We start from the raw sequence: 85,054 nt of genomic DNA, 5'->3' as shown, positions 1-85,054 counted from the left end.
TTTTGTGGTGTTTTTGGTGGGGGGCTTTTGTGTTTACACCAGAACAAAAGGGAGGGGGGGGCCCCCCCCCCCCCCCCCCCCTCCCTCTCCCCCCCCCCCCCCCCCCCCCCCGCCTCAACGCTTCGAGCGAGGGTTAGGCACCCGTCGCCTTGGCGATGATCTCCTTGGCCACGTTCTGCGGAACCTCGGCGTAGGAGTCGAACTGCATGCTGTAGCTCGCCCGGCCGGCCGTCTTCGACCGAAGGTCGCCGACGTAGCCGAACATCTCGGACAGCGGGACCAGCGCCTTGACCACCCGTGCTCCGGAGCGCTCCTCCATCGACTGGATGATGCCACGGCGGGAGTTGAGGTCGCCGATCACGTCGCCCATGTTGTCCTCCGGGGTGGTGACCTCGACGGACATCATCGGCTCGAGGAGAGCGGGGTCGGCCTTGCGGGCCGCCTCCTTCATCACCATCGAGCCAGCGATCTTGAACGCCATCTCGGACGAGTCGACCTCGTGGTACTGACCGTCGAGCAGCGACAGCTTCACACCGACCAGCGGGTAGCCGGCGAGGATGCCGTACTGCATCGCGTCCTGCGCGCCCGCGTCCACCGACGGGATGAACTCCCGGGGGATGCGGCCGCCGCTGACGGCGTTGACGAACTCGTAGGTCGGGCCGTCGGCCGCAAGCGGCAGGGGCTCGATGGCGACGATGACGCGGGCGTACTGCCCCGAGCCACCGGTCTGCTTCTTGTGCGTGTACTCGACCTTCTCCACCTTGCGGCGGATGGTCTCGCGGTACGCGACCTGCGGCTTGCCGATGTTCGCCTCGACGTTGAACTCGCGCCGCATGCGGTCGACGAGGATGTCGAGGTGAAGCTCGCCCATGCCGGCGATGATGGTCTGACCGGTCTCCTCGTCGTTGAAGACCCGGAACGTCGGGTCCTCCTCGGCGAGGCGCTGGATCGCGGTGCCCAGCTTCTCCTGGTCCGACTTGGTCTTCGGCTCGATGGCGACCTGGATGACCGGCTCCGGGAAGGTCATCGACTCCAGGATGACCGGGTTGGCCGGGTCGCTGAGCGTGTCACCGGTGGTGGTCTGCTTGAGACCCTGGACGGCGATGATGTCGCCGGCCTGCGCGGTGGCGCGCTCCTCACGCTTGTTCGCGTGCATCTGGTAGATCTTGCCGATCCGCTCCTTGCGGTCCTTGGTGGAGTTGACCACCTGAGAACCGGACTCGAGCGTGCCGGAGTAGACCCGCACGTACGTGAGCTTGCCGAGGTGCTTGTCGGTCTGGATCTTGAAGGCCAGCGCCGAGAACGGCTCGGTGTTCGACGGCTTGCGCTGGAGCGGCGTCTCGCCGTCCGTCGCGGTGCCCTCGATGGCCGGGATGTCCAGCGGCGACGGCAGGTAGTCGATCACGGCGTCGAGCATGGGCTGAACGCCCTTGTTCTTGAACGCCGAGCCGCACAGCACCGGGTTGGCCTTGCTGGCGATCGTGGCGCGCCGGATGGCGGCCTTGATCTCGTCCACCGAGAGCTCCTCGCCCTCGAGGTACTTCTCCATGACCGCGTCGTCGACGTCGGCGAGCGTCTCGATCAGCTTCTCGCGCCACTCGTTCGCGGAGTCGACCAGGTCGGCCGGAACATCCTCGACGGCGTAGTCGTCACCCTTCTGGGTCTCACCACGCCAGGTGAGCGCGCGCATGTTGATCAGGTCGACGACGCCGATGTGGTCGCCCTCGAGCCCGATCGGGATCTGGAGAACCAGCGGCGTCGCGTTGAGCCGGTCGATCATCATCTGCACGCAGCGGAAGAAGTCCGCGCCGGTCCGGTCGAGCTTGTTGACGAAGCACATCCGGGGAACGTGGTACTTGTCCGCCTGCCGCCACACGTTCTCGGTCTGCGGCTCCACGCCGGCAACGCCGTCGTAGACCGCCACCGCGCCGTCCAGCACGCGCAACGACCGCTCCACCTCGACCGTGAAGTCGACGTGGCCGGGCGTGTCGATGATCTGGATCGTGTGGCCCTTCCACTCGCACTTGGTGGCGGCGGAAGTGATGGTGATACCGCGCTCCTGCTCCTGCTCCATCCAGTCCATGACGGCAGCGCCCTCGTGGACCTCACCGATCTTGTACGTGATGCCGGTGTAGAACAGGATTCGCTCGGTGGTCGTGGTCTTACCAGCATCGATGTGCGCCATGATGCCGATGTTGCGTACGTTGGCGAGCGCGTCTGCGGCGGCCACTTCAATCCCTACTTTTCTTCGTCGTCGTCTCGTGGACCGGTACGACTTGCCGGATGGCCCGGCGAGTTGCCGGGCCGGCGGCGGGGTCTTACCAGCGGTAGTGCGCGAAGGCCTTGTTGGACTCCGCCATCTTGTGGGTGTCCTCACGCCGCTTGACGGCGGCGCCGAGGCCGTTGCTGGCATCGAGCAGCTCGTTCTGGAGACGCTCGATCATGGTCTTCTCGCGGCGGGCCTTGGAGTACTGGACCAGCCAGCGGAGACCGAGCGTGGTCTGCCGCGGGGTGCGGACCTCGACCGGCACCTGGTAGGTCGCGCCACCGACACGGCGGCTGCGGACCTCGAGGGTCGGCTTGACGTTGTCCATCGCACGCTTCAGCGTCACGACGGGGTCGGTGCCGCTCTTCTCCCGGCAACCCTCGAGCGCGCCGTACACGATGCGCTCGGCGAGCTGACGCTTGCCGCCGATCAGGATCTTGTTGATCAGCTGCGTGACCAGCGGGGAGTTGTAAACCGGGTCAGCGACCACCGGGTGGCGCGGAGCGGGGCCCTTGCGCGGCATATCAGCTCTTCTCCTTCTTCGCGCCGTAACGGCTGCGGGCCTGCTTGCGGTTGCGGACACCCTGGGTGTCCAGCGAACCGCGGACGATCTTGTAGCGAACGCCCGGAAGGTCCTTCACACGGCCTCCGCGCACGAGCACGATCGAGTGCTCCTGCAGGTTGTGGCCGACACCGGGGATGTACGCCGTCACCTCGATCTGGCTGCTGAGCTTCACACGAGCGACCTTGCGCAGCGCAGAGTTCGGCTTCTTGGGGGTGGTGGTGTACACGCGCGTGCACACGCCGCGCCGCTGGGGACTTCCCTTCAGCGCCGGCGTCTTGGTCTTACTCGTCTTCGCCTGGCGGCCCTTTCGGACCAGCTGCTGGATCGTGGGCACCGGGTTTCTCCGCTCCCTTCGGCCGCTTCCTACTGCGGCCGCACCGTCTTGTATGTCTCTGTGCGCCGGAGAATCCCCACCTCGGTGAGGTCTCTCCGGCACCCGCGGTCGGGCGTGTCGTCCGGCTCACGGTCCCGCCACACGTGGTTACGCGCAGCAGGTCTTGTCTGTGTCGCCGCCCTGATCTGTCAGGACGACGAGTCTCGTCGCGGTCCTACCCCGTCTGAACTTCGACTCGGGCGCACGCACGAGTTGCCCGGGCAAGCCCGGGCACGAGGGGAAAGAGTACCCACCACGAGCAGCCAGGTCAAAATCGACAGGGCTAGCTCCTCATGACGGATATCTCCAAAACAAGTGTACCGGGTACTCGGAGGCGGCATTGCCGCGGTGTCCGGATACCGGATTTGCGGGTGCGATGTGGTCCCGGTGGACTACAACTGCAACACCACTGCCAACGTCAGGGCGCCCAGCGCAATTCCCACGCCGGCCCCGCCGCACGAGATTCCGGCGATGGCGAGGCCGCCGCCGGTGAACCGGACCAGTCCGGTGTGGGTGGAGCGACGGATCTGCCGCCGCGCGACCAGGCCCACGATGATCGCTCCGCCGCCGCCGAGCACGCTCAGCAGCGTGAACGCGCCCGCGACCACGGCGCCCCAGCCCGGACCGGAGCCGGCCAGCCCGAAGCAGAGCACCAGGAACGACACCAGGATCGCGGCGATGCCGGCCAGCAGCGAGCCGATCGCGAGGCCCGAGGTGATCGGCTCGACCCGCAACTGGACCAGGCCGAACTCGGTGCCCGGCACGGCCTCGACCCGCTCCGGCTGCCAGCGGCCGGATGGCGGGGGCGGCGGCGGCGCGTACGGATACGGCTGCTGGGTCATGTGTCGAGGATGTCACCCGGATGAGATCCGGCGCACGCCGCCCTAGTCGGTGCCCGGCGCGAAGTTGGGGCCGCCCGGCGTGGACGCGAGATGCAGCAGGCCGGCGATGGTGGCCACGACCAGCGCGGCGATCGCCAGCACGATGCCCGTCCAGGCGAGCCGGCGGCCACGACGGATCCAGGCGGAGCCGGTGAGATAACCCTTCGCCGTGTACGCCTCACGAGCCGCCTGACGCGCCAGCAGCAGTGCCACGGTGGCCGGAATCACCCCGCCCACGAACGCGCCGGTCAGAAAGCCCACCAGGCCCAGCGCGAAGACCGCCCGGGCCTTCGACGAGGGCGCCGGGTCCGGGTCCAGGGGGTGGCGCGTGGGCGGCGCGGCGGCGGGAAGGGTCACCACCCCATCTTAGGAACGCCCCGGACAGAAAGCAGAGGGCGGCCGCGCAATGCGCGACCGCCCCCTGTTGTCGTTCAGATCAGCGGTACGACCCGAAGTCGAAGTCGTCCAGCGGCACAGCCTGCCCGCTGGCCGGCCCGAAGCCGTAGTCGGTCTCGGGGTACCCGGTCATCGAGTACACCTTGGCCTTGGCCTCCTCGGTCGGCTCGACCCGGATGTTGCGGTACTTGCTGATGCCCGTACCGGCCGGGATGAGCTTGCCGATGATGACGTTCTCCTTGAGGCCCACCAGCGAGTCGCTGCGCGAGTTGATCGCAGCGTCGGTGAGCACCCGGGTGGTCTCCTGGAAGGAGGCCGCCGAGAGCCAGGAGTCCGTGGCCAGCGAGGCCTTGGTGATACCCATGAGCACCGGACGACCGGCGGCGGGCTCGCCACCCTCGCCCACGAGCCGGCGGTTCTCCGACTCGAACAGCGCCCGGTCGACCAGCACGCCCGGCAGGAACTCCGCCGCGCCCGAGTCGATGACCGTCACCCGCTTCAGCATCTGGCGGATGATGATCTCGATGTGCTTGTCGTGGATGAGCACACCCTGCGAGCGGTAGACCTCCTGGACCTCCTGGGTCAGGTGGACCTGGACCGCCCGCGGACCCATGATCCGCAGAAGCTCGTGCGGGTCGATGGTGCCCTCGGTCAGCTTCTCGCCGACGCCGACGTGGTCGCCGTCGTGGGCCCGGAGCTTGACGCGCTTGGAGATCTTGTCGTACACGATCTCCTCGCTGCCGTCGTCCGGCACCACGATGATCTTCCGCGAGCGCTCGCCGTCCTCGATGCGGATGCGTCCCGGGGTGTCGGCGATGGGCGCCTTGCCCTTGGGCACGCGGGCCTCGAAGATCTCCTGCACACGCGGCAGACCCTGGGTGATGTCCTCACCCGCGACGCCACCGGTGTGGAAGGTACGCATCGTCAGCTGCGTACCCGGCTCACCGATGGACTGGGCGGCGATGATGCCGACCGCCTCACCGATGTCCACGCCCTTGCCGGTCGGCAGCGAGCGGCCGTAGCAGGCCGCGCACACGCCGAGCTTCGACTCGCAGGTCAGCACGCTGCGCACCCGCACGTTCTCGATGCCGTTGGCGACGAGGATGTCGACCAGGATCGAGTTGAGGTCCGAGCCGCGGGGGACGACGACGTTGCCGTCCGGTCCCTTCGCGTCGTCGGCCAGCGTCCGGGCGTGCACACCGGTCTCGGCGTGCACGTGCACCACGAGCGAGCCGTCCGCCTCGCGGTCCGCCACCTGCATCGGGATCGCGCGGTCGGTGCCGCAGTCCTCCTCGCGGATGATGACGTCCTGCGAGACGTCCACCAGACGCCGGGTCAGGTAACCCGAGTCGGCGGTACGCAGCGCGGTGTCGGCCAGACCCTTGCGGGCGCCGTGCGTGGAGATGAAGTACTCCAGCACGGTGAGACCCTCGCGGTACGACGACGTGATCGGCCGCGGGATGATCTCGCCCTTGGGGTTGGCCACCAGACCACGGATCGCGGCGATCTGCCGGAGCTGCAGCAGGTTGCCACGGGCGCCAGAGTTGATCATGACCCAGAGCGGGTTCTCCTGCGGGAGAGCCGTCGACATCTCGGCCGCGATCTCGTTGGTCGCCTTGGTCCAGATCTCGATGAGCTCGCCGCGACGCTCCTCGGCGGTCATCAGACCACGCTGGTACTGCTTGTCGATCCGGTCCGCCTCGACCTGGTAGCGCTGCAGGATCTCCGGCTTGCGCGGGGGGCCGATGACGTCGCCCATGCCGATCGTCACACCGGACCAGGTGGCCCAGTGGAAGCCGGCCTCCTTGAGCGCGTCCAGGGTCGCGGCCAGCGCGACCTTGGGGAAGCGCTCGGCGAGGTCGTTGACGATCGCCGACAGCTGACCCTTGCGGATCTCGTAGTTCACGAAGCGGTAGCCCGGGGGCAGGGTCTCGTTGAAGATGACCCGGCCCAGGGTGGTCTCGACCAGGACTCGCTCGCCCTCGGTCCAGTCCTCCGGAGCGTCCCACTTGGGGCCCTTGGCGCCGTTGTCGACGCCGACGACCTCCTGCAGGCGGATCTTGACGGGCGCCTGCAGGTGCAGCTCGCCGTTGTCGAAGGCCATCCGCGCCTCGGCGTCCGACGAGAACACCCGGCCCTCACCCTTGGCACCGGCCGTCAGGTGGGTCAGGTGGTACAGGCCGATGACCATGTCCTGGGTCGGCATGGTGACCGGCTTGCCGTCGGCCGGCTTGAGGATGTTGTTCGACGAGAGCATCAGGATCCGGGCCTCGGCCTGCGCCTCGGCCGACAGCGGCACGTGCACCGCCATCTGGTCGCCGTCGAAGTCGGCGTTGAACGCCGTACAGACGAGCGGGTGGATCTGGATCGCCTTGCCCTCGACCAGCTGCGGCTCGAAGGCCTGGATGCCGAGGCGGTGCAGGGTCGGCGCGCGGTTCAGCAGCACGGGGTGCTCGCTGATGACCTCCTCCAGGACGTCCCACACGACCGGCCGCTGACGCTCGACCATCCGCTTGGCCGACTTGATGTTCTGCGCGTGGTTCAGGTCGACCAGGCGCTTCATCACGAACGGCTTGAACAGCTCCAGCGCCATCTGCTTCGGCAGGCCGCACTGGTGCAGCTTGAGCCGGGGGCCGACGACGATGACGGAACGGCCGGAGTAGTCGACGCGCTTGCCCAGCAGGTTCTGCCGGAAGCGACCCTGCTTGCCCTTGAGCATGTCGGAGAGCGACTTCAGCGGGCGGTTGCCCGGGCCGGTGACCGGCCGGCCGCGGCGGCCGTTGTCGAACAGCGCGTCGACGGCCTCCTGCAGCATGCGCTTCTCGTTGTTGACGATGATCTCGGGCGCACCCAGGTCGATCAGGCGCTTCAACCGGTTGTTCCGGTTGATGACCCGGCGGTACAGGTCGTTCAGGTCGCTGGTCGCGAAGCGGCCACCGTCGAGCTGCACCATCGGGCGCAGGTCCGGCGGGATGACCGGGACGCAGTCCAGCACCATGCCGAGCGGCGAGTTCCGGGTGTTCAGGAACGCGGCGACGACCTTGAGGCGCTTGAGCGCACGGATCTTCCGCTGGCCCTTTCCGCTGCGGATGATCTCCCGCAGGTTCTCGGCCTCGGCGTCCAGGTCCATGTTCTCGAGCAGCGCCTTGATCGCCTCGGCGCCCATCCCGCCGGTGAAGTACTCACCGAAGCGGTCACGGAGCTCGCGGTAGAGCAGCTCGTCGGTGACCAGCTGCTTGGAGTCGAGCTTGCGGAAGGTGTCGAGCACCTCGTCGAGACGGTCGATCTCGCGCTGCGCCTTGTCGCGGATCTGGCGCATCTCGCGCTCGCCGGCCTCCTTGACCTTGCGGCGCACGTCCGCCTTGGCCCCTTCGGCCTCGAGTTCGGCGAGGTCCTGCTCCAGCTTCGCGGCACGCTTCTCGATCTCCGAGTCGCGACCGTTCTCCGACTGGCGCTTCTCGGCGAAGATCTCGTTCTCGATCGTGCTCATGTCGCGGTGACGCGCTTCGGCGTCCACGCTCGTGATCACGTACGAGGCGAAGTAGATGATCTTCTCGAGGTCCTTGGGAGCCAGGTCGAGCAGGTAACCGAGCCGGCTCGGCACACCCTTGAAGTACCAGATGTGCGTGACCGACGCGGCCAGCTCGATGTGGCCCATGCGCTCACGGCGGACCTTGGACCGGGTCACCTCGACGCCGCAGCGCTCACAGATGATGCCCTTGAACCGGACCCGCTTGTACTTGCCGCAGTAGCACTCCCAGTCCCGCTGCGGACCGAAGATCTTCTCGCAGAAGAGTCCGTCCTTCTCGGGCTTGAGGGTGCGGTAGTTGATCGTCTCGGGCTTCTTGACCTCGCCGTGCGACCACTGCCGGATGTCGTCGGCGGTCGCCAGGCCGATACGCAACTCGTCGAAGAAGTTGACGTCGAGCACTTGGACTATCCCTCGTGTTTCGTTGCTCGGGTGAATTCAAGGCCGGCGGGTGCGGCCCCTCCGAAGAGGGGCCGCAACTCCGTCAGATCTCTTCGACGCTGCTGACGCCCTCGTTCGGGCGTCGGGACAGGTCGATACCGAGTTCCTCCGCGGCCCGGAAGACCTCGTCGTCCGTCTCGCGCATCTCCAGGGCCACGCCGTCGCTGGAAAGCACCTCGACGTTGAGGCACAGCGACTGCAGCTCCTTGAGAAGCACCTTGAAGGACTCCGGGATGCCCGGCTCCGGGATGTTCTCGCCCTTGACGATGGCCTCGTAGACCTTCACGCGGCCGAGCACGTCGTCGGACTTGATGGTGAGCAGCTCCTGCAGCGCGTAGGCCGCGCCGTAGGCCTGCATGGCCCAGCACTCCATCTCGCCGAACCGCTGGCCACCGAACTGGGCCTTACCGCCCAGCGGCTGCTGCGTGATCATCGAGTACGGGCCGGTCGACCGGGCGTGGATCTTGTCGTCGACCAGGTGGTTCAGCTTCAGGATGTAGACGTAGCCGACCGAGATCGGGTCCGGCAGCGGCTCGCCCGAGCGGCCGTCGAACAGCTGCGCCTTGCCATCGCCGTTGACCAGCCGATTCCCGTCACGGTTGACGAGCGTCGACTCGAGGAGGCCCTTGATCTCCTCCTCCTGCGCGCCGTCGAAGACCGGGGTCGCGACGTTCGAGTCCTTGGGGGACTCGTGCGCCTCGATGGCCTTCAGCTGGCGCTTCCACTCGGCGTCGTCGCCCTCGACCGACCAGCCGGTCTTGGCGATCCACCCGAGGTGGGTCTCCAGGACCTGACCGATGTTCATACGCGAGGGCACACCGAGCGGGTTGAGCACGATGTCGACCGGGGTGCCGTCCTCGAGGAACGGCATGTCCTCGACCGGAAGGATCTTCGAGATGACGCCCTTGTTGCCGTGCCGGCCGGCGAGCTTGTCGCCGTCCTGGATCTTCCGCTTCTGCGCGACGTAGACGCGGACCAGCTCGTTTACGCCCGGGGGAAGCTCGTCGCCGTCCTCGCGGGAGAAGGTGCGGACGCCGATGACCGTGCCGGTCTCGCCGTGCGGAACCTTCAGCGAGGTGTCACGGACCTCGCGCGCCTTCTCACCGAAGATCGCGCGGAGCAGCCGCTCCTCGGGGGTGAGCTCGGTCTCGCCCTTGGGCGTGACCTTGCCGACCAGGATGTCGCCGGGGACGACCTCGGCGCCGATCCGGATGATGCCCCGCTCGTCCAGGTCCGCCAGCATTTCCTCGCTGACGTTGGGGATGTCGCGGGTGATCTCCTCCGGGCCGAGCTTGGTGTCCCGGGCGTCGACCTCGTGCTCCTCGATGTGGATCGAGGTGAGCACGTCCTGCTGCACGAGGCGCTGCGACAGGATGATCGCGTCCTCGTAGTTGTGGCCTTCCCAGCACATGAACGCGACGAGGAGGTTGCGGCCCAGGGCCATCTCACCCTCGTCGGTGCACGGGCCGTCGGCAATGACCTGGCCGGCCTCGACCCGGTCACCCTCGAACACGACCGGCTTCTGGTTGACGCAGGAGCCGGCGTTCGAGCGGCGGAACTTGTGCAGCAGGTAGGTACGGCGGTGACCGTCGTCCTGGTGGACCGTGACGTAGTCGGCGCAGAGGTCCTCGACCACGCCGCCGACCTCGGCCACGACCACGTCGCCGGCGTCGACCGCGGCACGGTACTCCATGCCGGTGCCGACCAGCGGCGCCTCGGCCTTGACCAGCGGAACGGCCTGACGCTGCATGTTCGCGCCCATGAGCGCGCGGTTGGCGTCGTCGTGCTCGAGGAACGGGATCATCGCGGTCGCGACCGAGGTCATCTGCCGCGGCGACACGTCCATGTAGTCGACCTGTGCACCGGGCACGTAGTCGACCTCACCGCCCTTACGGCGGACCAGGACGCGATCCTCGGCGAACGTGCCATCACTGCTCAGGACGGCGTTCGCCTGGGCCTTGATGTACCTGTCCTCCTCGTCGGCGGTCAGGTAGTGCACCTCGTCGGTGACGGTGCCGTCCTCGACCTTCCGGTACGGCGTCTCGATGAAGCCGAACGGGTTGACCCGCGCGAACGTCGAGAGCGCGCCGATCAGACCGATGTTCGGGCCCTCGGGCGTCTCGATCGGGCACATCCGGCCGTAGTGGGACGGGTGCACGTCACGAACCTCGAAGCCCGCCCGCTCACGCGACAGACCACCGGGGCCGAGCGCGCTCAGCCGGCGCCGGTGGGTCAGGCCCGCCAGCGGGTTGGTCTGGTCCATGAACTGCGACAGCTGCGACGTACCGAAGAACTCCTTGATCGCAGCCACCACCGGGCGGATGTTGATCAGGGTCTGCGGCGTGATCGCCTCGACGTCCTGCGTCGTCATGCGCTCGCGGACGACGCGCTCCATCCGGGACAGGCCGACACGGACCTGGTTCTGGATGAGCTCGCCGACGGTGCGCAGGCGACGGTTGCCGAAGTGGTCGATGTCGTCGGCCTCGTAGCCCTCCTCACCGGCGTGCAGCCGGCAGAGGTACTCGACCGTCTTGACGACGTCCTCTTCGGTCAGGACGCCCCGGTCGATCGGGACGTCGATCTCGAGCTTCTTGTTGAACTTGTACCGGCCGACCTTGGCGACGTCATACCGCTTCGGGTTGAAGAAGAGGTTGTCGAGCAGGGTCTGCGCGTTCTCCCGGGTCGGGGGCTCTCCCGGACGGAGCTTGCGGTAAATGTCGAGCAGGGCCTCGTCCTGCCCGGCGATGTGGTCCTTCTCGAGGGTGGTCATGAGCAGCTCGGACCAGCCGAACCGCTCCCGGATCTGGTCGGCCGACCAGCCGATCGCCTTGAGCAGGACGGTGACGGCCTGCCGGCGCTTCCGGTCGATCCGGACACCCACGGTGTCGCGCTTGTCGATGTCGAACTCCAGCCAGGCGCCCCGGCTGGGGATGACCTTGACGCTGGAGAGGTCGCGGTCGGAGGTCTTGTCCGGCTCCTTCGTGAAGTACACGCCCGGCGAGCGGACGAGCTGGCTCACCACGACGCGCTCGGTGCCGTTGATGACGAACGTCCCCTTGGGGGTCATCATCGGGAAGTCACCCATGAACACCGTCTGGCTCTTGATCTCGCCAGTCGTGTTGTTGGTGAACTCCGCGGTCACGAACAGCGGTGCGCAGTAAGTCAGGTCCTTCTCCTTGCACTCCTCGATCGAGGCCTTGACCTCGTCGAATCGCGGAGACGAGAAGGACAGCGACATAGTGCCGGAGAAGTCCTCAATGGGACTGATCTCTTCGAGGATCTCTGCGAGGCCCGAGTGGGCGTTCGTGTCGTCCGTCGACCGGGCCTGCCAAGCCTCGTTACCGACCAGCCAGTCGAAGGACTCGGTCTGGAGGGCCAGAAGGTTGGGGACCTCAAGTTGCTCGGTGATCCTGCCGAAAGAGACACGGCGGGGTGCGTAAGCGCTCGACGTACGGCTGGTCTTCGCAGGGCGGGAAGCTGCCAAGATGCGTCCTTCCGAGGACCGGTGCTGCTGATGCGGCTGCAGCTGCGGTATGCAACTGTTTGCGTTGCCCTCGTTTGTAGGCATTACAACGAGCCCCCAGGAAGTCATCCAGATGGATGTCCCGACAGGGCTCAAGACAGAAGGCAGCGCAAACTAGCAGTGTAGCCGCTCGGCTAACCGCTGTCCAGCCCACACCAGAGGGGGCCTGCGGAACGTGTCCCCGCGGCTGCCTGAGCTGGCCCTTTGCCTCGGGCCTCACTGCTCAGTGCCTCGTGCGGGGCCGCTCGGAACGCGGCATATCTCCCTCGGGTGCCGTCCACGTGTTACCCGTTGAACCTCGGGTTACCCGCGGGGCGGCCGTCGCAAGCGCGGAGAACTTGCTGATGTCAGCGTGCCTGTCAGCGGACACTCAGTCAAGGGCTCTGCCGCGGGTCGGACTCGCGACGCCGTCCGCCGGACGCGTCTTAGCGACCATACTCCATGCTTTGCCCGATTAAACCGACTTTGCCGGTCGGGTGGCCGACAGCCCGGCGCAAGGCTCCTACCAGGGACAATGCCCCCTAAAACGGGATGGCGGAGACCCGAACCCGGGTCTCCGCCATCCGCAAGAGAAAAGCTGTGGAGCCTTAGATCACTTGAGGGTGACCTTGGCGCCCTCGCCCTCGAGCTTGGCCTTGGCGGCCTCGGCCTTCTCCTTGTTGACACCCTCGAGGATCGCCTTGGGGGCGCTCTCGACGGCGTCCTTGGCCTCCTTGAGGCCCAGGCCGGTCAGCTCACGCACGACCTTGATGACCTGGATCTTCTTGCCACCGTCGCCCTCGAGAACGACGTCGAACGAGTCCTTCTCCTCCTCGACGGGAGCGGCGGCAGCGCCGCCGCCGGCGGCCGCGACGGCCACCGGAGCAGCCGCGGTGACCTCGAAGGTCTCCTCGAACTGCTTCACGAACTCGGACAGCTCGATCAGCGTCATCTCCTTGAACGCGTCGAGCAGCTCGTCGGTGCTGAGCTTCGCCATGTTAGGCAACCTTTCCTAGCTTTTGCGGTGAATGTCGTGCGGGTTCCACGTGGCTCAGGCCTCCGCGGAACCGTCCTTCTCGCGCTTCTCCTGCAGGGCGGCCGCGAGGCGCGCCACCTGCGACAGCGGGGCCTGGAACAGACCAGCCGCCTTGGTCAGGTTGCCCTTCATGGCGCCGGCCAGCTTGGCCAGCAGAACCTCACGGGACTCGAGGTCAGCGATCTTGTTGACCTCGTCGGCCGTGATCGCGCGACCCTCGAAGACACCGCCCTTGATGACCAGGACGGGGTGGGCCTTGGCGAAAGCCCGAAGGCTCTTGGCCGCCTCGACCGGGTCGCCGTTGATGAAGGCGAGCGCGGTAGGACCGGTGAACAGCGCGTCGAGACCCTCGATGCCCGCGTCGGTGGCCGCCCGCTTTGCGAGCGTGTTCTTCGACACGGAGTACTTGGTCTCCTTGCCGAGCGAACGCCGCAGCTCGGTGAGCTGCTTGACCGTGAGGCCGCGGTACTCGGTCAACACGGTGGCCGACGAGCCACGGAAGTTTTCGGTGAGCTCGGCAACGGCACTGGCCTTGTCGGCCCGGACCGGCTTGTCCGCCATGTCCCTCCTCTCTCAGTGCTCAAAGCCACTGGTCCGGGAGAAGGAACCGGAAAATGAGAAACGCCCCGGCGCAAGGGCACGGGGCGGCAGGAGGCTTTGAGGCCTGCGTATCGCGAACCGTTCTCCCCTGCGCGGGCGCCCGCATTAGGCGGGACCTTCGACCGCGACCCTCGCCTTGCGAGCGGTGGTTGCGGCGACCAGCGGTCTATGGGTGGAACTCCGACAACGAAGAGTACGCGGTCGGCCGCCCCGCACCAAATCGGGGCTCGGACGCCGGCTCAGGAGCGGGCGCGGCGCAGGCGGCCGTAGCCGGCGTAGGCGACGGCGCACCAGGCGGCCGCCCAGCTGGTCAGGCCGAGCAGGGTGGTGGCCGGCGGGACCGTGTCGCCGTTGAGGGCGCGGGCGGTGGCCATCACGGGTGGGACCAGCCACGGCGCGAACGAGCCGGTCAAGCCGAGCACCACCACCAGCACCGCGGCCACCGTGAGCACCGTCACACCCATCCGGACGCTGCCGGTGACGGCCCGGCTGGCCAGGGCGCCGACCGCCACCGCGGGCGGCACGGCGAGCAGGTGGGCCAGCACGCCGAGCGCTATGCCGCTGCCCAGGGCCGTCTCCGGGTCGATGCCGTGGAAGAGCCAGGGCGCCCCCATCGCGGCCGCACAGACGAGCAGGGACAGGATCAGGGCGCCCAGGATGCCGGCCACGCCCTCGCGGGCCGGGCCGACCGCGAGGCGGGCCAGGCGGCGCTGGACGTCGGGCTCCGTGTCGAGCAGGAGCTTGGTGAGCCAGGCGAGCACCGGGAAGAGGGCCGCTGCCGAATAGCCGTAGGCCACCGCGGCCGGGGACGCTCCCCCGCCGTAGATGATGCCGAGCTCGACCAGGACGGCGATCAGCGGCGGCAGCGCCCGGCCGCCGCGCACGAAGCCGGCCAGCCGCATCCACACCAGGGCGGTCATCGGGAACGCACCCCCAGGACGCGGAAGCCGGCGTCGCGCAGCTTGACGACCGTCTGGTCGGCCTCCGCCTCGTGCACCGCGACCTCCACCACGACCTCCCGGGCGGGAGCGTCCGTGAAGTCCAGCGTGCCCTCGGAGACCGTCCAGTGGATCGCGCCCGGCAGCGCGTCGATCTCGCCGCGATGGTCGCTGACCAGCACCGAGCCGCCGGCCGCGGTCACCTCGCCGACGATGCCGGGAATGAGCGTGCGGGCGACCGAGTCGAGGCCCTCCCAGGGCTCGTCGAGCACCAGCAGGCCGGGCCGGACGAGCAGAGCCTGGGCGAGACCGACCTTCTGCGCGGTGCCCTTGGAGAGGTCGGGCAGGCGGGTGCCGGCGTGCTCGGTCAGCAGCAGGCGCTCGATCCAGCGGTCGGCGGCGTGCGGATCGGTCACGCCCCGCACCCGGGCCATGCGCCGCAGATAGTCGCCCACGGTGAACGGCTGGTCGGCGGGGAACCGCTCGGGCACCCAGCCCACCACCGCCGGCCGGTCGAGGACCGCACCCCGCCCCGGCCGCAGCACGCCCGCGGCCAGCTGGAGCAGCGTCGACTTGCCGGCGCCGTTACGGCCCAGCACGACCACGGTGGCGCCGGGCTCGACCGAGGCGTTCAGCTCACGCAGGGTCCAGCCGGACCTCCGCGCGTACCGGAACCACACCTGCTCGAAACGCACGGCCGCAAGCGTGCCACAAGAAAAGCCCCCGGGATGTCCCGGGGGCTTTCCGACAAGCGAGTGATCACGCCTCGGGCTTGATGCCCTTCACGACGTTCGGGTCGACCTGGACGCCGGGGCCCATGGTCGTGGTGACGGTGACCTTCTTGAGGTACTTGCCCTTGGCCGCGGACGGCTTGGCCCGCAGCACCTCGTCGAGCACGGCCACGTAGTTGTCGACCAGCTGGTCCTCGGAGAACGAGGCCTTGCCGATGATCAGGTGCAGGTTCGAGTGCTTGTCCACCCGGAACGTGATCTTGCCGCCCTTGATCTCGTTGATCGCCTTGGTCACGTCCATGGTGACCGTGCCGGTCTTCGGGTTCGGCATGAGGCCGCGGGGGCCGAGGATACGAGCGATCCGGCCGATCTTGGCCATCTGGTCCGGCGTCGCGATCGCGGCGTCGAAGTCCAGCCAGCCGCCCTGGATGCGGGCGACGAGCTCGTCCGTGCCGACCTCGTCGGCGCCGGCCGCGACGGCCTCCTCGGCCTTCGCGCCCTGGGCGAAGACGATCACGCGGGCCGTCTTGCCGGTGCCGTGCGGCAGGTTGACCGTGCCGCGGACCATCTGATCGGCCTTACGCGGGTCGACGCCGAGGCGCATCGCGACCTCGACGGTGGCGTCGAACTTGGTCGGGCTCGTCTCCTTGGCCAGCTTGATGGCGTCGGACGGCTCGTAGAGCTTGGTGTGGTCGATGAGCTCGGCCGCCTTGCGGTAGCCCTTGCTGCGCTGCATGTTTCGTTACTCCTGTGGTAGATGGCGGGACCCCCGGAAGGGGCCCCTCCCACTGACTTACTGTCAGATCTTGGTGACCTGGTTGAAGTTCAGCTCCACCGGCGTCTCACGGCCGAAGATGGAGACCAGAACCTTCAACTTCTGCTGGTCGGCATTGATTTCGCTGATCGAGGCCGGCAGCGAGGCGAACGCGCCGTCGGTGACCGTGACCGAGTCGCCGACCTCGAAGTCGAGGACCTTGATCTCGGGCTTGGACTTCTTCTCCTCCTGCTCGACGGCCGGGGCGAGCCACTTGAGCACCTCGTCCAGCGAGAGGGGGGCGGGCCGGTCGACCCGGTCGGTGGCGCCCACGAAGCCGGTCACGCCGGGCGTGTTGCGGACGCAGGAGTACGACTCGGGGGTCAGATCCATCCGGACCAGGATGTAGCCCGGGAAGACCTTGTTGTTGACCTGCTGCCGCTTGCCGTTCTTGACCTCGACCTCTTCGCGGGTCGGCACCTCGACCTGGAAGATGAAGTCCTCCATGTCGAGGCTCGTGATCCGGGTCTCGAGGTTGGTCTTGACCTTGTTCTCGTAGCCGGCGTACGAGTGCACGACGTACCACTCGCCGGGGGCGTAGCGCAGCTTCTGCCGCAGCTCCTGCACCGGGTCGAAGTCTTCGTCGTCCTCGGGCGCAGGGTCGGCCTCGACCTCGGCCTCAGCCGCAGGCTCGGCCTCGTCCTCATCGGTGGTAACGGCGGCCTCGACCGACTCGTCGGTTTCCGCCGTGGCCACCGACGAGAGCTCGTCGGCGGACTGCGCGGTCTCGTCGTCGTACTCAGGCACGCTCGCTCACTTCCAGATATGTCTTCGAAGATCTCCGGCGGTGGCGGCTCAGCCGCCGAACGCCCAGAGGATGCCCTTGCCGAACGCGTAGTCCAGGACACCCACGATGGCGGTCATGACCGTCACGAACGCGATCACGATCGTGGTGTAGGTCAGCAGCTCCTTGCGCGTCGGCCAGATGACCTTACGCAGCTCGCTGACGACCTCACGGAAGAAACCACCGATGCGGCCGAAGAAGCCGGTGCGACGGATCTCCTTCTTGGCCTTCGGGGCGTCGCCCTTGGTCCGCTCGGCGACGGCGGTGCCGCCACGGCTTACCGGCTCGGCCTCGAGGTCGTCATCGGACTCCGCGTCATCGGCGACGGCGTCGTCAAACACCTCGTCGTCGGCCGGGTCGCCGGCGTCACCGGGTCGATTCCTCTCGGCCATGGCGCCCTACTTCCGTCATCGGTGGGTGGTGGTCCCCATCGGCGCTCGTCCGGCGCGGAGGTCGTGCGGACCGCTGTCCCGGGCGGGCACGTCTGGGAGAGTTGCGCAGGGGTGACAGGACTTGAACCTGCAGCCTGCGGTTTTGGAGACCGCTGCTCTGCCAATTGAGCTACACCCCTGTGCGAGGCCGATCACCCCATTCCTCGCGCAGGCGAGTTCAGGGGGTCACTTGCCCCACGGCGGACCAGTGTACGGGTAGACCCCGGGTTCGCCCAACCCGCCCTACCGTTTGCGCACGACCGCTTGCGCCAGGGACAGAACTTTCTCGCCCTGACACGTCGCGGTGAGCGCCAGCTTGGTGTTCCCGTCCTCGGTCTCGCCCTTGACGACGACGGTCACCACGACCTCGGTGCCCTCGTCGGTGTCGGGCACCGGGACCGGCCGGGCGAAGCGCACGCCGAACTCGACGACCGCGTCGGGCGCGCCGGCCCAGGCGGTCACGGCCCGGCCCACGAGGGCCATCGTGAACATGCCGTGGGCGATCACTCCGGGCAGGCCGACGCCGGTGGCGAAGCGCTCGCTCCAGTGGATCGGGTTGAAGTCGCCGGAGGCGCCGGCGTAGCGGACCAGGTCGGCCCGGGTGACCCGGAACGTCTGCGGCGCGAAAGCCTCGGACATCTCTACTCCTCCCCGCGCTGCACGAGCTTGGCCCAGACGGTCACGACGGGCTCGCCGGCCTCGGTCGTGACGACGCTGCGGGTGGTCATGAAGTCGTGGCCGCCCCGGGAGGTGATCTCCTCGACCGTGTTCACGCAGACCAGCGCGTCGCCGGCCACGATCGGGCGGGCGTAGGCGAACTTCTGGTCGCCGTGCACCACCCGGCTGTAGTCGATGCCCAGCTCCGGGTCTTCCACGATCTGCGCGTGGCTCGAGGCCATCGTGAGAATGATCGGGAAGGTCGGCGGAGCGACGACGTCGGTGTAGCCGATCGAGCGGGCCGCCTCGGGGTCGTGATACTCACGCTCGGTGGCGCCGATCGCGCGGGCGAACTCGCGGATCTTCTCGCGGCCGACGAGGTAGGGCTCGGTGGGCGGATAGCTTCGTCCGACGAAGGCTTGGTCGAGGGGCATGCCCACAAACTACTCTGCGCCGCCCGGATCATTCCGGACGGCGCAGTGTGCAGAAACTTGAGATCAGCGCGTCTCGCGGTGCAGGGTGTGCCGGCCGTCCCGCGGGCAGAACTTCTTCAGCTCGATGCGGTCGGGGTCGTTACGCCGGTTCTTCTTGGTGATGTAGTTCCGCTCCTTGCACTCCGTACACGCCAGGGTGATCTTCGGACGGACGTCGGTCGCCTTGGCCACGGCAAGGTGCCTTCCTGCTAACGGGTTTCCCTAACGGCATACCAGCGTAGATGACACCGGTGCCGATGTGCAAAACAGTGCTACTAGATAGTAGTGCTAGTAGCGGTGGCCGGACTTGAACCGGCGACACAGCGATTATGAGCCGCTTGCTCTGCCAACTGAGCTACACCGCCGAGCCAGGCTCAAGTCCAGCCGCGGCGGCGGGGAACGAACCCGGTAGAGCCCCCTTACGGAATCGAACCGTAGACCTTCTCCTTACCATGGAGACGCTCTGCCGACTGAGCTAAGGGGGCTTGCGCCAGCGATCTCTCGCTTGCGGCACGGGTAAGACTACACGGCCCGATGCGGGGGGTGAAATCGGGGTCAGATCACGGCCCGTAGGCGTCTAACCTCGCCGGTCGGGGTCGATTCCGGCTCGGTCTGGGCACTGAACCAGGCCTCCAGCCGCTCGTACGGCAGGGGGCGGGAGAAGAGATAGCCCTGGCCGATCTCGCAGCCCATCTCCTCGAGCAGGTCGAGCGTCAGCTCGCTCTCGACGCCCTCGGCCACCACCGTGAGACCGAACTCACGGGACAGGCTGATGACGGCCCGCACGATCGCGAGGTCGCCGGAGTCGGTCGCCATCCCCTGCACGAAGCTGTCGTCGATCTTCACCTCGTGCACCGGCCACTGGCGGAGGTACGACAACGACGACGCGCCCGTGCCGAAGTCGTCGACGCTGAGCCGGACCCCGAGGTCGCGCAGCCGGTAGAGGGTGGGCAGGACCCGCTCGATGTCGCCGAGCATCCCCGGCTCGGAGATCTCGAACGTCACCTGGGCCGGCGCCACCGCGTACCGCTCGAGCAGATCGGCGACCTGGTCGGGGAAACGGGAGTCGAGCAGCGTACGCACCGAGAGGTTGACCGCGATGGACAGCGGGCGATCGGCCTCGGCCCACTCCCGGCACCGGCGCAGGCCCTCGCTCAGGACCCGCTCGGTGAGCCGGGACAGCTGGCCGGTGTGCTCGGCGACCGCCACGAAGTCTTCCGGGGCGACCTCGCCGTGCGCCGCGTGCGTCCAGCGGGCCAGGCACTCGACGCCGACCAGATGGCGGTCGGCGAGCGTGACCTTGGGCTGGAAGTAGACGTCGAGCTCGTTGTTGTCGAGGGCCTTGCGCAGATCGGCCGCGATCCCGAGGCGACGGACCGCCCGGGATTCCAGCGCGGGGTGGAACAGCTGCACGCCGTACGGCAGCACCTTGGCCGCGTTGGCCGCCAGTTCCGCCCGTTGAATGAGCATCTCGGGGTCGCTGCCGTGATCGGGATAGACCGCCACCCCGACCGCCGTGTCGACGTCGAGGGTGAGCGTCCCGACCGTCATCGGCCCCCGCAGCTGCTCGCGCATCTCGGTCGCCAGCCGGACCGTCGCGTCGGTGCTCTCGGCCCGCAGCGTCACCACGAACTCGTCGCCGCCGATCCGGCCGACCAGCGCACCCGGGCCGGCGATGCCGCGCAGCCGCTCGGCCACCTCGGCGAGAAGCTTGTCGCCGGCCGGGTGGCCCATCGACTCGTTGACGTCGCGCTGACCGTCAACGTCGAAGAGCAGCACGCCGACCACGTCGTCCTCGGCCCGCACCTTGACCGACTCGGCGAGCGCGTCGGTGATCCGCCGCCGGTTGGGCAGCGCGGTCAGCCGGTCGTGGTAGGCGTCGTAGCGCAGGCGATCGACCAGTCGCGAGTTCTCCACCGCGACCGCGGCGTGGGTGGCGATGGTCTCGAGCACCTGGACGTCGGCGTCGCGGAAGCTGCGCGGGTCGCCGAGCCGGTTGAGCACCTCGAGGCTGCCGATCGTGGTCTGCCCCGACCGCAGCGGCACCACGATGGCGTCCTTGATCCGGGCTTCCCGCAGCGAGGTGCGCAGATCGGCGGTCTGCCCGAAGGCGGGGCCGACCGCGACCGTACGGCCGCCGGTGATCGCCCGCTCCCGGACCGCCGCCGGCGTGGGCGAGAGGTCGAGCAGGCCTTTGTTCTCCACCCTGGCGGTCAGCAGCACCTCGGGGTGCCGGCCCTGCGGCGCCAGCCAGAGCGTCGCGTACTCCGAGCGCATCAGCGTGCGGACGCGGTCGAGCAGCACGTCGGGCAGGGCGCCGTCGTCGCTGCCCTGCTCGCGGACGGCCTTGGTGAGCTCGTAGACGTCGGCCAGCGTGCGGTGCTGGCGGAAGAACTCGGAGAACGAGCGGAGCATCAGGATCAGCGCCGCGACCAGCACGCTGAGCAGGACCGCCGACCAGCTGGTGGCGACCAGCGCGACCAGGAAGACGAGGCCGATCACGATGTTGATGGCCGAGGTCAGCAACGGCGCCGCGGCGTTGCGCAGCGTGTCCTGCGCGGCGCGGAGGCCCTGCACCGAGGCCATCACGCCGGCGAAGCAGACCAGCTCGACGCCGAACTCGACGAGCATGGCCGTCGCGAGGATGCCCCACGTGCCGGGACCGGCGCCTTCGATGTCGGGCAGCGCGGCGATGACGAGCACCGCGGCCGCGAAGCCGGCCGCGGACTTGGCCACGTTGAACCACATCTTGGTCGGCACGATCACGGCCGACCGGATCACGCTCGTCAGGGCCACCGCCGCCGCCGAGACCAGGATGACCATGGTCGGGGGCAGGTAGTAGAGCGCCAGCAGGAACGGCACCTCGGCCACGACGATGCCGAAGGTGGTGCGGCGGACCACGACACTGAAGACGCCGACGTACGCGCTGCAGACACCGACCAGGGCGAGCAGGCCCCACGGCCAGTACGTGTACCACTTGGGGTCTTGGACCCAGAAGTAGACAGCCGTGATGATGGCGAAGACCGCCAACGGCCCGGTGATCAGCCACGCGTACTGCGCTGAACGCGGCGCTCTAGGACCCCTGGCCATCGCGCTCCTCGTCATCCAGCGCTGGTGCTATCGGAGGAGAGCCCTTACTCCCACTCGATGAGCAGAGTCTGGGCTTGGACGGCAGCCGTCGGGCTGGCCGACGCGTCGTCGGTGCTCGCCTGGGCTGCAGCCTGGCCGCCCAGGACGAGGGCAACGGCCAACGCGAAAACCACACCGGCGAACCGGCCCAGCTTTCTTGCAGACATCATCGACTCCTGCCACGCATTACACACTTCGGTGGGGGGTCACATGATGGTGCCACACCCGGTGTGCGACAGGCAGTGTCCAACGGCGGGTCGAAGCCACACATACCGAAATCCTGACCGAACGGCTGAGGTACGCCCGCAATTCAACCTCGCAAAATTGACGCCTTTGCACCCGATATAAGCGGAGAAATGAGGGCGTTTCGCGTCACGACGCCTTCGTCCCGTCAAGATCACTTGACGTCAGGGAGGCCTGACGCAAAACTGGCCGCCATGGCCGTCTCACCCGTGTCACCGGACGAACTGGAGAGTCAGCACACGCTTTCCACCGCCACAACGAGATATGACGAGCTTCGGATGCGGGAGGCGCTCGCCGCGATCCCCGGCGACACTCCCCCGCTGAGCCAACAGGAGGCGCTGGAGATGCTGGCGCTGAGCGAAGTGGTCATTCGCAAGGCGGGCTACGGACGGCAGGCGATGGTGCGGGCGGCGCGGGGCGCGGGGGCCTCGTGGACCCAGATCGGCACGGCACTGGGCAGCACGAAACAGGCGGCCTGGGAGGCGTACAACCGCGGGCTGGAAGACCTTTAGCTCCCGGTGGCGGCCGGCCGGTCGGTGGCGCTGTACTGCGACCACGAGCCCGGGTAGAGCCGCCCGGGCGCGAAGCCGGCCCGCTCGAGCGCCAGCAGGTTGTGGCAGGCGGTCACGCCCGAGCCGCAGTAGGAGATGACCTCCGCGCCGTCGGTCACGCCGACCGAGACGAACCGCTCGCGCAGCGCCTGCGGTGACAGGAAACGGCCGCTCGCGTCCACATTCTCCCGGCAGGGCACGCTGCGGGCGCCGGGGATGTGCCCCGCCCGCGGGTCGATCGGCTCGGTCTCGCCGCGGAATCGCTCCGCCTGCCGGGCATCGATCACGACCTTGCCGCCGACCGCGTCCTCGATGCTCGCGAGGCGGTCGCTCGGCCACGGCCTCGCGGTGAAGACCTTCGGCTCACGCTGGGTGATTTCGGTTTCGAGCCTTCCCCCGTACGTGTTGAGCCCGCCGTCGAGCAGCGCGGCCTCATGCCCGGTGGCCCGCAGCATCCAGACGAGCCGGGCGGCCATCACGCCCCCGGCGTCGTCGTAGGCGATCACGATGTCCTCGTCGCCCACGCCGAGCGCGGCCATGCTCGCCGCGAACGCCTCGGGCGCCGGCAGCGGATGCCGGCCCTCCCCCGGCCCCGCGTGCGCCGCGAGGTCGGTGTCCATGTCGACGAAGATCGCGCCTGGCAGGTGCCCGCCCTGGTACGCCGCCCGCCCGGACCGCCCGTCCAGGTAGTAGCGGACGTCGGCCGGCACCATGTACGGCTTCAGCTGGTCGAGCCCGACCACCGGATCGATCACGACGTTCTCCTTCTGGTTCTCAGTTGCTGCTCAACCCGAGCTTGACCCCGAACCCGAGCAGGACCGCACCCGTGCCGCCGTCGACCGCGCGCCGCACCGACCGCCGCTTGAGGTACCCGCGCAGCGCCCCCGCGCCCATGATGATCGCGCTGAACCACAGGATCCCCTCCACGTCGTGGACGAGCGCCAGCAGCACCCCGACCGCCAGCGGCGACGCGCCATGCGGGATGAACTGCGGCAGCACCGCCACGTAGAAGGCGCCGACCTTGGGGTTCAGCAGGTTGGTGAACAGGCCGCGCCCGAACGTGCTCCAGAAGGTCGGGGCGGCCGGCGCGCTCGCCACCGGATCGTCCTTGCCGCCGCGGCGCAGCGCCCCCGCGACCATCCGGACACCGAGATAGATCATGTACGCCGCGCCGGCCGCGCGCAGGACCGTGTAGGCGACCTCGGAGGCGGTCAGCAGGGCCGACACCCCGACCGCGGCGGCCGCGCCCCAGGTGAGCGCCCCGGTGCCGACCCCCAGCGCGGTGGCGAAGGCGGGGCCCCGGCCCATCGTCACGGCCGCCCGCAGCACGAGCGCCGTGTCGAGGCCCGGGGTGATCGTCAGCAGGGCGCCCAGGAGCGCGAACGAAAGAACGGCGTGCGTCAGGTCCACACGCCGTTCTTACCTCATTTGTGTCCCACGGTGCGCCGGCGATGCCCGCGTGGGCGGAACCGGACCATCGCGACGCCGACCAGCACGACCGCCGCCACGGCGGTCAGCAGCGCCACCACGCCCTGCCGCAGCACGACGCCGAGCACGACCAGCGCGAGCCCCAGCCCGAAGAGCAGGTGGTAGTAGCCCGCCTCGCGCACGCTGCGGAAGGCCCGGCTCGTGGCGTCCGGCGCCCGGCCGGTGATCAGCATCCCGGCGCCGAACACCACCAGCGCGATCCCGGCCACCCCGCCGACGACCATGGTCCACGTACTGGTGCTCATGCACCCAGTCTGCCGCCGGCGAGCGGCCCGTCAGCGGTAATTCGTGAACTGGAGCGCGACGCCGAAGTCCTCGGCCTTGAGCAGGGAGATGACCGCCTGCAGGTCGTCCCGCTTCTTGCCGGTGACCCGCAGCTGGTCGCCCTGGATCTGGGCCTGCACGCCCTTGGGGCCCTCGTCGCGGATCTTCTTGCTGATCGCCTTGGCCTTGTCGGTCTCGATCCCCTCGATCACCTTGCAGTCGATCTTGTAGGTCTTGCCCGACTGGCGCGGCTCCCCCGCGTCCAGCGACTTCAGCGAGATGTTCCGCTTGACGAGCTTCTCCTTGAACACGTCGAGCGCCGCGGCGGCGCGCTCCTCGGTCTCGGACGTGATGGTGAAGCCGTTCTCACCCGATTTGGCGACCCCGGTGCCGGTGCCCCGGAAGTCGAACCGGGTGCCGAGCTCCTTCTCCGCCTGGTGGAACGCGTTGTCGACCTCCTGGCTGTCGACCTTGCTCACAATGTCGAAGGACGGGCTGGCTGCCATGATCAGACTCCTGCGGGCTTTGCGTACGTCGATGTATGCGGAGGGCCACGACCCGACCCCCGACATGCCGACCGTACCCGGTTGCGGAGTCGCCCGGCGGAACGGCTATCCTGTTGTCCGCTGCTGCGGGAGACCGCAGGAGTGTGCCCAGGCGGGTTGCCCGAGCGGCCAATGGGAGCGGACTGTAAATCCGTCGCGAAAGCTTCGAAGGTTCGAATCCTTCACCCGCCACCGGGAGTCAAAAGAGGCCCTTGACCATGCTGAACGCTGGTCAAGGGCCTCTTTCGTCGGTCACGGCGATCGAGGTCCAGGACGAAGGGCTGACCATCGTCTCGCGCGGGGCCGTCGGAGCCACCGGCCGAGCGGTTGTGGGTCAGTCGTCGAGGCGGAGGATTGTCTCCTCGATGTCGGCGGAGCGGCCCCGGGCGTACGACACCTCTGTTCTTTGGGTTTTGAAGCCCGCCTTCCGCAAGACGTGCAGGGAGCCGGCGTTGTCGCTGGCCGCCCTTGCGTGCAGGGGGCGCTCGCGCATCGACTCGAGGAAGAGGCCGACGGCCCGGCTGGCGATGCCCTGGCCCCAGAGCGCGCGGTCGATCCAGTACGTCAGCTCGGTCTCGCCCTCCATGACGAAGCTCGAGACGCTGCCGGCGATGGCGCCGTCGACGGTGATCACCCGGTAGGTGATCTCCGGGTCCGTGCGGAGGCGGGCCAGGTGGGCGTCGAAGCGGGGCCGGTCGGTGGGGTCCTCGGGGGTGAAGGCGGCCATCTTCACCGACTCCGGGTCCTGCATCATCCGGAACAGGGCGTCGGCGTCGTCGTCGACCAGGGGGCGCAAGGCGATCACTGCCATGCGCGGAGGTTAGCGCTTGTTCAGCGAACTCACAGCCCCCGGCGGATGAAAGCGCAGGCCGGCGGCGTTCTTGAGGGTGCGCGCCCGCACGGGCCGCAGGCAAAAGGAGTTGTTGTGTCCAGCCATCACAACGGCCTCAAGACGGCCGCCCTGCTCGGTCTGCTCAGCGGTTTGATCCTGGCCGTGGGCTATTGGCTCGGTGGCAGCGCCGGGCTGGTGATCGCGGTGGTCATCTCGCTCGGGATCAACGCGTTCAGCTACTTCTACTCCGACAAGCTCGCGCTGCGGGCGATGCGGGCCCAGCCGGTCAGCGAGGCCCAGTTCCCGGCGCTGTACCAGATGGTGCGGGAGCTCTCCGGCGCGGCGGGACAGCCCATGCCGCGGCTGTACGTGTCGCCGGCCCAGCAGCCGAACGCGTTCGCGACCGGGCGGAACCCGCAGCACGCGGCCGTGGCCGTGACGGTCGGCATCACCCAGCTGCTCGACCGGCGTGAGCTGCGGGCGGTCATCGGGCACGAGCTGTCGCACGTCTACAACCGGGACATCCTGATCTCCAGTGTCGCCGCCGCGCTGGCCGGCATCGTGACGATGTTCGCGCAGCTGGCGATCTTCCTGCCGCTCGGCGGGTCGGACGACGATGACGGCCCCAACCCGGCGTCGCTGCTGCTGATGCTGATCCTCGGCCCGCTGGCCGCCTCGATCATCCAGCTCGCGATCAGCCGGAACCGGGAGTACCAGGCCGACGCCTCCGGCGCCCAGCTCACCGGCGACCCGCTGGCCCTGGCCAGCGCGCTCGAGAAGATCCAGTACGGCGCGCAGCGGCTGCCGTTGCCGGCCGACGGGCAGCTCACCAGCGCCGCCCACCTGATGATCGCCAACCCGTTCCGGAGCGGCGGCATCTCGGCCCTGTTCTCGACCCACCCGCCGATGGCGCAGCGGATCGCCCGCCTGCGCGAGATGGCGGGGGCCGTCCAGGTCCGCTGACCTCGAACGCCGAGGGCCGCCCCGAGCACGAGGGGCGGCCCTCGGCCTGTGTTTCGCGCCACCGGCACCGAGTGACGGCCCCCGGCGGCGTTAGGGTCGATCCCCGGATCGGTCGTTACAAGGAGGATGAACAAGTGACCGCGTTGCGTCAGTACCTTGGCGTATGGCGGCTCCCCGGCGGACGGACCCTGCTGAGCGTGGGGATCCTGGCCCGGCTGGGCATCGGCATGACCCCGCTCGCGCTGCTGCTGCTCGTCCAGCAGACCACCGGCCGCTACTCGTCGGCCGGCCTGGCCGGCGGCCTCTACGCCCTGGCCGGCGCCGCCGTGAGCCCGATCGCGGGCCGCCTCGCCGACCGGATCGGCCCGGCGCCGATCCTGCTGGGGACCTCGATCGTGCACCCGCTCGCGCTGCTCGCCCTGGTGCTGACCAGCCGCGGCGGCGAGCCCGCGCTGCCCTGGATCTTCGTGGCCTCGGCCGTCGCCGGCGCCACCTATCCGCCGCTGACCGCGGCCATCCGGCGCGGCTGGAACAACATGACCGAGGTCGGCGGCGGGCAGCACCATCTGCGCGGCGCCGCCCTGGCCGCCGAGACGTCGCTGTTCGAGCTGGTCTTCGTGCTCGGCCCGATGCTGGTCTCGGCCCTGGTCGTCATCACCCACCGGCCGGCCACGGCCCTGGTCGGCGCCGCGGTCGCGACGTTCGTGGGCACGGCGTGGATCTCCCGGCTGCCGGTGATGCGGCGCCGGCCCGCGCACGCCGTCGAGAACGCCGCCAGGGGCCTCGGGCCGCTCCGGTCGGGCGGCTTCCCGGCGCTGCTGATCTGCGTGGTGGCGCTGGGCATGGCGTTCGGCGCGGCCGGGGTGATCGTCCCGGCCTACGCGAACCAGCACGGCGGCGGCGACGGCCTCGGCGGCGTGCTGCTCGGCATCTGGGGCGTGGGCAGCGCGATCGGCGGCATCTGGTTCGGCACCCGCAAGCCGGCCATGGCGCTCCCGAGGCAGTTCGCCTGGCTGCTCGGCGCGGTGGCGGTGAGCTTCCTGGTGCTGACCGTGATGCCGAGCCCGCTCTGGCTGGGCATGGCCCTGGTGCTCGGCGGCGCGACCATCGCCCCGGCGCTGACCGTGGAGAACACGCTGGTCGGGCGCCTGGCCCCGGCCGCGATGCTCAATGAGGCGTACACCTGGATGGTCACCGTCTCGGTGGGCGGCAGCGCGGCCGGCGGCGCGGTGGCGGGCGCGATCGTGGATCAGCCGGGCGGGCTGCCCTGGTCGTTCGTCTTCGCCGGGAGCGTGCTGGCGATCGGGGCGCTGGTGGCCGCGGTGCCGCAGGGGTCGATCGCGCGGGCGGACCGCCGGGCGGAAGACCGCCTGCGGGAAGCGATTGCCGCGGAGGCATAGCGCCACTCCTCGCCGGTCTCGGTGAGCCGCGATTTCATGGTTTTCCCCCCTGCCGATCGATGGTCCGCCTCGGTTAGCCTGGCCCCAATTCCGTGGGGTACGCAGAGGGAGTGTCCGATGGGGAACGAGGGCCGGACCGAGGTCGAGCGTCTCCGGGCGGCCGACTCCGATCGCGAAAAGGTCGCCGAGCAGCTCAAGGCCGCGCTCGATGAGGGTCGGCTCTCGCTGCAGGAGTACGACGATCGGGTGCGCGAGGCGTACGCGTCGAAGACGTATCAGGAACTGCTGGTCCTGCTCACCGACCTGCCCAAGCCCGGGCTCAGCGCCACCGAGGTGGCGGCCAAGCGGCAGGCCCGGGCCCGGCGCGAGGCCCGGCGCATGCCCACGGCGCTGCTCGTGCTCTGGACCATCTGGGCCTCGCTCACGGTGGTCAACCTGGTCGTCTTCGGCCTGCTGTCGGCGACGGTCGAGACCGAGATCTACCCCTGGCCGGTCTGGATGATCGTGCCCGGCGCGGCGCTCGCGGCGGTGACCGTGGGCGTGCAAGCGATCCGCCACCAGCAACGACGTTAAAGTCGGAGCATGCGCGTCCCACTCTCCGTGCTGGATCTGGCCACCGTTCCCGAGGGGCACACCAGCGCCGATGCGTTGCGCGGCACCATCGAGATCGCGAAGACGGCCGACGAGTTGGGCTATGCCCGGTTCTGGGTGGCCGAGCACCACAACATGCCGGCGGTGGCGTCCACGTCCCCGCCGGTGCTGATCGCGGCCGTCGCGTCGAACACCGATCGCATCCACGTCGGCTCGGGCGGGGTGATGCTGCCCAACCACATGCCGTTCGTGGTCGCCGAGCAGTTCGCGCTCCTCGAGGCGCTTCACCCGGGGCGGATCGATCTCGGTATCGGGCGGGCGCCGGGCACCGACCAGGCGACGGCGGCGGCCCTGCGCGGCGTCTCGCCGTACCTGACCGTCGAGCAGTTCCCGGAGCATCTCCAGACGCTGCTGGCGCTGCTCGGCGACGACCGGATCGACCCGGGGAGCGCGGCCCGGCTGCAGGCCACGCCGGCCCCCGCGAGTCATCCCGAGGTGTGGATGCTGGGCTCCTCGACGTACGGGGCGCAGGTCGCGGCCGCGCTCGGGCTGCCGTTCTGCTACGCGTACCACTTCGCGATGAGCTCCGATGTGGACGCGGCGCTGCACCTCTACCGGTCGGGGTTCAAGCCGTCGCCGCGCCATCCGGCGCCGCACGTGATGGTCAGCGCGTCGGTGATCGCGGCGGAGACGACCGACGAGGCGCAGTTCCTCGCCGGGCCCAGCCGGATCATGGCGTTGAGCCTGCGCACCGGGCGGCTCGGGCCGATCGTGTCGCCGTCCGCGGCGGCGGCGGTCGAGCTGTCGGATCTCGACCGGGCGACGCTCGACTCGCTGCCGGGCACCCAGTTCGCGGGGACCGCCGAGGAGGTGGTCGAGGCGCTGGACGAGCTGGTCGCGCGCACCGGGGCGGACGAGTTGATCCTGGCCGGGACGGTTCACGACCCGGCTACCCGGCAGGACACGCTGGTGCGGATCGCCAAGGTGTGGGGCCTTATTTAGGTGCGTCGACGGCTTTTGTTGGCAAGGATGGGGCGATGACCTGGGAGCTGACCGAGGACGTCGAGCACTTCGCCGCCACGGCGGGCTCATTCCTGCGGAGCAGGCCGGTCGAGCACACCGTTCTTCTCACGCTGGTCGACAACTTGCGGCGGCGGGGATTGCGGACGTACGGGTCGGAAGCCCCGATTTTCGGCTGGTGGCGCGACGATGCGGGTGCGGTCTCGGGCGTCCTGTTGCAGACGCCACCGCGCGCGGTGCTCTTCAGCGGGCTCCCCGCCGAGGCCGTGCCGGCGGCGGTTTCGGCGCTCGCCGGCCGTCCGGTGCCCGGCGTGAATCTGCTGGCCGACCAGGCCCCGGTCTTCGTCGAGGGCTGGCAGCGTCTCACCGGCGCTTCCGCGTCGCCTCGTTTGCGGGTCAGGTTGTATCTGCTGGACATCTTGGACAAATCAGACTTGTCGTCCGGGCGGGCGCGGGCGGCGGTGGAGGCCGACCGGCCCCTGCTGCTGCGGTGGTACGACGAGTTCCACGAGGCGATCAACGACGGGCCGCCCGGGGATGCCGCGTCGGATGTCGACGAGCGGCTCGCGTACGGGGGAATCACGCTCTGGGAAGTTGACGGGAAGCCGGTGTCGATGGCCGCCCGGTCACGCCTCGAATCGGGCATGGTCCGCGTGCAGATGGTCTACACGCCGGCGGACCTGCGCGGCCGGGGCTACGCGGGCGCGGTCACCACCGACGTCAGCCGCCAGGCGCTCGACCTCGGCGCGACCTCGGTGGTGCTCTTCACCGACCTCGCCAACCCCACCAGCAACGGGCTGTACCAGCGGCTCGGTTACCGTCCCGTCGAGGACCGAGTGATGATGGAGTTCACCTCATGACCGACGGCAAGGTGCTCACCGTGAACGTCGGGGTGCCCCGCTCCAACCCGGCGAAGAAGCTGGCGATGACCGGCATCGACAAGCGCCCGGTCGACCATCCGGTGTACGTGCGCGCCCCCGGCCCGAAGACGACCGGCCTGCACAGCGGCCTGGTCGGCGACCCGATCGGCGACATCAAGCACCATGGCGGCGACGACCAGGCGGTCTACGCGTACGCCCGCGAGGACTACGACTGGTGGGAGGCGGAGCTCGGCCGCCAGCTGGCCCCCGGCGCCTTCGGCGAGAACCTCACCACGCTGGGCCTCGACCTCCGCGGCGCCCTGATCGGCGAGATCTGGCGGGTGGGTCCCGAGCTCGAGCTGCAGCCCACGTTCGGCCGCATCCCGTGCGCGACGTTCCAGGCCCGCATGGAAGAGCCGCGCTGGCTGAAACACTTCACCCAGGTGAACCGCACCGGCGCCTACCTACGAGTGCTGGCCCCGGGCCACGTCCGAGGTGGCGACGAGATCACGATCGTCCACCGGCCGGCCAAGAGCGTGAGCATCGCCGAGGCGTTCGGCATCTACATGTCGGATCCGGGGTCGCTGGCCCGCTTGCTGGACGCCGAGGCCCTGCCGGTGGGCCTCCGCGAAGAGATCAACGACCGCCTCACCCGGGTGGCCCCGAAGGGCTGACGCCGCTTGGCACCGCTGGGCGTTCAGCACCGGACTCCGCGGTCACTCCAGGCGGAACAGGCAGATCGCGTGGGCCAGGCCGACGCACAGGACGCCTTCCCCGTCGGCAAAGGCGATCGTCTGCGCCTCGCCCGGGATGTCGAGAATCAGCTCCGCGCCGCCGTCGGGGTCCGATATGCGGACGGTGTTGTCGGCGCCCGCGGAGACGATCACGTCTCGGTCGCCGACGCGGCCCACGGCCACCGCGTTCACCGAGCCGGTGTGGCCGGTGCGGGGTCCGCCGATCGGGGCGCCGGTCACGGCATCCCACAGCCGTACCGAGTCGTCGAAGCTGCCGGAGACGATCATGTCGCGGCCGTCCACGCGGCCCAGCGCCACGTCGTTGATGCTGTTGGTGTGGCCGGCGAGCACTTGCCCGAGAGGAGTGCCCTCGGCGGCGTCCCAGATTCGTACCGTCATGTCGCTGCTGCCGGAAACGATGATGTCGCGGCCGCCCGCGCGGCCCAGCGCCACCGCGGTCACCGAGTCGGCGTGACCGGTGAGGGGCTCACCCACCGGGGCGCCGGTCTGGGCGTCCCAGATGCGGATGGTGTCGTCCCAGCTTCCGGAGACGATGACGTCGCGGTCGCCGATGCTGCCCATCGTCACCGCGATCACCGCATCGGTGTGACCGACCAGGGGCTCGCCGACGGGGCGACCCGTGCCGGCGTCCCAGATGCGCACCGTTTCGTCCCAGCTTCCCGAGACGATGACGTCGCGGTCACCCGCGCGCCCCAGCGCCACCGCGATCACACGATCGGTGTGCCCGGTCAGAGGCTCGCCGATCGGGACGCCGGTCGCCGCGTCCCACACCCGCACCGTGTTGTCCTCGCTGCCGGAAGCGACCACGCCGCGGCCCAGCGCCACCGACTGCACCACATCGCGATGGCCGGCCAGCGGGCTGCCGATCGAGCTACCGGCGCTCTCGCCGGCATCCCACACGCGAACGGTGTTGTCCCAGCTGCCGGAGACGATGATGTCGCGGCCGCCGGCCTGTCCCACCGCGACGGCCGACACCGTGTAGGTGTGGCCGGTGAGCGGCCGGCCGATGGGTGCCCCGGTCGTCGCGTCCCACACACGCACCGTTCGGTCATTCCCGGCGGAGACGACGACGTCGCGTCCCATCGCCACCGCGTACACGAACTCGGCGTGGCCGACGAGCGGTTCGCCGATCGGGGCGCCGGTGCCGGCGTCCCAAAGCCGAACGGTGTTGTCGAAGCTCCCGGAAGCGACGACGTCGCGATCACCGACCCGGGCGATCGCCACGCCCTCGACGGGACTGGTGTGCCCCTCGAGGGGTGGCCCGATGGGTTCGCCCGTGCCGAGGTCCCAGAGACGGACGGTCCGGTCATCGCTGCCGGAGACGACCACCTCGCGTTCGCCGCGACGCCCCACCGCCACCGCGTTCACGGGCTCGCTATGGCCGGTGAGAGGTTTCCCGATCGGGGTGCCGGCGCCGACGTCCCACACGCGCACCGTCAGGTCATCACCGGCCGAGGCGATGACGTCTCGTTCGCCGAGCCGCCCCCATGCCACCGCGTTCACCCCTTTGGTGTGGCCGGCGAGAGGCTCGCCGATCGGGGCGCCGGTACCGGCGTCCCACACGCGGACCGTCTTGTCGTAGCCGGTGGCGACGACGATCTCGCGGTCGCCGCGCCATCCCAGCGCCACCCCGTCGACCGGTCCGGGAACTCCGGCCAGCGGCTGCCCGATCGGATTGCCGGTGCCCGCGTCCCACATGCGCACCGAGCCGTCGATGCCACCCGAGACGACGACATCGCGGTCGCCGACGCGGCCCGTGGCCACCGCCGCGACCCAGCTCGTGTGACCGGTCATCTCGAGGTGCGGCTGACCCAGGGAATGGGCCCAGACGGGTCGGAACGGCTCGGTGCACGCGGCGGCGAGCCGTCGCTGAACACCCCGGAAACCGAGATGGGCGGCGATCAGGGCCAGCAGGCGGGCGCGACGCGCCGGCGGAAGAGAATTCGCGCGTACGGCGACCTGCCGCACCACCAGAGCGACCGGTTCCGACATCGACTCCGGGCTGAGCCGCAGGAGTGACGGCAATCGCGCCAGATCCCCGTGCGCGAGGTACCCGGCGTCGTCGAGCAGGGCCGGCAGCTGTCCGGCGCCGGCCGCATGATCGGCGGCATAGGTGCGGGCGTAACGGCCGGCTTCGGCCCATCCGGCGCCGGTCGATGGGCGCAGCGCGGCCAGGAACGCCCGTTCGTCGCTGGGCCGATGACGGTGGGCGAGAAGCTCGTCGGCGAGAGCCTGATGGAAGAGCCGGGTCACGGGGCCGTCGTCGTCCGGGAGGGTCTGCAGGAGATAGTCCGCCGCCGTGCTCCCGCGCAGGCGATCCAGGTCCGCCATGGTCAACGGGTAGCCCAGCGCCTGGCAGCACGCGAGCCAGGTGCGATCGTCCACACCGGACCCGCGCACGTACGCCAGCGCCACGAGCAAGGCGCGGGTGTTCGACTGTTCCGGCTCGCCGAGGGCGTCCAGATATTTCGACAGCGCCTCGCCGACCCGGCTGGGAATGCTCGTGAGATCGAAGTCCGGGGTCGCGGGATCGAGGACCTGCCGGCTCCGGGACAGCGGCACGGCCGCCATCGCGGCGACCAGATAGTTGCGGTGCGCCCGGTCGCGGATGGCCGACGCGAGCCGATCGCACAGACCGTCGTCCGCGCGGTAGCGACTCCAGGCGGCGCCCGGTGGATTCGGATGCTTGGCATCGTGCTGGGTCAGCACCGCCACGGCGAACTGCCGCAGCCCGGCCGGGTCGAAGAAGCGGTCGATGTCGAGATCCACCAGCGCCGGATCGTCGGCCGAGCCGATGTCCAGGGTGGACAGCAGGGCGTCGGCGCCGTAGCGGTCGCCCACCGACAGCGGCCGGGTGGCCACGGCGACGCGCACGTCGGGCGAGGCGGCGAGGTCGGTGAGCAGGTCCGCCATCTGGCGGCGGTCCTGCGCGCTCGCCGCCTCGTCGAGCGCGTCGACCAGGATCATGACGCGCCCGCCGCCGAGCGCGTCGCCGAGCGTGTCGTCCAGTGCGTCGACGAGCGCGGCGGCCGAGTCCACTTGATCGAGCCCGAGCAGGTCCGCGACGGCGGCGTACAGGTCGGCGGCCACGGCGCCGCGCGCGTGGAACGCCAGTCCCGGACTCGCGCGCCGGGCCTCCAGCTCGAGCGCCACCCGGGCGAGCACCGCGGACTTGCCCGCGCCCGGTTGGCCGGTGATGACGAGCGGCCGTCCCGGCTCCTCCTCCTGGGTCAGCCAGGTCTCCACCGCCCGGAGCGCCGCGCCGCGCCCGCGGAAGAGGTCGCCGCCCAGTGCCCGGCTGCGCTGCCCGCGAGCGCGCCGGGTGAAGTGGCTGCGCGCGTCGGCGCCGGCCATCAGCCACGGGACGGGCAGCGGCGGGGTGCACCGCGGGAGCGCGGTCAGGGGCACGAAGCGATCGAATCGTCCCTCGAGCGAGCCGTGCACCAGGATTCCGACCAGCGCCCCGCTCTGCGCGTCGACGACCGGGCCGCCGCTGTGGCCGGGCAGGGTGCCGGCGTCGCCCTCCCAGTCCAGCTGGAGTGTGCCGTCGGCGGCCGCGCCCGACACGTCGAAATCGCGCCACACGCCACGAAGCGCCCGCTCGCCGCGCGGGAAGCCGAAGACGCTGACCCGATCCGGCAGGCTCCGCGACGGCCACAGCGCCACCGGGGACGGCAGCCACGCCGGCGCTTCGCCCTCGGCGCCTGTTTCGAGGCTCATCTCGAGCAGGCAGAGGTCGACGTCGGGCGGCATCCGCCGCACGTGGACGGGAATCCGGTCGTCCACCGTCGACACGGCGGGAAAGACCAGCTCGGCCGGCTCGCCGGGCGGCACGACATGGGCGGCCGTCAACAGCCGTCGCTCGTCGACAAGAACGGCGGAGCCCACGCGTTTCCCGGCCACGAGGACGGCGGCGGTTCCGGCCGTCACCGCCTGGCGGCCGTTACCGCTCGGGCGATCCGTCATCGCTCGCCTTCCAGCCCAGCGTCACCTTGATCGTGCCCTCGGCCTGGTTCTTGGCGAAGAACCACCAGTTGACCTCGCCGGAGATCTTCAGCCCGAACTCCAATTTCACCTCATCGGGCGTCATCCGTGACCGGAGCGACTGGGCGACCTGACCGGCGGCGTGGGCGACGGACTCGAGCCGGGCCTGCAGCCGGCCGCCGTCGGCGACCTCGGGCTCCCCGCTGTGCAGGGCGACCAGGTCGCTCTCCGCCGATTCGAAGTAGACCTCCGAACCGTCATCCAGAACGAACTTCACGAACTCCGCCACGCCGGCTCCCTCCGTATCACGCTTGTCTCCGCAGACTATTTGCCGCGAGGACGGGCGCGCACCGCCGGATCAGGTGAGGGCGTCGAACAGCAGTTGGGGGGCGAAGCCCAGGACGACCGCCGCGGCGGCCGCCACGATCAGGGCCGCTGCCACCGGGCGGGCCACCGGCAGGCGGGGGTGCGTGGCCGCCTCGAGGAGGTCGGGGTCGACGATCTGGATGCCGGGTTTCGGCGGAGCCGCGTAGAGGATGGCGGTGGCTCGGACGTAATAGGCCAGGCCGATGACGGCGTTCACGGCCACCAAGCCGGCCAGCCAGCCCCAGCCCTTGGCGATCAGGGCGTCGACGACCGTGACCTTGGCGAACAGGCCGGCCAGGCCCGGTGGCAGGCCGGCCAGGCCGGCGAAGGCCAGGACCAGGGCGGCGCCCAGCCACGGGGAACGGCGGCCGGCGCCTCGGTAGGACTGGATGTCGCCGCCGTCGGCCGCTACCGGGCGCAGGGCGACGACCGCGGCGAAGGCGATGAACTCCAGGACCATGAAGAGGACCGCGTAGACGACCGCGGCCCGGACGCCGGAAGCGCCCAGGACCAGGGCGGCCAGGATGTAGCCGGCCTGGGCGATCGACGACCACGCCAGCAGGCGGACCATGCGGGTCTGGCGCAGCGCCACCAGGTTGCCGACCGTCATCGTCAGGACGGCCAGGGCCGCGGTGATCGGGGCGGCGTCGAGGCGGGCGACGATCGCGGCCAGGGCCAGCACGCCGCCGAGCTTCGAGGCCGTCGACAGGTAGGCGGCGATCGGCAGGGGCGAGCCCTCGTACGTCGGCGGGGCCCACGCGTGCAGCGGGACGGCGGCGACCTTGAAGGCGAAGCCGACCACCAGCAGGGCCACGCCGACCTGGGCCAGCACCGCGAGCGGGCCGAAGCCGGCGACCAGGAGGTCGAGGTGGATGACGCCGGTGGCCGCGTAGTTGAGGGCGGCGCCGAGCAGGGCGATCGCCGTCGAGACGACGCTGATCAGGAAGAACGTGATCGAGGCCGAGGCGCCGGCGGTGGAGACCGGCTCGCGCGGGGCGAAGCGGCGCAGGCCGACCAGGATGTAGAGCGGCAGCGTCAGCGTCTCGAGCCCGACGATCAGGGTGATCAGGTCGCCCGAGTAGCCGATCACGACGCCGCCGGTCATCGACGCCGCCAGCAGGAAGCAGAACTCGCCCGCGGGCGCGGCGCCGAGCCGCAGCGACGGGATCGACAGCGCGAGCACGCCGACGGTCAGCGCCGCGAACAGGACCGCGGTGACCACGGCCGTCGGGCTCGGGATCCACGAGCAGTTGCCGGCCGCGCAGAACGTGGGCGGGCGCGACGTGCCGGCGACGATCGCGCCGACCGCCGTGGCCAGTCCGCCCAGGAACAGCGCGCCGAGGACGGCCGGGCGGCGGGCGATCAGCAGGTCGGCCAGCAGCACCAGGATCGCGGAGCCGGAGGCCGCGTAGAGCGGCAGCAGCGTCACGTGGTCGATCGTCATCGGACGACTCCCGTCAGGGCCGCGACCGGGGCGCTGGTGGCGGCCAGCACCAGGGCCGGCACCAGACCGACGGCCAGCGTGAGCAGGACCAGCGGCGCCCAGGCGAACCACTCGGCGCCGGCCAAAGACGGCTGGCTCAGCAGAGGCGGGACGGGCGCGGCCGCCGGGCCGTGCGTCACCTTGCGCAGCAGCCGCAGGAAGTAGGCCGCCGTCAGCGCCCCGCCGATCGCGGCCAGCACCGCGAGCGTCACCCACAGGCCTCCGCCGCGCTCGACCGCCGCCACCACGGCGAACGCCTCGCCCCAGAAGCCGGCCAGCCCGGGCAGGCCGAGCGACGCGATGGCGGCGAAGCCGAGGATGCCGGCCAGGCGCGGCGCGGTCTCCCGCAGGCCGCCGAGGTCGGCCAGGTCGCCGGTGTGGGCCCGGTCCTTGATCGCGCCGGCCAGGAAGAACAGCAGGCCGGTGATGAGCCCGTGCGCCACGTTGCCGATCAGCGCGGCCTGCAGGCCGGTGGCCGTGAGCGTGGCGATGCCGAGCAGCACGAAGCCCATGTGGCCGACGCTCGAATACGCGATCAGGCGCTTGAGCTCGGTCTGCCGCAGACAGATCAGCGCGCCGGCCAGGATCGCGGCCGCGGCCAGGATGCCGAGCACCGGCGCCGCCCAGTGCGCGCCCTCCGGCGCCACGCCGACGCCGACCCGGATCAGGCCGTAGGTGCCCATCTTCAGCAGCACGCCGGCCAGGATCACCGAGCCGACCGTGGGCGCCTGCGTGTGCGCGTCGGGCAGCCAGGTGTGCAGCGGCCAGAGCGGCGCCTTGATCGCGAACGCGACCGCGAACAGGCCGAACGCCCAATACTGCGTGCTCTTCGACAGCCCCACGCCGCCCGACAGCGTGACCAGGTCGCCGGTGCCCGCCTTGGTCGCCACGGTGAAGACGCCGAGCAGGAGCAGCACCGACCCGAACAGCGTGTACAGCACGAACTTGCGGGCCGCCCGGCGCCGGTCCTCACCACCCCAGCCGGCGATCACCGCGTACATCGGGAGCAGCACGACCTCGAAGAACAGGAAGAACAACACCAGGTCGAGCGCGAGGAAGGTGCCGAGGATGCCGGCTTCCAGGACCAGGAGCAGGGCCAGGAGGGTACGCGCGGAGCCGACTGGGCCGTTGCCGGCGCCTGGTCCTCCGGACGGCGCGGAGAACCCGGGCGAGGGGGTGGGGACCTTCCATATCGTGTACGCGCAGCAGAGCAGCGTGAGCAGGCCGGTCAGCGCGACGAGCGGGTAGGAGACGCCGTCCACGCCCAGGTGGAAGTCGAGATGCAGGGCCGGCACCCAGGACACGTCGAGCTCGGCCCACGGCTGCACCGGCGCCGGGGAGCCGTCGATCCGGTCGACGAACAAGACCTTGCCGTGCGCGAACGGCAGCACCACGATCGGGATCAGGGTGGCCGCCGCGAAGGCGGTGGCGGTCAGCCGGGCCGGTCGGTCGAGGCGGGCCGGGAGCAGGGCGAGCACGCCCGCGCCCACGGCCGGCAGCGCGAGGGCCGCGACCAGCATCACCTGGTAGAGGATCATGGGGCGGCTCCGAACCAGAGGACCAGCACCAGGGCGCCGCCGAGGACCAGGGCCGCGGCCCAGGGCAGGGCGATGCGGTGGGCGGCGGCGAGCAGGTTGCCGAGCCGGGTCGTGGTGGTGCCGGCGCCCTCGACGGTGGCGTCGACCACCCCGACGTCGGCGGCGGTGACCAGGCCGGCGAGGGCGCGCACCGGGCGGACCACGAGACGCTGCTGCACGTCGTCGAGGCGGAAGCCGGCGGCCAGGAACGGCCGGGCCGGGCCGAGGGCGGCCGCCGGGTCGGCGCCCGGCGCCTCGCGCCACAGCCACCACGCGGCGCCGGCGCCGAGGACGAGCAGCACCATGGGGAGCACGATGGCGACGCTCAGGTGCGGCTCCTCCAGCTCGAGCGCGGTGCGGAACCCGGGGGCGTACGCCGCCAGGCCGAGCAGCGCGGCCGGGATCGCCAGCAGCATGATCGGCCAGCGCATCAGGGCGGGCGGGTCGTGCGGCGACCGCGGGGGCGTGTAGCGGGCGTCGTCGAAGCCGACCTCCCAGTCGGGGCCGTCCGGTCCGTGCTCCCGGGAGACGCCGAAGAACGCGCAGAGCAGCAGGCGCATCGAGTACCACGCGGTGATCGCGACCGCGAACAGCGCCGTCAGCCACACCACCCAGCCGACCCAGACCGGGGCCGGGCCGCCGCCGTCGGTGGCGTGGGCGGCCGCGGTCAGGATGTTCTCCTTCGACCAGAAGCCGGCGAGCGGGGGCACGCCGGCGAGCGCGCCGAGGCCGATCACGAACGACCAGAAGGTCACCGGCATGTGCTCGCGCAGGCCGCCCATGCGGGACAGATAGTTGGTGCCGACCGCGTGGATCACCGCGCCGGCCGCGAGGAACAGCAGCGCCTTGAACGCGGCGTGGGTGAGCAGGTGGAACAGCGCGGCCGCGGGCGAGCCGACGGCCAGCGCGCCGGTCATGTAGCCGATCTGGCTCACGGTGGACCAGGCGAGCACCCGCTTCATGTCGTCCTGGGCGGTCGCGCTCAGCGCGCCGAGCAGGATCGTGATCGAGGCGATCACGCCCAGGACGGCGAGCGCGGCCGGGGACTGCTCGTAGAGCGGGTACATCCGGAAGACCACGTAGACACCGGCGGCGACCATGGTGGCCGCGTGGATCAGCGCGGAGATCGGGGTCGGGCCGGCCATCGCATCGGGAAGCCAGGTGTGCAGCGGGAACTGGGCGCTCTTGCCGGCCACCCCGGCCAGCAACAGCAGCAGCGCCGCGGTGAGCGTGCCGGTCGAGTAGTCGTGGGCGAGCACCACGCTGATCCGGGACGTGCCGGCGTCGACGACCAGCAGCGCGATGCCGAGCAGGAAGCCGACGTCGCCGACCCGGGTCACCAGGAACGCCTTGACCGCGGCGGCGGGCGCCTCGGGCAGCCGGCGGTCGTGGCCGATCAGCAGGTACGAGCAGGCGCCCATGACCTCCCAGCCGACCAGCATGCCGATCAGGTCACCGGAGGTGACGACCAGCAGCATCGCGCCGGTGAACAGGCTGACCTGGGCGGCGTAGGGCGGGTAGCGCGGGTCGTCGTGCAGGTAGGCCACCGAGTAGATCTGCACGAACAGCGCGACCACGCCGACCGCGAGCGCGATGTAGAGGGCCGCCACGCCGGCCGAGAAACCGAGCGTGACGTCGATGCCGCCGAAGCTCACCCAGTGTGCGCTCGACACGATCGGCTTGGTCGCGGTCAGCAACAGCAGCAGCGTCACCAGGAGTGAGACCGCCGCGCCGGCGATGCCGAGGGCGGCGGCCACGCGTCGCGGCGTGTGGTGCCCCTCGTCGTCGCCGGGGCGCAGCAGGAGGCCGCCGAGCCCGAGCGCCAGCGGCACGCCCGGGACGAGCGCGCCGAACGTCCCGGCGCTCACCCGGCCACCCGCTCGTGGTCGTGCTCGTGCAGCGCCACCTCGTCGAGGACGACGGCGCGGCGCAGCCGGTAGTACTGCAGGACGATGGCGAGGCCGACACCCACCTCGGCGGCGGCCAGCACGATTACGAACAGCGCGAAGATCGCCCCGGCCCGCGGCTCGGGGACCGGGTGCGCCCAGGCCTCGGGCTGCACGCCGGAGAGGGTGGCCTTCACCGTGGAGTCGGCCGCCACCAGGATCAGGTTGACCGCGTTGAGCATGAGCTCGACGGCCATCAGCACGAGGATCGCGTTGCGCCGGCGGAGGACGCCGTAGACGCCGAGCCCGAAGAGCAGGGCGGCGATGACGTACGGAATGACGGCGTGCATCACTGCTCCTCCCCTTCTTGCTTCCCGTGCGGCAGGGCCTTCCGCCCCGGCGGGAGCATCTTGCTCTCGTCGACGAGGAAGCTTTCCCCCTCTATGACACCGGCGTCGTCTTCGCGGTTGGCCTCGGGCCCAAGATTTTCGCCGACTTTCGGGCGGGCCTCGTGGGCGCCGAAAATGATGTCGCGAGCCCGGTCCCGCTGCGGGTCGGGCGCCTCGCCGGGCTCGGCCCCGATCGTCGCGGCGGCCTTGCTCCCGGCTGCGGCCCTGCTACCGGCCGCGACCTTGCCCTCGGCCGCAACCTTGCCCTCGGCCGCAACCTTGCCCTCGGCCGCAACCTTGCCCTCGGCCGCGACCTTGTCGGCGTGCGCCTGCCGGACCCGGGCCTGCGCGGCGGTCTGGCGGGCGGCGATGCGTTCGAGGCGGGCGACCACCGCGGCCGACTCGTCGGACGGGCCGGGCGTCGGGCCGGCCGCATCGCCGGCCGCGTCGGGGTCGGGGCGGGCGCCGAGGTCGGGGCGGGACAGCACGATCGCGCCGACCAGGGCGGCCAGCAGCAGGATCGAGAGCACCTCGAAGGGCAGCACCCAGGCGCCGAAGACCTGCTCGCCGACCCGCTGGGCGGTGCCGGTCTCGGGCAGCTCGTAGCGGGTCCAGCGGAACGCGTCGGCCAGCAGCGCGGTGAGTCCGAAGCCGACACCCGCGCCGATCAGGGCGGCCGGGAGGGCGGGACGGTCGAGATCGCGGGACGGGCCGATCGGCGCGCGGGTCAGCATCACGGCGAAGAGCAGGAGCACGACGACCGCGCCCACGTAGACCAGCACCTGCACCCAGGCCACGAACTCGGCGCCGAGCACCAGGTAGAGGCCGGCGATCGCGCCCAGGCTCACGACCAGGTAGAACCCGGCACGGACGAGATGGGTGCTGGTGACCACGAGCGCGCCGGCGCCGACCGCGATCACGCCGAGTGCCAGCATGAGCGCGTCCGCCACGGTCACCGCGGTTGCTCCGGGTCCGCCGCTTCGCTGCCGGGCCCGTGCAGGGCTTCGGGACTGCCCGCCTCGGGTTCGCCCGGTTTTGGTGCAGCCGGGTTCGGCGGCTCCGCGGTCGGGGTGGCCGCTCGGCGTACGTTAACCTTCGCCGTTTTCGCCGCCCCCGGACCCGCGGCCTTCCGCGTGGCTGTCGCCTCCTCCTTCGAGGGTTCGCCGAGCACGTCGTGAGCCGGCGGCGGAGGCACCGTGCGCATCCAGTCGCCCAGCCGGTTCTTGTCGTGCAGCAGATCGAGCACGTCCGTCTCGGCGTATTCGAACTCGGGCGTCCAGTGCAGCGCGTCGAACGGGCAGACCTCGATGCAGATGCCGCAGTACATGCAGAGGGAGAAGTCGATGTCGAAGCGGTCGAGCACGTTGCGCTGACGGGCCCGCGCGGCGCCGGGGACGATGACCTCTTCCTTGTGCGAGTCGATGTAGATGCACCAGTCGGGGCACTCGCGCGCGCAGAGCATGCAGACGGTGCAGTTCTCCTCGAGCAGGGCGATCACGCCGCGGCTGCGCGGGGGAAGCTCGGGCTCGACGTCGGGATATTGCCTCGTCGTCGACCGTTTGGTCATCGTCTTGAGCGTGACGGCAAGCCCTTGCACCAGCCCCTTGCCAGGCGTGCCCCGCTCCCCGTCGTCACTCACAAACGCATATCCTGCCCCGTCGGTCGCCGCCGCGCGAGCACACCCCCCGGGTTACATCGCGAGCTTGACCCCGGCGGTGAGGATCAGTTGCGCCAGGGCCAGCGGCACCAGGACCAGCCAGCACAGACGCTGAAGTTGGTCTTCGCGCAGGCGGGGGTACGTGACGCGCAGCCAGATGATCACAAATGACAGCGCGAAGATCTTCACGAGCGTCCACAGCCAGCCGAGCTGATCTGCGAAGGGACCATGCCAGCCACCGAGGAACAGGACCGTGGTGAGCGCGGCGATCACGACGATGCCGACGTACTCGGCGAGCAGGAAGAACGCGAATCGCAGGCCGGTGTACTCGGTCATGTAGCCGAAGACCAGCTCGGAGTCGGCGATCGGCATGTCGAACGGCGGGCGGCGGATCTCGGCCAGGCCGGCCACGAAGAAGATGATCGCGGCGGGCGCCTGCCAGGCCAGCCACCAGGGCTTCCAGGCCTCGACGATGCCGGGGAGGCTGAGGGTTCCGGCGGCCATCGCGACGCTCGCCGCGGCCAGGACCAGCGGGAGCTCGTAGCCGAGCAGCTGGGCGGCGCCGCGCAGGCCACCGAGGAGGCTGTATTTGTTGGCGCTCGCCCACGCCGACATGAGCACGGCCAGCACGCCGACGCCGAGAACGGCGAGAACGAAGAACAAGCCGATGTCCAAGGGCTGGGCGACGAGGCTTCCGGGTCCGAGCGGGATGGCCAGGAGGACGAGGAGGTACGGGAACAGAGCGACGAGTGGTGCGAGACGGAACACGCCCCGATCGGCGTCCTTCGGGGTGATGTCCTCCTTCTGCACGAACTTCACGCCATCGGCGACCAGCTGGGCCCAGCCGTGGTAGGCGCCCGCGTACATCGGACCGAGGCGGCCCTGCATGTGCGCCATGACCTTGTGTTCGGTCTGGCCGACGAGGAGCGGGAGCACGAGGAAGCCGACGACGACCGCGACGACGCGGATGGTCAGCTCTAGCCAGAGGGGCACTTAGTCGTCCTCCGCCTCGTTCTTTTGGTCGTTCTCTTGCTCGGCCTTTTGCTCGGCCTTTTGCTCGGCCGCTCTCTTTGCCTGCGGGCCCCATTCGGCGGGGTCGGGCACGCCGGGCGGGCGCATGGGGGCGCGCTTGGCGGTGCCGTGCTCGGACTCGCCGGGCTCCTTGGCGCCGGGCCATGCCTTGGCGACGCGGGCGGCGAGCACGAACTCCTTGCGCAGCGGGTGGCCCTCGAAGCCGGGCGGAAGGAGCAGGGGCTTGAGGTCGGGATGCCGGGCGAAGGTGATCCCGAACATCTCGTACGTCTCCCGCTCGTGCCACGCGGCGCCCGGGAAGAGCTCGACCACCGACTCGACGACCGGCTCGTCGCGCGGGACCCGGGTGCGGATCAGCAGCGAGTGCTTGCGGCGGGTCGCGTAGAGGTGGCAGACCACCGAGAAGCCCTCGTCGAGCTCGTCGACCGCGGAGAGCCAGTCGAAGTAGTCGCACCCGAGGGCGCCGTTGTGCTTGGCGGTGCCGATCGCCTCCCACCAGCGGGCGACCGGCACGTCGACGACGGCGCGCTCGTGGCCCGGCCCGCCGCCGGACACGCTCGCGGTGACCGTGACGTCCTCCGCCTCGGTCTCCATGAGAGCCACCATGCGCTCGCCGACCTCTTCGGGAGTCATGGCAGCATCCTATGGTCTCGGCGTCGCGTAGAGGCCGGGCAGGCCGTTTGCTCAGAGTCCCGGCAGTCTTCCGTTGCGGAAGAGGTCGACGAAGTCCTGGTGGTCCTCGCGCGCCTGGTCGCCGTAGCGGTGGGCGAAGTCGACCAGGTGCTGCACGAAGCCGGCCTCGTCCTTGTCGACCGCCGCGACGATGGCCTCCTCGGTCGAGAAGTCGACCAGGTCGTGGCTGGACTCGTCGTCGGCGACCGAGTGCATGCGGGCGACGGCCCGGCCGAGGTCGGTGATGACGCCGTTGAGCTCGTCGGGCTCGTTGACGTCGGACCAGTCGAGGTCGGCGGCGTAGGGCGAGACCTCGGCGACGAGCTGACCGACCCCGTTGAGCACCGTGTAGCCCAGCCACGGGTCGGCGTGCGCCTGGAGGGCCCGCTGCGACTCGGCGGTGCGGTGCCCCTGGTGCAGGAAGTAGGACCGCACCCGCTCGTCGTCGATCCACCGGGCGACGGCCGGCACCTGGGCCTGCTTCATGTAGATGATGACGTCGTTCTCCAGCGCCTGGGTGTGACCCTCGAGCAGCAGGTTGTACGACGGAAGGCCGGCCGACCCGATGCCGACGCCCTTGCGCAGCTTGACGTCCTTGATGTTGGCGGCCGTCTTCGTCACCTCGGGCAGCGTGCCCAGGTACTGCTCGAACGCCTCCCCGACGCTCGCCGCGGTGGCCTCGTCGACCTCGTAGACCCCGTCCAGCAGCGAGAACCGCCGCTCGTAGTCGTCGATCGTGGTCTGCCCCGCGAGCAGGTCGACCCGCGTGTTGAGGCGAGCCTCCTGCAACACCCGGCGCAGCACACCGTCCGCGTTCTCCAGCGTGATCGACCCGATGGCGTCGTCCCCACCGGTGGCGATGGCCCGCAGCTCGGTCAGATAGGAGCGCGCAAACGCGGTGACCAGCGCCGAGATGTTCTCGTCCGAGAGCGCCTTCTGATACCCGATGAGCGCGACACTGGCGGCGAACCGCTTGAGATCCCAGGAGAACGGGCCGACGTACGCCTCGTCGAAGTCATTGACGTTGAACACCAGCACGCCCGACGAGTTCATGTAGGTGCCGAAGTTCTCGGCGTGCAGGTCCCCGTGGATCCACACCCGGCTGGTCCGCTCGTCGAGAAAGCTGTCGTCCCGGTAGGCCCCGGCCTGGTCGGCGTAGAAGAGCGAGGCGCTACCCCGGTAGAACGCGAACGGCGAGGCCGCCATCTTCCGGAACTTCCGCCGGAACGCCGCCGGGTCGAGCGCCATCAGCTCGCCGAATTCCCTGGTCAGAACGTCGATGATGAAATCCGCGCGAGGCTGTTCGGTCATAACGCGAGGTTAGTCGGCGGTCGCCACGGGTGGGGTGACCATCGGGGCGGTCAAAGAGGAAGCGTCGCGCCAGAAGGGTGCGCCGGTTGCGCTCGCCCGCGCTCTTGTCACGCCTGGATCCGCGTCGTCTGCGCTCGCGTTTGTGACGGTCGCGTCTGCCCCGGGCTCCGCGCTGCTCGGGCCGCCGGTGCTGTTCGCCCCAGCGCTGTTCGCCCCAGCGCTGCTCGGGCCGCCGGCGCTGTTCGCCCCAGCGCTGCTCGGGCCGCCGGCGCTGTTCGCCCCGCCGGCGCTGTTCGCCCCGCCGGCGCCGTTGACGGTCAGCGGGTCGGGGCGGCTCACGCCGCCCGGGCCGGCCTGCTCGGCGGCGATTTTCTCCTGAAGCCGCAGGATGCCGTGCAGCAACGCCTCGGGCCGCGGCGGGCAGCCCGGCACGTAGACGTCGACCGGGATGAGCTGGTCGACCCCCTTGGTGACCGAGTAGGAGTCCCAGTAGGGCCCGCCACAGTTCGAGCACGAGCCGAACGAGATCACGTACTTCGGCTCGGGCATCTGGTCGTAGAGCCGCTTGATCGCCGGCGCCATCTTGTCGGTGACCGTGCCCGAGACCACCATCAGGTCGGCTTGGCGCGGCCCGTGCGCGAACGGGATGACCCCGAGCCGCATGAAGTCGTGCCGGCTCATGCTGGACGCGATGAACTCGATCGCGCAGCACGCCAGCCCGAAGTTGAAAACCCAGAGCGAATAGCGCCTCCCCCAGTTCAGAACGAACCGGATGGGCTCCCCGAGCACTCCTGGCAGACCGGCCACGACGTCAACCTACTCCGTGACCGGCGCCGCACCCGGCCCGGGCGCTTGCGCCACCCCCGCGGGCCGCTGCAGCAAACTGAGGAACCCGGTGAGCAACGCTTCCCGCAACCCCGCCGGCGCGATGTTGAGCAGCGAGTTGACCATGGCCATCCGGGTGAAGTCTCCCCCGCCGAGCCCCAGCCCCTCGGCCAGCCCGGCCACCAGCTCCGGCGTGATCATCTCCGGCGTCATCGCCCCCGCGGCCGCCACCAGCTCGTCGGGCAACCGAACCGGCCCGTGCGCCCGAGCCGCCGCGACCGCCGCACCGAGATCGCCACCGAACTCGTGCGCGGTAGCGCTCACCGCCGCCGTCACCGTGAGATGGATGGTCGCCGGAATCTTCCCGAACGCCATCTGCGGCTGCGTATGCCACCCCCGCGCGGCGAGCTCATCGGCCAGCACGAACAGATCAACCGGTTCCCGTACGCCGCCGTCCCGCCCCGGATCGTCCGATGCCCGAACCTCCGCCGCCCGAACCTCCGCCGCCCCGTCCTCCGCCGCCCCGTCCTCCGCCGCCCCGTCCTCCGCCGCCCGGTCCTCCGCTGCCAGACAGACCACGGTCGTCTCCGGCGGGGCGAACAGGCGCACCCCGTCGGTCTCGGTCACCGCCGCCGCCAGAACCGTCACGGCGTCGCGGGTGCGCTCGGCCAGCTCGAGGTAGCCCGCGTCGCCGATCGAGCGCAGCGTGGCCACCGCGGCGGCGATCGGGCCGCCCGACCGGGTGGACGAGATGACCGGGTTGATCATCGTGTAGCCGGGCCAGCCGGCGTAGGCGAAATACTGCGGGAGCCGCAGCGACTCGTCGCGGTGCAGCAGGACCGAGACACCCTTCGGCGCGTACGCGTATTTGTGCAGGTCGACCGAGATGCTGGTGACCCCCGGAACGCTCAGGTCGAAGTCGGGCAACGCCGCGCCGAGGCGCCGGAGATAGGGCAGCACCCACCCGCCGAAACAGGCGTCCACGTGGAACCGGACGCCGCGCTCGGCCGCGATGGCGGCGAGCTCGGGGATGGGGTCGACGACGCCGTGCGCATAGGACGGGGCGGAGGCGGCCACGAGCACGGTGTCGGGCGTGATGGCGGCGGCCGTGGCGGCCGGATCGGCCCGCAGGTCGGCGCCGACGGGCACGACGTCGAGGGCGACCCGCAGATAGTGGGCGGCCTTGGCGAAGGCCGCGTGCCCGGTGGACGGGATCACCAATCGCGGGGCGGCCAGGTCGGGCCGGCTGTCGCGGGCGGCCTTCACCGCGAGGATCAGGGACTCGGTGCCGCCGCTGGTGACGCTGCCGACCGTCTCGGGACCGCCGCCCAGGAGCTTGGCCGCCGCGCCGACCAAGGCGTTTTCCATCGCGAGCAGCGACGGGAACGCGGTCGGGTCGAGGCCGTTGACGTGGGCGGAGACGGCGTGCGCGGCCCGGGCCAGCTCGTCGAGCCCGTCGAGCGCGGGATCGTAGACGTAGGCGAACAGGCGGCCCCCGTGCGTGGGCAGGTCGGCCCGGCGGAGCTCACGGAGCTCGTCGAGGACCTGCTCACCGGGGACGCCCTTGTCGGGCAGCGCTTCGAACATGCGACGACGCTATCGGACCGCGCCGGCTGCGGGCAGCTGCCGAAGGTCGAGGAACCATCGACCAAAGTCGGCTACCGCCCCTCGTCGCGCCGGGTGTCTGATGGCCGGGCAGCGCCACCGTCACCGGGAAACGTCGCGGTAGGCGCCGAGGAGAAGGACGGCGGCGCCGACCAGCAGGGCCGGCACCACCGTGAAGCCGAGCAGCACGCCCAGACGGGCGGTGTCGTCCTGCGCCGCCGCCTCGCCGGTCGACGACGAGACATAACCGAAGACTTGGAGGATCAATGCGTAGATGCCAGGGCCGAGGGCCAGACCGAGGGTCTCCCCCGCCGTCCAGACCCCCGTGAAGACGCCGGCCTGGCGACGGCCGGTCCGCTCGGTGTCGTAGGCGATGCAGTCCGGCAGCATCGCCATGGCGAACACCTGCTGGCCCGCGTAGCCACAGCCGATGAGCGCCACCAGCAGATAGATGGCGGCCGGCGGCAGGGCCGGGGCGGCGAGCAGCGCCAGCGCGCCGGCCGCGAAGAGCAAGGAGGCGGCGGTCAGCGAGCGCGGCTTGCCGAAGCGGGCGCCGACCCGGCTCCACAGCGGCATGACGAGAAGGGCGGGACCGACGAAGGCGGCGAAGAGGAACGTGGCGCCGGAGTCGGCGTGCACGACGTGGTCGGCGAAGTACTGGACGCCGGCGAGCATCGTGCCGATGCCGACGGCCTGGATGACCCAGCAGAGGAGGAGGGCGCGGAAGGGGCGGTTGGCGGCGGCGACCCGTAGCTGGGTGCGCAGGTCGGGCTCGGTTTCGCCGGCGGAGTGGGTTTCGGCTTTTCGGGTACCGAAGTAGACACCGAGCGTGCCCACGGCGATGAGCACGCCGACGAACACTCCGGACCACCGGTGACCGCCGATTCCGCCGCCGGTCTGGTCGACGACGAGCGGTGCGAGTGCGCCGGAGATCAGGATCGCCAGTGCCAGCACCGCGACCCGCCAAGTCATCAGGCGGGTGCGCTCGTCGTATCCGTCGGTCAGCTCGGCGGGCATGGCGACGTATGGGACTTGGAAGAAGGCGTACGCGGTCGCGGCCGTGAGGAAGGCGATCGCCACGTAGGCGCCCGCCCCGACGCCGCTGCGGAACGGGCCCGCGAAGATCGCGGCGAACAGGACAGCGAGGAGGAGACCGGCGATGAGCAGGAACGGCCGGCGGTCGCCGCGGCGGTCGGATATGCGGCCGGCGAGGGGATTGACCAGGACGTCCCAGGCCTTAGGCAGCAAGACCAGCAATCCCGCCACACCTGCCGCAACACCTAACGTATCGGTCAGATAAGGCAGCAGCAGCAAACCGGGCACGGTGCCGAACGCGCCCGTGACCAGCGAACCCAGCGAGTATCCAGCCAGCACTCGGCGTGGCAACACGCCGGCCTGGCGTACTTCCGGAGAGGGACCGGCGGTCGTCATGGACGCGCATGCTAACCACGATCATGCCCCTACGCCTACGCTTCGCCGCATGAAAAGCGTTGCGGCCGGGGTCGCCGCCAGCCATCCGGCCACCGCGGAGGCCGGCCTGCGGGTGTTGCGGGACGGCGGCACGGCGGCCGACGCGGCGGTGGCCGCGGTTCTCGCCTGCTGCGTCGCCGAGACCATCTTCACGGGGCTGGGCGGTGGCGGGTTCGCCACGTACTTTGAGGCGGCCACCGGCAAGGTCACGTGCCTCGACTTCTTCGTGTCGGTGCCGGGGATCGACGGCGACCGCGAGCCGGGTCCGATGATCTCGGTGGACGTGTTCTTCGGCGGGCTGCCGCAGGTGTATTCGATCGGCGGGGCGAGCGTGGCGGTTCCGGGAGTGCCGGCCGGCTGCGGCGAGGTGCACCGGCGCTGGGGGCGGCTGCCGTGGGCCGACGTGGTGGCGCCGGCGGCGGCGATGGCCAAGACCGGGGTGCCGATCCCCGACGCGCACGCCCGCACGCTGGACGCCTGCGCGCCGGCGCTGGCCTGGGGCGAGGGCGCCGCGGTCTACACGCCGCACGGGCGGCGGTTGGTGGACGGCGACATTCTGTTCCATCCGGGGCTGGCGACGGCGCTCGACGCGCTGGCCGTGGTCGGGCCGTCGATCTTCTACACCGGCGACTTCGCCCCGATCCTGGTCGACGCGGTGCGCGACGCCGGCGGGTCGCTGGGGCCGCGGGATCTGGCGGCGTACGAGGTGGTGGAGACGCACGTCGACCGGGCCAAGCTGGGCGGGTACGAGGTGCGGGCGCGGCACGACCTCAACCGGGTGGTCGACACGATCGGCGCGCTGCCCGCCGACCTGTCGCGGCCCGGGCGTGCGGTCGGCGTGGCCGATGCCCTGCGCGACCGTGGGCGGCAGAAGATCGGTGACACCACGAACGTTTCGGTGGTGGACGGCGAAGGCAACGCCTGCGTGATCACGACGACGCTGGGGCTGGGCTCCGGGGTCTGGCTGCCCGGGCTCGGCATCAACCTCAACTCGATGCTCGGCGAGGGTGAGCTGATCACGGACGACCTCGCGCCGGGGAAGCGGATGTCCTCCAACATGTGCCCGCTCGTGGTGATCGATCCGGACGGCCGGCTCGCGGTCGCGGCGGGCTCGGCGGGGGCGTCGCGCATCCGCACCGCCTTGATCGACACCCTGCTCGGCGTGCTGGTCGACGACGTCGACATGGAGACGGCGATCGCTCGCCCGCGGTTCCACGTCGTCGACGACACGGTGCATGTCGAGCCCGGCTACCCGAGGGACGAGCTGGCCGCGCTGGCCGATGCGGGTTGGCAGATCAACCAGTGGTCCGGGCTCAACCATTACTTCGGCGGAGCGAACGCCGTCGGCCAGGCCGGCGCGGCGGGCGACCCGCGCCGGGCGGGAGTGGGCCTGCTGCTCTGAGGGCCACCGGCACCGAGGCCGGCCGAGGGGATACCGGGGGACGGAAGCCCGCAACACACGAGCGGGCCCGGCGCCGTAGCGCCGGGCCGCTGGCTCGTCTGTGGGTGGGGAGTGGCTCTGCGCGCTGGGCGGGGCCGATCAGGGCGGGCCGATCTGGGCGGGCCGAGCTGGGCGGGCCGATCTGGGCGGGCCGATCTGGGCGGCCCGATCTGGGCGGCGCGTATCGGTGAGCAGAGCTATGCGAGGGCGATCAGCTCATGCGGCGGGCCATCGTGGACTGGGCCTCGGCCTCCGTCTCGCGCAGCGGGACCTCCAGGGCGGTGGGCTCCAGGCCGAAAGTGTCCTCGGTCAGGCGGCTGTCGAGGTGGAACGGGGCGTAGAACTGGTAGTCCATCTCGGCCATCTCACGGGCCATGGGGACGGCCAGGCCGGCGGTCCGCATGACGAAGCGGGGCAGCTGGCGGATCTTCACCGGCGGCTGGCCGGTCAGGTCCGTATAGCGGTGGGCCAGCTCGCGGATCGTGATGGCGGGCAGGGTGGGCGCGTGCCAGGCCTTGCCGTAGGCGCGGTCGTCGCGGGCCAGTTTGACCATCGTGCGGGCCATGTCGCCGGTGTAGGTGAAGCTGTGCGGCAGGTCGGGGTTGCCGGGGGCCCAGGCGGTGCGGCCCTTGGCGATCGCGGGCAGGAGCATCGAGGAGAAGATGCCCACGGCGCCGGCCCCGACGTAGTCGGCGCCCCGGACCTCTACCGTGCGGACGCCGCTGTTCAGGGCGTCGCGCCACATCTTGACGCGGACCTTGCCCTTGCGGCCGACGGCGGCCATCGGGGTGTTCTCGTTCAAGCGGCCGCCGGGCTGAGGGCCGTACACGTAGAGGTTTCCGGTGATCACGTAGACCGCGTCGGTGGCCTTGGCGGCCGCGATCATCGCGTCGTTCATGGGATACCAGAGCTTCTCCCACTCGGTGTACTTCGGGTTCGCGCAGTTGAACACCGTCTCGGCGCCGGCGGCGATCTCGGTCAGGCGGCGAGCGTCGGACGCGTCGGCGGCGATGCGCTCGATCCGCGGGTGGGACGGGCCGCCACCACTGCGCGTGACCATCCGAACCGCGGAACCCTGGTCGGCCAGGATCTGCGCGACCGCGCTGCCGACGGGACCGGAACCGATGATGACGTGAGTCGACATTGCTGTTCTCCTTTGTGAGCACCGCTCTCTGTTGAGAACAACAGTTACACGACTTGAGGAGAAAAGCAAGAGCGGTGCTCTCGTTGTGGCACACTGGTCCGCATGAAGGCCTCTGGAGTGCGCGCCCGGGTGCGGGCCGAGATGACCGAAGAGATCAAGACGGTGGCCCGCCGCCACCTCGTGACCGACGGCGCCAACCTGTCGCTGCGGGCGGTCGCGCGCGACATGGGCATGGCGTCGTCCGCCGTCTACCGGTACTTCGCGAGCCGGGATGACCTGCTCACGGCCCTGATCATCGAGGCATACGACTCGTTGGGCGAGGCCGCCGAGCGCGCGAACGCGGCGGCCGGAGACCTCGGTTTCGCTGATCGACTCGTTGCGGTCGGTCATGCCGTACGAGAATGGGCCCTCGCCCAGCCGCACCAGTGGGCCTTGATCTACGGCAGTCCGGTGCCGGGTTATCAGGCGCCGCAGGACACGATCACGTCGGCCATTCGGGTGATCATGCAGATCGCCGCGATCATCCGCGAGGCGTTCGCCGCCGGCCGGATCGGGCCGCAGCCGGAGATCAGCGGACGGTACGTGGAGGAGCTCGCCGCCGTCGCCGAGCAGTTCGGGGCCGGGATCCCACCGCGGCTCATCGGCGCTGGGATGGCCGCGTTCGTCCAGCTCACCGGGGCCGTCAGTGCCGAGCTGTTCGGCCAGCTCAACAACTCGGTCGACGACGATCGCCGCGGCTTCCTCGAGTTCCAGATGCGCGGCGCCGCGGCCTTCATCGGCCTGATCTGACGGCCGCGAGGAGGCGCGCCCAGGTAAGCAGAGCCAGCAGGCGCTACTCCCGCACGGCCCGGAGGAGATGACCGCCGGCGGTGTCGGGCGGGACGTCGTGGCGGTTGAAGAAGCGGGCCGCCAGCTGGGACGGGCCCAGGTCCTCGATCTCGCCGAAGCCGCGCGCGGTGAGCAGGTCGGCGATCTCCGGGGGCTGGAAATACGTGAGCCAGGGCTCTCCGATCCGGGCCACGCGGGCGGCGCGCTCCTCCAGAGCGGCCCGGCGGGCGGGCGGCATCGAGGCCGGCGGCTGGGCGTAGTCGAACACCACCTCGTTTCCCGGGGTTTCCGAGATCAGGCCGAGGGTGGCCAGGAAGCCGGGCAGGGTCAGGTAGGGCACGACCCCGAGCCAGATGAAGAAGGCCGGCGAGGACAGCGACAGCCGGTCGGCCAGCGTCTCCCGCTCGAAGTCGACGCCGAGGTAGGACACGGACGAGGGAATTTCGATCTCCGCCGCCTGCAGGCGCGACCGCTTCCAGGCTTGCGTGTCCGGATGGTCGACCTCGATGACGCGGACGCCGTCGAACGGGTTGCGGTAGCCGAACGTGTCGAGCCCGGCCCCCAGCACCACGACCTGGCGCACCCCGCGACGCACGGCGGCGGCCAGCGCGTCCTCGGCGAACCGGTGCCGGGCGGCGATGAAGACACGCATGCCGCGCCGCGGGCCGTCGGTCAGCAGCTCCGCGGAATCGGTGCCCAATATGCGTACGGCAAACGGGTCTTTGAAAATCGCACCATCCTCGAGGAGCTGGTGCGCGGCCCGGTAACGCGCCGCGCTGTACGCCGTGCGGCTGGGCTGTCCGGTTTCCATCAGTGCATCCAGAGGGCTCGGGTCATGTCTACATGATCACCCTTCAGCGGGACGCCCTCGCTGAGCAACCGCTGCCGGGCCTCCTGCTCGTGCCCGGGCGGCATCCGTCCGGCGCTGGTCACGACGCGATGCCAGGGGACACCGCCGCCGTGCCGGGACATGATGTTGCCGACCTGGCGGGCCGAGTTGCGGCCGGAGATCTCGGACAGGGCGTCGGCGACGGACCCGTACGACATGACCTTGCCCTCGGGGATGCGCTCGACGAGCGCCAGCACCTCTTCGACGTACTCCTGGGGTGTCACCCGGGCCACGATATGGGATCTCGGCGTGGGCCGGACGTCCCACCCGAGCAGAATGGGTCGGGTGCGCGAAGTGGTGACCGGTGCGCGCCGCATTGTGGTCAAGGTGGGTTCCTCCTCGCTGACCACGGCGGCCGGCGGCATCGATGAGCAGCGCGTCGACGCTCTGGTCGACGTGCTCGGCGGGCTGGCCACGAACGGGCGCGAGGTGGTGCTGGTCTCGAGCGGCGCGATCGCCGCGGGTCTCGCGCCGCTGCGGCTGCGCCGGCGGCCGCGCGACCTGGCCACCCAGCAGGCGGCGGCCTCGGTGGGGCAAGGGCTTCTCATCGGCCGGTACGCGACGGGCTTCGCGCGATTTGGCCTGACGGTCGGCCAGGTGCTGCTGACCGTCGACGACGTCACCCGGCGCGCGCACTACCGCAACGCGTACCGCACGCTCCGGAAGCTCCTCGATCTCGGCGCGTTCCCGATCGTGAACGAGAACGACACCGTCGCCACCGAGGAGATCCGCTTCGGCGACAACGACCGCCTGGCCGCCCTCGTGGCCGCGCTCGTCGACGCCGATCTCCTGGTGCTGCTCTCCGATGTGGACGCCCTCTACACCGGCAGCCCGAACAACCCGGAGTCCCGCCAGATTTCCCACGTGTCCGGCAAGGACGACCTCACCAGCATAAGTCTGGAAAAGCCGGGAAAATCGGGTGTCGGCACGGGCGGAATGATCACCAAGGTCGAGGCCGCCAAGATCGCCACGGGCTTCGGCATCCCGGTCGTGCTGACCTCCGCCCCGATGGCGGCAAAGGCCCTGGCCGGCGACGAGATCGGCACCCTGTTCGAGGCCGTCGAGAAACGCCCCGCCGCCCGCCTCTTCTGGCTCGCCCACGCCACGACCCCGAGAGGCCGCCTCCACCTGGACCCCGGAGCCGTCACCGCCGTGGTCACCCGGCGCAAGTCCCTGCTCCCGGCCGGCATCACCGCCGTCGATGGCTCCTTCGCCGCCGGCGACCCGGTCGACCTCGTCGACCACCAGGGCGCGCCGGTCGCCCGTGGCCTGGTCAACTACGACGCCGTCGAGCTGCCCGCGCTGCTCGGCCGGTCCACCCCCGAGTTGGCCGCCGCATTGGGGCCAGGATATGAACGAGAGGTCGTTCACCGGGACGACCTGGTTCTTCTCTAAAGAGCCACAAGTCTGAAGAGTCACAAGGGAGCTCACGATGACGACCGTGCTGCAGCAGGCCTCCGACGCGCGCGCGGCCTCGATCGACCTGGCCGCCGCCACCCGCGGCGAGAAGGACCGGGCCCTGCTGCTGATGGCCGACCGCCTGGTCGAGCGCACCGAGGACATCGTCGCCGCGAACGCCGTGGACGTGAACAACGCCCGCGACGCCGGGCAGTCCGAGGCGATGATCGACCGGCTCACGCTGACCCCGAGCCGGATCGAGGCGATGGCCGACGGCCTGCGCCAGCTCGCCGCGCTGCCCGACCCGGTCGGCGACGTGGTGCGCGGCTCGACCCTGGCCAACGGGCTCGAGCTGCGCCAGGTGCGGGTGCCGTTCGGCGTGGTCGGCATCATCTACGAGGGCCGGCCCAACGTCACCGCCGACGCCGCCGGCATCTGCCTCAAGTCGGGCAACGCGGCGGTGCTGCGCGGCTCCGGCTCGGCGTTCAGCTCCAACGCGGCGATCGTCTCGGTGCTGCGCAAGGCGATCGCCGACGCGGGCCTGCCGGCCGACTCGATCCAGCTGCTCGACGCCACCACCCGCGACTCGGTCAAGGAGCTGATGCGCGCCCGCGGCCTGGTCGACGTGCTGATCCCGCGCGGCGGCGCCGGCCTGATCAAGACGGTGGTCGAGGAGTCCACGGTCCCGGTGATCGAGACCGGCGTGGGCAACTGCCACGTGTACGTCGACCAGTCCGCCGACCTGGAGAAGGCGCTGGCCGTCACCGTCAACTCCAAGACCCAGCGACTGTCCACCTGCAACACGGCCGAGTCGCTGCTCGTGCACATCGACATCGCCGACTCGTTCCTGCCGCTGGTGATCGAGGAGCTGGTCTCGGCCGGCGTGACCGTGCACGGCGACCCCCGCGTGGTGGCCTACAGCGACGACGTCGTCCCGGCCATCTCCGAGGACTGGGGCAAGGAGTACCTCTCGGCCGACATCGCGGTCGCGATCGTCGACTCGATGGACGACGCCCTCGACCACATCCGGCGCTACGGCACCGGGCACACCGAGGCCATCGTGAGCGAGTCGGTCACCGCGACCCGCCGGTTCGCGGCCCGGGTCGACGCGGCGGCGGTCATGGTCAACGCCTCGACGCGGTTCACCGACGGCGGCGAGTTCGGCTTCGGCGCCGAGATCGGCATCAGCACGCAGAAGCTGCACGCCCGCGGCCCGATGGGCCTGCCCGAGCTGACCTCGACGAAGTACATCGTCACCGGCAACGGCCACACCCGCTGAAATTCCCCTGCAACCGCCCGGTCGCGCCGAGCGTGTAAGGGACGTGTCGGGCCTTGATTTCGAGGATTTCTACGCGGCTTACTTCCGGCCGCTGACGATCCAGCTGTACGCGTACACCGGCGACCTGGCCGCGGCCCAGGACGTGGTGCAGGAGGCGTTCTGCCGCGCCCTGACCCGGTGGCGTCGCGTCTCGGATCTGGAGGAACCGGGCGCCTGGGTGCGCCGGGTCGCGTGGAACCTCGCCACCAGCCAGTGGCGCCGCGCCCGCCTCGCCGCCCGGTTCGCCGTCGTCCACCGCGAGGAGCCGGCGGGCGGCGAGCCCGGCCCCGATCGGGTGGCCCTCGCCGCCGCGCTCGCGAAACTGCCGCCCCAGCACCGCCGCGCCGTCATCCTGCACTACCTCGCCGACCTGCCGATCAGCGAGATCGCGGCCCAGGAGGGCGTGGCCGAGGGGACGGTCAAGTCCTGGCTGCACCGCGGTCGCGCCGCCCTCGCCGCCCAGCTCACCGAGGCCGAGAAGGGGGCTCGCCGTGGCTGACCTCGACGATCCGCTCACCACCATCTTCGCGGAGTTCCGGGACGACGTGGGGCCGCTCGTGCGGTCACCCGGGGCAGCCACGGTCCGCACCAGGGTGCGGCGCCGGCGAAGCATGGTCGCGATCGCGGCGCTGGTGGTCGCGATTCCGGCGGCCGCGTATGCGATCGCCGGCAACGATCACCCGGACGCGGCTCCGGCGTCACCGGGGCCGATCGACCTCGGCAACGCGGCGGTCGAGCTGCCGGACTGGGCGCCGGACGCCGTCGTCGGCGACTGCCCGTCCGGCTGGATCCAGTTCCGCAACGGCTCCCTCGCGCTCGGCGCCACCAAGTCGATCCATCTCGAGCAGACGATCGAGGCGGACGTCGATGGCGACGGGACGGTCGAGACCGTGGCCCGATATGCCTGCGTGGACGCTGCCAGCACGTACCAAATCGTCGCTTTTGATCGTGATGCCAAGGGCAAAATCGTCACGCTCGGTCAGGTCGTCCAGCAGACCGGCACGGTCCAGGCGGTCTGCGACATGCGCGTCGAGACGAGCGGCGCGATCTCGGTCGAGGTCGGCGACCATCCCGCGCCCCTGCGCTGCCTGGTCCGCCAGCAGGCGCCTCTCATGAAAACGCAATGGCGGACGTACGGGTGGACCGGCGCCCGTTTCGAGCAGATTGCCGGGCCGACCGCGTTCGCCCGGGTCGTGACCAGCGACGATCTGCGCCTCGGCCACACCACCACCGAGGTCGTCTTCAACGGCGACGAAGGGATCATGCAGATCGACATCGGTAACGCCGGCAAGTCGCCGGTTCCCTACCACGTGGTGTTCGCGATGCCGGTCGGCACGAAGCTGGGCGGCGTGGAGGGCGATTGCGCCGGGCCGCCGGTCGGCTACACCGGCGGCAACTTCGCCTGCGGCGGCACGGTCGATCCGCAGCGGAGCACGGTCGTGACGATCCGGTTCACCCGGACCGACAAGCAGCGGCAGTCCGCCCCGATCACCGTGCACCTTCGTCCGAACACCGGCTACACCGACCCGGAGCCGGCCAACAACGACGCGGACTACAGGTTCCGGTATCGATAGCCCTAGCGGCAGGCGCGCAGCACCGTGAGGGTCGTGTTCACGTCGAAGATCGGGCCCTCGGCGCTGTCCCAGCCGCCGTCGGTGCGCTGGGTCGCGGCCAGCCGCTTGCGCGCCTCCTGGAACAGCCAGTCGTCGCCGAGGTGAACCCGGCGCAGCGCCGCGGCCATCGAGGCGATGTCGGCCGGCGACATGTCGTGCAGGCGGTCGCCGAGCACCAGCTGAACCCGGGCCGACTCGTAGAAGAACTGCTGGGCGTGCAGCAGGCCGGCGGCGTGCCAGCCGGTCGCCAGGAACGACGGCCAGGTGCCGTCGGGACGCAGCTGGGAGATGACGAAGCCGGCCGCCCCGGCGAGGGTGTCGGCGTACTTGGGCACGTAGTCGAGGTGCGGGTGCAGCTCGACCTCGGCCACCGTGAACCAGAAGCCGGCCACCGCGGTCAGGTAGAGGGTGGCCTCGGGGTCGCCCGGCATCGCCCAGGCCGGGGCCTCGGCGGCGAGCGACTCGTTCTCCTGCCAGGTGCCGTCCGGCCGCTGGACCGAGGCCAGCCAGCCCAGCGCGCGATCGACCACGTCGCCGTGCAGGCCGCCCAGATCGTCGAGCTCGTTGAGGCGGAAGCAGGTGGCATCGATCGACGGAATCACCCCGTCGGTGGACGCCGGCCAGCCGCCGGACGCGGTCTGCCCGTCCCCGATGCGTTCGACGACCTGCGGGGGTGGCGGCTGCCCCGTGCGCAGGTAGGAGAGCCGCGCACGCTCCACCGGGTCGCCGTGCGCGACGACATACCCAATAGCAGCGTCTATGTCGACCACGACTGGTGACGCTACATCCTGGGAGACCCGCTGGGGAGCCGTGCGGCTCCCCAGCGTGCTCGTCAGTAGGACGGGAGCGAGGGATCGACCGTGTTCACCCAGGAGACGATGCCGCCCTGGACGTGCACGGCGTCCTTGAAGCCGGCCGCCTTGATCGCCGCGAGGGCCTCGGCCGAGCGCACACCCGACTTGCAGTGCAGCACGATCTGGCGGTCCTGCGGGAAGCGGGACAGCGCCTCGCCGGACAGGATCTCGCCCTTGGGGATCAGCACGGCGCCGGGGATGCGGTTGATCTCCCACTCGGCGGGCTCGCGCACGTCGACCAGGAAGACGTCCTTGCCGGCGTCCTGCCACTCCTTGAGCTCGCGGGCGGTGATCGTCGCGTCGACGGTCGCCTCCTCGGCCTCCGCGGAGATCGCGCCGCAGAAGTCGTCGTAGTCCTCCATGAGGTCGGTCAACGTCGGGTTCTCCCCGCAGAGCACGCAGTTCGGGTCCTTCCGGACCTTGATCTTGCGGTACTCCATCTCGAGGGCGTCGTAGACCATCAGCCGGCCGACGAGCGGCTCGCCGATCCCGGTGATCAGCTTGATCGCCTCGTTGACCTGGATCGAGCCGATCGACGCGCAGAGCACGCCGAGGACGCCGCCCTCGGCGCAGCTCGGGACCATGCCCGGCGGCGGGGGCTCGGGGTAGAGGCAGCGGTAGCAGGGACCGTGCTCCTCCCAGAACACGGATGCCTGACCGTCGAAGCGGTAGATCGAACCCCAGACGTACGGCTTGCCGAGCAGCACGGCCGCGTCGTTGACCATGTAACGCGTCGCGAAGTTGTCGGTGCCGTCGACGATCAGGTCGTACTGGCCGAAGATCTCCATGACGTTGTCGCGGTCCAGCGCGGTGTTGTGGATGACCACGTTCACCAGCGGGTTGATCTCCCGGATGCTGTCCGCCGCGGACTCGGCCTTGGGCCGGCCGACGTCGGAGACGCCGTGGATGACCTGGCGCTGGAGGTTGGACTCGTCGACGGTGTCGAAGTCGATGATGCCGAGCGTGCCCACCCCGGCGGCAGCCAGGTAGAGCAGCGCCGGAGAGCCCAGGCCACCCGCGCCGACGGCGAGCACCTTGGCGTTCTTCAGCCGCTTCTGCCCATCCATCCCGACGTCCGGGATGATCAGATGGCGCGAGTAGCGGCGGATCTCGTCGATGGTCAGCTCAGCGGCCGGCTCGACGAGCGGGGGCAATGCCACGGTTCACTCCCCGGGTTGGTAGTAAGGATCGCCTGCCATTGTTGCTCGTTCGCCATCGTCGTAGCCATGACGTTGCCCACCGGCCCGACATGCGGGATACGGGAATTTTCCGCGCCCGTTCAATACCGCTTCCCGTTCAGGTAGGGCCAGGAGTTGGCCACGCACCCCTTCAGCCCGAACGTCTGCTGCATCATCACCGGCGCCGGCTTCCCCCGGCCCGGACACGCCTCGTGCCCGTGCCCGAGCTGGTGCCCGACCTCGTGGTTGATCGCGTAGGCGCGGTAGGTGCCCAGCGGCGCGCCGTAGTCGCGGATCGAGCTCTCCCACCGGTCGTCGTTGAGGATCACCTTCGCGGGCACCCGGCACGACGTGTAGCCGTCGGTCTCCAGGCCGCCGGAGCGGCACATCTTCTCGGACGTACGGGCGGAGGCCAGGTAGATGGTGAAGTCGGCCCGCGTGGCCTGGGGCACCCGTTGGAAGCGCACGCGACCGGCGATCCAGCTGCGGTGATCGCCGAGCGTGCGGTCGATCTCCCCGGCGAAGATCGCGGGCTCGCCCGGTCCGGCCGGCTTCTCGACCGCGACGTGGAAGCGGTGGAGGCGGCCGGAACTTCCGAGAATCGGGCCCGATCCGGTCACGTAGGCGAACTGCCCGCTCGTACCGGCGGCTGGTTTTGGGGATTTATCGGACTTTTCCGCTGTTTTCAGCGGCAGCGCAGTCGGAGCGGCGGGCGGAACCACGAGGGTGTCTACGTGCTCATCCGCGCGCACGAGACGGCCGACGAGCAGGACGGCGACGGCCAGCAGCAGGTAGACGAAGGCGATCAGGATCCGGCGTCGCTGCCGGGCCGGGCGCGGGGGGATCTCGTCGGTGAGGTCCGGCTCCGGGGGCAACTGGCGGGCGAGCGGGGTCCGGCTCATCGCCGGCGGGTTCCGGGCGGGATCCCAGACGGGCGTACGGGGTTCCTCCGGGCCGCTGCGCAGAGCGGTCCCGGCGGCTTGATGCCGTCCGGCCGTCACTTTGCCGAGACTGCCACGCCCGTACGCGTGATATCTGCTGTTTCCGCAGCTATCTAGGGGGACCGGCCAGGAGGCGGCCGTTCAGGAGCGGCCAGGCGTACGGCGTACAGCCGCGCGTGGTGAGGGTCTGCTGCACCATCACCGGCGCCGGATTGCCCTGCTTCGGGCACCCCTCATGATGGTGTCCGAGCTCGTGGCCCACCTCGTGGTTGATCACGTACTCGCGGTAGGTGGACAACGGCACCTTCGCGTTCACGTACGGCTTCGAGGAGAGCCGCCACCGGTCCAGGTTGATGATCGCTTTCCCGGTCGCGCGGCAGGACGTGTACGGGACGCCGTTGATCCGGATGTTGGTGCCGCCACGCTCGCAGAGCTCACCGGCCGTGACGCGGGTGGCCAGGTAGACCGTGAAGTCGGCCCGGTCCGCGCCGGGCACCAGCTGGAGGCGGATCTGACCGCTCCCGATCCAGCTGCGCCGATCACCGAGGGTCGCCTCGACGGCGTCGGCGAACGCGTTCACGTCCTCGTTGCTGCCCTGCTCGACGGCCACATGGAAGCGCTTGAGGGCGCCGCCGGTGCCGAGGACCGGCCCGCGCTGGATCGCGTACACGAACTTGCCGGTGCCCTTCGCCGGCGGGGGTCCTGGCTTTTGCGGCTTTTGTTCAACCGGCGGCGCCGTCGTGCTCTCGATGATCGGCGCCGCTTGTGACGCCGACGCCGACGCCGACGGCGACGCCGACGGCGCGGTCACCGGGACCTGGGCGGCGTCCGAGCTCAGCGTGTGGCCCACCAGCAGGCCCGTCGCGACGACGATCGTCAGCCCCAGCAGCATGAGCCACCACCGGCGCCAATGGTCGGCCGGGGCGGAGCGAGGGGTGACTTCGTCGATCATCGGTGGTCAGCGTTCCATACGCGACGATCGCTGTCTCCCCGGGTGGATCTTGTGTTAGCGGCGTCGCTGCCCGGTGATCCTCGTCGGCGCCTCGCTGAGCATCCCGACGATGGCCCGGGCCACCAGCCGCGGCACCTCCATCTGCGCCACGTGACCCACGCCGGGCAGGATCAGCAGGCGGCTGTCCGGGATCGCGCGGGCCACCTGGGCGGGCACCCGCGGGTCGACCAGCCGGTCGTTCAGGCCGCCGATGACCAGGGTCGGGGCGGTGATCTCGGTGGCCAGCCGCCATTGCGAGTTGCGCCCGGGCAGGTAGGCGCGCAGGAAGTTGGCGACCAGGCCGCGCAGCGTGCGCAGGTAGGCGTCCGGATAGTGGTCGACCGTGTAGCGCAGCCGGATCTCCTCGAGCGCCTCGGCCCGGCGCTGCGGGGTGGCCTTGCGGGTGTCGCCGAAGCAGGCCGCCAGCACCTGGTCGGCCATCTCCTCGACGGTCAACCGGGCCATGCCCCACGCGAAGATCCGGTCGGCCCGCGGAAGCGCGAGCACCGGCAGATAGGGCCCGTGCTCGGTGCGGCGAGGATCGAGGAAGGGCATGGCCGGGGAGATCAGCGTGAGGGTGCGGACCAGGTCGGGGCGAAGAGCGGCCACGCGTACGGCGATGGAGCCCCCGAGTGAGTTGCCGACCAGATGGACCGGTCCGCGGTCGGCGTGCTCGAGGTAGCCGATCAGGGTCGCCGCGAAGGAGGGGATCGAGTAGCGCGGGCTCGGGTCGCTGTAGCCGAAGCCGGGCAGGTCGACCGCCTGCCCGTCGAAGCGGTCGGCGAGCAGGCCGGCGACGTCGGTGAAGTTCTGCGAGGAGCCGCCGAGGCCGTGCACGTAGACGGCCGGCTCGGCATGGGGCGTCGTGCCCGGGGTGTCGCGGACGTGGAGCATCGCCCCGCCGATCTCGACCCGGCGTGCGGGCCACGGGGGTGGTGCGTCGCCGTCCGGCAGCAGAACGCCGTCGTCGGCCAGTTGGGCGCCTCTCATCGAGACAAGAGTGCCTCAAGTCTTCGGTTGACCGCCGCCAAAGTGGCACGGACCATGGCATGCCGGTCATCGCCGGTCACCACGGCCGATCCGGCCAGCTGCTCGACCCAGCCGTTGCACGACAACAACAGCACGACGACGGCGACCTGCGAGTTGCCGAAGGGCACCGCGGCGGCGTGCTCGACGAAGCAGCGGGCCGGCCCGTCCGGGTGCTCGGAGGTGGCGAGCAGCTCGTCGACCGCGCCGGCCGTGGCCGTCGCGCAGAGCCGAAGCAGGTAGCCGTCGACGGCCGGCCCGCTGGCCGTGCCCGAGGTGGACCGCCCGCCCATGCCGAGCCGGACCTCGACCGTGGCGTCGGTGCCGAACGTGTTGACGTGCACGTTCTCGATGACGATGCGGGGACCGGGGGTGGCGCCGGGGTAGAGCGGGCGGGGCGGGCCGGGCTGGTCGACGGGGACTACGTCGGCCGTGGTCGGTGGGGCGGGCGCGGCCACCGCCGCGGGTCGCGGGGGGTCCGCTTTCGGCGGGGTCGCGGGCTGCGCCGGTGGGGCCGATACCGCTCGGGCCGCGGGCGTCGCCGGCGGCGCGGCCGGGGTGATGGCCGCCGCGGGTGACGGGACCGCCTGGGACGCGGGTGTCCCATACGTCGTCGGCGCCGCGGACGCTGCCGGGGGCGTCGCCGTTGCGGGCGACGGCACGCCCGGGGACTTGGAGGCCTCGTAGGCCGCCGGCGGGTCGGGTTGAGGCGCCGAATACGTCGCCGGGGGGCTGGAAACCGCGCGGGGCTGAGACGGCGAGTAGGGCGCCGGCGGGCCGGAGACCGCACCCGGCGAAGACGACCCATACGTCGCCGGCGGGCCGGAGACCGCACCCGGCGACGTCGCCGGCGGCCCAGAGCTAGCGCCCGGCGAAGACGACCCATACGTCGCCGGCGGGCCGGAGACCGCGCTGGGCGAGGACGACCCATATGTCGCCGGCGGGCCGGAGACCGCAGCCCCACGCGCCGCCGGCAGGCTAGAGCCCGCAGCCGCATGCGCCGCCGGCAGGCCGGAGCCCGCGGCCGCATGTGTCGCCGGCGGGCCGGAGACCGCGCGAGGCGCAGGCGCTGGTGCCGATGTCGATGCCGGTGCCGCGTGCGACGCGGAAGCGGGCGGCGCGCTGTGCGGGCGGCCCGGCGGCGAGACCGGGGCGGGGGCCAGCGGGGCCTCCCCCTTCATCGCGGCGTCGAGGCCCATGCGGTCCTGGAGCAGGCGGGCGACGCGGCGGCTCACCTCGGCCGGGTCGGCCCCCTCGGCCAGATCGAGCCGCAGGCTGTGGGCGCCGGTCGGGGTCGAGCGCAGCGACGCGTCCCGCACGCCGTCCACACCGCGGACCGCCGCCAGGATCGCCTGCACGTCGAAGCCCTCCTGCCGCTCGCGCGGCTGCACGTCACCGCGACGCAGGTGCGTCGCGATCCGGGCCAGCGCCGGTGTCTCGGCCGTGGGCTCCGTCAACGGAGGCTCCGGAACTCTCGGCACGTCCGGCTGGGCCGGAACGCGCTGCGGCAGTTCACCCGGCCCGGGGTCGGCCGGGCCGCTCGTCCCGCCGTCGGCCGGTGGCCGGTTGCCGAAGGCCGCGTATGCCCCGGGTGGGGTGTACCCGGCGGGCTCGGCGGCCGGTGCGGGGTCGTAGGAGATCCGGCGCGGGAAGCTGGACGGATCGTACGTCGGACGACCCTGGCTCCGCTCGTCGACGGACGCCGCCTGTGGATTGCCGGCCAGGCCGTGCCGGGCGGGCTCGACCGGAGGCTTCGGCGGGCTCTCGGGCTCGGGGCTCCAGTCGGGACGACGCGCGACCGGGGCCGCCGGGCGCACCAGCGGGACGGCGGCCCGCTGCTGGGTCGCCGGGGCGGGCCGGGCGTCCTCGATGTCGCCCTCGTAGGGATACGGCGGGGCGCTGTTCGGCGCGGGCATGTCGTAGGGACGCAGCGCCGGGCTGACCGGCTGGATCGAGCGCAGGCTGGTGGGCCGCCCCTCGCGGGAGGTCATGCCGGCCTCGTGCGCGATGGAACCGGTCGTCTCCCCCAGGTCGCGGGCGGGGTCGCGCTGCTGCGGCGGCTCGAGGCGGGGTGCGGGCGGGCGGGCCTGCTCGGCGCCGGGCGGCGTCAGATGGGCGAGCAGGTCGGAGTATCGGGGGCGGGTGTCGGCCCAGCGATCGGCCGCCTGCCCCTCCACGGAAGAGGGAATTTCGCCGGTCTGGGCGCCGCCGAAGCCGGCCTGGGCGCCGCCGGAGCCGGTCTGGGCGCCACCGAAGCCGGTCTGCTGGGCTCCACCGCCGCCGGGCTGCTGGGCGCCGCCGGAGCCGGCCTGAGGAATGCCGGACGGGGCCGCGCCGACCGAGCCGGGCTGCTGAGAACCCCCCTGCTGAGCTGCTCCGACGCCGGTTTGGCCGGCGTTTCCAACGCCGGCCTGGTTGGCGTTTCCGAAGCCGGTCTGGCTGGCGTTTCCGAAGCCGGCCTGGTTGGCGTCCACGAACCCGGGCGGGGCCGGAGCCGGGACCGGGACGGGCACACCCGAGGCGGGCTGGGCGGGGATGGGAGTGGGCTGGACCTGGCCATACGGCCGCTCAACCGGGGGAAATGCCTGATTACGCGGAAACGGGGTCGGTCGACGCCACGCCGGGACGTCGTTTTCCGTGTCGTACGAAGCGCCGGGGCTCGACCAGGGACTATCTTGTGTCACCCAGCCGTTCACTCGAGAGCGCTCACGCGAATCGGCACTGTTGCCGCCCTCTGCGGCCCCAGTGTCTCCGGAATGCCCTGATTCATCCACCGCGTGCTCCTCGCTCGCCCGTGCTGAGGCTACCGTGTGGGTGCAGTGGCGATAAGTTGCAGCGTCGCGACAATTGACTGAGCGGCTGCGAAAGCGCGGGGACCGACCCCCTGGAGGGTAGAGAGAGATGACCGCTGCGTCCGGCGGGGCCCAGACCACCCGGCCCACCCGCCTGCCCCGCTCCGCGCGCCGTAAGCAGTTATTGGCGGCCGCACAGCAGGTCTTCGTGGCGCACGGCTACCACGCCGCCGCGATGGACGACATCGCCGAGCGAGCCGGCGTCTCGAAGCCCGTGCTCTATCAGCACTTCCCGGGCAAGCTCGAGCTCTACCTCGCGCTGCTGGACACGCACTGCGACGCGATAATCGCCAAGGTTCGCGACGCGATGCTCGCCACCCACGACAACAAGGAGCGGGTCAAGGGCGCCGTCCAGGCGTACTTCGACTTCGTCGACCACGAGAGCGAGGCCTTCCGTCTCGTCTTCGAGTCCGACCTCCGCAACGACCCCCAGGTGCGCCAGCGCGTGGAGCGGGTCGAGCAGGGCTGCATCGCGGCGGTCACCGACACGATCATCTCGGACACGGCACTCGCCGGAGAGGCGGCCGAGTTGCTCGCCTCGGGCCTGGTCGGGGCGGCCGGACAGTCGGCGCAGTTCTGGCTGGCGAACGGGCGGCGTACGCCTAAAGCTGAAGCCGAAACGCTCGTAGCTGCGCTGATCTGGCGCGGGATCGCCAGCTTCCCCCTCCAGGACGGCGCAACCAGCGGTTCAACGACCGAAATCGGATAACCTTTCGAGCGGTAACACCCGCACAGAGGGAGGGCCCCGTGGAGGTCAAGATCGGCGTGCAGCACACGCCGCGCGAGCTGGTGCTCGAGAGCGCTCAGACCCCGGCGGAGGTCGAGCAGGCCGTGGCCGAGGCGATGGCCAAGGACAGCGTGCTGTCGCTCACGGACGAGAAGGGCCGCAAGGTGATCATCCCGATCGCCAAGGTGGCCTACGTGGAGATCGCCGAGTCGACCAACCGACCGTTCGGCTTCACCACTCGTTGAGGTCTGCGGGGCACCCCTGACACCAGGGGTGCCCTCGCGCAACTCTGCTCTGAGGTGCACGATCTCTCGGTCGGGTAGACTGGGAGTTGTCGCCCGTCGACGTCGATCCGGTTATTCGCGTTTTCACCCCGCGAGTCCGTTTCGCCGCGGGCGACCCGCGCGCGTGCGGCCCGCTTTCGAGCGTGTGGCCCGCGCCCTACCCACAGCGCGCCCCAGCACTCCGACGGGCGCACCACGAGAGGCACCCGTAAAACTTCATGACAGACATCGAAAACTCCGAACCTGCTCTGGTACCAGTTGTCAACCGCGCTCCCGTCCGTCCGGACAGCCCCACCTTTGCCGAGCTGGGTGTCCGTGCCGAGACCGTCGAGGCGCTGGCGAAGGCCGGCATCACCCGGGCCTTCGCGATCCAGGAGTACGCGCTGCCGATCGCGCTGCGTGGCACCGACCTGATCGGCCAGGCGCCGACCGGCACCGGCAAGACCCTCGGCTTCGGCCTGCCCCTGCTCGAGCGCGTCACCGCCCCGTCCGAGGGCGCCGACGGCAAGCCGCAGGCCCTGGTCGTCGTCCCCACCCGTGAGCTGGGCCTTCAGGTGGCCCGCGACCTGGCCGCGGCGGGCAGCACCCGGGGTGTCCGGGTCCTCCCGATCTACGGTGGCGTCGCGTACGAGCCCCAGGTCGACGCCCTCAAGAAGGGCATCGAGATCCTGGTCGGCACCCCCGGCCGGCTGCTCGACCTGGCCAAGCAGAAGCAGCTCAAGCTCAACTCGATCAAGGCGCTCGTGCTCGACGAGGCCGACCGCATGCTCGACCTGGGCTTCCTCGACGACGTCGAGAAGATCCTGGCGATGCTGCCCGAGCAGCGGCAGACCATGCTGTTCTCGGCCACCATGCCCGACCCGATCGTGGCCCTCTCCCGGCGGTTCCTGAGCCACCCGGTCACCATCCACGCCGGTCACACCACCGAGAGCGGCCCGTCGCCGCTGACCAAGCAGGTCGTCTACCGCACTCACCCGCTGAACAAGCTGGAGATGGTGGCCCGCATCCTCCAGGCGCGCGGGCGCGGCCTCACGATGATCTTCTGCCGCACCAAGCGGGCCGCCGACCGGGTCGCCGAAGATCTCGACTTCCGCGGCTTCGCGGTCGCGGCCGTCCACGGTGACCTCGGCCAGGGCGCGCGCGAGCGGGCGTTGCGGGCATTCCGCACCGGCAAGATCGACGTGCTGGTGGCCACCGACGTCGCGGCTCGCGGCCTCGACGTCTCCGGCGTCACCCACGTGATCAACTACGACTGTCCCGAGGACCCCGACACGTACACGCACCGCATCGGCCGCACCGGCCGGGCGGGCGCCACCGGTGTCGCGGTGACGTTCGTGGACTGGGAAGACATGCCGCGCTGGGTGCTGATCGACAAGTCGATGGGCCTGAGCATGCCGCAGCCGCCGGAGACGTACCACACGAGCCAGGCGCTCTACTCCGATCTCGACATCCCGTCGGACGTGTCCGGCACGCTGCCGACGGCCGAGCGCAACCGTGCGGGTCTCGCCGCCGAGGTCGAGGAGGACCTGGGTGGTGGCGGCCGTCGTCGTCGCGAGCCGAGTGGCACTCGCGGACGCGGTCGCCGTCCTCGTGCCGGTTCTTCCGCGCCCGACGAGGCGCCCTCTTCGCCGTCGCCTTCGGCGGACGAGGAGGCCGAGCGTCCCAAGCGCCAGCGTCGTCGGCGCCGGGTCGATGACGCCGACATTTCCGGTACGCCGGAAAGCAGCGCCGTGGACGAGACGGCGGCCCCGATTTCGGCCGTCGCCTCGCCGATCGCCTCCGCCCCCGCCTCCGATGACGCCCCGGCCGAGGCCGCGCCCAAGCGCGCTCGCACCCGTCGCCGGGCGCCCGCCACGTCACTAGCGTTCTCGGACGGCAGCGATGGGTCGGGCCCGTCCCTCGAGGGCGCGGATTCCGCCGTCGCGGCTCCCACCGCCGGTGCAGCTTCTTCCGCCGTCGCGGCTCCCACCGCCGGTGCAGCTTCTTCCGCCGTCGCGGCTCCCACCGCCGTCGCGGCTCCCACCGCCGTCGCGGCTCCGGCTTCCGCCGAGTCGAGCGGCCTTTCGGATGACGCTTCCGACGACGGCGAGGGTGACGGCGATCGCCCGAAGCGCCGGCGTCGTCGCGGCGCTCGGGGCAGCCGGGGTTCCGGCAGCTCGTCGGAGTCCACCCCGGATGCTTCCGACGGCTCCTCGGCATCGGCGCCGGAGATGTCCGGCGGCTCCGAGGCCGGCGTCGGCACCACCGCCTGATCGTCGTTCCACCGCACGGCCCGGCCCTATGGCCGGGCCGTTTCCGTTGCGCTCGGTCGACGCAGAGTTAGTGACTCGGCGTCACGCCGAGTGCCGTGCACGCCTCGCGATACATACGCACCGCTTCGGATCGCACCTGACCACGCTCGGTGAGGCGCTCCGCGAACGGGATGCGAACCGGCACCTCGATGCCGTCGACGACGGCCGCGAACTCCATCGCGTCATGATCCATGCCGGACATCCGCGCCGCGGTCGCGGACGGCATGCCGCCCAGCCCGCGCACGATCAGCACATTGTCGTCGGCGTGGTCGTCATTCATGTGGCGCGCTATCTGCGCCACCACCTCGGGCGGGAACGGATCGGTCATGAATGCCTCACGTCCAGCGATGCCGGAGCTCGTCGAGCACCGCGATGTTGAGCCGATAGGCCTCGACCACCTCGGCCACGAATTCGTCCTGTTCCTCGCGACTCCAGGGAAGCGCGTCGAGCAGGCGCCGATAGTAGATTTTGAACGCCTCGGGGTCGATACCGTCAAAGACGAAGAAGCGATTTCCGTCGCCCTTCAGGCCATAGACGCGGCCAACTGCCTGGCCCAGGTACTGGCCGCCGGAGAGGTCGCCCAGATAGCGCGTGTAATGGTGCGCGATGAAGCCGACCGGGTGCGAGTTCGCGGCGTAGCGCAGCCGCGTGCAGTAGGTCGTCGTCGCAGGTAGCGCGGCGATCCGCTGCTGCCACCGCGGTCCGTGCAGAAACCGCAGGTCGGCCTCGATCGCCGGCAGCCGGACCAGCTCCGGGAAGACGAAGGCGCGGGCGATCGGGTCGTCCGACATCGTGCGGGTGGCGAGCTCGAGCGCCTCGTACAGGAACCAGTGCTGCGCGGCCAGATCGGCGTACGCGACCCAGGAGAGGCGTCCGGCCACCAACGCGTCGAGAAAGCGGCTGTTCTGCGCGGCGTCATGCGAGGCGCGGGTGTCCCGGCGCAAACGGGCGGAGAGCCGGTCGGCCCCCGGTGGGTCGGCCATCAAGGACATCGGCGGCGCACCTCGCTTCTCGCGCGAACAGCGTAGCTATAGATCCACTTCTCGGGACAGCACTTCTTCGGCGTGTGTCCGGGCTCGCAGTGCCGGGCGGCTCGCCGTCCGGGCCCGGCACAATGGATGACATGCCACAACCACTCGCGGACGTGCTCGACGAGGTCCGCACGCTCCTGCTCGATCCCGGGCTGACCCGGGCCGTCGCCGCCGGCCGCCGCCGGGGCCAGACACCGTCGGTGACCAGGGCGGAGCTACGACCGGTGGCGCTCAAGGCCGGCCCCCACCTACAGATCGTGACCGACGACGGCGCCCGGCCGTTCACCCGGAACGTCGCTCCCGGCGCCGAGGCCGAGGCCGCCGTCGACGCGCTGCTGGCCGAGCCGTTCGGCAACTGGCACGTGGAGACGGCGACGGCGACGGTCCAGGTGCGGATCACCAAGAAGGGTGACGCCCAGGTGCACCGGTCCGCCGCGACCGAGACGGCGGCCGCTCCGGCCGCCCACGACCGGGAGAAGCAGTGGCTGCTCGATCCCGGCGACCCGCTGTTCCGGGTGGTCGGCGGCACGGCGGCCAAGCGGCGGCAGGTCGACGCGTTCCTGCGGGCGCTGGCCGCGACGCTGCCGTCCACGTTGCCGTCGCCGCTCCGGGTGGTCGACCTGGGCTGCGGAAATGCGTACCTGACGTTCGCCGCCTATCGCTACCTGACCGCCCGCGGCGCCAAGGTCGAGGTGGTCGGCGTGGACGTTCGCGAAGATCAACGCGTACGAAACACCGCCGTTGCCGTTGATCTTGGTTGTTCCGACGACGTCAGCTTCGTGGCCGGCACGATCTCGGCGGCCGAGTTGCCGTTCACGCCCGACCTGGTGCTCGCGCTGCACGCCTGCGACACGGCGACCGACGAGGCGCTGGCCCGAGCCGTGCACTGGTCGGCGCGCTGGGTGCTCGCCGCGCCCTGCTGCCACCACGACATCGCCGCCCAGCTCAAGGGCACCTCGGCCCCCGCGCCGTTCACCGAGCTCACCCGCCACGCGATCATGCGGGAGCGCTTCGCCGACGTGCTGACCGACTCGCTGCGGGCGTCGCTGCTGCGGCTGAACGGCTACAAGGTCGAGGTAGTCGAGTTCATCGACTCCGCACACACCCCGCGCAACCTGCTGCTCCGGGCCCGGCGCACCGACGCCCCACCAACCGCCGACCAGCGCGCCGAGTACGAGTCGCTGACCGCCCAGTGGTCGGTGACGCCGGCCCTGGAGAAGCTCCTCTAGCCTCTCTAGCCTCTAGCCCCTCTAGTCGACGGTCACGGTCCACGCCGCCGTGTGGACCGTCCCCGCCACCTGGAAGTCGAAGAACATCCGATAGCGCCCCGCGCTCGGCACGGCCAGCCAGAACTTGACCTTCCCGTCGACCAGGTCGGCCTCCGGATGAACATGCACGTACGCGAGGTCACCCTCGCGAAGCACAACCAGATGCCCGTACGCGCCGAGATACGGCTCGAGAACGGCCCGCTGACGATCCGGCCCCGCCACGCTGACCAGGATCGGCTGCGTGGACCGCGTGCTGGGCGCCCCTTCGTACCCCACCGCAAACCCATCGGTGGCCACCGCCCGAACCGGCGAGGGCAGAGCCAGCGGCGCGTAGTCGCCCGCCACGGTGAGGTCGCTACCGAGCGTGACCGAAACCGGTTGCCCACCAACCAGCGCCGTGAAGTCGGCCACCATCCGATAGATCCCCGGCCGCCCCAGCGTGAGGTCGATCCCCCACGTGCCGTCGGCCGTCATCGAGGGATGCAGATGCTGGAACCCGCTCAAATCCCGCCGCACCACAATCAGATGCAGCAGCTTGTCGTGCACAACCTGGTACGTGGTGACGGCCGCCCCACCGGGCCCCGCAATCCGAAACGCCAGCCGCTGCTTCCGCCCCGCCGCAAACGTGGTCGTGACCGGCTCGAGCGTGAGCCCGCTCTCGCTGAGCGACAGCCCACCCAGAGCGGCTCCCGCCGCGTTGGTCCCAGGTTGAGTAGCCGCCCCACCGTGAGAGTGAGGTTGGCTCTCATCCATAACCATGCCCGGCATGGTGTTCACGCCGCCCGTGCCGTTCCCGTTCGCGCCGCCGTTCCCGTTCCCGCCGCCGTTCCCGTTCCCGTTGGCGCCGCCGTTCCCATTAGCGCCGCCGTTGCCCATCTCGCCGCCACCATTCGCGGCAGAGATGTTCGCCGGGGCTCCAGCCGAGGTCACGCCGTTGTTGAGCCGCCCAAGCCCATAGCCCGCAAACAGCACCACGACAAGCAACGCCCCAAACGCAGCAAGCCGAAACCCGGCCCGTTCCCCCGGAGTCGCAGTCTCTGCCCGCCTAGCGATCGGCTCGCCGCCATCGCCGCCAGCACCGCCATCGCCGCCAGCACCGCCATCGCCGCCAGCACCGCCATCGCCGCCAGCACCGCCATCGCCGCCAGCACCGCCATCGACTTCAGCTCCGGCTAGGTCGAGCCTCAGCGAGCCGTCGTTCCCGCGCGAACCCGCCGCCGACCACACCGCATCGTCAGTCCCGCGCGAACCCGCCGCCGCCGGCGCCGGGCCGTCAGGCATGCGCGAGCTCGTAGCCGGCCTCATCGACCGCCGCGCGCACGTCGTCGTCGGCGAGTGGCGTCGCGCTGGTCACCGTGACCGCGCCGGAGGCGAGGTCGACCCGCACGTCCGCCACGCCCGGCAGGCCGGAGAGCTCGCCGGTGACGGCCTGAACGCAGTGCGAGCAGGTCATGCCGGTAACGGTGTAGGTGCTGGTCACAGCCATGGAGTTTGCCTTTCGAAAGCAGTCGTCAGGACTTGACGAGCCGGGCGATCGCGTCGGAGGCCTCTTTGACCTTGGCGGTCGGGTCTCCCGCGCGGGCCGCATCGACAACGCAGTGAGCCAGGTGGTCCTCGAGAAGCCCCACGGCAACCGCCTGAAGCGCGCTCTTGGCCGCCGAGATCTGCGTCAGAACATCAATGCAGTAGGTGTCCTCGTCGACCATCCGCTGCAACCCGCGGATCTGCCCCTCGATCCGCCGCAGGCGCCCGAGCAGGGCAGCCTTGTCACCGGAGTAACCGTGCGGACCGTGCTGCTGCTGAGTCGACTCTTCGGACATGCCCTCAGCATACCCCCCTCCCGTATGTGCCTGCCTTCGCCCCACCCCGCTTCCCGTTCATCCTGTCCGCAAAATGCACCTTTTGTCACGAGCGGGCACCCTCACGCGGGACCCGTCCACCGATCGGCCCCTGTCAGGCCGAGACCGCCAACGCCAGCGGCAACACCCCCTCCGCGCCCGCCTGACGCAGGGCCCGCCCGGCCATCGCCATCGTCCAGCCGGAGTCGACCAAGTCATCGACCAGCAGGACCGGCCCGGCGAGGCCCGCCAGCGCGTCGCTCACCGCCGCCTCCACCGTGAACGCGTCATACAGCGCCCGAACCCGCTGCGCGCTGTTGCCGCGGTTCTCCATCGCCGTGGGTCTCGCCGAGGCGACCGCCCCGAGCAGCGGAAGGCGGCCGACCCGGGCGATGTGCTCGGCGAGCGAGTGGATGAGCTCCGGATGCCGGTGGGAGCCGACCTCGACGACCGCGGCCGGACGTTGCGGCCAGGCATCGTCGCCGTGCGCCCAGGCCTTGAGAATCTCGACGACCGCCGCCGCCAACTCCTCGGTGATCGGGCCATCCGGCGAATCCGGCCCGACCACGGCGCGCAGCCGCCCACCCCACCCGAGGTCGGAGAGGCGGCCGACCACGCGGCCCGGGTTGATCTGCTCGGCGGGGCCGATCTTGCCCTTGAGCGGGACGCCGACCGCGGCCATGCCCGTGGGCCACATCTTCTTGGGTGCGATCTCCACGCCGGGCCGCCCCAGGAACGCGGCCGCCGCGGCCAGCGACGCCGGCGACACTTCGTCGTCGAACAGCGGCTCCGCACAGTTGTCGCAGCGACCACAGGGCGACGCCTCGGGATCGTCGAGGCAACCACGGAGGAACTCCATGCGGCAGGAGCTGGTTTCCGCGTACTCAATCATGGTCTTTTGCTCTGTCGACCGCGCCTCGGCGACGCGGCGCAACCGTGCGGTGTCGTAGGTCCACTCCTCGCCGGTGGCCAGCCAGCCGCCGCGCGATCGCCGGACCGCGCCGTCGACGTCGAGCACCTTGAGCATCAGCTCGAGCCGGGTGCGGCGCAGGTCGACCAGCGGCTCGAGGGCCTGGGTCGACATCGGACGGTCGGTCCACAGGTTGGCCAGCACCGATCGCACCTGCTCCTCGGGCGGGAAGGCCAGCGACGCGAAATATCGCCAGATCGCCGCGTCTTCCCGGCCCGGCAGCAGCACCACTTCGGCGTGCTCGACGGCGCGACCCGCCCGGCCGACCTGCTGGTAATAGGCGATCGGCGACGGCGGCGCGCCCAGATGGACGACGAACCCGAGATCAGGTTTGTCGAAGCCCATCCCGAGCGCCGAGGTCGCCACCAGCGCCTTGATCTTGTTGTCGAGCAGGGCCTGCTCGGCGGCGCGACGATCGGCGTCCTCGACCTGGCCGGTGTAGGACGCCACGCTGAACCCGCGTGACCGCAGGAACTCGGCCGTCTCGGTGGCACCGGCGACGGTCAGTGTGTAGACGATGCCGGAGCCGGGCAGGCGCTCGAGGTGGTCGGCGAGCCAGGCCAGCCGATGCGCCGGGTCGGGCAGGTCGAGCACGGCCAGGCGGAGCGAGTCACGGTCGAGCGGCCCACGCAGGACCAGCGCATCTCCGAGCTGATCGGCGACGTCGGCGGTCACCCTCGCGTTGGCGGTCGCGGTGGTGGCAAGCACGGGCGTACGCGTGGGAAGCCCGGCCAGGAATGTGCGAAGGCGCCGATAGTCGGGCCGGAAGTCGTGACCCCAGTCGGAGACACAATGCGCCTCGTCGACCACGAGCAGGCCGGTGCTCGCGGCCAGCCCGGGCAGCACGTTTTCCCGGAAGTCGGGGTTGTTGAGCCGCTCGGGACTGATCAGCAGGACGTCGACCGTGCCGCCCCGGATCTCGGACTCGATCTCGGTCCACTCGTCGAGGTTGGCCGAATTGATCGTGCGCGCGGTGATGCCGGCCCGCGCGGCGGCCTCGACCTGGTTGCGCATGAGCGCGAGCAGCGGCGACACGATGACGGTCGGCCCGGCCGGCGGATCACCCGGCCCCGCGGTGACGCCGTCGCGCAGCAGCGCGGTCGCCACGAAGTAGACGGCCGACTTGCCCCACCCGGTACGTTGCACGCAGAGCACCCGCCGCCGGTCGACGGTGAGCGCCTCGATCGCACGCCACTGGTCCTCACGGAGGACAGCATGCTCACCGGCGAGCCGGCGCAGCACCTCCTCGGCCCGCTCGCGCACGGCGGCCCGCTCGGCCTCGTTGGCTTTGATCCGCGTCGTCTCGGTCACCCGGCATTCCTATCAGGCCGCACCGACAAAACCCGCGGTTATCCACAGGGCCTCCCGCTGTCCACAGGTCAGAAAAAAGTTGCCCGGGGCCACGTCGGGCGGGTACAGAATCGGGCCCTCGAGAAGCACCGATCCCCTCCAGCGGTGTTTCCGAAGTTCCTTGACAACTTTATTTGTCGGTGACAGGCTCGGGATATGTCCAAGACGATTGCCGAGAAGCTCCTGATCAAGCCCAACACGACGGTGTGGCTCTCCGACCCGGCCCGGCTGCCCCTGCTCACGCCGATGCCGGAGGGGGTGCGCGAGGTCGAGACCCTCGCCACGGCCAGCACCGCGGTGGTGTTCGTCGACGACGCGGCGAGCGCGCGCAAGATGCTGGAGGAGCACAGCGCCGACCTGGCGAAGCCCGGGGTGTTCTGGGTGGCCTACCCGAAGGGCAACAAGGCCGACATCAACCGCGACACCCTGTGGCCGATCGTCGCCGACTTCGACATGCGCCCGTGCGGTCAGGTCGCGATCGACGACCGGTGGTCGGGCCTGCGGTTCCGCGCCAACCGCGAGGGCGAGGGCCGTTTCACCGGCGGCGCCTCCAAATAGAGCCCGACAGCTCAGCGGCCGAGGACGGAGCCGCCGTTCACATTGATGATCTGACCGGTCACGTAACCGCCGCCCGGACCGGTCAGCCAGCGCACCGCCTCGGCGATGTCCTGCGGTTCGCCGGGGTGCTTGACCAGGGTCGCGTCGACGCGCTTCTCGTGGCCCGCGGGAGTCATCCGGCCGGCGAAGAACTCGCTGTCGACGATGTAGCCGGGCGAGATGACGTTGGCCGTGATGCCCTCCTCGCCCCACTGCACGGCCAGGTCGAGCGCGTAGCCGTGCAGGGCCGCCTTGGCCGCTGAATAGGGGCCGCCACCACCCCGCTGAGCCGCGATCGAGCTGGTCAGGATGATCCGGCCACCGGGGCGTCGCAGAGAAGGAAGCAGGGCCGTCGTCATGAGTACGGCGGTGAGCACGTTGGAGTCGAGGTTGGCGCGCCAGTGCTGGGCCACCTCGTCGAGTGTGGAGTCCGCCCCCGCGACGAAGGCGCCGGCGTTGTTGACCAGGACGTCCAGCGGCCGGTCGCCCACGGCCTCGACCACCGCGGGGATCTGCGCCGGGTCGGAGGCATCGGCGGTGACGGCGGTGGCCTGCGGGCCGATCCACTTCAACGCTTCGTCCAGCACGTCCGGGCGGCGGCCGACGATGATGACGTCGTAACCCTCCCCCGCCAGCATGCCGGCCGTGGACCGGCCGATGCCGGTTCCGCCCCCTGTCACTACCGCAAGCCTCGACATGACCCGACCATATCGACGACCTCGGGCGGCCGCAGCCCAAAACCCGGCGGGTTACCAGGCCAGGGAGAGGCCGTTGCCCTTACGAGCCGTGGGCGGGGGCAGGGATGGCGCGGCCGGCGGCGGGGTGGCCTGCTTGGGTTGGTGGCTCCGCTTGCGCGGGGAGCCGCTCTTGCGGGGTGGGCGGGTTCGGTTGGGTTCGCCGCCGCCGACGTTGTGGGCCTTCTCGGCGCCGGCGGCCTCGCTGATCGGTTCGCTCTCGGTGCGGGCGGCGGCGCTGGCCAGGACCTCGGCCCGGCACCGGCGGCCGTCGAGGGTGAAGGCCAGGGGCAGCGGGTTGTAGCCACGGTAGGCGCCCCGCAGGGCAAATGTCTTCAGGGCGCCGTGACCCTTGACCGTCACCTTGCGGCCGCTCTGGGTGACCGCTTTCGGGGCGCCGGTCAGGCGCTGGGAGCCCGGGTAGGCGAAGACGACTCGCCACGGGGAACGGCCGACCTCATCGGTGGTGGTGACGGTCAGCAACGCCTCGTATTCGCGGCCCGAGTCGGTCTTGAGCTGGTAGCGGACCGCGCAGGGCGTGCCCGCGGGGCCGGCGGCCGCGGGGCCCGCACCGGCGGCCTGGGCCTGCTCGACGTCGGGCGACTCGCGCGTCGCGGCCCAGCCGACTCCGGCCGTTGCCAGCAAGCCGGCCGTGAGCAGGGCGGCTTGGAGGCGGTGGCGGCCACTCAGCCCGGCCAGGCCGACGCCCGCGGCGCGGCGGGCCGGGCCGAGAACGCGGGCCAGGCCGCCGCCCGCGAAGACGCCGCCACCGAGGGGCCGGGCTCCGCCCAGCCGTAGCCAGCCGCCGACCTTCAGGCCGGCTCGCAATCGAAGTCCGGCCAGCGCTTTGGGTGTCGGCCGGGCGGCGAGGGCGGCAGCTGCCGACGCGGAGGAAGGACCGGCCGAAGCGGAAGGGCCGGCCGAAGAGGAAGGGCCGGCCGAGGACGAAAGGGCGGCCGAAGAGGACGCGGTGGCTGCTGGAGAAGGCGCGGTCGAAGAGGATGCGGCGGCTGGGGACGGCGATGGGAACGGCGAAGTGACGGGGGACGACGCCGAGGGGCGGTCGAGGCCGGAGGTGGGGGCGTCGGCGTCACCGAAGAGGGCGTCGGCTCGGGCCTCGCCCGACAGGGCCGTGGTGTTGGTGCCGACGGCGGGACGGGTGCCACGGCGACGGCCGAACAAGGCCGGCATGGCGGACCACGTGCGCAGGCCGCGCACGGTGGACAGGCGGGAACGGCGCGTAGGGGCGAAGCCCAGGTAGGTGAGGACGGACGAAGGGTGAGGACGGCGCTGGGCCAGGGGTGCAGGGACGGCGGCTCGGAACGGCGGGGGCGCGTCGTCGGGGCGGGCGCGGGGTGGGGGCAGCAACAGCTGGAGACCGACGGCCGCGGCCAGGGAACGGGCGGCGGTGGCTACGGCGGGGCGGTCCACGGGGTTCTTGGCGAGGCAGGACAGGCACAGGGCGCCTATCTCGGGAGGCAGGCCGGGCTGGGGAGGGAGCGGGGCGGGGTCGGCGTAGAGGTGGGCGCGGAGCGCCTCGGCGGTTGTCTCGGCCGGCCACGGCAGGCGGCCGGTCAGGGAGCGGTAGAGCAGCAGGCCCAGGGCGTATACGTCGGTGGCGGCCGAGACCTGGGCGCCGCCGAGGCGTTCGGGGGCCAGGTAGGCGGGGGTGCCCAGGAGGCTGCCGTCGGGGGCGGCGTCGCGCTCGCCGACGATGGCCGAGATGCCGAAGTCGACCACCTTGGCGCCGGCGGGGGTGAGCATGACGTTGGCGGGCGTGACGTCTCGGTGGACCACGCCTCGGGCGTGAGCGGTGGCCAGGGCCGATGCCACCTCGGCGGCCATCGTCACGGCCTCGCGCCACGGTAACGGGCCCTGGCGGGTGACGCGGGCCGCGACGGATTCGCCGTCGTTGAGTTCCATCACCACGTACGGGACGGTCAGGCGCTCGGTCAGCGGGGACTCGCCGAAGTCGAAGATGCCGGTGATGTGCGGGTGGCAGAGGCGGGCCGCGGCCAGGGCCTCCTGGCGCAGCCGGTCGCGGAAGATCTGGTCGTCGGCCAGGCGCGGGGAGAGCACCTTCACCGCGACCAAGCGGCCCAGGGTCTCGTCGTAGCCGCGCCAGACCACGGACATGCCGCCGGTTCCCAGCTTCTCGACGAGTCGATAGCGGCCGGCTATGCGAAGCGAAGCATCCTGACCGTTTTGCTCCGTCCGCCCCATGTGCCGATTGTGACCCGAGGGGCGGGCCGCACGGCGCCGCACGGGAAAACCCACAGGAAGGTATCGGCGCGCTCGTCCCGTTTCCCCGGAAAACACGGACAGGTCCGGCTCGTTCCACTGCTCGAACCGACGCGGGCTCAGCGGGCTCAGCGGGCCAGGAGCTGGTCCACCGGGGCGTAGTCGTCGGTCAGGATCCTCGAGTGGCCGGCGAAGCCGGCGCCGTCCTGCAGCACCGCCGGCTCGGGACGGGCGGCCAGCCGCGGCCGGATCGCGGCGAGCGGCAGCGGGCGGTGCGAGGCGACGATCACGAAGTTGGAGCCGACCTCGTGAGCCAGGGCGGCGGGCGGGGCGATCAGGGCGACGTACGGGAAGACGGCCGCGACCGTGGCCAGCTCGGCCTTGATGAATCGGTCGGGCGGGTAGTCGATCACGTTCTGCACGTAGATGCCGTCGGGGCGGAGGACGCGCGCGATGTCCGCGGCCATCTCCTTGGTGGCCAGGTGCCACGGGACGACCAGGTAGCCGAAGGCGTCGCCGACCGCGAAGTCGTAGGCCGCGGACGGCTGGGCGGCGAGCCCGACCCGCGCGTCGCCCACTCGCACCCGCAGGTCGGGGCCGGTGACCAGGCCTAGCTTCTCCCGGTCGAGCGCGACCAGCGCGCCGTCGAGCTCGAGCACCTGCTGGCGGCTGCCGGGGCGCGTCGATCGCAGATATTCGGGCATGGTGAAGCCGCCGCCGCCCAGGTGCAGGGCGTCGAGCGCGCCGGGCGGCATCGAGTCGGCCACGGCGGCGATCCACTGGATGTACTCGAACTCGAGGTGCCGGGGGTCCTGGAGGTCGACGTATGAGTGGCGGGCCGTGTTCAGGATCAGCGTTCGACCGCTCGGCACCGCCGGATCGGCCTGTACCCGGGCGCAGTGGTAGGCGGTCTCGACGTCGCACGGGTTCGGCCCGACCGCGCCCAGGCCGGCCCCGACCAGGCCGATCGCCGCCAGGGTCGCCCTGGTTCGCGGGTTTCCGGGCAACTCCTGCCGCCGCAGCCAGTAGTGCAGCGCCATGCCGCCGAGGGCCAGCAGAGCCGCCAGCGTGAGCACGATCCAGCTGGTCGGCATGGCCGCCACGAAGACGAACCCAGTGGCGAGCGTCGCGGTGATCGCGCCGAGCGTGCCGATGCTGGACAGCCGCCCGACCACCGAGCCGGTCCGGCCCAGGTCACTGAGCTGGAGCTTCACCACCATCGGGGTGATCGTGGAGAGCACGAACGCGGGCAGGAAGACGGCCAGCGCGGCGAGCAGGAGCACAGCGGGAGCGGCCCCGCCGCGCAGGAGCGAACCGCCGTAGCGGACCAGTGGCAGGGTCACGGCGGTGCCGATCGCGCCGAGCAGCAGGGCCGGCGCCAGCAGCACGCGCGGGTCGAACTTGTCGGCGAGGCGGCCGCCGAGCCAGGCGCCGTAGGCGATCGCGGCCAGCGAGACCCCGATGACCGAGCTGCTCACTTGCAGGGTCACGCCGACGTAGGGCCCGACCAGGCGCAGCGCGACGATCTCCAGGACCAGGACGGCGCCGCTCGAACAGAAGACCAGCGCCGTCGCGAGGCCGGACGGCAACGCGCGAGGGGTCACAGAATCGACAGATGGACGTGGTTGGTGTGCACCTCGGACGGGCCGCCGGTCGCGCTGTACGCCTTCCAGCCGGTGCCGGGCATCCAGATTTGGCGATACCAGATCACGTACATGACGCCGAGCCTATCCGCGTTCTTCACGAAGAAGGCCGCGAGGTTGCTTCCGTAGGTCTTGTCGGCGCCGGACGCCGCGACGTTCTGGAACCCGGACTTGTTGGCCGAGAAGTCGCAGGCCCGCCCCTTCGGATGCTCTCCGGAGGACCGCTGCGACCAGCACGACGTGTAGTGGGTGAAGCCGTTCGCCCGAGCCTGTTGATAGGCGTTCAGCAGGCGGGGAGTGATGCAGCCGCTCGTGGTCGGGTCGTCGACCGTGCACGACTCCTTGGGCCAGGACCCGTCCGAGTTGCGTGGCGCCGGCTTGGCCAGCGGTGAGTTCGCGTTGATGAAGCCGCCGGCCGCGCCACCGCCGCCGACGCTGCCGAGGGCGAGCTCCGCTTCCTTCTTCTTCTTGGTGAGCGCCGTGACCTGCTTCTGCTGCTCGACGATCTCCCGGTCGAGCGCGGCCTTGGCGGCCTTGGCCTTGGCGACGTCGTCGTTGTACTGCTGGAGCACCTGGCCGTCGATCTGGCCGAGCATGTCGATCTGCTGGATGCGCTGGAGAAACGTGTCGGGCGACGTCGAGTTGAGCAGCAGGGACATCGTGCTGGTGCGGCCGAGCCGGTACGAGCGGTTGGCGATCGCGCCGACCTGCGACTCGAGCGTCTTGGCCGAGGCGGTCGCGTTCTTGACCGTGGCCTGCAGCTGGACCTGCCGCTTCTTCGACGAGTTGAGCTTCTGGATCGCGTCGGCCTGGCCCTTGGCCGCCGACTCGAGCGCGTCGCGCAGCGTCTTGGAACCGCCCTCGTCGGGGTCGGCCAGGGCCGGCGATGGCCCGCCCACCCAGAGCACGGAGGCGGCGACGAGCAGCGCGAAAAAGGCGCTGAGTCGCCGCAGGGAAACCGCCGCCACGGATACCTCCCAAGAGTCAGCGGGGAGACTTTACCGTGCTACGCAAATGAGCGGCAGATCGTTCAAGTGGCCGAGTAACCGCCGTCGACGAAGAGTGTTTGGCCGGTCACGGCGACGGCAGCGTCGCTCGCCAGGAAGATCGCACAAGCGCCGAAATCTTCCGGTACGCCATTTCTGCCGATCATCGCGCGCGCCGCGTGCCCGGCGACCTTTGACTCGTCCGCGAAGACGGCCTCGGTGAGCGGGGTGTGCACGACCCCGGGCGCGATCGCGTTGCAGCAGACGCCGTTCCGCGACCACGCCTCGGCCTGCGACCGGGTGAGCCCGACCAGGCCGGCCTTCGACGCACCGTAGGCGCCGCTGTTCCCGTACGCGCGAAATGCCTGTTGCGAGGCCACGTTGATGATCCGGCCCCAGCCGCGTGCGGCCATCCGCGGCCCGAAGGCCTGGCCGAGCAGGAACGGCGCGGTCAGGTTCGCGGCGAGCGTCACGTCCCAGTCGTCCTCGGTGAGCGTGTCGAGGGGCGGACGACGGTTCACGCCGGCCGAGTTGACCAGGATGTCCGGGTCGCCGTACGTGCCGAGGATCTTGTCGATGACCGCCGCGACGGCACCGCGGTCGGCGAGGTCGGCGGAGATCGCGTGGCCCTGCGCCCCGAAGCCGGCCAGCTCGGCGACCACCTCGGCCATCGGCTCCGGCCGGCGCGACACCAGCAGGATGCGGGCGCCCGCGCGGCCGAGGGCGATCGCCATCGCGCGGCCGATGCCGGAACTGCCGCCGGTCACGACCGCCGTGCGCCCGGCGAGACCGAAAATCTCCTGGAGGTACGTCGACACGCGCGCGCTCCTAGATGACGGATGGCAGAAGCAGGGGGTGATGGGCCGGCACGACGGCTAGAGGATCGACGGGTCGGGGAACAGGGTGTCGCGGACCGTGTGCCACACGTCGTCGTTGGGGGCCACGAGCATGCCGCGTTCGCTGTCCGTGGGGTGGTAGGGCGTGCCGTCCAGGTGCAGGACCGTGCCGCCCGCCTCGCGGATGATCAGGGCGCCGGGCGCGTGGTCCCAGGGCAGGATGCGCCAGAACATCGCGAACTGCTGCTCGTCGGTGGCCACCGCCGGGTACTCGTAGCCGGCGCAGTGGTGGCCGTTGGTGACGTCGCCCAGCTTCGGCGCGTTGGCGTTCGCGACCTCGCGCAAGTGCGGGGGCAGGTAGTGCCGGGCGACCACGCCGCGAAGTGCCGAGGCTCCGGGGTCGTCGGTGCGGGTCTTCACGCGTACGCCGTCGCGGTAGGTGCCCGATCCCAGCTCGGCCACCGTGAGGTGATCGCCGGGCACGTCGAGGATCCAGGACGCGGAGAGCTCGCCGTCCCGGACCAGCGCCACCATCACGGCGAACGGCGTCTTGCCGGCGGCGAAGTTGTTGGTGCCGTCGACCGGGTCGACGATCCACACCGCCCCGGGGTCACCGACCCGCGCAAGCACCCGCGGATCGGCGGCGACGGCCTCCTCGCCGACCACGGTCGAGCCCGGCAGCAGCGCCAGCAGTCCGCTGGTCAGCGCCCGCTCCGACTCCTGATCGGCGATGGTGACCAGGTCGCCGGGCGACTTCTGGTGCACGTCGGTCGCGGCGAGGTGACGGAAGCGCGGCAGCACAATGGTCGCCGCGACCTCCCGGATGAGATCGGCGACCTGATCAAGCACGCGGCGGCAGCTTCACGACGCTGACGAAGAACTCGTCGATCTGGCGGATCACCGCGATGAACCGCTCGAAGTCGACGGGCTTGGTGACGTACGCGTTCGCGTGCAACTGGTAGCTGCGCAGGATGTCCTCGTCGGCGGCGGAGGTGGTCAGCACGACGACCGGGATGCGGCCCAGTTGCTCGTCCTTCTTGATCTCCTCGAGCACCTCGCGGCCGTCCCGGCGGGGCAGGTTGAGGTCGAGCAGGATCAGGTCGGGACGGACGGCGTCCGCGTACTCGCCCTCGCGCCGCAGGTAGGCCAGCGCCTCGGCGCCGTCGGAGACGACCGACAGCCGGTTGCGGACCTTGTGCTCCTCGAACGCCTCCTGGGTCATCAGGACGTCGCCGGGGTCGTCCTCGACCAGCAGCACCTCGATCGGCGTGCCGTCGGCACGCATGGGACTCGTCATGCGGAGACCTCCTGCTTCTCTTCGGGCGAGGGCGGCGGCGGAGACGCGGACTTCTCTTCGAGCGAAGATGAAGGCGCGGACTCGGAAGCCCCCGGCAACACCGGAAGGGTGAAGTTGATCGAAGTGCCGTCCTCGACGTCGAGGTCGAGCCAGATCCGACCGCCATGATATTCGACGATCTTCTTGACGATCGCCAGGCCGATCCCGGTGCCCTCGTACGCATCCCGGGCGTGCAGCCGCTGGAAGATGACGAAGACCTTGTCGGCGAACTCGGCCTCGATGCCGATGCCGTTGTCGCGCACGTTGACGACCCACTCGTCGCCGTCGCGGTGGGCGGCGATCCGGATCCGTGGCGGCGCGTCCGGCCGGCGGAACTTCAGCGAGTTGCCGATCAGGTTGACGAACAGGGTGGTGAGCAGCGGCTCCTCACCCTCCACGGTGGGCAGATCGGCCCAGCTGATCTCGGCATCCTCGCCGGCCCGGGCCTCGAGCTGGGAGCTGACCTCGGTGAGCACCCGGTCGAGGTCGACATCAGTGAAGCCGGCCGTGATCCGGCCGATCCGGGAGAACGCCAGCAGGTCGTTGATCAGTCGCTGCATGCGCTGGGCGCCGTCGACGGCGAACGCGATGTACTGGTCGGCGCGCTCGTCGAGCTGTCCCGAGTACCGCCGCTGGAGCAGCTGGCAGAAGCTGGCCACCTTGCGCAGCGGCTCCTGGAGGTCGTGCGAGGCGACGTACGCGAACTGCTCGAGGTCGCGATTGGACCGGGTCAGCTCCTCGGCCTGGGCCTTGAGCTGGTCGTTCACCCACTCGATCTGGCTGCGCGCCTCACGTACCTCGGCCAGCTCGGAGGCGATCTTGCGGCGCATGCCGTCCACGTCCGCGGCGAGACCGGCCAGCTCGGGCGAGCCGCCGCTCTCGATGTGCTTGTCGTAGTCGCCGTCCGCGACCGCGCGCACCTGCTCGGCGAGCTCCACCACCGGGCGGCTGACCAGGCGGTCGAGCAGCAGCAGCAGGCCGCCGCCGGCCACGATGATGACCACGGCGGCGGCGATCTGGATCGCCACCATGGTCTGGCTCGAGTCGTGGGGGGGGGGGGGGGGGGGGGGGGGGGGGGAAGGGGGGGGGGGGGGGAGGGGGGGGGGGGGGGGGGGGGGGGGGGGGGGGGGGGGG

The 85,054-nt window shown here is 70.7% G+C and carries 75 protein-coding genes, 4 tRNA genes and 4 pseudogenes; 19 read left to right on the top strand and 64 right to left on the bottom strand.

What is annotated here, in order from left to right:
• Positions 1-133: 133 nt before the first annotated feature.
• The 22 genes from fusA to ACZ6TB_RS46000 all read right to left on the bottom strand — a co-directional run bounded on the left by fusA (position 134) and on the right by ACZ6TB_RS46000 (position 21,713).
• The gene (gene fusA / locus ACZ6TB_RS46105; RefSeq protein WP_465567326.1) at positions 134-2,230 is read right to left on the bottom strand and encodes an elongation factor G; all 2,097 of its coding nucleotides are present in this window, start codon (positions 2,228-2,230) and stop codon (positions 134-136) included.
• Positions 2,231-2,318: 88 nt separating this feature from the next.
• On the bottom strand, positions 2,319-2,789 hold the full coding sequence (gene rpsG, locus ACZ6TB_RS46100; RefSeq protein ID WP_020513583.1) for a 30S ribosomal protein S7: 471 nt from the start codon (positions 2,787-2,789) through the stop codon (positions 2,319-2,321).
• A gap of 1 nt (position 2,790) precedes the next feature.
• A complete protein-coding gene (gene rpsL, locus ACZ6TB_RS46095; RefSeq protein ID WP_014440718.1) occupies positions 2,791-3,165 on the bottom strand; it encodes a 30S ribosomal protein S12 in 375 nt (124 codons plus the stop codon).
• A gap of 431 nt (positions 3,166-3,596) precedes the next feature.
• Complete coding sequence (locus ACZ6TB_RS46090) at positions 3,597-4,046, bottom strand: hypothetical protein (RefSeq protein ID WP_465567323.1); 450 nt, start codon at positions 4,044-4,046, stop codon at positions 3,597-3,599.
• A gap of 42 nt (positions 4,047-4,088) precedes the next feature.
• Positions 4,089-4,445, bottom strand: a complete 357-nt coding sequence (locus ACZ6TB_RS46085) for a hypothetical protein (RefSeq protein ID WP_465567321.1) — start codon at positions 4,443-4,445, stop codon at positions 4,089-4,091.
• Positions 4,446-4,521: 76 nt separating this feature from the next.
• Positions 4,522-8,412 (bottom strand): DNA-directed RNA polymerase subunit beta', encoded by a 3,891-nt coding sequence (locus ACZ6TB_RS46080; RefSeq protein ID WP_465567318.1) that lies wholly within the window; start codon positions 8,410-8,412, stop codon positions 4,522-4,524.
• A gap of 82 nt (positions 8,413-8,494) precedes the next feature.
• Positions 8,495-11,935: a DNA-directed RNA polymerase subunit beta gene (gene rpoB / locus ACZ6TB_RS46075; protein WP_465567315.1), complete on the bottom strand. Its 3,441-nt coding sequence runs from the start codon at positions 11,933-11,935 to the stop codon at positions 8,495-8,497.
• 631 nt (positions 11,936-12,566) lie between these two features.
• Positions 12,567-12,950 (bottom strand): 50S ribosomal protein L7/L12, encoded by a 384-nt coding sequence (rplL, locus tag ACZ6TB_RS46070; RefSeq protein ID WP_465567312.1) that lies wholly within the window; start codon positions 12,948-12,950, stop codon positions 12,567-12,569.
• Positions 12,951-13,004: 54 nt separating this feature from the next.
• Complete coding sequence (gene rplJ / locus ACZ6TB_RS46065) at positions 13,005-13,550, bottom strand: 50S ribosomal protein L10 (RefSeq protein WP_465567310.1); 546 nt, start codon at positions 13,548-13,550, stop codon at positions 13,005-13,007.
• A gap of 278 nt (positions 13,551-13,828) precedes the next feature.
• The gene (locus tag ACZ6TB_RS46060) at positions 13,829-14,509 is read right to left on the bottom strand and encodes a hypothetical protein (protein ID WP_465567307.1); all 681 of its coding nucleotides are present in this window, start codon (positions 14,507-14,509) and stop codon (positions 13,829-13,831) included.
• The gene (locus ACZ6TB_RS46055; protein WP_465567306.1) at positions 14,506-15,222 is read right to left on the bottom strand and encodes an ATP-binding cassette domain-containing protein; all 717 of its coding nucleotides are present in this window, start codon (positions 15,220-15,222) and stop codon (positions 14,506-14,508) included. Before ACZ6TB_RS46055 ends, ACZ6TB_RS46060 begins: the two co-directional genes overlap by 4 nt.
• Before the next feature lie 64 nt (positions 15,223-15,286).
• Positions 15,287-15,994, bottom strand: a complete 708-nt coding sequence (gene rplA, locus ACZ6TB_RS46050; protein ID WP_465567303.1) for a 50S ribosomal protein L1 — start codon at positions 15,992-15,994, stop codon at positions 15,287-15,289.
• Positions 15,995-16,057: 63 nt separating this feature from the next.
• Positions 16,058-16,819, bottom strand: a complete 762-nt coding sequence (gene nusG / locus ACZ6TB_RS46045) for a transcription termination/antitermination protein NusG (RefSeq protein ID WP_465567301.1) — start codon at positions 16,817-16,819, stop codon at positions 16,058-16,060.
• A 48-nt stretch (positions 16,820-16,867) separates the two neighbouring features.
• Positions 16,868-17,248, bottom strand: coding sequence for a preprotein translocase subunit SecE (gene secE / locus ACZ6TB_RS46040; protein ID WP_465567299.1), 381 nt, complete (start codon positions 17,246-17,248; stop codon positions 16,868-16,870).
• A 106-nt stretch (positions 17,249-17,354) separates the two neighbouring features.
• Positions 17,355-17,427, bottom strand: a tRNA-Trp gene (locus ACZ6TB_RS46035).
• Positions 17,428-17,530: 103 nt separating this feature from the next.
• Positions 17,531-17,926 carry a MaoC/PaaZ C-terminal domain-containing protein gene (locus ACZ6TB_RS46030; protein ID WP_465567296.1) on the bottom strand — a complete coding sequence of 132 codons (396 nt, stop codon included), beginning with the start codon at positions 17,924-17,926 and terminating at the stop codon, positions 17,531-17,533.
• A 2-nt stretch (positions 17,927-17,928) separates the two neighbouring features.
• The gene (locus ACZ6TB_RS46025; protein ID WP_465567293.1) at positions 17,929-18,378 is read right to left on the bottom strand and encodes a MaoC family dehydratase N-terminal domain-containing protein; all 450 of its coding nucleotides are present in this window, start codon (positions 18,376-18,378) and stop codon (positions 17,929-17,931) included.
• A gap of 63 nt (positions 18,379-18,441) precedes the next feature.
• Positions 18,442-18,609, bottom strand: coding sequence for a 50S ribosomal protein L33 (gene rpmG / locus ACZ6TB_RS46020; protein ID WP_433300593.1), 168 nt, complete (start codon positions 18,607-18,609; stop codon positions 18,442-18,444).
• 100 nt (positions 18,610-18,709) lie between these two features.
• Positions 18,710-18,782: transfer RNA gene (locus ACZ6TB_RS46015), tRNA-Met, on the bottom strand.
• Between the two features lie 47 nt (positions 18,783-18,829).
• Positions 18,830-18,902, bottom strand: a tRNA-Thr gene (locus ACZ6TB_RS46010).
• Positions 18,903-18,972: 70 nt separating this feature from the next.
• The gene (locus tag ACZ6TB_RS46005) at positions 18,973-21,507 is read right to left on the bottom strand and encodes a putative bifunctional diguanylate cyclase/phosphodiesterase (protein ID WP_465567290.1); all 2,535 of its coding nucleotides are present in this window, start codon (positions 21,505-21,507) and stop codon (positions 18,973-18,975) included.
• 44 nt (positions 21,508-21,551) lie between these two features.
• A complete protein-coding gene (locus ACZ6TB_RS46000; RefSeq protein WP_465567288.1) occupies positions 21,552-21,713 on the bottom strand; it encodes a hypothetical protein in 162 nt (53 codons plus the stop codon).
• A gap of 270 nt (positions 21,714-21,983) precedes the next feature.
• Here ACZ6TB_RS46000 and ACZ6TB_RS45995 point away from each other — a divergent pair, with 270 nt between their 5' ends.
• On the top strand, positions 21,984-22,301 hold the full coding sequence (locus ACZ6TB_RS45995) for a hypothetical protein (RefSeq protein WP_465567285.1): 318 nt from the start codon (positions 21,984-21,986) through the stop codon (positions 22,299-22,301).
• Here ACZ6TB_RS45995 and ACZ6TB_RS45990 read toward each other — a convergent pair.
• Genes ACZ6TB_RS45990 through ACZ6TB_RS45975 form a run of 4 tightly spaced genes read right to left on the bottom strand, consistent with a single transcriptional unit; the run spans position 22,298 to position 24,598 of the window.
• Positions 22,298-23,095, bottom strand: a complete 798-nt coding sequence (locus ACZ6TB_RS45990) for a sulfurtransferase (RefSeq protein ID WP_465567282.1) — start codon at positions 23,093-23,095, stop codon at positions 22,298-22,300. The two genes, ACZ6TB_RS45995 and ACZ6TB_RS45990, sit on opposite strands and share 4 nt — an antisense overlap.
• A 19-nt stretch (positions 23,096-23,114) precedes the next feature.
• Entirely contained in the window at positions 23,115-23,750 is a 636-nt protein-coding gene (locus ACZ6TB_RS45985; RefSeq protein WP_465567279.1) for a LysE family translocator, read from the bottom strand.
• 14 nt (positions 23,751-23,764) lie between these two features.
• On the bottom strand, positions 23,765-24,073 hold the full coding sequence (locus tag ACZ6TB_RS45980; RefSeq protein ID WP_465567276.1) for a hypothetical protein: 309 nt from the start codon (positions 24,071-24,073) through the stop codon (positions 23,765-23,767).
• 30 nt (positions 24,074-24,103) lie between these two features.
• Positions 24,104-24,598, bottom strand: a complete 495-nt coding sequence (locus tag ACZ6TB_RS45975) for a YajQ family cyclic di-GMP-binding protein (RefSeq protein ID WP_465567273.1) — start codon at positions 24,596-24,598, stop codon at positions 24,104-24,106.
• 150 nt (positions 24,599-24,748) lie between these two features.
• Between ACZ6TB_RS45975 and ACZ6TB_RS45970 the strand changes: the two genes are divergently transcribed.
• Positions 24,749-24,829: transfer RNA gene (locus ACZ6TB_RS45970), tRNA-Tyr, on the top strand.
• A gap of 142 nt (positions 24,830-24,971) precedes the next feature.
• On the opposite strand, the gene ACZ6TB_RS45965 is transcribed toward ACZ6TB_RS45970, so the two are convergent.
• On the bottom strand, positions 24,972-25,448 hold the full coding sequence (locus tag ACZ6TB_RS45965; RefSeq protein ID WP_465567270.1) for a GNAT family N-acetyltransferase: 477 nt from the start codon (positions 25,446-25,448) through the stop codon (positions 24,972-24,974).
• Between the two features lie 114 nt (positions 25,449-25,562).
• Here ACZ6TB_RS45965 and htpX point away from each other — a divergent pair, with 114 nt between their 5' ends.
• From htpX to ACZ6TB_RS45935, 6 genes are all read left to right on the top strand, one after another.
• Positions 25,563-26,432: a zinc metalloprotease HtpX gene (gene htpX / locus ACZ6TB_RS45960; RefSeq protein ID WP_465567268.1), complete on the top strand. Its 870-nt coding sequence runs from the start codon at positions 25,563-25,565 to the stop codon at positions 26,430-26,432.
• A 134-nt stretch (positions 26,433-26,566) separates the two neighbouring features.
• Entirely contained in the window at positions 26,567-27,832 is a 1,266-nt protein-coding gene (locus ACZ6TB_RS45955) for an MFS transporter (RefSeq protein ID WP_465567266.1), read from the top strand.
• 117 nt (positions 27,833-27,949) lie between these two features.
• On the top strand, positions 27,950-28,405 hold the full coding sequence (locus ACZ6TB_RS45950; RefSeq protein ID WP_465567263.1) for a DUF1707 SHOCT-like domain-containing protein: 456 nt from the start codon (positions 27,950-27,952) through the stop codon (positions 28,403-28,405).
• Positions 28,406-28,414: 9 nt separating this feature from the next.
• A complete protein-coding gene (locus ACZ6TB_RS45945; protein ID WP_465567262.1) occupies positions 28,415-29,425 on the top strand; it encodes an LLM class flavin-dependent oxidoreductase in 1,011 nt (336 codons plus the stop codon).
• 35 nt (positions 29,426-29,460) lie between these two features.
• A complete protein-coding gene (locus ACZ6TB_RS45940; RefSeq protein WP_465567259.1) occupies positions 29,461-30,303 on the top strand; it encodes a GNAT family N-acetyltransferase in 843 nt (280 codons plus the stop codon).
• Positions 30,300-30,977 carry an MOSC domain-containing protein gene (locus ACZ6TB_RS45935; protein ID WP_465567256.1) on the top strand — a complete coding sequence of 226 codons (678 nt, stop codon included), beginning with the start codon at positions 30,300-30,302 and terminating at the stop codon, positions 30,975-30,977. The genes ACZ6TB_RS45940 and ACZ6TB_RS45935 overlap by 4 nt, the downstream gene beginning before the upstream one ends.
• A 42-nt stretch (positions 30,978-31,019) precedes the next feature.
• Here ACZ6TB_RS45935 and ACZ6TB_RS45930 read toward each other — a convergent pair whose 3' ends face one another.
• The 14 genes and pseudogenes from ACZ6TB_RS45930 to ACZ6TB_RS45865 all read right to left on the bottom strand — a co-directional run bounded on the left by ACZ6TB_RS45930 (position 31,020) and on the right by ACZ6TB_RS45865 (position 49,276).
• On the bottom strand, positions 31,020-35,024 hold the full coding sequence (locus tag ACZ6TB_RS45930) for a trypsin-like peptidase domain-containing protein (protein ID WP_465567254.1): 4,005 nt from the start codon (positions 35,022-35,024) through the stop codon (positions 31,020-31,022).
• On the bottom strand, positions 35,002-35,331 hold the full coding sequence (locus ACZ6TB_RS45925; protein ID WP_465567251.1) for a CU044_2847 family protein: 330 nt from the start codon (positions 35,329-35,331) through the stop codon (positions 35,002-35,004). The genes ACZ6TB_RS45930 and ACZ6TB_RS45925 overlap by 23 nt, the downstream gene beginning before the upstream one ends.
• Positions 35,332-35,400: 69 nt before the next feature.
• Positions 35,401-36,852: an NADH-quinone oxidoreductase subunit N gene (locus ACZ6TB_RS45920; RefSeq protein WP_465567249.1), complete on the bottom strand. Its 1,452-nt coding sequence runs from the start codon at positions 36,850-36,852 to the stop codon at positions 35,401-35,403.
• Positions 36,849-38,429, bottom strand: a complete 1,581-nt coding sequence (locus tag ACZ6TB_RS45915; RefSeq protein ID WP_465567246.1) for a complex I subunit 4 family protein — start codon at positions 38,427-38,429, stop codon at positions 36,849-36,851. The genes ACZ6TB_RS45920 and ACZ6TB_RS45915 overlap by 4 nt, the downstream gene beginning before the upstream one ends.
• Positions 38,426-40,336 carry an NADH-quinone oxidoreductase subunit 5 family protein gene (locus ACZ6TB_RS45910; protein WP_465567244.1) on the bottom strand — a complete coding sequence of 637 codons (1,911 nt, stop codon included), beginning with the start codon at positions 40,334-40,336 and terminating at the stop codon, positions 38,426-38,428. The genes ACZ6TB_RS45915 and ACZ6TB_RS45910 overlap by 4 nt, the downstream gene beginning before the upstream one ends.
• Complete coding sequence (gene nuoK / locus ACZ6TB_RS45905; RefSeq protein ID WP_465567242.1) at positions 40,333-40,704, bottom strand: NADH-quinone oxidoreductase subunit NuoK; 372 nt, start codon at positions 40,702-40,704, stop codon at positions 40,333-40,335. Before nuoK ends, ACZ6TB_RS45910 begins: the two co-directional genes overlap by 4 nt.
• Before the next feature lie 455 nt (positions 40,705-41,159).
• Positions 41,160-41,699, bottom strand: a pseudogene (locus tag ACZ6TB_RS45900) (NADH-quinone oxidoreductase subunit J family protein); the annotation flags it as partial.
• Positions 41,696-42,310 carry a 4Fe-4S binding protein gene (locus tag ACZ6TB_RS45895; RefSeq protein ID WP_465567240.1) on the bottom strand — a complete coding sequence of 205 codons (615 nt, stop codon included), beginning with the start codon at positions 42,308-42,310 and terminating at the stop codon, positions 41,696-41,698. The gene ACZ6TB_RS45895 and the pseudogene ACZ6TB_RS45900, both read right to left, overlap by 4 nt.
• A 123-nt stretch (positions 42,311-42,433) precedes the next feature.
• Positions 42,434-43,393: a complex I subunit 1/NuoH family protein gene (locus tag ACZ6TB_RS45890; protein ID WP_465567239.1), complete on the bottom strand. Its 960-nt coding sequence runs from the start codon at positions 43,391-43,393 to the stop codon at positions 42,434-42,436.
• Entirely contained in the window at positions 43,394-44,065 is a 672-nt protein-coding gene (locus tag ACZ6TB_RS45885) for an NADH-quinone oxidoreductase subunit C (protein WP_465567236.1), read from the bottom strand.
• Positions 44,066-44,116: 51 nt separating this feature from the next.
• Positions 44,117-45,415: a DUF2252 domain-containing protein gene (locus tag ACZ6TB_RS45880; protein ID WP_465567234.1), complete on the bottom strand. Its 1,299-nt coding sequence runs from the start codon at positions 45,413-45,415 to the stop codon at positions 44,117-44,119.
• Between the two features lie 318 nt (positions 45,416-45,733).
• Positions 45,734-46,222, bottom strand: a pseudogene (locus ACZ6TB_RS45875) (NADH-quinone oxidoreductase subunit B); the annotation flags it as partial.
• Positions 46,223-46,231: 9 nt separating this feature from the next.
• On the bottom strand, positions 46,232-47,827 hold the full coding sequence (locus ACZ6TB_RS45870) for a pyridoxal phosphate-dependent decarboxylase family protein (RefSeq protein ID WP_465567232.1): 1,596 nt from the start codon (positions 47,825-47,827) through the stop codon (positions 46,232-46,234).
• Positions 47,828-47,947: 120 nt separating this feature from the next.
• Positions 47,948-49,276 (bottom strand): MFS transporter, encoded by a 1,329-nt coding sequence (locus tag ACZ6TB_RS45865; protein ID WP_465567229.1) that lies wholly within the window; start codon positions 49,274-49,276, stop codon positions 47,948-47,950.
• A 49-nt stretch (positions 49,277-49,325) separates the two neighbouring features.
• Here ACZ6TB_RS45865 and ACZ6TB_RS45860 point away from each other — a divergent pair, with 49 nt between their 5' ends.
• The gene (locus ACZ6TB_RS45860; RefSeq protein ID WP_465567227.1) at positions 49,326-50,717 is read left to right on the top strand and encodes a gamma-glutamyltransferase; all 1,392 of its coding nucleotides are present in this window, start codon (positions 49,326-49,328) and stop codon (positions 50,715-50,717) included.
• Positions 50,718-50,967: 250 nt separating this feature from the next.
• Here ACZ6TB_RS45860 and ACZ6TB_RS45855 read toward each other — a convergent pair whose 3' ends face one another.
• Entirely contained in the window at positions 50,968-51,900 is a 933-nt protein-coding gene (locus ACZ6TB_RS45855) for an NAD-dependent epimerase/dehydratase family protein (RefSeq protein ID WP_465567224.1), read from the bottom strand.
• 102 nt (positions 51,901-52,002) lie between these two features.
• On the opposite strand from ACZ6TB_RS45855, the gene ACZ6TB_RS45850 reads away from it, so the two are divergent.
• The gene (locus ACZ6TB_RS45850) at positions 52,003-52,689 is read left to right on the top strand and encodes a TetR/AcrR family transcriptional regulator (RefSeq protein ID WP_465567221.1); all 687 of its coding nucleotides are present in this window, start codon (positions 52,003-52,005) and stop codon (positions 52,687-52,689) included.
• 43 nt (positions 52,690-52,732) lie between these two features.
• Here the strand turns inward: ACZ6TB_RS45850 and ACZ6TB_RS45845 are convergent, their stop codons facing one another.
• On the bottom strand, positions 52,733-53,539 hold the full coding sequence (locus ACZ6TB_RS45845) for a class I SAM-dependent methyltransferase (RefSeq protein WP_465567220.1): 807 nt from the start codon (positions 53,537-53,539) through the stop codon (positions 52,733-52,735).
• A complete protein-coding gene (locus tag ACZ6TB_RS45840; protein ID WP_465567218.1) occupies positions 53,539-53,841 on the bottom strand; it encodes an MGMT family protein in 303 nt (100 codons plus the stop codon). Before ACZ6TB_RS45840 ends, ACZ6TB_RS45845 begins: the two co-directional genes overlap by 1 nt.
• On the opposite strand from ACZ6TB_RS45840, the gene proB reads away from it, so the two are divergent.
• The 4 genes from proB to ACZ6TB_RS45820 are packed head-to-tail and all read left to right on the top strand — an operon-like array spanning position 53,774 to position 57,907.
• The gene (gene proB / locus ACZ6TB_RS45835) at positions 53,774-55,012 is read left to right on the top strand and encodes a glutamate 5-kinase (protein ID WP_465567215.1); all 1,239 of its coding nucleotides are present in this window, start codon (positions 53,774-53,776) and stop codon (positions 55,010-55,012) included. The genes ACZ6TB_RS45840 and proB overlap by 68 nt on opposite strands.
• Before the next feature lie 37 nt (positions 55,013-55,049).
• A complete protein-coding gene (locus ACZ6TB_RS45830) occupies positions 55,050-56,294 on the top strand; it encodes a glutamate-5-semialdehyde dehydrogenase (protein WP_465567213.1) in 1,245 nt (414 codons plus the stop codon).
• Positions 56,295-56,337: 43 nt separating this feature from the next.
• Complete coding sequence (locus ACZ6TB_RS45825; RefSeq protein WP_465567210.1) at positions 56,338-56,832, top strand: RNA polymerase sigma factor; 495 nt, start codon at positions 56,338-56,340, stop codon at positions 56,830-56,832.
• The gene (locus tag ACZ6TB_RS45820; protein WP_465567208.1) at positions 56,825-57,907 is read left to right on the top strand and encodes a hypothetical protein; all 1,083 of its coding nucleotides are present in this window, start codon (positions 56,825-56,827) and stop codon (positions 57,905-57,907) included. The genes ACZ6TB_RS45825 and ACZ6TB_RS45820 overlap by 8 nt, the downstream gene beginning before the upstream one ends.
• A gap of 2 nt (positions 57,908-57,909) precedes the next feature.
• Here the strand turns inward: ACZ6TB_RS45820 and ACZ6TB_RS45815 are convergent, their stop codons facing one another.
• The 6 genes from ACZ6TB_RS45815 to ACZ6TB_RS45790 form a co-directional block, all read right to left on the bottom strand.
• A complete protein-coding gene (locus tag ACZ6TB_RS45815) occupies positions 57,910-58,716 on the bottom strand; it encodes a prenyltransferase/squalene oxidase repeat-containing protein (protein ID WP_465567205.1) in 807 nt (268 codons plus the stop codon).
• 62 nt (positions 58,717-58,778) lie between these two features.
• Entirely contained in the window at positions 58,779-59,960 is a 1,182-nt protein-coding gene (moeZ, locus tag ACZ6TB_RS45810) for an adenylyltransferase/sulfurtransferase MoeZ (RefSeq protein WP_465567202.1), read from the bottom strand.
• A gap of 119 nt (positions 59,961-60,079) precedes the next feature.
• A complete protein-coding gene (locus tag ACZ6TB_RS45805) occupies positions 60,080-60,979 on the bottom strand; it encodes a DUF3152 domain-containing protein (protein ID WP_465567199.1) in 900 nt (299 codons plus the stop codon).
• Positions 60,980-61,028: 49 nt separating this feature from the next.
• Entirely contained in the window at positions 61,029-61,871 is an 843-nt protein-coding gene (locus ACZ6TB_RS45800) for a DUF3152 domain-containing protein (protein ID WP_465567197.1), read from the bottom strand.
• Between the two features lie 54 nt (positions 61,872-61,925).
• The gene (locus ACZ6TB_RS45795; protein ID WP_465567194.1) at positions 61,926-62,900 is read right to left on the bottom strand and encodes an alpha/beta fold hydrolase; all 975 of its coding nucleotides are present in this window, start codon (positions 62,898-62,900) and stop codon (positions 61,926-61,928) included.
• Positions 62,897-65,410, bottom strand: a complete 2,514-nt coding sequence (locus ACZ6TB_RS45790; RefSeq protein WP_465567191.1) for a DNA polymerase III subunit gamma/tau domain-containing protein — start codon at positions 65,408-65,410, stop codon at positions 62,897-62,899. Before ACZ6TB_RS45790 ends, ACZ6TB_RS45795 begins: the two co-directional genes overlap by 4 nt.
• 427 nt (positions 65,411-65,837) lie before the next feature.
• Between ACZ6TB_RS45790 and ACZ6TB_RS45785 the strand changes: the two genes are divergently transcribed.
• The 3 genes and pseudogenes from ACZ6TB_RS45785 to ACZ6TB_RS45775 form a co-directional block, all read left to right on the top strand.
• Positions 65,838-66,497: a TetR/AcrR family transcriptional regulator gene (locus ACZ6TB_RS45785; protein ID WP_465567188.1), complete on the top strand. Its 660-nt coding sequence runs from the start codon at positions 65,838-65,840 to the stop codon at positions 66,495-66,497.
• A 38-nt stretch (positions 66,498-66,535) separates the two neighbouring features.
• Positions 66,536-66,760 (top strand): DUF3107 domain-containing protein, encoded by a 225-nt coding sequence (locus tag ACZ6TB_RS45780; protein WP_465567186.1) that lies wholly within the window; start codon positions 66,536-66,538, stop codon positions 66,758-66,760.
• Between the two features lie 257 nt (positions 66,761-67,017).
• Positions 67,018-68,736, top strand: a pseudogene (locus ACZ6TB_RS45775) (DEAD/DEAH box helicase); the annotation flags it as partial.
• Positions 68,737-69,118: 382 nt separating this feature from the next.
• Here ACZ6TB_RS45775 and ACZ6TB_RS45770 read toward each other — a convergent pair.
• Together ACZ6TB_RS45770 and ACZ6TB_RS45765 are read right to left on the bottom strand one after the other, a co-directional pair.
• The gene (locus ACZ6TB_RS45770; RefSeq protein ID WP_465567183.1) at positions 69,119-69,418 is read right to left on the bottom strand and encodes a DUF2470 domain-containing protein; all 300 of its coding nucleotides are present in this window, start codon (positions 69,416-69,418) and stop codon (positions 69,119-69,121) included.
• A 7-nt stretch (positions 69,419-69,425) separates the two neighbouring features.
• Positions 69,426-70,073, bottom strand: coding sequence for a biliverdin-producing heme oxygenase (locus ACZ6TB_RS45765; protein ID WP_465567180.1), 648 nt, complete (start codon positions 70,071-70,073; stop codon positions 69,426-69,428).
• Positions 70,074-70,213: 140 nt separating this feature from the next.
• Between ACZ6TB_RS45765 and ACZ6TB_RS45760 the strand changes: the two genes are divergently transcribed.
• A complete protein-coding gene (locus ACZ6TB_RS45760; protein ID WP_465567177.1) occupies positions 70,214-71,350 on the top strand; it encodes a class I SAM-dependent methyltransferase in 1,137 nt (378 codons plus the stop codon).
• Positions 71,351-71,371: 21 nt separating this feature from the next.
• Here the strand turns inward: ACZ6TB_RS45760 and ACZ6TB_RS45755 are convergent, their stop codons facing one another.
• The 4 genes from ACZ6TB_RS45755 to ACZ6TB_RS45740 form a co-directional block, all read right to left on the bottom strand.
• Positions 71,372-72,670, bottom strand: a complete 1,299-nt coding sequence (locus tag ACZ6TB_RS45755) for a hypothetical protein (protein ID WP_465567175.1) — start codon at positions 72,668-72,670, stop codon at positions 71,372-71,374.
• Positions 72,663-72,875 (bottom strand): heavy-metal-associated domain-containing protein, encoded by a 213-nt coding sequence (locus ACZ6TB_RS45750; protein WP_465567172.1) that lies wholly within the window; start codon positions 72,873-72,875, stop codon positions 72,663-72,665. Before ACZ6TB_RS45750 ends, ACZ6TB_RS45755 begins: the two co-directional genes overlap by 8 nt.
• 25 nt (positions 72,876-72,900) lie before the next feature.
• Positions 72,901-73,209: a metal-sensitive transcriptional regulator gene (locus ACZ6TB_RS45745; protein ID WP_465567169.1), complete on the bottom strand. Its 309-nt coding sequence runs from the start codon at positions 73,207-73,209 to the stop codon at positions 72,901-72,903.
• A 133-nt stretch (positions 73,210-73,342) separates the two neighbouring features.
• Positions 73,343-75,490, bottom strand: a complete 2,148-nt coding sequence (locus ACZ6TB_RS45740; RefSeq protein ID WP_465567329.1) for a DEAD/DEAH box helicase — start codon at positions 75,488-75,490, stop codon at positions 73,343-73,345.
• A 213-nt stretch (positions 75,491-75,703) separates the two neighbouring features.
• Between ACZ6TB_RS45740 and ACZ6TB_RS45735 the strand changes: the two genes are divergently transcribed.
• Positions 75,704-76,105, top strand: coding sequence for a hypothetical protein (locus tag ACZ6TB_RS45735; protein ID WP_465567166.1), 402 nt, complete (start codon positions 75,704-75,706; stop codon positions 76,103-76,105).
• Positions 76,106-76,116: 11 nt separating this feature from the next.
• Here ACZ6TB_RS45735 and ACZ6TB_RS45730 read toward each other — a convergent pair whose 3' ends face one another.
• From ACZ6TB_RS45730 to ACZ6TB_RS45695, 8 genes and pseudogenes are all read right to left on the bottom strand, one after another.
• Complete coding sequence (locus tag ACZ6TB_RS45730) at positions 76,117-76,842, bottom strand: SDR family NAD(P)-dependent oxidoreductase (RefSeq protein ID WP_465567163.1); 726 nt, start codon at positions 76,840-76,842, stop codon at positions 76,117-76,119.
• 51 nt (positions 76,843-76,893) lie between these two features.
• A complete protein-coding gene (locus ACZ6TB_RS45725) occupies positions 76,894-79,101 on the bottom strand; it encodes a protein kinase domain-containing protein (protein ID WP_465567160.1) in 2,208 nt (735 codons plus the stop codon).
• A 146-nt stretch (positions 79,102-79,247) separates the two neighbouring features.
• On the bottom strand, positions 79,248-80,723 hold the full coding sequence (locus ACZ6TB_RS45720) for a fused MFS/spermidine synthase (protein ID WP_465567158.1): 1,476 nt from the start codon (positions 80,721-80,723) through the stop codon (positions 79,248-79,250).
• Positions 80,720-81,730: a coiled-coil domain-containing protein gene (locus ACZ6TB_RS45715; protein WP_465567155.1), complete on the bottom strand. Its 1,011-nt coding sequence runs from the start codon at positions 81,728-81,730 to the stop codon at positions 80,720-80,722. The genes ACZ6TB_RS45720 and ACZ6TB_RS45715 overlap by 4 nt, the downstream gene beginning before the upstream one ends.
• 62 nt (positions 81,731-81,792) lie before the next feature.
• Positions 81,793-82,566 (bottom strand): SDR family NAD(P)-dependent oxidoreductase, encoded by a 774-nt coding sequence (locus ACZ6TB_RS45710; RefSeq protein WP_465567153.1) that lies wholly within the window; start codon positions 82,564-82,566, stop codon positions 81,793-81,795.
• Between the two features lie 57 nt (positions 82,567-82,623).
• The gene (locus ACZ6TB_RS45705; protein ID WP_465567151.1) at positions 82,624-83,433 is read right to left on the bottom strand and encodes an inositol monophosphatase family protein; all 810 of its coding nucleotides are present in this window, start codon (positions 83,431-83,433) and stop codon (positions 82,624-82,626) included.
• Complete coding sequence (locus ACZ6TB_RS45700) at positions 83,426-83,881, bottom strand: response regulator (RefSeq protein WP_465567148.1); 456 nt, start codon at positions 83,879-83,881, stop codon at positions 83,426-83,428. Before ACZ6TB_RS45700 ends, ACZ6TB_RS45705 begins: the two co-directional genes overlap by 8 nt.
• Positions 83,878-84,966: pseudogene (locus ACZ6TB_RS45695) on the bottom strand (sensor histidine kinase); the annotation flags it as partial. The gene ACZ6TB_RS45700 and the pseudogene ACZ6TB_RS45695, both read right to left, overlap by 4 nt.
• Positions 84,967-85,054: the final 88 nt, after the last annotated feature.

This window comes from Actinoplanes sp. NPDC051537 (assembly GCF_055586105.1).
Note: the sequence above shows the minus strand (reverse complement) of the source record. Positions and strands in the feature narration are given on the sequence as shown.

Bases quoted from the DNA above. Each gene is read 5' to 3' on its own strand.
- nuoK (WP_465567242.1), bottom strand. From the start codon at position 40,704: ATGCACGCCGTCATTCCGTACGTCATCGCCGCCCTGCTCTTCGGGCTC.
- proB (WP_465567215.1), top strand. From the start codon at position 53,774: ATGACCTTGCCCTCGGGGATGCGCTCGACGAGCGCCAGCACCTCTTCG.
- ACZ6TB_RS45700 (WP_465567148.1), bottom strand. From the start codon at position 83,881: ATGACGAGTCCCATGCGTGCCGACGGCACGCCGATCGAGGTGCTGCTG.
- rpsG (WP_020513583.1), bottom strand. From the start codon at position 2,789: ATGCCGCGCAAGGGCCCCGCTCCGCGCCACCCGGTGGTCGCTGACCCG.
- ACZ6TB_RS45920 (WP_465567249.1), bottom strand. From the start codon at position 36,852: ATGACGATCGACCACGTGACGCTGCTGCCGCTCTACGCGGCCTCCGGC.
- ACZ6TB_RS45945 (WP_465567262.1), top strand. From the start codon at position 28,415: ATGCGCGTCCCACTCTCCGTGCTGGATCTGGCCACCGTTCCCGAGGGG.
- rplA (WP_465567303.1), bottom strand. From the start codon at position 15,994: ATGCAGCGCAGCAAGGGCTACCGCAAGGCGGCCGAGCTCATCGACCAC.
- ACZ6TB_RS46030 (WP_465567296.1), bottom strand. From the start codon at position 17,926: ATGTCCGAGGCTTTCGCGCCGCAGACGTTCCGGGTCACCCGGGCCGAC.
- ACZ6TB_RS46000 (WP_465567288.1), bottom strand. From the start codon at position 21,713: ATGTCTGCAAGAAAGCTGGGCCGGTTCGCCGGTGTGGTTTTCGCGTTG.
- ACZ6TB_RS45980 (WP_465567276.1), bottom strand. From the start codon at position 24,073: ATGAGCACCAGTACGTGGACCATGGTCGTCGGCGGGGTGGCCGGGATC.
- ACZ6TB_RS45725 (WP_465567160.1), bottom strand. From the start codon at position 79,101: ATGGGGCGGACGGAGCAAAACGGTCAGGATGCTTCGCTTCGCATAGCC.
- ACZ6TB_RS45800 (WP_465567197.1), bottom strand. From the start codon at position 61,871: ATGATCGACGAAGTCACCCCTCGCTCCGCCCCGGCCGACCATTGGCGC.
- ACZ6TB_RS45770 (WP_465567183.1), bottom strand. From the start codon at position 69,418: ATGACCGATCCGTTCCCGCCCGAGGTGGTGGCGCAGATAGCGCGCCAC.
- ACZ6TB_RS45880 (WP_465567234.1), bottom strand. From the start codon at position 45,415: ATGACCGAACAGCCTCGCGCGGATTTCATCATCGACGTTCTGACCAGG.
- ACZ6TB_RS45995 (WP_465567285.1), top strand. From the start codon at position 21,984: ATGGCCGTCTCACCCGTGTCACCGGACGAACTGGAGAGTCAGCACACG.
- ACZ6TB_RS45935 (WP_465567256.1), top strand. From the start codon at position 30,300: ATGACCGACGGCAAGGTGCTCACCGTGAACGTCGGGGTGCCCCGCTCC.
- ACZ6TB_RS45865 (WP_465567229.1), bottom strand. From the start codon at position 49,276: ATGACGACCGCCGGTCCCTCTCCGGAAGTACGCCAGGCCGGCGTGTTG.
- ACZ6TB_RS46025 (WP_465567293.1), bottom strand. From the start codon at position 18,378: ATGCCCCTCGACCAAGCCTTCGTCGGACGAAGCTATCCGCCCACCGAG.
- ACZ6TB_RS45885 (WP_465567236.1), bottom strand. From the start codon at position 44,065: ATGACTCCCGAAGAGGTCGGCGAGCGCATGGTGGCTCTCATGGAGACC.
- ACZ6TB_RS46060 (WP_465567307.1), bottom strand. From the start codon at position 14,509: ATGACCGCCCTGGTGTGGATGCGGCTGGCCGGCTTCGTGCGCGGCGGC.
- ACZ6TB_RS45750 (WP_465567172.1), bottom strand. From the start codon at position 72,875: ATGGCTGTGACCAGCACCTACACCGTTACCGGCATGACCTGCTCGCAC.
- ACZ6TB_RS45845 (WP_465567220.1), bottom strand. From the start codon at position 53,539: ATGGAAACCGGACAGCCCAGCCGCACGGCGTACAGCGCGGCGCGTTAC.
- ACZ6TB_RS45870 (WP_465567232.1), bottom strand. From the start codon at position 47,827: ATGTTCGAAGCGCTGCCCGACAAGGGCGTCCCCGGTGAGCAGGTCCTC.
- ACZ6TB_RS45755 (WP_465567175.1), bottom strand. From the start codon at position 72,670: ATGCCTGACGGCCCGGCGCCGGCGGCGGCGGGTTCGCGCGGGACTGAC.
- ACZ6TB_RS45795 (WP_465567194.1), bottom strand. From the start codon at position 62,900: ATGAGAGGCGCCCAACTGGCCGACGACGGCGTTCTGCTGCCGGACGGC.
- rplJ (WP_465567310.1), bottom strand. From the start codon at position 13,550: ATGGCGGACAAGCCGGTCCGGGCCGACAAGGCCAGTGCCGTTGCCGAG.
- ACZ6TB_RS45745 (WP_465567169.1), bottom strand. From the start codon at position 73,209: ATGTCCGAAGAGTCGACTCAGCAGCAGCACGGTCCGCACGGTTACTCC.
- ACZ6TB_RS45975 (WP_465567273.1), bottom strand. From the start codon at position 24,598: ATGGCAGCCAGCCCGTCCTTCGACATTGTGAGCAAGGTCGACAGCCAG.
- ACZ6TB_RS45895 (WP_465567240.1), bottom strand. From the start codon at position 42,310: ATGACCAAACGGTCGACGACGAGGCAATATCCCGACGTCGAGCCCGAG.
- ACZ6TB_RS45765 (WP_465567180.1), bottom strand. From the start codon at position 70,073: ATGGCCGACCCACCGGGGGCCGACCGGCTCTCCGCCCGTTTGCGCCGG.
- ACZ6TB_RS45950 (WP_465567263.1), top strand. From the start codon at position 27,950: ATGGGGAACGAGGGCCGGACCGAGGTCGAGCGTCTCCGGGCGGCCGAC.
- ACZ6TB_RS45830 (WP_465567213.1), top strand. From the start codon at position 55,050: ATGACGACCGTGCTGCAGCAGGCCTCCGACGCGCGCGCGGCCTCGATC.
- ACZ6TB_RS45730 (WP_465567163.1), bottom strand. From the start codon at position 76,842: ATGTCGAGGCTTGCGGTAGTGACAGGGGGCGGAACCGGCATCGGCCGG.
- ACZ6TB_RS45855 (WP_465567224.1), bottom strand. From the start codon at position 51,900: ATGTCGACTCACGTCATCATCGGTTCCGGTCCCGTCGGCAGCGCGGTC.
- rplL (WP_465567312.1), bottom strand. From the start codon at position 12,950: ATGGCGAAGCTCAGCACCGACGAGCTGCTCGACGCGTTCAAGGAGATG.
- ACZ6TB_RS45930 (WP_465567254.1), bottom strand. From the start codon at position 35,024: ATGACGGATCGCCCGAGCGGTAACGGCCGCCAGGCGGTGACGGCCGGA.
- ACZ6TB_RS46090 (WP_465567323.1), bottom strand. From the start codon at position 4,046: ATGACCCAGCAGCCGTATCCGTACGCGCCGCCGCCGCCCCCGCCATCC.
- ACZ6TB_RS45860 (WP_465567227.1), top strand. From the start codon at position 49,326: ATGAAAAGCGTTGCGGCCGGGGTCGCCGCCAGCCATCCGGCCACCGCG.
- ACZ6TB_RS45735 (WP_465567166.1), top strand. From the start codon at position 75,704: ATGTCCAAGACGATTGCCGAGAAGCTCCTGATCAAGCCCAACACGACG.
- secE (WP_465567299.1), bottom strand. From the start codon at position 17,248: ATGGCCGAGAGGAATCGACCCGGTGACGCCGGCGACCCGGCCGACGAC.
- ACZ6TB_RS45850 (WP_465567221.1), top strand. From the start codon at position 52,003: ATGAAGGCCTCTGGAGTGCGCGCCCGGGTGCGGGCCGAGATGACCGAA.
- ACZ6TB_RS45915 (WP_465567246.1), bottom strand. From the start codon at position 38,429: ATGATCCTCTACCAGGTGATGCTGGTCGCGGCCCTCGCGCTGCCGGCC.
- ACZ6TB_RS45760 (WP_465567177.1), top strand. From the start codon at position 70,214: ATGCCACAACCACTCGCGGACGTGCTCGACGAGGTCCGCACGCTCCTG.
- ACZ6TB_RS45965 (WP_465567270.1), bottom strand. From the start codon at position 25,448: ATGGCAGTGATCGCCTTGCGCCCCCTGGTCGACGACGACGCCGACGCC.
- ACZ6TB_RS45785 (WP_465567188.1), top strand. From the start codon at position 65,838: ATGACCGCTGCGTCCGGCGGGGCCCAGACCACCCGGCCCACCCGCCTG.
- ACZ6TB_RS45940 (WP_465567259.1), top strand. From the start codon at position 29,461: ATGACCTGGGAGCTGACCGAGGACGTCGAGCACTTCGCCGCCACGGCG.
- ACZ6TB_RS46005 (WP_465567290.1), bottom strand. From the start codon at position 21,507: ATGGCCAGGGGTCCTAGAGCGCCGCGTTCAGCGCAGTACGCGTGGCTG.